Source organism: Aeromicrobium sp. Root495, from assembly GCF_001426755.1.
Classification (GTDB): Bacteria; Actinomycetota; Actinomycetes; order Propionibacteriales; family Nocardioidaceae; genus Aeromicrobium.
This window is the reverse complement of the sequence record NZ_LMFJ01000001.1, coordinates 1564964-1676543: the sequence shown is the minus strand read 5'-3', so window position 1 is coordinate 1676543 and position 111580 is coordinate 1564964. Positions and strand designations below refer to the sequence as shown.

The 111580-nt window shown below is 70.1% G+C and carries 116 protein-coding genes and 1 pseudogene (1 of these 117 only partly in view); 73 read left to right on the top strand and 44 right to left on the bottom strand.

Annotated features, from left to right (window positions below; all coding sequences use genetic code 11):
- From rlmN to ASD11_RS08385, 3 genes are all read left to right on the top strand, one after another.
- A protein-coding gene (gene rlmN / locus ASD11_RS08395; protein WP_056285776.1) for a 23S rRNA (adenine(2503)-C(2))-methyltransferase RlmN crosses the window boundary here: on the top strand, positions 1–241 show its final stretch. It extends 884 nt beyond the left edge of the window; 241 of the gene's 1125 nt are visible here — the last part of the coding sequence; the start codon falls outside the window, past its left edge; the stop codon is at positions 239–241.
- A 16-nt stretch (positions 242–257) separates the two neighbouring features.
- Entirely contained in the window at positions 258–599 is a 342-nt protein-coding gene (locus ASD11_RS08390) for a TraR/DksA family transcriptional regulator (RefSeq protein WP_056285774.1), read from the top strand.
- An 87-nt stretch (positions 600–686) separates the two neighbouring features.
- The gene (locus ASD11_RS08385; protein ID WP_056285771.1) at positions 687–1010 is read left to right on the top strand and encodes a YciI family protein; all 324 of its coding nucleotides are present in this window, start codon (positions 687–689) and stop codon (positions 1008–1010) included.
- An 88-nt stretch (positions 1011–1098) separates the two neighbouring features.
- On the opposite strand, the gene ASD11_RS08380 is transcribed toward ASD11_RS08385, so the two are convergent.
- A complete protein-coding gene (locus ASD11_RS08380; protein WP_056285768.1) occupies positions 1099–2820 on the bottom strand; it encodes a TIGR03767 family metallophosphoesterase in 1722 nt (573 codons plus the stop codon).
- Positions 2821–2880: 60 nt separating this feature from the next.
- Here ASD11_RS08380 and ASD11_RS08375 point away from each other — a divergent pair, with 60 nt between their 5' ends.
- Complete coding sequence (locus ASD11_RS08375) at positions 2881–3600, top strand: enoyl-CoA hydratase (protein ID WP_056285766.1); 720 nt, start codon at positions 2881–2883, stop codon at positions 3598–3600.
- Positions 3600–4055: an AMP-binding protein gene (locus tag ASD11_RS08370; protein WP_056285762.1), complete on the top strand. Its 456-nt coding sequence runs from the start codon at positions 3600–3602 to the stop codon at positions 4053–4055. The genes ASD11_RS08375 and ASD11_RS08370 overlap by 1 nt, the downstream gene beginning before the upstream one ends.
- Before the next feature lie 3 nt (positions 4056–4058).
- On the opposite strand, the gene ASD11_RS08365 is transcribed toward ASD11_RS08370, so the two are convergent.
- The gene (locus tag ASD11_RS08365; RefSeq protein ID WP_056285758.1) at positions 4059–4538 is read right to left on the bottom strand and encodes an Lrp/AsnC family transcriptional regulator; all 480 of its coding nucleotides are present in this window, start codon (positions 4536–4538) and stop codon (positions 4059–4061) included.
- 184 nt (positions 4539–4722) lie between these two features.
- On the opposite strand from ASD11_RS08365, the gene ASD11_RS08360 reads away from it, so the two are divergent.
- From ASD11_RS08360 to ASD11_RS08345, 4 genes are read left to right on the top strand one after another with little or no spacing between them, the layout of a single operon-like run.
- Positions 4723–5823 carry a polyamine ABC transporter substrate-binding protein gene (locus tag ASD11_RS08360; RefSeq protein WP_235503277.1) on the top strand — a complete coding sequence of 367 codons (1101 nt, stop codon included), beginning with the start codon at positions 4723–4725 and terminating at the stop codon, positions 5821–5823.
- Positions 5807–6967, top strand: coding sequence for an ABC transporter ATP-binding protein (locus ASD11_RS08355; protein WP_056285754.1), 1161 nt, complete (start codon positions 5807–5809; stop codon positions 6965–6967). The genes ASD11_RS08360 and ASD11_RS08355 overlap by 17 nt, the downstream gene beginning before the upstream one ends.
- Positions 6967–7884 (top strand): ABC transporter permease, encoded by a 918-nt coding sequence (locus ASD11_RS08350; protein WP_056285751.1) that lies wholly within the window; start codon positions 6967–6969, stop codon positions 7882–7884. Before ASD11_RS08355 ends, ASD11_RS08350 begins: the two co-directional genes overlap by 1 nt.
- The gene (locus ASD11_RS08345) at positions 7881–8708 is read left to right on the top strand and encodes an ABC transporter permease (protein WP_056285749.1); all 828 of its coding nucleotides are present in this window, start codon (positions 7881–7883) and stop codon (positions 8706–8708) included. Before ASD11_RS08350 ends, ASD11_RS08345 begins: the two co-directional genes overlap by 4 nt.
- Before the next feature lie 92 nt (positions 8709–8800).
- Here the strand turns inward: ASD11_RS08345 and ASD11_RS08340 are convergent, their stop codons facing one another.
- Complete coding sequence (locus ASD11_RS08340) at positions 8801–10174, bottom strand: aspartate aminotransferase family protein (protein WP_056285745.1); 1374 nt, start codon at positions 10172–10174, stop codon at positions 8801–8803.
- Positions 10175–10320: 146 nt separating this feature from the next.
- Between ASD11_RS08340 and ASD11_RS08335 the strand changes: the two genes are divergently transcribed.
- Positions 10321–11532, top strand: coding sequence for a saccharopine dehydrogenase family protein (locus ASD11_RS08335; protein ID WP_056285742.1), 1212 nt, complete (start codon positions 10321–10323; stop codon positions 11530–11532).
- 23 nt (positions 11533–11555) lie between these two features.
- Here the strand turns inward: ASD11_RS08335 and ASD11_RS08330 are convergent, their stop codons facing one another.
- Positions 11556–12206 carry a response regulator gene (locus ASD11_RS08330; protein ID WP_056288612.1) on the bottom strand — a complete coding sequence of 217 codons (651 nt, stop codon included), beginning with the start codon at positions 12204–12206 and terminating at the stop codon, positions 11556–11558.
- Positions 12203–13345 carry a sensor histidine kinase gene (locus tag ASD11_RS08325; protein WP_235503276.1) on the bottom strand — a complete coding sequence of 381 codons (1143 nt, stop codon included), beginning with the start codon at positions 13343–13345 and terminating at the stop codon, positions 12203–12205. The genes ASD11_RS08330 and ASD11_RS08325 overlap by 4 nt, the downstream gene beginning before the upstream one ends.
- Positions 13346–13476: 131 nt before the next feature.
- On the opposite strand from ASD11_RS08325, the gene ASD11_RS08320 reads away from it, so the two are divergent.
- The 9 genes from ASD11_RS08320 to ASD11_RS08280 all read left to right on the top strand — a co-directional run bounded on the left by ASD11_RS08320 (position 13477) and on the right by ASD11_RS08280 (position 23245).
- Positions 13477–14391: an ABC transporter ATP-binding protein gene (locus ASD11_RS08320; protein WP_082554238.1), complete on the top strand. Its 915-nt coding sequence runs from the start codon at positions 13477–13479 to the stop codon at positions 14389–14391.
- On the top strand, positions 14388–15176 hold the full coding sequence (locus ASD11_RS08315; protein ID WP_056285728.1) for an ABC transporter permease: 789 nt from the start codon (positions 14388–14390) through the stop codon (positions 15174–15176). Before ASD11_RS08320 ends, ASD11_RS08315 begins: the two co-directional genes overlap by 4 nt.
- A 79-nt stretch (positions 15177–15255) precedes the next feature.
- Entirely contained in the window at positions 15256–16470 is a 1215-nt protein-coding gene (dxr, locus tag ASD11_RS08310; RefSeq protein WP_056285724.1) for a 1-deoxy-D-xylulose-5-phosphate reductoisomerase, read from the top strand.
- The gene (locus ASD11_RS08305; RefSeq protein ID WP_056285721.1) at positions 16467–17765 is read left to right on the top strand and encodes a M50 family metallopeptidase; all 1299 of its coding nucleotides are present in this window, start codon (positions 16467–16469) and stop codon (positions 17763–17765) included. Before dxr ends, ASD11_RS08305 begins: the two co-directional genes overlap by 4 nt.
- Positions 17766–17809: 44 nt before the next feature.
- A complete protein-coding gene (gene ispG, locus ASD11_RS08300) occupies positions 17810–18958 on the top strand; it encodes a flavodoxin-dependent (E)-4-hydroxy-3-methylbut-2-enyl-diphosphate synthase (RefSeq protein WP_082554237.1) in 1149 nt (382 codons plus the stop codon).
- Between the two features lie 87 nt (positions 18959–19045).
- A complete protein-coding gene (locus tag ASD11_RS08295) occupies positions 19046–19897 on the top strand; it encodes a GNAT family N-acetyltransferase (protein ID WP_235503275.1) in 852 nt (283 codons plus the stop codon).
- A 29-nt stretch (positions 19898–19926) separates the two neighbouring features.
- Positions 19927–21105 carry a polysaccharide deacetylase family protein gene (locus ASD11_RS08290; RefSeq protein ID WP_056285719.1) on the top strand — a complete coding sequence of 393 codons (1179 nt, stop codon included), beginning with the start codon at positions 19927–19929 and terminating at the stop codon, positions 21103–21105.
- Positions 21102–21470: a DoxX family protein gene (locus ASD11_RS08285; RefSeq protein WP_056288604.1), complete on the top strand. Its 369-nt coding sequence runs from the start codon at positions 21102–21104 to the stop codon at positions 21468–21470. Before ASD11_RS08290 ends, ASD11_RS08285 begins: the two co-directional genes overlap by 4 nt.
- Before the next feature lie 23 nt (positions 21471–21493).
- Positions 21494–23245 carry a proline--tRNA ligase gene (locus tag ASD11_RS08280; protein WP_056285717.1) on the top strand — a complete coding sequence of 584 codons (1752 nt, stop codon included), beginning with the start codon at positions 21494–21496 and terminating at the stop codon, positions 23243–23245.
- A 9-nt stretch (positions 23246–23254) separates the two neighbouring features.
- Here the strand turns inward: ASD11_RS08280 and ASD11_RS08275 are convergent, their stop codons facing one another.
- Positions 23255–23677, bottom strand: coding sequence for a DUF4439 domain-containing protein (locus tag ASD11_RS08275; protein WP_056285715.1), 423 nt, complete (start codon positions 23675–23677; stop codon positions 23255–23257).
- Entirely contained in the window at positions 23674–24141 is a 468-nt protein-coding gene (locus ASD11_RS08270) for a hypothetical protein (protein ID WP_156464641.1), read from the bottom strand. The genes ASD11_RS08275 and ASD11_RS08270 overlap by 4 nt, the downstream gene beginning before the upstream one ends.
- A 90-nt stretch (positions 24142–24231) precedes the next feature.
- Between ASD11_RS08270 and rimP the strand changes: the two genes are divergently transcribed.
- The 9 genes from rimP to ASD11_RS08225 all read left to right on the top strand — a co-directional run bounded on the left by rimP (position 24232) and on the right by ASD11_RS08225 (position 33093).
- On the top strand, positions 24232–24684 hold the full coding sequence (rimP, locus tag ASD11_RS08265; protein WP_056285708.1) for a ribosome maturation factor RimP: 453 nt from the start codon (positions 24232–24234) through the stop codon (positions 24682–24684).
- 1 nt (position 24685) lies between these two features.
- On the top strand, positions 24686–25795 hold the full coding sequence (nusA, locus tag ASD11_RS08260; protein ID WP_056285703.1) for a transcription termination factor NusA: 1110 nt from the start codon (positions 24686–24688) through the stop codon (positions 25793–25795).
- A gap of 11 nt (positions 25796–25806) precedes the next feature.
- The gene (locus ASD11_RS08255; protein WP_268750696.1) at positions 25807–26064 is read left to right on the top strand and encodes a YlxR family protein; all 258 of its coding nucleotides are present in this window, start codon (positions 25807–25809) and stop codon (positions 26062–26064) included.
- Between the two features lie 140 nt (positions 26065–26204).
- Positions 26205–29003, top strand: coding sequence for a translation initiation factor IF-2 (gene infB / locus ASD11_RS08250; RefSeq protein WP_056285699.1), 2799 nt, complete (start codon positions 26205–26207; stop codon positions 29001–29003).
- Between the two features lie 86 nt (positions 29004–29089).
- A complete protein-coding gene (gene rbfA, locus ASD11_RS08245; RefSeq protein ID WP_056285696.1) occupies positions 29090–29527 on the top strand; it encodes a 30S ribosome-binding factor RbfA in 438 nt (145 codons plus the stop codon).
- Complete coding sequence (gene truB / locus ASD11_RS08240) at positions 29524–30405, top strand: tRNA pseudouridine(55) synthase TruB (protein WP_056285692.1); 882 nt, start codon at positions 29524–29526, stop codon at positions 30403–30405. The genes rbfA and truB overlap by 4 nt, the downstream gene beginning before the upstream one ends.
- A 38-nt stretch (positions 30406–30443) precedes the next feature.
- The gene (locus ASD11_RS08235) at positions 30444–31676 is read left to right on the top strand and encodes a phospholipase D-like domain-containing protein (protein ID WP_056285687.1); all 1233 of its coding nucleotides are present in this window, start codon (positions 30444–30446) and stop codon (positions 31674–31676) included.
- A 143-nt stretch (positions 31677–31819) separates the two neighbouring features.
- Entirely contained in the window at positions 31820–32221 is a 402-nt protein-coding gene (locus ASD11_RS08230; RefSeq protein ID WP_156464640.1) for a hypothetical protein, read from the top strand.
- Positions 32218–33093 carry a serine/threonine-protein kinase gene (locus tag ASD11_RS08225; protein ID WP_082554236.1) on the top strand — a complete coding sequence of 292 codons (876 nt, stop codon included), beginning with the start codon at positions 32218–32220 and terminating at the stop codon, positions 33091–33093. The genes ASD11_RS08230 and ASD11_RS08225 overlap by 4 nt, the downstream gene beginning before the upstream one ends.
- Positions 33094–33123: 30 nt before the next feature.
- On the opposite strand, the gene ASD11_RS08220 is transcribed toward ASD11_RS08225, so the two are convergent.
- The 6 genes from ASD11_RS08220 to ASD11_RS08195 all read right to left on the bottom strand — a co-directional run bounded on the left by ASD11_RS08220 (position 33124) and on the right by ASD11_RS08195 (position 38524).
- A complete protein-coding gene (locus tag ASD11_RS08220; RefSeq protein WP_056285681.1) occupies positions 33124–33783 on the bottom strand; it encodes a response regulator transcription factor in 660 nt (219 codons plus the stop codon).
- 7 nt (positions 33784–33790) lie between these two features.
- Entirely contained in the window at positions 33791–35182 is a 1392-nt protein-coding gene (locus ASD11_RS08215) for a sensor histidine kinase (RefSeq protein ID WP_056285680.1), read from the bottom strand.
- A 1-nt stretch (position 35183) separates the two neighbouring features.
- A complete protein-coding gene (locus ASD11_RS08210) occupies positions 35184–35492 on the bottom strand; it encodes a hypothetical protein (RefSeq protein ID WP_056285677.1) in 309 nt (102 codons plus the stop codon).
- Between the two features lie 256 nt (positions 35493–35748).
- Complete coding sequence (locus tag ASD11_RS08205) at positions 35749–36411, bottom strand: response regulator transcription factor (protein ID WP_056285674.1); 663 nt, start codon at positions 36409–36411, stop codon at positions 35749–35751.
- Positions 36408–37799 carry a sensor histidine kinase gene (locus ASD11_RS08200; protein WP_056285672.1) on the bottom strand — a complete coding sequence of 464 codons (1392 nt, stop codon included), beginning with the start codon at positions 37797–37799 and terminating at the stop codon, positions 36408–36410. Before ASD11_RS08200 ends, ASD11_RS08205 begins: the two co-directional genes overlap by 4 nt.
- A 44-nt stretch (positions 37800–37843) precedes the next feature.
- The gene (locus tag ASD11_RS08195) at positions 37844–38524 is read right to left on the bottom strand and encodes a hypothetical protein (protein WP_056285669.1); all 681 of its coding nucleotides are present in this window, start codon (positions 38522–38524) and stop codon (positions 37844–37846) included.
- Between the two features lie 75 nt (positions 38525–38599).
- Between ASD11_RS08195 and ASD11_RS08190 the strand changes: the two genes are divergently transcribed.
- A complete protein-coding gene (locus ASD11_RS08190) occupies positions 38600–39523 on the top strand; it encodes a bifunctional riboflavin kinase/FAD synthetase (RefSeq protein ID WP_056285666.1) in 924 nt (307 codons plus the stop codon).
- Between the two features lie 3 nt (positions 39524–39526).
- Here ASD11_RS08190 and ASD11_RS08185 read toward each other — a convergent pair whose 3' ends face one another.
- On the bottom strand, positions 39527–40399 hold the full coding sequence (locus tag ASD11_RS08185) for an SGNH/GDSL hydrolase family protein (RefSeq protein WP_056285663.1): 873 nt from the start codon (positions 40397–40399) through the stop codon (positions 39527–39529).
- Between the two features lie 224 nt (positions 40400–40623).
- Here ASD11_RS08185 and rpsO point away from each other — a divergent pair, with 224 nt between their 5' ends.
- The 3 genes from rpsO (at position 40624) to dapB (ending at position 44166) form a co-directional block, all read left to right on the top strand.
- On the top strand, positions 40624–40863 hold the full coding sequence (gene rpsO, locus ASD11_RS08180; RefSeq protein WP_442854194.1) for a 30S ribosomal protein S15: 240 nt from the start codon (positions 40624–40626) through the stop codon (positions 40861–40863).
- A gap of 244 nt (positions 40864–41107) precedes the next feature.
- Positions 41108–43342, top strand: a complete 2235-nt coding sequence (locus tag ASD11_RS08175; protein ID WP_056285656.1) for a polyribonucleotide nucleotidyltransferase — start codon at positions 41108–41110, stop codon at positions 43340–43342.
- 80 nt (positions 43343–43422) lie between these two features.
- Entirely contained in the window at positions 43423–44166 is a 744-nt protein-coding gene (gene dapB, locus ASD11_RS08170) for a 4-hydroxy-tetrahydrodipicolinate reductase (RefSeq protein ID WP_082554234.1), read from the top strand.
- Positions 44167–44299: 133 nt separating this feature from the next.
- Here the strand turns inward: dapB and ASD11_RS08165 are convergent, their stop codons facing one another.
- The 4 genes from ASD11_RS08165 to ASD11_RS08150 are packed head-to-tail and all read right to left on the bottom strand — an operon-like array spanning position 44300 to position 46303.
- Positions 44300–44608: an AzlD domain-containing protein gene (locus ASD11_RS08165; protein ID WP_056285654.1), complete on the bottom strand. Its 309-nt coding sequence runs from the start codon at positions 44606–44608 to the stop codon at positions 44300–44302.
- Complete coding sequence (locus tag ASD11_RS08160; RefSeq protein WP_056285651.1) at positions 44605–45276, bottom strand: AzlC family ABC transporter permease; 672 nt, start codon at positions 45274–45276, stop codon at positions 44605–44607. The genes ASD11_RS08165 and ASD11_RS08160 overlap by 4 nt, the downstream gene beginning before the upstream one ends.
- Positions 45273–45809 (bottom strand): GNAT family N-acetyltransferase, encoded by a 537-nt coding sequence (locus ASD11_RS08155; protein ID WP_056285650.1) that lies wholly within the window; start codon positions 45807–45809, stop codon positions 45273–45275. The genes ASD11_RS08160 and ASD11_RS08155 overlap by 4 nt, the downstream gene beginning before the upstream one ends.
- Complete coding sequence (locus tag ASD11_RS08150; RefSeq protein ID WP_056285649.1) at positions 45803–46303, bottom strand: hypothetical protein; 501 nt, start codon at positions 46301–46303, stop codon at positions 45803–45805. Before ASD11_RS08150 ends, ASD11_RS08155 begins: the two co-directional genes overlap by 7 nt.
- A gap of 52 nt (positions 46304–46355) precedes the next feature.
- On the opposite strand from ASD11_RS08150, the gene ASD11_RS08145 reads away from it, so the two are divergent.
- Together ASD11_RS08145 and ASD11_RS08140 are read left to right on the top strand one after the other, a co-directional pair.
- Positions 46356–47150 carry a thymidylate synthase gene (locus ASD11_RS08145; RefSeq protein WP_056285647.1) on the top strand — a complete coding sequence of 265 codons (795 nt, stop codon included), beginning with the start codon at positions 46356–46358 and terminating at the stop codon, positions 47148–47150.
- A complete protein-coding gene (locus tag ASD11_RS08140; protein ID WP_056285643.1) occupies positions 47147–47629 on the top strand; it encodes a dihydrofolate reductase in 483 nt (160 codons plus the stop codon). Before ASD11_RS08145 ends, ASD11_RS08140 begins: the two co-directional genes overlap by 4 nt.
- Positions 47630–47657: 28 nt before the next feature.
- Here the strand turns inward: ASD11_RS08140 and ASD11_RS08135 are convergent, their stop codons facing one another.
- Positions 47658–48464 (bottom strand): acyl-CoA thioesterase, encoded by an 807-nt coding sequence (locus ASD11_RS08135; RefSeq protein WP_056285641.1) that lies wholly within the window; start codon positions 48462–48464, stop codon positions 47658–47660.
- A 126-nt stretch (positions 48465–48590) separates the two neighbouring features.
- On the opposite strand from ASD11_RS08135, the gene dapA reads away from it, so the two are divergent.
- From dapA to ASD11_RS08070, 13 genes are all read left to right on the top strand, one after another.
- Positions 48591–49502 (top strand): 4-hydroxy-tetrahydrodipicolinate synthase, encoded by a 912-nt coding sequence (gene dapA, locus ASD11_RS08130; protein ID WP_056285636.1) that lies wholly within the window; start codon positions 48591–48593, stop codon positions 49500–49502.
- A gap of 45 nt (positions 49503–49547) precedes the next feature.
- Positions 49548–51227: a ribonuclease J gene (locus ASD11_RS08125; protein WP_056285633.1), complete on the top strand. Its 1680-nt coding sequence runs from the start codon at positions 49548–49550 to the stop codon at positions 51225–51227.
- A 212-nt stretch (positions 51228–51439) separates the two neighbouring features.
- A complete protein-coding gene (locus ASD11_RS08120) occupies positions 51440–52138 on the top strand; it encodes a sirohydrochlorin chelatase (protein ID WP_156464638.1) in 699 nt (232 codons plus the stop codon).
- A 171-nt stretch (positions 52139–52309) separates the two neighbouring features.
- On the top strand, positions 52310–54832 hold the full coding sequence (locus ASD11_RS08115) for an FtsK/SpoIIIE family DNA translocase (RefSeq protein WP_200940104.1): 2523 nt from the start codon (positions 52310–52312) through the stop codon (positions 54830–54832).
- A complete protein-coding gene (locus ASD11_RS08110; protein WP_056285623.1) occupies positions 54832–55338 on the top strand; it encodes a hypothetical protein in 507 nt (168 codons plus the stop codon). The genes ASD11_RS08115 and ASD11_RS08110 overlap by 1 nt, the downstream gene beginning before the upstream one ends.
- 19 nt (positions 55339–55357) lie before the next feature.
- On the top strand, positions 55358–55963 hold the full coding sequence (locus ASD11_RS08105) for a CDP-alcohol phosphatidyltransferase family protein (RefSeq protein WP_056285620.1): 606 nt from the start codon (positions 55358–55360) through the stop codon (positions 55961–55963).
- Entirely contained in the window at positions 55960–56445 is a 486-nt protein-coding gene (locus tag ASD11_RS08100) for a CinA family protein (protein WP_056285614.1), read from the top strand. Before ASD11_RS08105 ends, ASD11_RS08100 begins: the two co-directional genes overlap by 4 nt.
- 42 nt (positions 56446–56487) lie before the next feature.
- Positions 56488–56784: a helix-turn-helix domain-containing protein gene (locus ASD11_RS08095; protein WP_056285613.1), complete on the top strand. Its 297-nt coding sequence runs from the start codon at positions 56488–56490 to the stop codon at positions 56782–56784.
- A gap of 10 nt (positions 56785–56794) precedes the next feature.
- Entirely contained in the window at positions 56795–56989 is a 195-nt protein-coding gene (locus ASD11_RS08090; RefSeq protein ID WP_056285612.1) for a DUF3046 domain-containing protein, read from the top strand.
- Positions 56986–57507: a GNAT family N-acetyltransferase gene (locus ASD11_RS08085; protein ID WP_056285611.1), complete on the top strand. Its 522-nt coding sequence runs from the start codon at positions 56986–56988 to the stop codon at positions 57505–57507. The genes ASD11_RS08090 and ASD11_RS08085 overlap by 4 nt, the downstream gene beginning before the upstream one ends.
- A gap of 221 nt (positions 57508–57728) precedes the next feature.
- Complete coding sequence (recA, locus tag ASD11_RS08080; RefSeq protein ID WP_056288598.1) at positions 57729–58784, top strand: recombinase RecA; 1056 nt, start codon at positions 57729–57731, stop codon at positions 58782–58784.
- Positions 58785–58786: 2 nt separating this feature from the next.
- Positions 58787–59311 carry a regulatory protein RecX gene (locus tag ASD11_RS08075; RefSeq protein WP_235503273.1) on the top strand — a complete coding sequence of 175 codons (525 nt, stop codon included), beginning with the start codon at positions 58787–58789 and terminating at the stop codon, positions 59309–59311.
- Between the two features lie 9 nt (positions 59312–59320).
- Positions 59321–59863, top strand: coding sequence for a GNAT family N-acetyltransferase (locus ASD11_RS08070; protein ID WP_082554233.1), 543 nt, complete (start codon positions 59321–59323; stop codon positions 59861–59863).
- A gap of 291 nt (positions 59864–60154) precedes the next feature.
- Here the strand turns inward: ASD11_RS08070 and ASD11_RS18925 are convergent.
- Positions 60155–60337 (bottom strand): annotated as a pseudogene (locus ASD11_RS18925) (helix-turn-helix transcriptional regulator); the annotation flags it as partial.
- A 161-nt stretch (positions 60338–60498) separates the two neighbouring features.
- Here ASD11_RS18925 and ASD11_RS08060 point away from each other — a divergent pair.
- The 3 genes from ASD11_RS08060 (at position 60499) to ASD11_RS08050 (ending at position 62245) form a co-directional block, all read left to right on the top strand.
- Positions 60499–60957 (top strand): hotdog fold domain-containing protein, encoded by a 459-nt coding sequence (locus tag ASD11_RS08060; protein ID WP_056285608.1) that lies wholly within the window; start codon positions 60499–60501, stop codon positions 60955–60957.
- A gap of 49 nt (positions 60958–61006) precedes the next feature.
- Entirely contained in the window at positions 61007–61750 is a 744-nt protein-coding gene (locus ASD11_RS08055; protein WP_200940103.1) for a glycoside hydrolase family 16 protein, read from the top strand.
- Positions 61751–61816: 66 nt separating this feature from the next.
- Complete coding sequence (locus tag ASD11_RS08050) at positions 61817–62245, top strand: VOC family protein (RefSeq protein WP_056285606.1); 429 nt, start codon at positions 61817–61819, stop codon at positions 62243–62245.
- A gap of 54 nt (positions 62246–62299) precedes the next feature.
- Here the strand turns inward: ASD11_RS08050 and ASD11_RS08045 are convergent, their stop codons facing one another.
- The gene (locus ASD11_RS08045) at positions 62300–62911 is read right to left on the bottom strand and encodes a hypothetical protein (RefSeq protein WP_056285603.1); all 612 of its coding nucleotides are present in this window, start codon (positions 62909–62911) and stop codon (positions 62300–62302) included.
- 160 nt (positions 62912–63071) lie between these two features.
- Here ASD11_RS08045 and miaB point away from each other — a divergent pair, with 160 nt between their 5' ends.
- A complete protein-coding gene (gene miaB, locus ASD11_RS08040; protein WP_056285600.1) occupies positions 63072–64559 on the top strand; it encodes a tRNA (N6-isopentenyl adenosine(37)-C2)-methylthiotransferase MiaB in 1488 nt (495 codons plus the stop codon).
- Between the two features lie 8 nt (positions 64560–64567).
- On the opposite strand, the gene ASD11_RS08035 is transcribed toward miaB, so the two are convergent.
- Both ASD11_RS08035 and ASD11_RS08030 read right to left on the bottom strand, forming a co-directional pair.
- Positions 64568–66652 (bottom strand): YhgE/Pip domain-containing protein, encoded by a 2085-nt coding sequence (locus tag ASD11_RS08035; protein ID WP_056285599.1) that lies wholly within the window; start codon positions 66650–66652, stop codon positions 64568–64570.
- On the bottom strand, positions 66652–69537 hold the full coding sequence (locus ASD11_RS08030; protein ID WP_056285596.1) for an MMPL family transporter: 2886 nt from the start codon (positions 69535–69537) through the stop codon (positions 66652–66654). The genes ASD11_RS08035 and ASD11_RS08030 overlap by 1 nt, the downstream gene beginning before the upstream one ends.
- A 214-nt stretch (positions 69538–69751) precedes the next feature.
- Between ASD11_RS08030 and ASD11_RS08025 the strand changes: the two genes are divergently transcribed.
- From ASD11_RS08025 to ASD11_RS08015, 3 genes are all read left to right on the top strand, one after another.
- Complete coding sequence (locus tag ASD11_RS08025; RefSeq protein ID WP_200940102.1) at positions 69752–71347, top strand: alpha/beta hydrolase; 1596 nt, start codon at positions 69752–69754, stop codon at positions 71345–71347.
- A gap of 75 nt (positions 71348–71422) precedes the next feature.
- Complete coding sequence (locus ASD11_RS08020) at positions 71423–71992, top strand: HhH-GPD-type base excision DNA repair protein (protein ID WP_056285593.1); 570 nt, start codon at positions 71423–71425, stop codon at positions 71990–71992.
- Entirely contained in the window at positions 71989–72636 is a 648-nt protein-coding gene (locus ASD11_RS08015; protein ID WP_056285591.1) for a hypothetical protein, read from the top strand. Before ASD11_RS08020 ends, ASD11_RS08015 begins: the two co-directional genes overlap by 4 nt.
- 1 nt (position 72637) lies before the next feature.
- On the opposite strand, the gene ASD11_RS08010 is transcribed toward ASD11_RS08015, so the two are convergent.
- The gene (locus tag ASD11_RS08010) at positions 72638–72877 is read right to left on the bottom strand and encodes an antitoxin (RefSeq protein WP_056285588.1); all 240 of its coding nucleotides are present in this window, start codon (positions 72875–72877) and stop codon (positions 72638–72640) included.
- A 69-nt stretch (positions 72878–72946) separates the two neighbouring features.
- Between ASD11_RS08010 and miaA the strand changes: the two genes are divergently transcribed.
- From miaA to ASD11_RS07980, 6 genes are all read left to right on the top strand, one after another.
- Positions 72947–73861: a tRNA (adenosine(37)-N6)-dimethylallyltransferase MiaA gene (gene miaA / locus ASD11_RS08005; protein ID WP_056285586.1), complete on the top strand. Its 915-nt coding sequence runs from the start codon at positions 72947–72949 to the stop codon at positions 73859–73861.
- A 10-nt stretch (positions 73862–73871) separates the two neighbouring features.
- A complete protein-coding gene (dapF, locus tag ASD11_RS08000; RefSeq protein ID WP_056285583.1) occupies positions 73872–74690 on the top strand; it encodes a diaminopimelate epimerase in 819 nt (272 codons plus the stop codon).
- On the top strand, positions 74687–76087 hold the full coding sequence (hflX, locus tag ASD11_RS07995; RefSeq protein ID WP_056288589.1) for a GTPase HflX: 1401 nt from the start codon (positions 74687–74689) through the stop codon (positions 76085–76087). Before dapF ends, hflX begins: the two co-directional genes overlap by 4 nt.
- Before the next feature lie 79 nt (positions 76088–76166).
- Complete coding sequence (locus ASD11_RS07990) at positions 76167–77636, top strand: cryptochrome/photolyase family protein (protein WP_056285580.1); 1470 nt, start codon at positions 76167–76169, stop codon at positions 77634–77636.
- 61 nt (positions 77637–77697) lie between these two features.
- Positions 77698–79641 carry an ATP-dependent DNA helicase gene (locus ASD11_RS07985; RefSeq protein WP_056285577.1) on the top strand — a complete coding sequence of 648 codons (1944 nt, stop codon included), beginning with the start codon at positions 77698–77700 and terminating at the stop codon, positions 79639–79641.
- Positions 79642–79767: 126 nt separating this feature from the next.
- The gene (locus tag ASD11_RS07980; protein WP_156464637.1) at positions 79768–81618 is read left to right on the top strand and encodes a carboxypeptidase-like regulatory domain-containing protein; all 1851 of its coding nucleotides are present in this window, start codon (positions 79768–79770) and stop codon (positions 81616–81618) included.
- A 74-nt stretch (positions 81619–81692) separates the two neighbouring features.
- Here the strand turns inward: ASD11_RS07980 and lexA are convergent, their stop codons facing one another.
- Together lexA and ASD11_RS07970 are read right to left on the bottom strand one after the other, a co-directional pair.
- Positions 81693–82448: a transcriptional repressor LexA gene (gene lexA, locus ASD11_RS07975; protein WP_056285569.1), complete on the bottom strand. Its 756-nt coding sequence runs from the start codon at positions 82446–82448 to the stop codon at positions 81693–81695.
- Between the two features lie 76 nt (positions 82449–82524).
- Complete coding sequence (locus ASD11_RS07970) at positions 82525–83424, bottom strand: YihY/virulence factor BrkB family protein (RefSeq protein ID WP_056285568.1); 900 nt, start codon at positions 83422–83424, stop codon at positions 82525–82527.
- Positions 83425–83726: 302 nt separating this feature from the next.
- On the opposite strand from ASD11_RS07970, the gene ASD11_RS07965 reads away from it, so the two are divergent.
- Together ASD11_RS07965 and ASD11_RS07960 are read left to right on the top strand one after the other, a co-directional pair.
- Complete coding sequence (locus ASD11_RS07965; protein WP_056285567.1) at positions 83727–84080, top strand: LysM peptidoglycan-binding domain-containing protein; 354 nt, start codon at positions 83727–83729, stop codon at positions 84078–84080.
- Positions 84081–84104: 24 nt separating this feature from the next.
- Positions 84105–84803 carry a type 1 glutamine amidotransferase gene (locus ASD11_RS07960; protein WP_056285564.1) on the top strand — a complete coding sequence of 233 codons (699 nt, stop codon included), beginning with the start codon at positions 84105–84107 and terminating at the stop codon, positions 84801–84803.
- 83 nt (positions 84804–84886) lie between these two features.
- Here ASD11_RS07960 and ASD11_RS07955 read toward each other — a convergent pair whose 3' ends face one another.
- The gene (locus tag ASD11_RS07955; protein ID WP_056285561.1) at positions 84887–85459 is read right to left on the bottom strand and encodes a Dps family protein; all 573 of its coding nucleotides are present in this window, start codon (positions 85457–85459) and stop codon (positions 84887–84889) included.
- 50 nt (positions 85460–85509) lie between these two features.
- On the bottom strand, positions 85510–85926 hold the full coding sequence (locus ASD11_RS07950; RefSeq protein ID WP_056285559.1) for a VOC family protein: 417 nt from the start codon (positions 85924–85926) through the stop codon (positions 85510–85512).
- Positions 85927–86274: 348 nt separating this feature from the next.
- Between ASD11_RS07950 and nrdR the strand changes: the two genes are divergently transcribed.
- Positions 86275–86766 (top strand): transcriptional regulator NrdR, encoded by a 492-nt coding sequence (gene nrdR, locus ASD11_RS07945; protein WP_056285557.1) that lies wholly within the window; start codon positions 86275–86277, stop codon positions 86764–86766.
- A gap of 55 nt (positions 86767–86821) precedes the next feature.
- Positions 86822–89728, top strand: a complete 2907-nt coding sequence (locus ASD11_RS07940; RefSeq protein WP_056285555.1) for a vitamin B12-dependent ribonucleotide reductase — start codon at positions 86822–86824, stop codon at positions 89726–89728.
- A 58-nt stretch (positions 89729–89786) separates the two neighbouring features.
- On the opposite strand, the gene ASD11_RS07935 is transcribed toward ASD11_RS07940, so the two are convergent.
- The 5 genes from ASD11_RS07935 to ASD11_RS07915 form a co-directional block, all read right to left on the bottom strand.
- Positions 89787–90674, bottom strand: a complete 888-nt coding sequence (locus tag ASD11_RS07935; RefSeq protein ID WP_200940100.1) for an HNH endonuclease — start codon at positions 90672–90674, stop codon at positions 89787–89789.
- 163 nt (positions 90675–90837) lie between these two features.
- Positions 90838–91383, bottom strand: a complete 546-nt coding sequence (locus tag ASD11_RS07930; protein ID WP_056285548.1) for a hypothetical protein — start codon at positions 91381–91383, stop codon at positions 90838–90840.
- Positions 91384–91427: 44 nt separating this feature from the next.
- A complete protein-coding gene (locus tag ASD11_RS07925; protein WP_056285545.1) occupies positions 91428–91799 on the bottom strand; it encodes a DUF2256 and DUF3253 domain-containing protein in 372 nt (123 codons plus the stop codon).
- A gap of 122 nt (positions 91800–91921) precedes the next feature.
- Positions 91922–92512, bottom strand: a complete 591-nt coding sequence (locus ASD11_RS07920; RefSeq protein WP_056285544.1) for a DUF305 domain-containing protein — start codon at positions 92510–92512, stop codon at positions 91922–91924.
- 52 nt (positions 92513–92564) lie between these two features.
- A complete protein-coding gene (locus tag ASD11_RS07915; RefSeq protein ID WP_056285542.1) occupies positions 92565–93296 on the bottom strand; it encodes a hypothetical protein in 732 nt (243 codons plus the stop codon).
- A gap of 127 nt (positions 93297–93423) precedes the next feature.
- On the opposite strand from ASD11_RS07915, the gene ASD11_RS07910 reads away from it, so the two are divergent.
- From ASD11_RS07910 to ASD11_RS07890, 5 genes are all read left to right on the top strand, one after another.
- Positions 93424–93849, top strand: coding sequence for an organic hydroperoxide resistance protein (locus tag ASD11_RS07910; RefSeq protein ID WP_056285539.1), 426 nt, complete (start codon positions 93424–93426; stop codon positions 93847–93849).
- 155 nt (positions 93850–94004) lie between these two features.
- Positions 94005–94994 carry an FhaA domain-containing protein gene (locus ASD11_RS07905; RefSeq protein WP_056285536.1) on the top strand — a complete coding sequence of 330 codons (990 nt, stop codon included), beginning with the start codon at positions 94005–94007 and terminating at the stop codon, positions 94992–94994.
- Between the two features lie 55 nt (positions 94995–95049).
- Positions 95050–96681 carry a serine/threonine-protein kinase gene (locus ASD11_RS07900; RefSeq protein WP_056285533.1) on the top strand — a complete coding sequence of 544 codons (1632 nt, stop codon included), beginning with the start codon at positions 95050–95052 and terminating at the stop codon, positions 96679–96681.
- Positions 96682–96722: 41 nt separating this feature from the next.
- Positions 96723–97739, top strand: coding sequence for an LLM class flavin-dependent oxidoreductase (locus ASD11_RS07895; RefSeq protein ID WP_056285531.1), 1017 nt, complete (start codon positions 96723–96725; stop codon positions 97737–97739).
- A 93-nt stretch (positions 97740–97832) separates the two neighbouring features.
- Positions 97833–98420, top strand: coding sequence for a hypothetical protein (locus tag ASD11_RS07890; protein ID WP_156464635.1), 588 nt, complete (start codon positions 97833–97835; stop codon positions 98418–98420).
- 9 nt (positions 98421–98429) lie between these two features.
- Here the strand turns inward: ASD11_RS07890 and ASD11_RS07885 are convergent, their stop codons facing one another.
- Positions 98430–98897, bottom strand: coding sequence for an aminoacyl-tRNA deacylase (locus tag ASD11_RS07885; RefSeq protein ID WP_056285525.1), 468 nt, complete (start codon positions 98895–98897; stop codon positions 98430–98432).
- A 50-nt stretch (positions 98898–98947) separates the two neighbouring features.
- Here ASD11_RS07885 and bluB point away from each other — a divergent pair, with 50 nt between their 5' ends.
- On the top strand, positions 98948–99595 hold the full coding sequence (bluB, locus tag ASD11_RS07880; protein WP_056285522.1) for a 5,6-dimethylbenzimidazole synthase: 648 nt from the start codon (positions 98948–98950) through the stop codon (positions 99593–99595).
- On the opposite strand, the gene ASD11_RS18085 is transcribed toward bluB, so the two are convergent.
- The 7 genes from ASD11_RS18085 to trxA all read right to left on the bottom strand — a co-directional run bounded on the left by ASD11_RS18085 (position 99592) and on the right by trxA (position 106136).
- Positions 99592–100326 (bottom strand): DUF429 domain-containing protein, encoded by a 735-nt coding sequence (locus tag ASD11_RS18085; protein ID WP_056285520.1) that lies wholly within the window; start codon positions 100324–100326, stop codon positions 99592–99594. The two genes, bluB and ASD11_RS18085, sit on opposite strands and share 4 nt — an antisense overlap.
- Positions 100323–100898, bottom strand: a complete 576-nt coding sequence (locus ASD11_RS18080) for a hypothetical protein (RefSeq protein ID WP_056285515.1) — start codon at positions 100896–100898, stop codon at positions 100323–100325. Before ASD11_RS18080 ends, ASD11_RS18085 begins: the two co-directional genes overlap by 4 nt.
- Positions 100895–101629, bottom strand: a complete 735-nt coding sequence (locus ASD11_RS07865) for an esterase/lipase family protein (RefSeq protein WP_056285512.1) — start codon at positions 101627–101629, stop codon at positions 100895–100897. The genes ASD11_RS18080 and ASD11_RS07865 overlap by 4 nt, the downstream gene beginning before the upstream one ends.
- 37 nt (positions 101630–101666) lie before the next feature.
- Positions 101667–104273 (bottom strand): DEAD/DEAH box helicase, encoded by a 2607-nt coding sequence (locus tag ASD11_RS07860; protein ID WP_082554229.1) that lies wholly within the window; start codon positions 104271–104273, stop codon positions 101667–101669.
- A 46-nt stretch (positions 104274–104319) separates the two neighbouring features.
- A complete protein-coding gene (locus tag ASD11_RS07855) occupies positions 104320–104670 on the bottom strand; it encodes a hypothetical protein (RefSeq protein WP_156464633.1) in 351 nt (116 codons plus the stop codon).
- Positions 104671–105035: 365 nt separating this feature from the next.
- Positions 105036–105551 (bottom strand): DUF6318 family protein, encoded by a 516-nt coding sequence (locus ASD11_RS18920; RefSeq protein WP_442854193.1) that lies wholly within the window; start codon positions 105549–105551, stop codon positions 105036–105038.
- A gap of 213 nt (positions 105552–105764) precedes the next feature.
- Positions 105765–106136, bottom strand: a complete 372-nt coding sequence (gene trxA / locus ASD11_RS07850) for a thioredoxin (protein ID WP_056285507.1) — start codon at positions 106134–106136, stop codon at positions 105765–105767.
- Between the two features lie 285 nt (positions 106137–106421).
- Here trxA and ASD11_RS07845 point away from each other — a divergent pair, with 285 nt between their 5' ends.
- Together ASD11_RS07845 and ASD11_RS18075 are read left to right on the top strand one after the other, a co-directional pair.
- Positions 106422–107531: a PQQ-dependent sugar dehydrogenase gene (locus tag ASD11_RS07845; RefSeq protein WP_056285504.1), complete on the top strand. Its 1110-nt coding sequence runs from the start codon at positions 106422–106424 to the stop codon at positions 107529–107531.
- A 79-nt stretch (positions 107532–107610) separates the two neighbouring features.
- Complete coding sequence (locus ASD11_RS18075; RefSeq protein ID WP_156464632.1) at positions 107611–107781, top strand: hypothetical protein; 171 nt, start codon at positions 107611–107613, stop codon at positions 107779–107781.
- 88 nt (positions 107782–107869) lie between these two features.
- Here ASD11_RS18075 and ASD11_RS17745 read toward each other — a convergent pair whose 3' ends face one another.
- The 3 genes from ASD11_RS17745 to ASD11_RS07835 all read right to left on the bottom strand — a co-directional run bounded on the left by ASD11_RS17745 (position 107870) and on the right by ASD11_RS07835 (position 108937).
- On the bottom strand, positions 107870–108043 hold the full coding sequence (locus ASD11_RS17745; protein ID WP_082554228.1) for a CsbD family protein: 174 nt from the start codon (positions 108041–108043) through the stop codon (positions 107870–107872).
- A gap of 152 nt (positions 108044–108195) precedes the next feature.
- Complete coding sequence (gene cspE, locus ASD11_RS07840) at positions 108196–108399, bottom strand: transcription antiterminator/RNA stability regulator CspE (RefSeq protein ID WP_056283791.1); 204 nt, start codon at positions 108397–108399, stop codon at positions 108196–108198.
- Positions 108400–108478: 79 nt separating this feature from the next.
- Positions 108479–108937, bottom strand: a complete 459-nt coding sequence (locus ASD11_RS07835; protein ID WP_056285500.1) for a CAP domain-containing protein — start codon at positions 108935–108937, stop codon at positions 108479–108481.
- 272 nt (positions 108938–109209) lie between these two features.
- Here ASD11_RS07835 and ASD11_RS07830 point away from each other — a divergent pair.
- A partial coding sequence (locus tag ASD11_RS07830; protein WP_056288584.1) for an immune inhibitor A domain-containing protein occupies positions 109210–111580 on the top strand: 2371 nt, incomplete at its 3' end.

Below are 111580 nucleotides of genomic sequence, written 5' to 3'. Positions count from 1 at the left end.
CCAGGCCTGGCGCGCCGACCTCCTCGCCGACGTGCTCAACGGGTTCGGCGACTGGGGCTGGGTCCACGTGAACCTCATCCCGCTCAACGAGATCCCCGGCGCGCGCTTCACCCGCTCGCGCGACGACGACATGGACGAGTTCGTGCGCCGTCTCGAGGCCAAGGGCATCAGCACCACCATCCGCGACACCCGGGGCGACGAGATCGACGCCGCCTGCGGCCAGCTGGCCGCGTCCGAGTAGCCCCGGCGGGACCGTCGTGACGGACCCACGAGAGCGCCTCGAGCGCGACCGCCAGGAGACCCTCAGGCGCCTCGCCGGGCTGACGGGCGACTACGACGCCGTCGTCGCCGCGTCGTACGACGACAACGCCGACGACGAGCACGACCCGGAGGGTGCCACGATCGCCTTCGAGCGCTCCCAGCTGGGAGCCCTCGTCCAGCAGGCGCGCCGACATCTCGCCGAGCTCGACGCCGCGGTCGAGCGGCTGGAGTCCGGCACCTACGGCGTCTGCGAGCGGTGCGGCGCCGCGATCGGCGGCGGACGTCTGGAGGCCAGGCCTGTCGCACGGACGTGCATCACGTGCGCGAGCAGGTCCTGAGCGCGGGTTGTCGTTTCGCCCGGGTCCCGTTCGTGGTCATGATGAGGGCAGCCACGAGGGCGACCCCGACCCGAGGAGATGAGTGCGATGCAGTTCCTGGTTTCCGTGATCGACGACGGCACCGGCCCCGAGACACAGGTCGAGCAGGACGCGGTCGACGCCTTCAACGAGAAGCTCAAGGCCGCGGGGCGGTGGGTGTTCGCCGGTGGGCTGGGTGACCCGTCACCCGCGAGGACGATCGACGACCGCGCCGGGCGAGGGCTCGTGACCGACGGCCCGTTCGTCGAGTCCAAGGAGTACCTCGCCGGCTTCTGGATCATGGAGGCCGACGACCTCGACGAGGCGTTCGCCCTGGGCGCCGAGGCGTCGAGAGCCTGCAACCGCAAGATCGAGGTCCGCCCGTTCCTCTGACCGAGCTCCCCTCGGCAACCCGACCCATCCCTGGGGAAGCTTCCGTAGGGATGGGTCGGTCTCCCCACACCCCGTGGTAGACCGTCGCTCAGGCGAGGGGGTTGGTGAGGAGCAGCTCGGTGTTGCGGTCCTGGGGGCTGCCGGAGAGCCCGCCGGTGCGCAGCTGCGGGTCGTTGGCGGCCAGCTCGCGGGCCAGGGCGGCCAGGGCCAACGAGGTGCTGAGCGATCCACCGTTGCTGGTGGGGCCCGAGTGGTCGAGCATCGTCGTGAACAGCGAGATGGTGCCGTCCCTGTTGTCGACCAGCTCGATGAGCCGCGACTGCTGCGGGAAGTCGACGTGCGAGGCGGTGTTGATCTCCCAGAAGCCGCTCGTGCCGTCGGGGCTCGGGTGAGGGGTGACCTGGTTGCGGTGGGTGTGACCGTTGACCCAGGCGATCACGTGCTGGTGGGCGAGCAGCAGGTCGACGACGGCGGGACCGAGCACGCGGGTGTCGAGGTCGAGCCCGGTCGCGACGAGCGGGTTGGTCATCGTGCTCGACGTGTGGTGGCTGAAGACGATGACGTACTTGTCGGTGGAGGAGGCCAGCACCTGCTGGAGCCACGTGAACTGGGTCTTGTCGAGCGAGCCGTCGGCGTAGCCGTTGGGGTTCACGCTGTCCATCACGATGCATCGGACCGGCCCGGAGTCGAACGTGTAGTAGGCGGTGCCCTTGGTCCGGTTGTCCTGGGTGAAGCCGTGGCCGACCGGTGCCCCCTGGGTCTTGAAGTGCTCCTCCACGACCTGCTGGCGCGTGAGGTTGCGTCGCTCGCCGTCGGGGCTCACGAGCCGGACCGACGAGCCGAGCGCCGTGGCGTCGAGCAGGCCCTTGAGGTCGAGCGTCTTGAGCGACGTCAGCACGTCGGTCTGCGAGAGACCGGGCGGCAGCGTCTGGACCTTGAGCGGCCCGGTGCCCAGGACGCCGAGCGGCAACGTGTGCGGGAAGTTGCCCTGCACGAGCCCGTCGTGGTTGCCGAAGACGCTGAACCAGGGGAGCTTGAGGCCCTGCGGGGTGAACGCGCGACGGGCGGCGTCGAGCAGCCCCGGGACCTTGGGGAAGCCGAAGCGCGAGGTGTAGATGTCCTCCGAGCGCTGCAGCAGGCCCTTGCCCTCCGGGTGCCAGTAGTGCGGGTCCCACTGCACCCGGTCGTGGACGCCCTCCCAGGCGAGCCGGCTGCCGGAGTCGGGCGTGACCTTCTTGCCGTCGAGGACGTCGATGTTCCACCGCACCTCGTTGTACTGGCAGTTGTCGGAGTTGTCGCCCGTCTGGATCGCGAACGACAGCTTCTGGCCGACCACGGGGCCGCGGCCGACGCGGTTCACCGACTGCACCATGGCGTCGGCCACGTGGGTCGTGAGCATCTCGTGGGCGCGGTAGCTCGAGCTGAGCAGGCCCTGCAGGGTGACGTCGCCGGCGCTGTAGGTGTCGTCGAGGCGGTCGACGTACTCCACGCGGGACGGCGACTGGGCATCGACGATGTGGACGTCGGTGAGGTGCGCGAACGACATGAGCGCCTGGCGCGCCGTGGTGCGCTGGGGGCCGGCCGGAGCCCGCAGGTCGGGCCGCACGACGTGCGGCTCTCCGCCGCCCTGGACGATCCGGGTGTAGCCGCCGGTGCCGGCCGCACCCTTCTGGAACGTGGACGCGGCCGTGGTGCCCTCAGGCGCGGCGAGACCGGTGGCCGCGGAGGCCCGCAGGGTCGGGAAGCCGAAGGCGGCGGCCCCTCCGACGGCGGTCCCGGTCTGGATGAGGCGACGACGAGTGATCGGCATACCTGCTCAACGACCGGACGGCCTGAGAGTTACCTGGGTCACATCGGTAGCGTGAGCGCCATGTTGGACGTCAAGGTCGATGGACCCGTCACCGTGCTCGAGCTGCAGCGCGAGGACCGCCGCAACGCCCTGAACCTCGAGCTCTGCCAGGAGATCCACCACGCGGTCGACGCGGCCGTCGAGAGCGGCACCCGCGCCATCGTCGTCACCGGGCGCGGCACGGCGTTCTGCTCCGGCGCCGACCTCGGCGGCGTCTACGGCCCCGACTTCCTGCAGGCGCTCTACGGCATGCTCCACCGCCTCACGAAGGTGCCCGTGCCGCTCGTGGCAGCCGTGAACGGCCCGGCCATCGGCGCGGGCACACAGCTGGCCATGGCCTGTGACCTGCGGGTGGCCGACTCCACCGCGAAGTTCGCCGTGCCGACGGCCAAGAACGGCATGGCCGTCGATGCCTGGACCATCCGCACGCTCGCCGCTCTCGCCGGAACGGGCCCGGCGCGGCGCCTCATGCTCGCTGCCGAGTCGCTCGACCGCGACGCGGCGCTGCACCACGGCCTCGCCGACCGCGCCGGCACCGTCGAGGACGCCCTCGCCTGGGCCCACGAGATCGCCGCGCTCGCGCCGCTCACGCTCGCGCACAACAAGCTCGTCCTCAACGGGACCCACGCGGACGACGCCGCCATCGAGGCCAGCTTCACCGCCGTCTGGGAGAGCGACGACGTCCGTGAGGCCGCCGCCGCCCGCTCGGAGAAGCGCGCGCCGATCTTCCGAGGCGCATGATGAGGGAGAAGTCGCTCTCGTTCCGGCTGCTCGACACCCACGTGGTGGCGGGCCGCGCCGACGACGTCGCCTATGTCGACGCCGACGGCTCCTTGACGTTCGCGCGCCTGCTCCACGAGTCCGCGTCGCTGGCCGGTGCGCTGAACCAGCTCGGCGTGCAGCCCGGCGGCACCGTCCACCTCGACCTCACGGGCCGCGCCGAGGTGCTGGCGGTCCTGGCCCTCGTGCGGCTCGAGGCCAGGGCCGAGCCGGGAGCCTCGGTGAGCCTCGCGGGTGACCCCGTCGTGGCCAGGGTGGGTGACGACGAGTTCGCCTGGGACGTCCTGATGAAGGCGGGCCGGGGCGACCCCGCTCCGGCGGCCCGGTTCGACTCCGAGGACTACGCCCAGCACGCACTCGCCGAGCACGGGGAGCTGCTCGCGCCGCTGCTCGCGGGGGAGAAGCTCACGCGCTGAGGATCAGCGCACGCCCCAGGCGTAGGTCTGCTTCTGCAGCTTGAGGTAGACGAAGGTCTCCGTCGAGGCCACGCCGTCGAGCCCGCCGATCTCGTCGGAGACGATGTCGAGGAGCTCGTCGTCGGACTCGGCCACGACCTCGGCCAGGATGTCGAAGCGTCCCGTGGTGATGACGATGTAGTCGAGGGCGTCCATGCCCTCGAGCGTCGTGGCGACCGTCCGGACGTTCCCGGAGACCTTGATCCCGATGAGTGCCTGACGGGCGAAGCCCATCTGCAGCGGGTCGGTGACGGCCACGATCTGGACCACGCCGGCATCCACCAGCTTCTGGACGCGGTGGCGGACCGCGGCCTCGGAGAGGCCCACGTCCTTCGCGATCGCGGCGTAGGCCAGGCGACCGTCGCCCTGCAGGAGCTCGATGATGCGCTTGGCGGTGGCGTCGAGCGTCAGGGGCCGCGCGGCAGGGCGAGGTGCGTCGTTCATACGGGACATTGTGCCTCACGCACTGGCCATTGCGTTTTCGTCGACGAAACAAGACATTTACGACGGATTCCTTGCTCCTGACCCCAGGCGGTGTCAGGATTCGAGAAATAACGCGGAGGTGGCGATGGCTGGGATGAACCGGAGGACTGTGCTGCGAGGCGGTGCCGGACTCGGTTTTCTGGGGGTGAGTGCTGCTGTCCTGCCCCTGTTCGGGACCCCCGACCAGAAGCAGGACCCGAGCCGCCTCAAGGTGCCTGACCGCTCGGAGTCCGACCCGCGGCTGATCATCTCCAACTGGCCCGAGTACATCGACGAGGACGACGACGGCTACGTCTCCACCCTCACGCAGTTCGAGAAGGACACCGGCATCACGGTCCGGTACACCGCCGACGTCAACGACAACGACGAGTTCTTCTCCAAGGTCCGCAACCAGCTGGGCTCGGGCACCTCCACCAAGCGCGACCTGTTCGCGCTCACGGACTGGATGGCTGCCCGCATGATCCAGGTGGGCTGGATCCAGAAGCTCGACGCGTCCAAGGTGCCCAACCTGCACGCCAACATCATCGACTCGCTCGCCAAGCCTGCGTGGGACCCCGGTCGCGACTACTCCGCGCCGTGGCAGAGCGGGCTCACCGGCATCGCCTACAACAAGGCCAAGGTCGACGAGGTCCGCTCCTTCTCCGACCTCGTCACGCGTCCCGACCTCAAGGGCCGGGTCTCCCTGCTCACCGAGATGCGCGACACGATGGGCTTCATGCTCCTCATCGACGGGGCGGACCCGGAGAAGTTCACCGACGACGAGTGGAAGCAGGCGGTCGAGCGCCTCACGAAGGCCAAGAAGGCCGGCCAGTTCCGCTCCTTCACGGGCAACGACTACGTGCAGGACCTGGCCTCGGGCAACGTCCTGGCGTGCGAGGCGTGGTCGGGCGACATCGCCAACGCCGGCGACGAGAACCTCGTCTGGGTGCCGCCGGAGGAGGGGATCATGATCTGGGCCGACAACATGATGGTGCCCAACCTCGCCACCCACCAGGCCAACGCCGAGCAGTGGATCAACTACTACTACGAGCCCGAGGTCGCGGCCAAGCTCGCCGACTACAACTCCTACATCTGTCCGGTGAAGGGGGCTCAGGAGGCGATGGAGAAGGTCAACCCCGACAACGTCGAGAACGAGCTCATCTTCCCGACCGAGAAGACCTTGTCCCTGACCCATCGGTTCATGGCCCTCGACGAGGCCAAGGCCCGGACCTACGAGAAGGACTACACCGATGTCCAACGCGCCTGAGAGCACCGTCTCCGCACCTCCTCGCGCCGAGGCGGCCCACGACCTGCGCCTGCAGGGGCTCACCAAGGAGTACGCCACCTTCACGGCGGTCAAGGCTCTCGACCTCGTCGTCCCGCAGGGTCAGTTCTTCGCGCTCCTCGGCCCGTCGGGCTGCGGCAAGACCACCACGCTGCGCATGGTCGCGGGCCTGGAGACACCCACGTCGGGGTCCATCCACCTGGGCGACTCCGACATCACCTACGAGAAGCCGTACAAGCGGCCCGTCAACACGGTCTTCCAGAACTACGCCCTGTTCCCCCACCTCGACATCGCCAAGAACGTGGCGTTCGGGCTCGAGCGTCGAGGCGTGAAGAACACCAAGCAGCAGGTGGCCGAGATGCTCGAGCTCGTCGAGCTCACGTCGCAGGCCCACAAGAAGCCGGCGCAGATGTCGGGCGGGCAGCAGCAGCGCGTCGCCCTGGCCCGGGCGCTCATCAACCAGCCCGAGGTGCTGCTGCTCGACGAGCCGCTCGGTGCCCTCGACCTCAAGCTCCGGCGCGGCATGCAGCTGGAGCTCAAGCGCATCCAGACCGAGGTCGGGCTGACGTTCGTCCACGTGACCCACGACCAGGAGGAGGCCATGACCATGGCCGACACCATCGCGGTCATGAACGGGGGAGTCATCGAGCAGATGGGTGCCCCCACCGAGCTCTACGAGAACCCCCGGACCACGTTCGTGGCCAACTTCCTGGGCCAGTCCAACCTCATCGCGGGCGACATCGAGGGACGGGACGGCGACCAGGTGAAGGTGCGGGTGCAGGGTGCGGTCGCCTCCGTCCCGGCCGACCGAGCCCACGCCGAGTCCGGCCAGGGCTGGCTCGGCATCCGTCCCGAGAAGGTCCTCATCGCGGAGACGGGTCACCCCATCGACGCCCCCGGCGACGTCATCACCGGAGGCTTCGTCACCGACGTCAGCTTCGTCGGCGTCAGCACGCAGTACCAGGTGCGGATGCCCTGGGGCCAGGAGCTCATGGTGTTCGAGCAGAACACCGGTGCCCGCGGCATGCTGCCCGTGGGGACCAAGGTCGACGTGTCCTGGCGTCCGGAGTTCGCCTTCCTGCTCGACGCCTCGCAGGACGCCATGGCCGGCATCGAGGGCGACTGATGGCGACCGTCGACGACGTCGCGACGGGCGGTCCGCCCGAGCACCGGCCGCGCCGGAACCTGACCGGCTACTGGCTGATCCTGCCCGGCGCGCTGTGGCTGCTGCTCTTCTTCGTCATCCCGTTCTACTCGCTCCTCGCCGCGAGCCTGTTCGACCCGGACGGCTCGGTGCTCACCGGCTACGACGTCACGTTCCACGTCCAGAACTTCGGCAACGCGTTCTGGGACTACAAGGAGCAGATCGGCCGCTCGCTGCTGTACGCCGCCCTGGCCACGGCCACGTGCCTCGTCCTCGGCTACGTGCTGGCCTACGCCATCGCGTTCAAGGCGGGCCGCTGGAAGAACCTCATGCTGGTGCTCGTCATCGCGCCGTTCTTCACGAGCTTCCTGCTGCGCACGCTGTCCTGGAAGCTGATCCTGGCCGACGACGGCTGGGTGGTCGACGTCGCGCAGGCCATCCACCTCACCGACGCCCTGCAGCTCGTGAACCTCGCCGATGGTGACCGGCTGCTCGCCACCCCGTTCGCCGTCATCGCCGGGCTCACCTACAACTTCCTGCCCTTCATGGTGCTTCCGCTCTACGCGAGCCTGGAGAAGGTCGACGTCCGCCTCATCGAGGCCGCGGGCGACCTCTACGCCTCGCCGGCGCGCGGCTTCCTCAAGGTCACGCTGCCGCTGTCGATGCCGGGCGTCGTGGCCGGCACCCTGCTGACGTTCATCCCCGCCACGGGCGACTACGTGAACGACCAGCTGCTCGGCAACACCAACACCCGCATGGTGGGCGCCTCGATCCAGAGCCTGTTCACCAAGGAGAACGACTACGCGACGGCCGGCGCCCTGTCGGTGATCCTCATGGTCATCATCGTGGCCGCCGTCATGGTCTATGTCCGCAAGGCCGGGACGGAGGAGCTCGTATGAGCACCGTGCGCACTGCTCGCCGCTGGCTGGGGGACCACCTCGTGCTGGGCCTCGGCATCCTCGTGCTGGTCTACACGTTCGTGCCCATCGCCGTGGTCGTGCTGATGAGCTTCAACGACAGCAGCAAGTCGCGGAACGTCTACAAGTTCCAGAAGTTCACCCTCGACCACTGGCTGCACCCGGGCGGCTGGGCCGACGGCATGGGCGACTCGGTGATCCTCAGCCTCGAGATCGCCGCGGCGGCCACCCTGGTGGCCACGGTGCTCGGGACCCTCGCGGCCTTCGCGCTCGTCCGGCACCGGTTCGCGGGTCGATCGGCCGCCAACGTCATCATCTTCCTGCCCATGGCGTCGCCGGAGATCGTGATGGGCTCGTCGCTGCTCTCGCTCTTCGTGGCCAGCGGCTTCGGTGGTCAGCTGGGCTTCTGGACGATCCTCATCGCGCACGTGATGTTCTGCCTGTCGTTCGTGATCGTCACCGTGAAGGCGCGCCTGAGCGGGCTGAACGACAACCTCGAGCAGGCCGCGATGGACCTCTACGCCACCGAGGCGCAGACGTTCTGGCGGGTCACGCTCCCGCTCGTGCTGCCCGGCATCGTCGGCGCGGCGCTGCTGAGCTTCTCGCTGTCCTTCGACGACTTCATCATCACGAACCTCAACGCCGGCCAGTCCGTCACGTTCCCGATGTTCGTGTACGGCGCCAACCAGCGCGGCGTGCCCATGGAGGTCAACGTCATCGGCACCGCGATGTTCGTCATCTCGATCCTCGTCGTGCTGGGCAACGAGCTCAACCGTCGCCGCCAGGAGAAGGCCCTCACCCTCTAGCCCCGACCCGGTTTACCACGGGGGGTTGGTAAGCCGACCCATCCCTCGGGAAGCTTCCCGAGGGATGGGTCAGGTTGCCGAGGGGAATGCGCCTAGAGCAGCTTCTCGGCGTCGGTGAGGACGCTGCGCAGGATCTGCTCGATCTCGTCGAAGGTGCCTTGGTCGGCGATGAGCGGGGGAGAGAGCTGGATGACCGGGTCGCCCCGGTCGTCGGCGCGGCAGTAGAGGCCGGCGTCCCACAGGGCCTTGGACATGAAGCCACGCAGCAGCCGCTCCGACTCCTCGTCCGTGAAGGACTCCTTGGTGGCGGCGTCCTTCACGAGCTCGATGCCGTAGAAGTAGCCCGCTCCGCGGACGTCGCCGACGAGCGGCAGGTCGAGCAGCCTGCTGAGGGTGCCGTGGAAGGCGTCCTCGTTCTCGCGCACGTGCTCGTTGAGCTTCTCGCGCTCGAAGATGTCGAGGTTCGCCATGGCGACCGCGGCGGAGACGGGATGCCCGCCGAAGGTGTAGCCGTGCGTGAAGCTCGTGTCGCCCTGCAGGAACGGCTCCATGATGCGGTCGGACGCGATCATGGCCCCGAGCGGCGAGTAGCCCGACGTCAGGCCCTTCGCGCACGTGATCATGTCGGGCTGGTACTCGTACCGCGTGGCACCGAACATCTCGCCGAGGCGGCCGAACGCGCAGATGACCTCGTCGGAGACGAGCAGCACGTCGTACTGGTCGCAGATCTCGCGCACGCGCTGGAAGTAGCCGGGCGGAGGCGGGAAGCAGCCGCCGGCGTTCTGCACCGGCTCGAGGAAGACCGCGGCCACCGTGTCGGGGCCCTGGGCCAGGATGGCGTCCTCGATCTGGTCGGCGGCCCAGCGGCCGAACGCCACGGGGTCGTCGCCATGGAGCGGAGCGCGGTAGATGTTGGTGTTGGCCACGTGCACCGTGCTCGGGACGAGCGGCTCGAAGACCTGCTTGAGCGCCGGGATGCCGGTGATCGACAGCGCACCGTGGGTGGTGCCGTGATAGGCCACCTGTCGGCTGATGACCTTGGTCTTGAGCGGCTTGCCGGTGAGCTTGAAGTACTGCTTGGCGGCCTTCCACGCCGTCTCCACGGCTTCACCTCCACCGGTCGTGAAGAAGACGCGGTTGAGGTCGCCCGGAGCGTAGGACGCGATGCGCTCGGCCAGCTCGATGGCCGGCGGGTGCCCGAAGGTCCACAGGGGGAAGAAGGCCAGCTCCTTGGCCTGCTTGGCCGCAGCCTCCGCCAGCTCCTCCCGGCCGTGCCCCACCTGCACCACGAAGAGCCCGGCGAGGCCGTCGATGTACCGCTTGCCGCGGTCGTCGAAGAGGTGCAGGCCGTCGCCCTTCACGATGACGGGCACGTCGTGGTCGGCGTAGGAGCCGTGACGCGAGAAGTGCATCCACAGGTGGTCCTTGGCAGCGGACTGCAGGGCGGCGGAGTCGAAGTCGGACATGCTGTCATTTCATCACTCCGGAGCCGGGGTAACAAGAGGATTCCGCGACGTAACACGGACTTCATTTCGAAATCCGTTGTGTGCGCCGGTGCCGTGCGATTGGATGGATGGGACGGGGTGTCCCGTCCTGACGCCTGGAGGCGGGCATGAAGATCCTGTTGGTCGGAGCCGGAGGGGTGGGTTCGGCGTTCTGCGCCATCGCCGCACGCCGCGACTTCTTCGAGGCCTGCGTGGTGGCCGACTACGACGTCTCCAGTGCCGAGCGCGCCGTGGAGTCGGTCGGCGACCCCCGCTTCACCGCGGCCAGCGTCGACGCCTCCGACGCGGGGTCTGTGACCTCGCTGTCGCTCTCCTCGGGAGCCACCCACGTGATGAACGCCGTGGACCCACGCTTCGTGATGCCGATCTTCGAGGGTGCTCTCGCCGCCGGCGCCGACTACCTCGACATGGCCATGAGCCTGTCCAAGCCGCACCCTGACCACCCCTACCGCGACACCGGCGTGAAGCTCGGCGACGAGCAGTTCACGGCGGCTCCGGACTGGGAGGCGGCCGGGCGTCTCGCGCTCGTCGGCATCGGGGTCGAGCCTGGCCTGTCCGACGTCTTCGCGCGGTATGCCTCGGACCACCTGTTCAGCTCGATCGATGAGCTGGGCACCCGCGACGGGTCCAACCTCACGGTCGACGGCTACGACTTCGCTCCGTCGTTCTCCATCTGGACCACGATCGAGGAGTGCCTCAACCCTCCCGTGATCTGGGAGGACGGCCGCTGGTTCACCACGGAGCCCTTCAGCGAGCCCGAGGTCTTCGACTTTCCCGAGGGGATCGGCCCCGTCGAGTGCGTCAACGTCGAGCACGAGGAGGTGCTCCTCATGCCGCGCTGGATCGAGACCAGGCGAGCCACGTTCAAGTACGGGCTGGGCAACGAGTTCATCGAGGTCCTGCGCACCCTGCACAAGCTGGGGCTCGACTCCACGGTGCCGGTCTCGGTGGGTGGGGTGGAGGTGTCGCCGCGCGACGTCGTGGCGGCGTGCCTGCCCAACCCGGCCACGCTGGGCGACCGCATGCACGGCAAGACGTGCGCCGGCCTGTGGGTCACGGGCACCGGCAAGGACGGCGCGCCGCGCTCGACGTACCTCTACCACGTGGTCGACAACGACTGGTCGATGCAGGAGTACGGCCACCAGTGCGTCGTGTGGCAGACAGCAGTGAACCCCGTCGTGGCCCTCGAGCTCCTGGCCACCGGCGTCTGGGCCGGCGAGGGCGTCCTCGGCCCCGAAGCCTTCGACGCCGTCCCGTTCCTCGACCTCCTCCGCGACGGCTACGGATCCCCCTGGGGTCAGCAGGAGCTCGACGCCTGACGAGGACGGAAGTAGTTCCTTCGTCAGAGCAGGCCGGCGTCGTGCATCGTGATGGCGACCTGGACGCGGTTGGCGGCGCCGAGCTTGGTGAAGAGGTGGGAGATGTGGGCCTTCACCGTCGCGAGGCTCATGAAGAGCGTCTCGGCGATCTCGGCGTTGGACCGGCCCTGCCCGACCGCGAGGGCCACCTCCAGCTCTCGCTCGGTCAACGTCTCCACGAGACGTGACGCCTCGGCCGAGCGGTCGTCGCCCGAGCCGTCGGTGACCTGGCGGATGAGCTGCTGGGTGATGCTGGGCGACAGCATCGGCTCCCCGGCCACGACCTTCTCCACGGCGTCGACGATCTGCGCCGGGGGAGTGTCCTTGAGCAGGAAGCCGTCGGCACCGGCGGCGAGGGCCCGCACCACGTAGTCGTCGGCGTCGAACGTCGTGAGCACGAGCACCTTGGGCGGCTCGGGAAGGTCGCGCAGCGCGGTGGTGGCATCGATGCCGTCCATCACGGGCATGCGCAGGTCCATCAGCACGATGTCGACGCCGCCGGCCCGGACCCGCTCGACGGCCTCGCGGCCGTTCCCGGCCTCGCCCACGACCTCGAGCGTGGAGGCCCCGCCCAGCATGAGCGCGAGGCCCGCGCGGACGAGGGCGTCGTCGTCGGTGATGAGGACGCGGATCATGCGGGCCACGGTAGCCAGAGGCGCAGGGTGAAGGAGCGGCCATCGCGGATCCGGGTGAGTCGGCCGCCGGCCAGCTCGGCACGCTCGGCGAGGCCGACCAGTCCGAGACCCGACTCGGGCGTGCCCAGGTCGCGACCGATGGGGAGCCGGTTGGAGACCTCGATCTGGAGTCCGGAGCCGGGGCTGCCCGACGTCGTGACGTTCACGAGGGTGTCGGGCGCGTGCTTGCGGGCGTTGGTCAGACCCTCCTGGACGGCGCGGTAGGCCGTGCGGCCGATCGAGTCGGGCACCTGGGCGAGCAGCTCGAGGCCGTCGACCTCGATGTTCATGCCGGCCTCGGCTGCCTCCCGGACGAGGTCGACGACCTCGATGGCCGAGGGCTGCGGCGGCTCGGGCACCGCGTCGCCCGGGTGGTCTCGCAGGACGCCCAGCACCTCGCGCAGCTCGGCGAGCGCGCGGTGCGAGTTCTCCTGGATGACGGTGGCGGTCTGCTTGACCTGCTCGGCGGTCAGGTCGTCCCGGAACGACAGGGCCCCGGCGTGCATGGCGACCATGGAGATGCGGTGCGCGAGCACGTCGTGCATCTCGCGGGCGATCCGTGCGCGCTCGGCCGTGCGGGCCTGCGACACGCGGGCCGCCTGCTCGGCCTCGGCCCGCTGGGCGCGCTCCCGCAGGGTCCAGAGCAGCTCGCGGCGCGAGCCCACGTACATGCCCCAGCCGACGGTGACGCCGATGATGGCCAGCATGAAGCCCAGCGTGAGGAGCGGGCTCTCCTGCTCGCTGGGGTCCTGCGACACCAGGACCAGTCCGGCCAGGACCGACAGCGCGACCAGACCCACGATCTCGCGGGAGCGTCGGCGGGTGGCGAGGGAGAAGAGCGCGAGCGTCGCGGGTCCGCCGGTCGTCCCGGAGAAGGCGGAGGCGATCGTGACGACCACGGCGACCGTGACGGGCCAGCGCCGGCGGTACTGCACGAGGAGGAGCGAGGCCAGTCCCAGCCCGAGGTCGAGCCAGAACCACCAGCGCGCGTTGTCCCACTGCCACCGACCCAGGTCCCACCAGGCCAGCGCGCTGATGAGCACGACGAGAGCGGTGCGCCAGACGTGCCCCCACGTGCTGATGGGCGGCTGGGTGGTCACACCCGTCAGCCTAGGGCGGGCCGACGCCCGGGCGCCTCCACCGCAAGGCCGCGCCCCCTCATACTTTCGGCGCAGGGAGTCTGGACGCGTGGCCGATGCCGTCGGACCCTCGACGGCGCCAGAGTGGAGCCATGATCACCGTCAAGAACCTCTCGAAGACGTACGGGTCCTTCCGTGCCGTCGACGACGTCTCGTTCACCTGCCGCCCCGGCGCGGTCACGGGCTTCCTCGGCCCCAACGGCGCCGGAAAGTCCACCACGATGCGCATCATCGCCGGGCTCACGCTGCCCGACGCGGGCGAGGCGCACGTCTCCGGGGTCCGCTACAGCGACGTCCCCAACCCGGGCACCCAGATCGGTGTGCTCCTCGACGCGAGTGCCCAGCACGCCGGTCGCTCGGGCCGCGAGATCCTCACGATCGGTGCGCTCACGATGGGCCTGCCCATGTCGCGGGTCGACGAGATGCTCGAGCTCGTGAGCCTCACGCCCGAGGAGTCCAAGCGCAAGGTGCGTAACTACTCCCTCGGCATGCGGCAGCGCCTCGGCATCGCGCACGCTCTGCTGGGCGACCCCAAGATCCTCATGCTCGACGAGCCGGCCAACGGCCTCGACCCGGCCGGCATCCACTGGATGCGCAGCCTGCTGCGCGAGTACGCCAACCGCGGCGGCACGGTGCTGCTCTCGAGCCACCTGCTGCACGAGGTGCAGATCATCGCCGACGAGCTCATCGTGATCGGCAACGGCAAGATCGTCGCCCAGGGCACGAAGGACGAGCTCCTGGCCTCGGCCGGCACGTTCGTCCGGGCCACGGACCCGTCGGCTCTTGCCAGTGCGCTCACGTCCGCCGGCATCTCCGCCACGCCGTCCGGTGAGGGCGGCCTGCGCACCGACGCCACGCCGGAGCAGGTCGGCGCGGCGGCCCTCCAGGGCCAGGTGGCCCTCGTCGAGCTCCGGGCCGCCGAGGGCGCCGGCCTCGAGGAGCTCTTCCTCGAGCTCACCGCCTCCACCCAGCGCGAAGCCGTGACCCCCGAAGGAGCCAACGCATGAGCACCGCCACTCCCATCAAGGTCGACACCTCGAGGCCCGGCATCCCGCTGAGCCGCATCGTCAAGGTCGAGCTCCGCAAGATGTTCGACACCCGCTCGGGCTTCTGGCTCATGATGAGCATCGGCATCGTGGCCATCCTCGCCACGGCGAGCGTCATCGCCTTCGCTCCCGACAGCGCCATCCAGTACGGCTCCTTCGGCACCGCGGTCGGCGTGCCGTTCGCCCTCCTGCTCCCGATCATCGCGATCCTGTCGGTGACCGGCGAGTGGAGCCAGCGCACCGGTCTCGTCACCTTCACCCTCCTCCCGCACCGCGGTCAGGTGGTGTGGGCCAAGGCGATCGTCTCGGTCGTGGTCGCCGTGGTCTCCATGCTGCTCGCCTTCGCGATCGGCGCGGTCGGCAACGTGCTGGGCGCCGCCATCAACGGTCTCGACCCGGTCTGGGACCTCGACCTCGGGCAGTTCCTGGCCATCATCCTGGCCAACGTGCTGGGCGTCCTGGTGGGCTTCATGCTCGGCATCCTGGTGCGAAACTCGGCCGCGGCCATCGTGGCCTACGTGGCCTACGCCTACATCCTCCCGGGGCTGCTGGGCTTCCTCGCCGCGACGCAGAGCTGGTTCGACGACATCCGGAACTGGATCGACTTCAACAACGCTCAGGGGCCGCTCTTCGACGGCAGTCTCACGGGCGAGCAGTGGGCCCAGCTCGGGACGTCGGGCCTCATCTGGTTCGTGATCCCGATGGCCATCGGCGTCAGGTTCGTCCTGCGGTCCGAGGTCAAGTGACGTCCGCCGCCGACCCGGGCAGGACACCTGGGGTCGGCGGTGGCGGATGACCGCCCTCAGGCGGTGAGAGGATGGCGACATGCGCAAGCGTGTCGCCATCCTCGGTTCCACCGGGTCCATCGGTACCCAGGCGCTCGACGTCGTCGCCGCGGCGCCCGAGCGCTTCGACGTCGTCGCGCTCGCCGCCGGGGGAGGACGACCCGAGGTCCTGGCCGCCCAGGCCATCGAGCACCAGGTGGAGGTCGTCGCCGTCTCGGCCGCCACGGCCGCCCAGGACGTCCAGCTGGCCCTGTACGCCGAGGCCCAGCGTCGCGGCTGGGCCACGGGCGACCACCGCATCCCGCGGCTCCTCGCCGGTCGGGACGCGGCCACGCAGGTGGCCCGCACCCCGTGCGACGTCGTGCTGAACGGCATGACGGGCGCCGTCGGCCTCGAGCCCACCCTGGCGACGATCGAGACCGGAACCACGCTCGCCCTGGCCAACAAGGAGTCGCTCATCATCGGCGGTGAGCTCGTCACCGGGGCCGTCGCACCCGGACAGCTCGTCCCGGTCGACTCCGAGCACTCGGCGCTCGCCCAGGCCCTGCGCGGCGAGCGCATCGAGGACGTCGCCCGCCTCGTGGTCACGGCCAGCGGCGGCCCGTTCCGCGGCTGGACCAGGGAGCAGCTCGCCGACGTCACGCCCGAGCAGGCGTCGGCCCATCCCACGTGGGACATGGGTCCGGTCATCACCATCAACTCGGCCACGCTCGTCAACAAGGGCCTCGAGGTCATCGAGGCGCACCTGCTGTTCGGCATCGGCTTCGACCGGATCCACGTGGTCGTCCACCCGACGTCGGTGGTCCACTCCATGGTCGAGCTCGTCGACGGCTCCACCATGGTGCAGGCCTCGCCGCCCGACATGCGCCTGCCCATCGCCCTCGGTCTCGCCTGGCCCGAGCGCGTCCCCGGCGCCGCCAAGGCCTGCGACTGGAGCGCTCCCACCGCGTGGGAGTTCTTCCCCCTCGACGACTCGGCGTTCCCCGCCGTGCGGCTCGCCCGCCGGGCGGGGGAGGCCGCCGGCACCGCGCCGGCGGTGTTCAACGCGGTCAACGAGGTGTGCGTCGACGCCTTCGTCGCCGGCGACCTCGACTTCTTGGGCATCCCTGCCACCATCGAGACCGTGCTCGAAGCCCACCTCGCCGATCCCGACGTCTCCTCCGCGCCGCTCACGCTCGCCACCGTGCTCGAGGTCGACCGCACCGCGCGCCAGGCGGCCGCCGAGCTCATCGGCACCCGAGCAGCCGCACGATGAACGCCCTCATCTACGCCCTCGGCGTCGTCGTCTTCCTGGTGGGCGTCATCCTGTCGATCGCCCTGCACGAGGTCGGCCACCTGTACCCCGCGCGCAAGTTCGGCGTGAAGGTCACCCAGTACTTCGTGGGGTTCGGCAACACCATCTGGTCGACCAGGCGCGGCGAGACCGAGTACGGCATCAAGGCCATCCCTCTGGGTGGCTACGTCAAGCTCGTGGGCATGCTGCCGCCGGAGCGCGGCGCCGACCCGAACGACCTGCGCAAGACGTCCACGGGGCTCTTCGGCCAGCTGGTCTCCGACGCTCGCAGCGTGGAGTACGAGCACGTCACCGACGCCGACCAGGACCGGCTCTTCTACCGCAAGCCGTGGTGGCAGAAGCTCATCATCATGGCCGGCGGCCCGCTCGTGAACGTCGCCATCGCCTTCGTGCTGTTCGCCGTCGTGCTCATGGGCTTCGGCTCGCTGGAGCCCACCGTCACGGTCCAGTCGGTCTCCGACTGCGCCATCAGCGACGCCGAGGCCGGGCGCACGTGCACCGCCGACGACCCCGTCACGCCTGCCAAGCAGGCCGGCCTGCAGCAGGGCGACCGGTTCGTGTCCTTCAACGGCGAGCGCATCGAGTCCTGGGACCAGCTCACCGCGCTCATCCGGGCCAACGGCGACCGTGAGGCCACGATCGTCGTGGACCGCGACGGTCAGGACGTCAGGGCCGACGTCGCCACCACGGTGCTCGCCCGGGCCTCCGCCGACGACCCCACCCGCACCGAGAAGGTCGGGTTCCTCGGCGTCGAGCCCGTGCAGGACTACCAGCGCCAGGGCCTGGGAGCCGTCTTCACGGCCATGGGGGAGCAGAGCAAGGCCACGGGCGAGGCGATCATCCACCTGCCCGTGCGGATGGTCGAGGTCGCCAAGGCCGCCTTCGGCGCCGACCGTCCCGACGACGGGCCCATCAGCGTGGTGGGCGCGAGCCGCGTGGCCGGCGAGCTCGTCACGGTCGACGACCCCACGTGGAGCGAGCGCAGCGCTCGCGTCCTGGCGTTGCTCGCCTCGCTCAACCTGTTCCTCGCGCTCTTCAACTTCGTGCCCCTCCTGCCCCTCGACGGCGGCCACATCGCCGGTGCTCTCTGGGAGGCCGTGCGGCGCGGCTGGGCGCGCGTGCGCGGCAAGGCGGACCCCGGATACGTCGACGTCGCCAGGATGCTGCCCGTCGCCTATGTCGTGGGTGGCATCCTGATGGTCATGAGCATCGTCCTGATCTACGCCGACATCGTGAACCCGGTGAGCATCTCGTGAGCACGCTGGCAGGGGTGCCGGGCCCTGGGCGGCAGACGAGCAACGTGCCGGTCTCGCTCGGCATGCCGGAGGCCCCGCCGCCGGTCCTCGCGCCGCGCCGGAAGTCCCGCAAGATCAAGGTCGGCACCGTCGACGTCGGCGGCGACGCCCCCGTCTCGGTTCAGTCCATGACCACCACGCTCACCTCCGACGTCAACAGCACACTGCAGCAGATCGCCGAGCTCACCGCCGCCGGCTGCGACATCGTGCGCGTCGCCTGCCCCAGCCAGGACGATGCCGACGCCCTGTCCGACATCGCACGCAAGAGCCAGATCCCGGTCATCGCCGACATCCACTTCCAGCCCAAGTACGTCTTCGCGGCCATCGACGCCGGCTGCGCGGCCGTCCGCGTCAACCCGGGCAACATCCGCAAGTTCGACGACCAGGTGGGCGCCATCGCCAAGGCGGCCAAGGACGCGGGAACGTCGCTGCGCATCGGCGTGAACGCCGGCTCGCTCGACAAGCGCCTGCTCGAGAAGTACGGCAAGGCCACGCCGGAGGCCCTGGTGGAGTCCGCCGTCTGGGAGGCCTCGCTCTTCGAGGAGCACGACTTCCACGACTTCAAGATCTCGGTCAAGCACAACGACCCGGTCATCATGGCCCAGGCCTACGAGATGCTCGCCGAGCGCGGCGAGTGGCCGCTGCACCTCGGCGTCACCGAGGCCGGACCCGCCTTCCAGGGCACCATCAAGAGCGCCACGGCGTTCGGCTACCTGCTGGGCAAGGGCATCGGCGACACCATCCGTGTCTCGCTGTCGGCGCCTCCCGTCGAGGAGGTCAAGGTCGGGATCCAGATCCTGCAGTCGCTCAACCTGCGGCCCCGCAAGCTCGAGATCGTGTCCTGCCCCTCCTGCGGCCGCGCCCAGGTCGACGTCTACACGCTGGCCGAGCAGGTCACGGCCGGGCTCGAGGGCATGGAGGTGCCGCTGCGCGTGGCCGTCATGGGCTGCGTCGTCAACGGGCCGGGCGAGGCCCGTGAGGCCGACCTCGGTGTGGCCTCGGGCAACGGCAAGGGCCAGATCTTCGTCAAGGGCGAGGTCATCAAGACCGTGCCCGAGAGCAAGATCGTGGAGACCCTCATCGAGGAGGCCCTGCGCATCGCCGAGGACATGGAGCCCGTCGAAGGTGGCGGCGCCACCGTCGACGTGCGCTGAGTCTGCGCCGGCCCTCCTGCAGGGCACCCGGGCCTCGCACGGCCTAGGCTGGTGGGGTCCGGTCCCGTGGTCGCAGGAGGTCCTCCCGTGCTGGAGACGATGCCCGTGCACTCGTACCTGCGTTCCCTCGGTCCCGACGACCTGCCGCGCCTGGTCGAGCTCCTCGACACCGACCCGCACGTCAACCTCTTCGTGCGGCACCGCATCGACGGCGCCGGCCTCAACCTCGCGCTGCTCGGCGCCCAGGTCTGGGGCTGGTTCGTGGGCGACGAGCTGGTGTCCGCGTGCCACGTGGGCGCCAACGTCGTGCCGGTGTGTGCGACGTCGGAGGCCCTGCAGGCCTTCGCGGGCCGGCTGCTGAGCGAGGGCGCTCGTCCGGCCTCGGTCGTGGGCAAGCAGGACGCGGTCGCCGAGCTGTGGGCGCTGCTGAAGGACCGCTGGGGTCCCGCGCGCTCACCGCGGCCCAACCAGCCGTTCCTGCAGATCGAGTCCGAGCCGCTCGTCCCGGCCGACCCGCGCGTCCGCCGGGTCGCCCTGGACGAGGTCGACACCCTGTACCCCGCGAGCGTCGCGATGTTCCGCGAGGAGGTGGGAGTCGATCCCGAGACGCAGTCACGCGGCGCCTATCGGGCCCGGGTGACGCAGCTCGTGGCCCGCGGTCTCGCCTTCGCGATCATCGAGAACGGCCGGGTGCTGTTCAAGGCGGAGGTCGGTGCGTCCACCCGGGCCGGGTGCCAGCTGCAGGGCGTCTGGGTGACACCGGAACGACGCGGGGAGGGCCTCGCGGCCGGGGCGCTCGCCGCTGTGGTGGAGCAGTCCCTCGCCTCGATCGCCCCCGTGGTCTCGCTGTACGTCAACGAGCACAACGACGCGGCGCGCCGAGCGTACGAGCGGGTCGGGTTCCGCCGCGTCGAGACCTTTGCCTCGATCCTGCTCTGAGCCCCGCCGCCAGCCCCTACAGTGGGCGCGTGCTTCGACGTCTGGGTCTGTGGGCGGTCCCGCTCCTGTGCGTCGTCGCCACCGTCGCAGCGCCGTCGGGCGCCTTCGCCCCGGAGCGCATCAGCGTGACCCTGGTGGCGGCCCGCCTCCACCAGGTGGTGGTCCCGCGGGCTACCGCCGCCACGAGGCCCATCCCGCCTGACTTCGCGTGCCGCAAGGGGATGGCGGCACTCACGTTCGACGACGGTCCGCACGGCAGGTACACGCCGCGACTGCTCAAGATCCTGCGCCGCGAGAACGTCCAGGCCTCGTTCTTCGTGACCGGGCAGAACACCACCCGGTACCCCGCTGTCGTGCGCTCGACGCTGCGCGCAGGCCATGCCGTCGAGAACCACAGCTGGGACCACCCCTACCTCACCTCCCTCTCCAGGAAGAAGGCCGCGAGCCAGCTGAGCCGGACCTCGAGGGCCATCCGGAGGGCTACCGGTCGTTCGCCGGCCTACTTCCGGCCACCCTTCGGCGCCACGAGCAAGAAGGTGCGCTCCATCGCGCGCAGACAGGGCCTGCAGCAGAAGCTCTGGACCATCGACACCCTCGACTGGGCCGGTCGCAGCGTCAAGCGGATCCACCGGACGGTCCGCCAGGGTCTGCGTCCCCACCGGACCAACGTGATCCTCATGCACGACGCCGTCAGGAGGTCGCCGACGTCGCTCGAGGCGGTCCCCGGCGTGATCCGCGAGGTCCGGGCCCGGGGTTACTGCTTCGTGCCGGTGGAGGCGGTGACCCCCTCGGTGGTCGTCCGCTCGGCCGACCGCTCCCTGGCCGAGCCGAGCAAGGGGTCGAGCGTCGTCCCGCTGCACGTGTGGCTCGACGACCGCACCCCGCGCCGCGGCACGATCCGGGCCACCTTCGTCGACGGAACGGCCAAGGCGGGCCGCGACTACGTTGGCACCTCACGCACCGTCGTGTTCGGGCGCGGCGGCTACGCCCACGACGTCGGGGTCCGCATCGTGGCCGACCCGGAGGCGACCGGGTCGCGCTACTTCTGGCTCCGCCTCGATCGGGCGAGTGCCCTGCGGGTGGGGACCCGTAAGGTGAAGGTCGTCATCCGGGACGCCCAGGCCTCGAGCGCCCCCACCCAGCAACAGCTCGTGGACGAGTGGGCCTCGCCCAGCGCCCCGAGCGACTCACCCCCAGGAGCACCATGAGCCGCGACGTGAAGGGTCTGGCCGTCATCCTCGGCGTGGCCGGCGTGCTGCACTTCGTCAAGCCCGAGCCGTTCGAGCGCATCGTGCCCAAGCCGCTCCCGTACAAGCGCGAGCTCGTGCTCGCCTCCGGTGCGGTCGAGGTGGCCTGCGCCGCCGGGCTGCTGAGCCCGCGCAGCCGGCCGCTGGCCGGCAAGGTCACGGCGCTGCTGATGGTGGCGGTGTTCCCCGCCAACGTTCAGATGAGCATCGACGCCGTGCGCAGCCCCAAGGCTCCCGGCTGGTTCAAGGCGGGCACCCTGGCTCGTCTGCCCCTGCAGGCCCCGCTCATCCGGACGGCGCTCAAGGCCTCGCGCGGTCAGGGCTGAACCACGCCCTAGGCTTGCGTGTCATGCGCATGTCCCAGCTCTTCGCCCGCACGCTTCGTGACGATCCCGCCGACGCGGAGGTCCCCAGCCACAAGCTGCTCGTCCGGGCCGGCTACGTCCGTCGCGTCGCCCCGGGCATCTACACGTGGCTGCCGCTCGGGCTCAAGGTGCTGGGTCGTGTCGAGCAGATCGTGCGCGAGGAGATGAACGCCATGGGCGCGCAGGAGGTGCGGTTCCCCGCGCTCCTGCCCCGCGAGCCCTACGAGGCCACCAACCGCTGGACCGAGTACGGGCCCAACCTCTTCCGGCTCAAGGACCGTCGCGGCACCGACATGCTGCTGGGCCCCACGCACGAGGAGATGTTCTCCCTGCTCGTGAAGGACCTGTACTCCTCGTACAAGGACCTGCCCCTCTCGCTCTACCAGATCCAGACCAAGTACCGCGACGAGGCGCGTCCCCGCGCCGGCATCCTGCGCGGCCGTGAGTTCGTCATGAAGGACTCGTACTCCTTCGACGTCACCGACGAGGGCCTCGAGCGCTCGTACCAGGCTCACCGCGACGCCTACATCCGCATCTTCGACCGCCTCGGCTTCGAGTACGTCATCGTCCACGCCGACTCCGGCGCCATGGGCGGCTCGGCGAGCGAGGAGTTCCTCGTGGTGGCCGAGACGGGCGAGGACACGTTCGTGCGCTCGGCCGGTGGCTACGCGGCCAACGTCGAGGCGGTCACCACGGTCGTCCCCGACGCCGTGCCGCTCGACGGCCTGCCCGCGGCCCATGCCGAGCAGACGCCCGACACCCCCACGATCGACACGCTGGTCGACCACCTCAACGAGGCGTTCCCGCGCGACGACCGGCCCTGGACGGCTGCCGACACGCTCAAGAACGTGCTCGTGGTCCTGCGCCACCCCGACGGCACGCGTGAGCCCCTCGCCATCGGCGTGCCCGGCGACCGCGAGGTCGACGCCAAGCGGCTCGAGACCCAGGTCTCTCCCGCGGAGGTGGAGGCGTTCGACGAGAAGGACTTCGCGGCCAACCCCGCTCTCGTGAAGGGTTACATCGGCCCGGGCGTCCTCGGCTCGGAGAGCGTCAGCGGGATCCGCTACCTCGTGGATCCTCGCGTCGTCGACGGCACGCGCTGGGTCACCGGGGCCGACGTCTCCGGCTCCCACGTCATCGACCTGGTGGCCGGACGCGACTTCACCCCCGACGGCACCATCGAGGCGGCCGAGGTGCGCGCGGGCGATCCGGCACCCGACGGCTCGGGACCGCTCGAGCTCGCCCGTGGCATCGAGATGGGTCACGTCTTCCAGCTCGGTCGCAAGTACGCCGAGGCCCTGGGTCTGCAGGTGCTCGACGAGAACGGCAAGCTCGTCACGGTCACCATGGGCTCCTACGGCGTGGGCGTCTCGCGCGCCGTGGCCGCCGTGGTGGAGGGCTCCTACGACGAGCTCGGCATCATCTGGCCGCGCGAGGTGGCGCCGTACGACGTGCACGTCGTCGTCGCGAGCAAGGACCCCGAGATCAACGAGACCGCCAGCACCTTCGTCGCCGAGCTCGAGGCCGTCGGCCTCGAGGTGCTGCACGACGACCGCCCCAAGGTCTCGCCCGGAGTGAAGTTCAAGGACGCCGAGCTCATGGGCATGCCCACCATCGTCGTGGTGGGCAAGGGGCTGGCCGAGGGCCTCGTCGAGGTGCGTGACCGCGCCACGGGTGAGAAGCAGGACGTCGCCCTCGCCGACGCCGTCGACCTCGTCCGCGCCACCTGCCGCTGACCCGCCGGGTCAGGTGGGGGAGAGGCCGGGGAAGCCGTCGGGCGCCGCGCCCCAGTCGACGGCGCGCAGGGCCGTCGAGCGCAGTGCCGTGAGGGCCAGACGTCGCCCGGCCGCGTCGCCCACGCCCACGAGCGCCACGCAGGCCGCGCTGATGCGCTCCTCGACGTCGACGGCGAGGCTGCGGGCGGCTCGCTCGTCCTTCGGGCGCTCCACCCCGTAGGCGCCCAGCGCCCGCACGGGGGAGCCGCCGGCGGCCCGGACCCGGAGCGCGAGGGCGTCGCGCGTGCGCCGGTGGTCGGTCCACGCCTCGCGTGCCTGCGCCGTGAGACTGGTGAAGCGCGCGCCCAGGAGCCCGTAGGTCCACACGGCCTCGTGCTCGAGCGCGAGCCAGGCCCGCAGCGCGGCCAGCTGCTCGGGGCGAGGGTCGCTCATGCGTTCCTCCCGAGGGTGCGGGCGATCTGTGCCTGGCCGGCGGACAGGGAGGCGAGCACCCGGGCCAGGTCGACGTCGGACGCCGTGAGCGCGTCGGCCTCGCGCCGCCGGGCCGACGCGGCGAACGCCCGCGCGGTCTCGGCGAGGCCGGTGGACGCCGGGTCGACGTCGGCTCCGGGGCGACCACCGAGCTGGTCCAGCTGGCTGCGGGCCGCCTTCAGGAGCGTGGGGGAGCTGCGGGCGACGTCGGGCGACTGCTCGAGCGCCGCCTCGATCTGCGCGACGAGCACCACCTGCTCGCGGCGGGCCCGGGTGAGGCGCGCAGCGTCCTCGGGGTCGGGCTCCGGGTGGGGCGACGCGCCCAGCGCGCGGAGGGCGTCGTCGTCGAGGCCCACCAGCCGGCCCGCGCCGACCAGGGTCACCACCCCGAGTCCCGCCCCGAGGGCAGCGCGCCGCGACATCACACCGGCAGGTTAGTCGAGCGGCGCACGCTAGGGTGGTCCCGACACAGCATCGCGTGTCCGACCACGACAACAGAAGAGCAGGAGTCCACCATGAGCGACCAGATCGAGGCCCTGGTCCGCGAGCCGGTGGAGGCTCTCGGACTCGACCTGGAGGCCGTCGAGGTCAAGCCGGGTCAGAGCCAGAAGCTCCTGCTCGTCGCCGTCGACGCCGACGGCGGTGTCTCCATCGACACCATCGCCCAGGTCACGCGGGCCCTCTCGCTCGTCCTCGACGAGTCCGACGTGATGGGCTCCCAGCCCTACACGCTGGAGGTCAGCTCCCGTGGGCTCTCCCGCCCGCTCACCGAGCCCCGCCACTGGCGACGCAACGCCGACCGTCTCGTGACGGTCAAGCTCCACGACTACTCGTCCGTCAAGGGCCGCATCCTGGCCAGCGACGACGACGGCGTCGATCTCACGGTCGACGGCGAGACCCGCCGTCTGGCCTACTCCGACATCCTGACCGCCAAGGTCACCCCCGAGCTCAACAGGAAGGACGCCTGACATGGACATCGACATGAGCGCCCTCAAGGCACTGGAGCGGGAGAAGGACATCTCCCTCGACGTCGTCGTCGAGGCCATCGAGACGGCCCTGCTCTCCGCGTACCACAAGACCGCCGACGCCCACTCGAACGCCCGCGTGGAGCTCGACCGCCGCTCCGGCCACGTGACGGTCTGGGCCAAGGAGCGCCTCGAGGACCCCGCCCCGGCACCCGCGCCCACCGCCGACGAGGACGGCGACCTCCTGCCCGACGCCGACGTCGCGGCTGCCCCCGTGCCGCGCCCGGCGCCGCGCTTCAGCGAGGAGTTCGACGACACGCCTGAGGACTTCGGCCGGTTCGCCGCCACCATCGCGCGCCAGCTCATCATGCAGCGCCTGCGCGACGCCGAGGACGAGCAGAAGTTCGGCGAGTTCTCGGGCAAGGTGGGCGACATCGTGTCGGGCATCATCCAGCAGAGCGGGCGTCCCGGCGACGTCATGCTCGACCTGGGCCGCATCGAGGCGCTCCTTCCGGCCGCCGAGCGCGTGGCCGACGAGAAGTACGCCCACGGCGAGCGCCTCAAGGCCTACGTCTACGAGGTCGAGAAGGGCATGCGCGGACCCCGCGTCAAGGTCTCGCGCACCCACCCGGGGCTCGTGCGTCTGCTGTTCGCGCTCGAGGCTCCGGAGATCGCCGACGGCTCCGTCGAGATCGCCGCCATCGCCCGCGAGGCGGGGCACCGCTCGAAGATCGCGGTGCGCGCCACGGTTCCTGGCGTCAACGCCAAGGGTGCCTGCATCGGCCCCATGGGCTCGCGCGTCCGCAACGTCATGCACGAGCTCCACGGCGAGAAGATCGACATCGTCGACTTCGCCGAGGACCCGGCCGAGTTCATCGGCCATGCGCTGTCCCCGGCGCAGGTGAAGTCCGTCACGGTCGTCGACGCCACCGCCCGTGCCGCGCGCGTCGTGGTGCCCGACTTCCAGCTGTCGCTCGCGATCGGCAAGGAGGGGCAGAACGCCCGCCTCGCCGCCAAGCTCACCGGCTGGCGCATCGACATCCGTTCCGACACCGAGACGGCCCCGCCGAGCCCGACCTCGGGTGTGGACTCAAGCACTTCCCCGACGGGGTAGACTTGTCTGCGGTGTTGCGCACGTGCATCGGATGCCGATCACGAGCTGACAAGACCACTCTGGTGCGACTCGTCGTCGTCCGGACGCCCACGGCCTCGGTCGTGACGCCCGACCTCGACGGATCGTTGCCGGGACGAGGGGCGCACCTGCACCCCGAGGCCCGGTGCCTGGAGCAGGCCCGACGACGTCGGGCCTTCGGCCGGGCCTTCCGCCAGGAGGGACCGTTCGACACCGAGGCGCTCGACGCACTCGTGGCACCAGCGACCTGACCACCGACCATCCGGGCCCCATGCCCACCGACCGAAGACGGAGCACCTGCTCATGAATCGTCGATGAGTTCGTTCCGATGAACCCGTTCGTCTAACAACGGTCTGGTCCCTTTCAGGGCTGGACCCCCTGAAGGAGAAAAGTGGCTGTACGCGTCCACGAGCTCGCCAAAGAGTTCGGTGTCCCCAGCAAGCTCATCCTGTCCACCTTGCAGGACATGGGTGAGTACGTGAAGTCTGCGTCCTCGACCATCGAGGCGCCCGTCGTGCGTCGCCTCAACGAGGTCCACGGCGACGCCCTGCGCACGCAGGGTGAGAAGAAGGCCGCCAAGAAGGCGCCCGCCGCCAAGCCGGCCGCACCTGCGGCCGCCCCGGCCGAGGCTGCCGCTCCGGCCGCCGCCCCGGCTGCCGAGGCTGCCCCGGCGGCTCCCGCCGCCCCCGAGGCCCTGGCCGCGGAGGCACCCGCCCGCACCGCTCCGTCGCCGGGACCGCGTCCCGGTCCGCGGGCACCGCAGGCCCCCGAGCCCGAGGCGCCTGCCGCCGCGGCTCCCGCGGCACCCGCTCCCGCCGCACCTGCGTCCGACGAGGCCGCGCCGGCCGCTCCGCGTCCCGGCACCCCGGGCCCGCGTCCGGCTCCCGGACCGCGTCCCGGTGGCAGTGCCCGTCCGGGCAACAACCCGTTCTCGTCGCGCCAGGGCATGCAGCAGGACCGCCCGCCGCGTCCGCCGGCCGCCCGTGAGGGTGGAGCCGCGCCGCGTCCGGGCATGCCGCGTCCCAACCCGGCCATGATGCCCAAGCAGTCCGGCCTCACCAACCGTCCCGGCCCCGGCCGCGGCGGACCCGGTGGCGGCGGTGGCGGTCGTCCCGGTGGACCCGGTCGCGGCGCTCCCGCAGGTGCCGGTCGTCCCGGTGGCGGCGGTGGCAACAACTTCGGTCCCAACCGTCCCGCCGGTGGCGGATTCGGCGGCGGACCGGGCGCTCGTCCCAACGGCCCCGGCCGTGGCGGTCGTGGTGGCACGCAGGGCGCCTTCGGTCGCCCCGGTGGTCCCGCTCGTCGTGGACGCAAGAGCAAGCGCGCGAAGCGCCAGGAGTTCGACCAGATGCAGGCGCCCGCCATCGGTGGCGTGCGCGTCCGCAAGGGCAACGGCGAGACGGTCCGTCTCACGCGTGGCTCGTCGCTGAGCGACTTCGCCGAGAAGATCGGCGTCGACGCAGCCTCGCTCGTCGAGGTCCTGTTCCACCTGGGCGAGATCGTCACGGCCACGCAGTCGGCCAACGACGAGACGCTGCAGCTGCTGGGCGAGGAGCTCAACTACACCGTCGAGGTCATCTCGCCCGAGGACGAGGACCGCGAGCTGCTCGAGTCGTTCGACCTCGAGTTCGGTGAGAACGAGGGCGACGAGGACGATCTCATCGCCCGCCCGCCGGTCGTCACCGTCATGGGTCACGTCGACCACGGCAAGACCAAGCTGCTCGACGCCCTCCGCTCGACCAACGTGGTCGACAAGGAGGCCGGCGGCATCACGCAGCACATCGGCGCCTACCAGGTGGGCACCGAGGTCGACGGCGAAGAGCGCCGCATCACCCTGATCGACACTCCCGGTCACGAGGCCTTCACGGCCATGCGTGCCCGTGGTGCCCAGGCCACCGACATCGCGATCCTCGTGGTCGCGGCCGACGACGGCGTCATGCCGCAGACGGTGGAGGCGCTCAACCACGCCAAGGCCGCCGGCGTCCCGATCGTCGTGGCCGTCAACAAGGTCGACAAGCCCGACGCCGATCCCACGCGTGCTCGTGGCCAGCTCTCCGAGTACGGACTCGTGCCCGAGGAGTACGGCGGAGACACCATGTTCGTCGACGTCTCGGCCAAGGCCGGGACGGGTCTCGAGGACCTCATGGCGGCTGTCATCCTGACGGCCGACGCCGAGCTCGACCTGCGGGCCAACCCCACGCAGAACGCCGAGGGTCTCGTCATCGAGGCGCACCTCGACCGTGGTCGTGGCCCCGTCGCCACGGTGCTCGTGCACCGAGGCACCCTGCGGGTCGGCGACTCGCTCGTGGCCGGTCCGGCCTTCGGCCGTGTCCGCGCCATGCTCGACGAGCACGGCGAGAACATCGAGGAGGCCACGCCGTCGCGCCCCGCGCTCGTGCTGGGCCTCACGGCCGTCCCCGGTGCCGGCGACAACTTCATGGTCGTGGCCGACGACCGCCTGGCCCGCCAGGTGGCCGAGAAGCGCGAGGCCCGGGAGCGCAACGCGCTGCTGGCCAAGCGCAGCGGCCGCCGCACCCTCGAGGACTTCATGTCCTCGCTGGAGAAGGGCGAGACCGACGAGCTGCTCCTCATCCTCAAGGGTGACGGTTCCGGCTCGGTGGAGGCGCTCGAGGACTCGCTGGCCAACATCGAGGTCAGCGACGAGGTCGCGCTGCGGGTCATCGACCGTGGTGTCGGTGCCATCACCGAGACCGACGTCAACCTGGCAGCCGCGTCCAACGCCGTCATCATCGGCTTCAACGTGCGGCCGCAGGGCAAGGCCACCGAGCTCGCCGACCGCGAGGGCGTCGAGATCAAGTACTACTCGGTGATCTACCAGGCCATCGAGGAGATCGAGGCAGCGCTCAAGGGCATGCTCAAGCCGGAGTTCGAGGAGGCGCAGCTCGGTACCGCCGAGATCCGCGACATCTTCCGCTCCAGCAAGATCGGCAACATCGCCGGTTGCATGGTCACGAGCGGCACGCTGCGGCGCAACGCCAAGGCCCGGTTGCTGCGCGACGGCTCGGTCGTCGCCGACAACCTCGACCTGGCCAGCCTGCGCCGCGAGAAGGACGACGCGTCCGAGGTCCGCGAGGGCTTCGAGTGTGGTCTGGTGCTCAAGGGCTACAGCGACATCAAGATCGGCGACGTCGTCGAGATGTTCGAGCTGCGCGAGAAGCCGCGCGCCTGATGTCCCGGCCTTCGACAGGCTCGGGCGGCACCGCCGCCTGAGCCTGTCGAAGGCCTTCCACCACTTCAAGACAACGCGGAGGAACCATGGCGGGGCAGCGGACCCAGCAGCTGGCCGATCGCATCAAGGTCATCGTGGCCCAGATGCTCGAGCGTCGGGTCAAGGACCCGCGCCTGGGCTTCGTCACGATCACCGACGTGCGGCTCACCGGCGACAACCAGAACGCCTCGGTGTTCTACACCGTCATCGGCGACCAGAAGGCGGTCGACGACACCGCCGCCGCACTGCGCAGCGCCACCGGCCTGCTGCGGGCCGAGGTCGGCAAGCAGCTCGGCACCCGGATCACTCCCACGCTCGCGTTCTTCCTCGATGCCGTGCCGGAGGAGGCCCGCCAGATCGAGGACCTGCTGGCCAAGGCCCGTGAGTCCGACGAGCGCGTGGCCCAGCAGTCCGCCGGTGCCCAGTACGCCGGCGAGGCCGACCCGTACAAGCACAAGGACGACGAGTCGGCCGAGGACGAGTGAGCGATCCCGTCGCCTCCGGGCTCGTCGTCGTCGACAAGCCGTCCGGCTGGACCTCGCACGACGTCGTGGCCCGGGGACGCCGCCTCACCGGCACCCGCAAGGTGGGTCACGCCGGGACGCTCGATCCCATGGCCACCGGCGTCCTCCTGCTCGGCTTCGGGCGGGCCACCCGGCTCATGGGCCACCTGCAGCTGGCCGACAAGGAGTACCTCGCCACCATCCGGCTGGGGGAGTCCACGGTCACCGACGACGCCGAGGGCGACGTCCTCGAGACGGCCGACGCCGGTGCCGTCACGCACGAGGCCGTCGTGGCCGCGATGCTGCCGCTCACGGGCCACATCCAGCAGGTGCCGTCCAAGGTCTCGGCCATCAAGGTCGACGGTCAGCGCTCGTACGCCCGCGTCAGGTCCGGCGAGGACGTCCAGCTCGCGCCCCGGCCCGTCACGGTGTCCACCTTCGAGCTGCTGGCGGAGCGCCGTGAGGGCGACCGGCTCGACCTCGACGTCCGCGTCGTCTGCACGAGTGGCACGTACGTCCGGGCGCTCGCCCGCGACCTCGGCAGCACGCTCGGCGTGGGCGGACACCTCACGATGCTGCGCCGCACGCGCGTGGGCGGGTTCGGTCTCGACGTCGCCCGCACCCTCGAGCAGCTGGAGGAGGAGCTCTCCTACGTCTCGCTCGACGACACGGCACGCGCCGCCTTCCCGAGCGTCGACCTCGATGCCGCCACGGCCCAGGACGTCCGGTACGGGCGCCGGCTCACGGGCATCGACCTGGGTTCGCGCGGCCCGGTGGCCGTGTTCGACCCCGACGGCGAGTTCCTGGCCCTGTACGAGCAGGGCGGTGCCGTGGCGCGCCCCGTCGCCGTCTTCGTCTGACCCGTGCCCACTAGGGTGATCCCACCATGGGACTGAGGATGAGGAAGCCGTCGCCGCGTCGCATCATCTGGCGCAGCGTCCAGTCGTGGCTGGCCTCCGTCGTGGTGGTCGTGGCGGGTCTCATGGGCACCACCAAGATCCGCAAGCTCCTGCGTGGCAAGCGCGACGACGGGTTCCCCGTCACGCCGCCCGCCACCGTCAGCACGCCGCGTGGAGACGCCACCACGTACACGTACGGAGACGACCTCTACGAGGACATGCTCACGGCGGTCGAGGGCGCCCGGGAGCGGGTGTTCTTCGAGTCATTCATCATCAAGGGCGACGAGATGGGGGTGCGGTTCAAGACCGCTCTCGAGGCCGCCGCGTCCCGCGGCGTCGAGGTCTACGTGGTCTACGACGCGTTCGCCAACCTCGTGGTCAACCCGCGCTTCTTCTCGTTCGGCCCCTCCGTCCACGTGCTGCGCTACCCGGTCTACAACGCCGGCCTCAAGCCCTTCAGTCCGCGTCGGTGGGGTCGAGACCACCGCAAGATCCTCGTGGTCGACGACACCGTCGGCTTCCTGGGTGGCTACAACATCGGCTCCCTCTACGCCACGCAGTGGCGTGACACGCACCTGCGCATCACGGGCTCGGCCGTGTGGGACCTCGCCAACGCGTTCATCGACTTCTGGAACATGCTCGTGCCCGGCGACCTCATCGCCTCCACGGGCTCGGAGGACTGGGACCCGCGCGTGCGTGTGCACCGCAACGTCCCGCGCCAGCTGGTCTTCCCCATCCGGGGGATGTACCTGGAGGCGATCGACCGCGCCGTGAGCCACATCCACATCACGGCGGCCTACTTCATCCCCGACCACGACATCCTCCAGGCGCTGCTCCAGGCCCGCCGACGCGGTGTCGAGGTCGACATCATCCAGCCCGAGATCAGCAACCACGTCGTCGCGGACTGGCTGTCGCGCGGGTTCTACGGCCGCCTGCTGCGCGAGGGCGTGCGGATCCACCGCTACAAGGACGCCATGGTGCACGCCAAGACGTGCACGATCGACGGGCGCTGGTCCACCGTGGGCACGGCCAACATCGACCGGCTCAGCCTGTCGGGCAACTACGAGGTCAACCTCGAGATCATCGACGACGCCCTGGCGGCCCACCTCGAGGAGGTCTTCGCGCGCGACCTCACCAACTGCGACGAGCTCACCCTCGCCGAGTGGGACCGCCGCTGGGTCGTCTCCCGCGCCTGTGAGCTCATCCTGCGCCCCCTCGGCCCCCTCCTGTAGCGGTCCCACCCCTCGACGGCGACCTGCTCGCTGCGTCTGCCAGAGGGACCTTCTCGGCCATGAGAGCCCTCTCATGGCGGTCTCACTCGAGCCTCACCGTGGCCGACGACGCTGGATCCATCAACCCCACCGATGGAGGAACCATGAAGAACCTGGCACGCACCGGAATCGTCGCCGTCGCAGGCACGCTGGCCCTCGGCACCGCAGGATTCGCGATCGCGAGCGCCTCGGCGGCCGAGTCCTCGGACCCCGTCGCCAAGCGCGAGGACACCACCTCCGTCTGGACCACCGCGGTGGTCGACGATGACCACGACGACGCCACCGACGACGACGGGCCCACCCGCGTCACGGCCGGCACGACGGGCACCGTCAACACGATCGCCACGAAGAACACGGTGAACACCCTCAACACCAAGAACACCGTGAACACCCTCGACACGAAGAACACCACGGGCACCGTCCAGACGAAGAACACCGTCAAGACCGTCAACACCGCGCCGACCAAGAACACGGTCAGCACCGGCCCGACCAACCAGACGCGATGACCGTCGCGTCCCTGCCGACCCCGTCCGCGGGCGATCTCGTCGAGGGTGACGAGATCGCCCCCGGGCTCGTCGCGGTGAAGGAGCTCGGTGGAGGCACGCAGTTCGAGGCGTGGCTCGCGTTCGACGAACGCCTCCTCGCTCCCGTCGTCGCCAAGGTGCTCCGCCCGGGGCTGGCCGACGACGAGGACGCCCGGGCGGCCTACGGTCGCGAGCTGGAGCTCCTGTCCCGGCTCGGGCACCCCGGCATCACGCGCGTCTTCTCCTACGACGACGAGGCACCTCGCCCCTACCTCGTGATGGAGCACGTGGACGGCCCGACCCTCTCGCGTCTCATCTCCAAGAACGGCCCGGTCCCGGTCCACCAGCTGCTGCCCCTGGCCCTCGAGCTGGCGTCCGTCCTGCACTACCTCCACGGCGTCGGCCTGTGCCACCTCGACGTGAAGCCCAGCAACGTCATCATGGGAGCGCCCGCGCAGCTCATCGACTTCTCGGTGGCCCACTCCCTCGACGAGGCCGCGCGCCTCACGCATCCGGTCGGGAGCGACGAGTACATGGCTCCGGAGCAGTGCCGCCCGGGTGAGCGCGGGACCGTCGGGGCCGCCAGCGACGTCTGGGGTCTCGGAGCGACGCTCTTCCGTGCGGCGGCGGGCTTCAGGGCGTTCGACCGGGAGCCTCGGTGGTCGCAGCTGGAGGACGCGGCCAAGCCGCTGCCCGACTTCGTGCCTCGGCCCGTGGCCGAGATCATCGAGGCCTGCCTGGTGCCCGAGCCCGACGCCAGGCCCACCCCGCGCGAGGTCGTCGACCAGGTGGAGCCGCTGCTCGCCCGTCTGCCCGCCGCGCGGCTCTCGGGCTTCAGCCTCAAGCGCCTCTGACGCCGACCGACCGCGACCGCGGGGGTCCGGTCAGTCGACCCGGTAGCCGAGGCCGCGCACGGTGGTCACGAGGTCCGCACCGAGCTTCTTGCGCAGGTAGCCCACGTAGACGTCGACGACGTTGGACCCCGGGTCGAAGTCGTAGCCCCAGACGCGTGACAGCAGCTGCTCCCGCGACAGGACCTGGCCACGGTGCTCCATGAGGACCTGGGCCAGCGAGAGCTCCCGCGCGGACAGCTCCACCTCACGGTCGGCCACGAAGGCGCGACGCCGGCGGAGGTCGATCCGCACGTCACCCGCGACCAGGTCGTCCTCGACCGCTGCAGCCGAGCGTGACCGCAGGCGCAGGCGGATCCTCGCGAGCAGCTCGTCGAAGCGGAACGGCTTGCTCATGTAGTCGGCGGCACCGCCGTCGAGCGCCTGGACCGTGTCGGTCACGGAGTCGCGGGCCGTCAGCATGATGACAGGGAGGTCGGGCCGCTCGGACGAGAGCCGGTCGAGGACGGCGTGGCCGTCCATGCCGGGGAGCCCGATGTCGAGCACCACCAGGTCGAACTCGCCGGTGAGGGCGTAGTCGAGCCCGGTGATCCCGTCGGCCACGACGGTGGGCGTGTATCCCTCGGCCTTGAGCCCCTTGGCCACGAAGGAGGCGATGCGGTCCTCGTCCTCGACCACCAGGATCCGGCTCATGGCACCATCACGGTCCTTCCAGGGGGAGGGCGAGACGGAAGGTCGCGCCGGTCTCGGGGGTGGCCGGGTCGAGCCTGACAGTACCGCCATGGGCCTCGGCGATGGCCGACACGATGGACAGGCCCAGGCCGAAGCCCTCGGAGCTGCCCGCCTGGGTGAAGCGCTGGAAGACGCGGTCGCGCAGCTCCTCGGGGACGCCCGACCCGGTGTCTCGGACCCAGAGCTCGAGCGTGCTCCCGTGCACGGCCGCGCCGAGGCCGATCTCCTCGCCGACGGCGGTGTGCCGGGCGGCGTTGTCAGCGAGCTGCAGCATGGCCTGGGTGATGCGCTGCACGTCGAGCACCGCCGTCAGCTCCGGCGCCGCGTCGACGGTCCACCGTCGATCGGCCAGCCCGCGGGCCCGCTCCACGAGGCCGACCACGAGCAGCGAGACGTCGGACGGCTCCGCCTTCACGAAGTCGGGCCGTTCGGCCTTGGCGAGCAGCAGGAGGTCCGAGACGAGGCGCGCCATCCGCTCGGTCTCGTCGAGCAGCATCGAGCGTGTGGCGGCCACGTCCGCGGGGTCGTGGACGTCGAGGACCTCCAGGTGCCCCTGCAGCACGGTCAGCGGCGTGCGGAGCTCGTGGGCGGCGTCGTCGAGCAGGTGACGCTGGGCGGCGAAGGCGTCCTCCAGGCGGTCGAGCATGGCGTTGAAGGTGCGCTGGAGGTCGGCGAGGTCGTCGTGGCCCGTCACCTCGAGCCGGCGGTGCAGGTCGCCACCGGTGATGCTCTGGGCGGCGTCGCGCAGCTCCGTCACCGGGCGGAGCAGCCGTCCGGCGAGCCACGAGGAGAAGGCGGCGACGAGCAGCACCGAGAGCGCTCCGATGAGCGCATAGGTGAGCATGAGCTCGCGCAGCGGCTCGCGCGTGGCCGACACGTCGTGGGTCACGACGAGGGAGGCTCGGGCCGTGCCCTGGTTGATGGGCTGGACGGCGATCCGGTACTCCCGGCCGGCGACGTCGAGGCTGAACAGGCCGCCGGTGCCGCGGGCCAGCGAGGCGAGGTCGGGGGAGCGGCGCAGGCTGGCCTCAGGGCTGCCCACGTAGACCGCGGTTCCCTCGCGGGGGAAGGACCACAGGGTCTCGTCGGGGTCGGGGAGGTTGCGCGAGAGGAAGACCTCGAGCAGGCGGTCGGGCGAGGCGAACGGCTTCTGCGTCTCGGGGTCGCGTCCCTCGACCTGGAGCGCGCGGAGCTCGCCGACCTCCTGGGTGAGGGTCGCGTCGATGGACTGCGTGGTCCGGCGGGCCTCGAGGAGGTAGAGCGCGGACCCCACCACGAGCAGGACGAGGGCGGTGAGTGCGGCCACGGCGATCGTCAGGCGCTGGCGGACGGTCAGCGACTGGAGACGGGGGCGCGTCATCTCAGTCGTCGAACCTGTCGTCGGGGTCGTCCGGCTCGTCGTCATCGTCATCATCATCGTCGTCGATGGTCCGGGGGGTGGGAGTGGCCTGGACGGGAGCGGTGGCACTGGGCCGGGCGGTGGGCTCGGCCGACGCGGTCGGCCCGGGGGTGGCCGTGCCGGCGGTGCCGGGGACCACGACGGGGGCGAAGTCACCCTCCGGGGGCTTCTGCGTGGCGCTGACCCGGCTCACGACCAGCACCACCAGGACCCCCACGAGGACCGCCGAGGCCAGGGCCAGGGCGATACGGGGGAGGCGTGCGGCGGGCATGGCACCCAGCCTGCACCACCTCGTGCGGCTCCGGATGAGGTCCCGATGAGAGTCCTCTTAGGTCAGGGCTCTCATGCGACCTTCATCGCGTCTTCATGTGGGGCGGCGAGGATGGAGGGGACATGACAGTAGTGGTCATGGCCGACATGGGCCGTGACTGATCTCCCCACCGAGGGGCCGCGCACCTCCCTGGCGCGGCCCCTCGGTCATGTCCGGGGCAGTTCGCAGCGCCCGCAGCGCCCGCAGCGCCCGCGGCTCAGTCGGCCACGCGGTAGCCGATGCCGCGGACCGTGCGGATCGCGTCGGCGCCCAGCTTGCGACGCACCGCCGCCACGTGGACGTCGACGACGTTGGACCCCAGCTCGGCGTCGACGCCCCAGACGCGGTCACGGAGCTGGTCGCGGCTCAGCACCTGGCCGCGGTGCTGCGCCAGGACGGTGAGGAGGGCGAGCTCGCGGGCCGACAGCTCCACCTCGACGTCGTGGAGCCACACCCGACGCGCCCGCAGGTCGAGGCGCACGGGGCCGAGCAGCAACGTGTCGGGCTCGGCGGAGCGCGGCGCGGACTGCAGCCGGAGCCTGATGCGGGCGACGAGCTCGCCGAAGCCGAAGGGCTTGGCCACGTGGTCGGCGGCGCCGCCCTCGAGCGCGGCGATCGTGTCGCGCGGCGTGGTGCGGGCCGTGAGGACGATGACGGGCAGACCGGGTCGTTCACGGCGGATCCACTCCAGGACCTCCAGGCCGTCGATGTCGGGCAGCCCGAGGTCGAGGAGCACGAGGTCCAGCTCGTAGGCCTGCAGGAAGGCGATGGCGTCCCGTCCGAGGGAGACGGCCGTCGTGCTGAACCCCTCGGCGCCGAGCCCCTGCTCCAGGAACTCGACGATCCGTCGCTCGTCCTCCACGACCAGGATGCGGTTCATGCGAGGCCTCGCGAGGTCTCACCGGCGGGAGTGGTCGGCAGGACCAGCACGAAGCGAGCTCCTGGCACGTCGGCATCGAGCTCCACGTGACCCCCGTGGCCGTCGGCGATCGCCGCGACGATCGAGAGACCGAGGCCGTGGTGCCCCAGGTCGTCGGTCTCCTGGCGGTCCCGTCGGCCGCGACCGAACCGCTGGAAGACGACCTCGCGGTCCTCCTCGGCCACGCCGGGTCCGTCGTCGTGGACCCAGAGCCGGACGAGGTCGCGGTCCTGCTCGGCGCCGATCTCGATCCGACCGCCCTCCTCGGTGTGCCGCACGGCGTTGTCCACGAGCTGCAGGAGGGCCTGCGTCACGATCTCGTCGTCGAGTCGCACCGTGGAGCTGGACCGGGCGGCCCGGACCCACGTGCGCGCGGCCATGACCTCGGCCTTGGACACGACGTCGTCGACGAGGCGGTCCAGCCGCACCGGGACCCGCCGCAGGAAGTCCGGCCGCTGGGTCTGGGCGAGCAGCAGGAGGTCCTCCACGAGCCGGCTCATCCGAGCCACCTCGTCGAGCAGGAGCTCACGCGTGCGGTCGACCTTGGCCGGTTGGTGGGCATCGAGGATCTCGAGGTGGCCGCGCAGCACCGTCAGGGGAGTGCGGAGCTCGTGCCCCACGTCGTCGAGCAGTCCCCGCTGGGACGCGAAGGCCCGCTCGAGGCGGTCGAGCATGGCGTTGACGGTGCGCTGGAGGGAGGCGACGTCGTCGGTCCCGCTCTCGGGGACCCGGCTCGTGAGGTCGGACGCACCGATGAGCTCGGCCGTGGCGCTGAGACGACGCAGCGGGAGGAGCACCCGCCCGGCGGTGGACCAGGCGAGGGCGATCACGAGGACCAGCACGGCCAGCGAGACGAGCATGAAGGTCCGCACGAGGTCGTCGACCGTCGTCGTGGACGCTGCCTCGTCGTGTGCCACGACCAGGTATCCGGCGCCGGTGGCGTCGGGCGCGGCCACGGCGGCGACGGTGTACGCACGTCCCTGCGCGGTGGTCCTGGACATGTCCGCGGCCGCGGCCTGGGGGGCTCCCCGGGCTCCACGGGACAACGCTCGGGCCTGGTCGCGGACGGCCGGGTCGCCACTGGAGCGGAGCGACCCGTCGCGGTGCACCGCCACCAGGCCCTGGCCCGAGGGCGGAAGAGCCCGCTCGAGGAAGGCGTCGAGCAGCACGTCGGCATCGGTGTACCGGTCGCCGGTGGCGGGATCGGTGCCACGGGCGGCGAGGTCCCTGAAGGCCGCGAGGGTCTGGTTGATCTCGGTCGCGGCGTCGGAGTCGACCCGGTGCTGGACCACGGTCCTGAGTGCCACGCCGATGACCGCGAGCCCGAGCACCGTGAGCACGGCCACCATGAGCGTCAACCGGTGCCGGATGGACCAGCGCGGCTGGCCCCGGTTCAGCGGTGGGCTCCGTGACGGTGACGGTGGTGCCGGTGGTGGTGACCACGAGGGCGGCGCTCGTGCGAGGCGTGGTCGCCTCGCGAGGCCCGGCGGTGGGTCCGTGCCTCGGAGCGGGACCGGTCAGCGGACGAGCGGGACGCGCGAGCGGCGGCGCGCGACGATCGGTCTGCGGCGCGCGACGATCGGTCTGTCACCCGGTCGCGGCCTCCGGCGCGGCTGACGGTCGTCGTGGCACGGGGCCCGTCGGTGCCGGTGGCGCCGCCGGGGGTGGTGGAGGAGGTGGTCGCCTCGGTGGCCCGGGGGCTCGCGACCGGGCTCGGTGACCCGGTGGCCGTCGCCACGGACGCGGTGGTCGGCCGGTCGGTGGGCGCGTCCGCGGCACCGGAGGACTCGGCGGCGCTGCCGGCGGACTCCTCGGAGGCGGTCGCCGCAGTGGAGGGTGCTACCTCCGCGGTGTCGACGAGGCCGACGGGCGGTGCCGGGACGGGCGCGCCGGCCCGCGGGGGCAGCAGCGCGTCCTGGACGAAGGGTGGCTCCGCCGGTGCGGCCGGGAGTGCGTCGGCCGCGCGGGTGTCGGCGCCGGGCAGCGGGCCGGGATCGAGGCGGAACCCGATGACCGTGCCGAGCAGCAGCACCACGACGGTGGCGACCACGAGCGGACGACGGGACGGTTCCATGGCACTACCGTGCCTCATGAGGGGGCCAGGCGGAAGGCGCATCGGTGGTGGTGTGGCAGAGTTTCTGACGTGACGATGTGGCGTGCGGTCGAGGGAAGCTCGACGACCGAGCAGCGCGGACCGTCGGCCGTGACCATCGGCTCGTTCGACGGCGTCCACCGAGGGCACCAGGCGGTCCTCGCCGCCACGCGTGCAGCGTCCGGCGGGCTGCCGGTCGTGGCCGTCACGTTCGACCCCCATCCGATGGCCGTCCTCGCGCCGGAGCGGGAGCCGCGCCGGCTCACCACCATCGAGCGGCGCGTCGCGCTGCTGCACGAGCACGGCGCCGACGAGGTGCGCGTCCTCGCCTTCGACCGCGAGATGGCTGCGTGGTCACCGGAGGAGTTCGTCGAGCGCACGCTCGTCGACGCCCTCAGCGCCTCCACGGTCGCCGTGGGGGAGAACTTCCGGTTCGGCTCCAGGGCCTCCGGCACGTGCGACGTGCTGCGGCGCCTGGGTGCCGAGCACGACTTCACCGTCACTGCCCTGTCCCTCGCGGGCGACGAGACCCCGTTCTCCTCGTCGTTGGTGCGGTCGTACGTGGCCGACGGCGAGCTCGCGGCCGCCGCCCAGGTGCTGGGCCGCCCGCACGAGGTCTCCGGCATCGTGAGCCGCGGCGACCAGCGCGGCCGCGAGCTCGGGTTCCCCACCGCCAACGTGCCGGTCGACGAGAGCTACGCCGTCCCGCCCGACGGCGTGTACGCCGGACGTGTCGTGACCGGTTCCGAGTCGTTGCCCGCAGCCATCTCGGTGGGCACCAACCCGACGTTCGAGGGCGTCGTCGGTCGTCGCGTCGAGTCCTATGTCATCGACCACGGCCACGACCTCGCGCTGTACGACCAGCACGTCCGGGTCGAGCTGGTGAAGCGGCTGCGCGGCATGGTGGCGTTCGGGTCCGTCGAGTCCCTCGTCGCCCAGATGCACCGCGACGTCCGCGACGCACGCACCGTCCTCGGCTAGACCTCAGCCGGTGAGGGCCTTCTCCACCGCGGAGGCGACGGCCCGCATCCCGGCGGCGCGCGGGTGCAGCGTGATGCCGTCGTCGGCCGCCGGCCGGAGCCCGTTGGTCCATGCGTCCGCGCCGGCGCACGCGTCGTGGCCGTCGGAGGCCCGGCTCATCGACACGTAGGTGACGTCGGCCGAGCGGGCCGCGTCGGCGAGCATGGTGTCGAGTGCGCGCTCACCGGCGGCCACGCCAGCAGCGTCGAACGCGGCTCCACCGAGCGTGGAGCACGTGCCTGACCCAGGTGCGATGCGCAGGTAGCCCACCAGGAGCACCTGGGCCCGCGGCGCTCGGCCCTTGACCGCCTCGAGCGCCGAGACGACCCGTCCCGAGGTGCTGGCCAGGACCGAGGGCAAGGTGTTCTGCAGGTAGGCCGAGCACGAGGCGACGTCGGAGGTGCAGGCCCGCGAGAGTGCTGCGAACAGGCCGGAGTCGTTGCCGCCGATGCCGAGGGTCACGAGTCCGGTCCGGTCCGACACCGCCTCGAGCTGGGGCGGGTTGAACCCGCCCTCCACGACGTCGGACGTGGTGGCGCCGGAGCAGCTCACGTCGGTGAAGGACGAGGCGCGCACCTGCGACGCCACCAGCGAGGGGTAGTTCTTCTCGGACCTGATGCAGAGCCCGGAGTCGGGGTCGACGGGCTCGATGCCCGGGCCCGCCGTGAACGAGTCGCCGAGGGCGACGTAGGCGGGGCCGTCCGCGGCGGGCGGGGCGCTCGATGCGCTGCGCGACGAGGTGGCGGTGGGCGCGGTGGGTCCGTCGGTGGAGGTGCAGCCGGACACGAGCAGCGCCACGGCGAGGAGGACGGCCGGGACCGCACGCGTGGGGCTCACCGCTCGGACGCTACCCCGCACGACCACACCCCGCGCCGCGCTGGGGCTGCGGCGATTCGCCCGGGCGCCCGGTGCGCTGATATCCTGGTCGCTGCCGTGCAATCGGCCACGGATCGTAGTGCCCCGGTGAACAGGCCCGGGCGCGCCGTGCAACGAAACCCTCAGGAGAGAAAGTGTCGAAGAAGACTGCTGCGCCCACAGTTGCGGGCGTCGCCAAGGAAGACATCATCAAGCAGTACGCACTCAGCGACGGCGACACCGGATCTCCCGAGGTCCAGATCGCCCTGCTGACCGCTCGTATCTCGCACCTGACCGGTCACCTGCAGGAGCACAAGCACGACCACCACAGCCGTCGTGGTCTGCTCCTCCTGGTCGGCCAGCGTCGCCGCCTCCTGAACTACCTGCAGAACGACGACATCGAGCGCTACCGCTCGCTCATCGAGCGTCTCGGTCTGCGTCGCTGACCACGGACCAGGCGGTCACCCTCGGGTGACCGCCTGATCTGCATCACCCACAACTTCATAACCACTCAAGGACGAGAGCCAGGCACGCTCGCTCGGTCCTCGGTAGTGGCCTTCGGGACCCGCCTCGTCGGGTCAGCCCGCGGGCCTCGATCGAAGACCGGCACCCACGCTGAGAGTCAGCGTGACACCCGCCTGCCTGCGTCTCGTCCCACACCAGCGGGCTGAGCCCGCGGAAGGGACATCCATGTCGGATTCCACACTTCACTCCGTCGAGACCACCATCGACAACGGCCGTTTCGGCACCCGCAAGATCCGTTTCGAGACCGGCCTCCTGGCCCGTCAGGCCGCCGGCTCCGTCGCGGCCTTCCTCGACGACGACACCATGCTGCTGTCGGCCACCACGGCCGGCAAGCACCCCAAGGACCACTTCGACTTCTTCCCCCTGACGATCGACGTCGAGGAGCGGATGTACGCCGCGGGCCAGATCCCCGGCTCGTTCTTCCGTCGTGAGGGTCGCCCCAGCGAGGACGCCATCCTCACGTGCCGTCTCATCGACCGCCCGCTGCGCCCCACCTTCAAGAAGGGCCTGCGCAACGAGGTCCAGGTCGTCATCACGGTCCTGGCGCTCAACCCCGACGCCCCCTACGACGTGCTGGCCATCAACGCCGCCTCCGCGTCCACCCAGATCTCGGGCCTGCCGTTCACCGGCCCCATCGGCGCCACGCGCGTCGCGCTCATCGACGGTGAGTGGGTCGCCTTCCCGACGCACAGCCAGCTCGAGGAGGCCGTGTTCGACATGGTCGTCGCGGGTCGCATCGCCGGCGACGACGTCGCCATCATGATGGTCGAGGCCGAGTCCACCGAGAACACGTGGGACCTCGTCCAGTCGGGCGTCCAGGCGCCCACCGAGGAGATCGTGGCCGGCGGCCTCGACGCCTCCAAGGCCGTCATCCGTCAGCTGTGCGAGGCCCAGGCCACGCTGGCCGAGGCCGCTGCCAAGCCCGTCCGCGACTTCCCGGTCTTCCTGGACTTCCAGGACGACGTGTACGTCGCCGTCGCCGCCGTCGCCTCGGGCCCGCTGTCCGAGGCCCTCACGATCGTGAGCAAGGCCGACCGCGAGGAGCGCGAGTCCGAGATCAAGGCCGACGTCCTCGACCAGATCGGTGACCAGTTCGAGGGTCGCGAGAAGGAGGTCGGCGCCGCCCTGCGTGCCGTCACCAAGAACCTCGTGCGCCAGCGCGTCCTCAAGGACAAGGTCCGCATCGACGGCCGTGGCCTCGCCGACATCCGCGAGCTCTCGGCCGAGGTCGGCATCGTGCCCCGCGTCCACGGCTCGGCCCTGTTCCAGCGTGGCGAGACCCAGATCATGGGCATCACGACGCTGAACATGCTCGACCTGGAGCAGAAGCTCGACACGCTCTCGCCCGAGAAGACGCGTCGCTACATGCACAACTACAACTTCCCGCCGTTCTCGACCGGTGAGACCGGTCGCGTGGGCTCGCCCAAGCGTCGCGAGATCGGTCACGGCGCGCTCGCCGGCCGCGCGCTGCTGCCGGTGCTCCCCACCCGCGCGGAGTTCCCGTACGCCATCCGCCAGGTCTCCGAGGCGCTGAGCTCCAACGGCTCCACGTCCATGGGCTCCGTCTGCGCGTCCACCCTGGGCCTGCTCAACGCCGGTGTGCCGCTGCGCGCGCCGGTCGCGGGCATCGCCATGGGGCTCATCTCCGGCGAGGTCGACGGCCAGCAGGAGTTCGTCACGCTGACCGACATCCTCGGTGCCGAGGACGCCTTCGGCGACATGGACTTCAAGGTCGCCGGAACCCGTGAGTTCGTCACGGCCCTGCAGCTCGACACCAAGCTCGACGGCATCCCCGCCGACGTGCTGCGTGGCGCGCTCACCCAGGCCCGCGACGCCCGCTTCGCGATCCTCGACGTCATGGCCGAGGCCATCGACGAGCCCGACGAGATGAGCCCGTACGCACCGCGGATCATCACGGTGAAGATCCCGGTCGACAAGATCGGCGAGGTCATCGGCCCGAAGGGCAAGATGATCAACCAGATCCAGGACGACACCGGCGCCAAGATCTCGATCGACGACGACGGAACCGTCTTCGTCGGCGCCGACAACGGCGAGTCGGCCGAGGCCGCTCGTCAGGCTATCAACGCGATCGCCAACCCGACGATGCCCGAGGTCGGCGAGCGCTACCTCGGCACGGTCGTCAAGACGGTCGACTTCGGCGCGTTCATCTCGCTGCTCCCGGGCAAGGACGGACTGCTGCACATCAGCAAGCTCCGCGACCTCAACGGTGGCCAGCGCGTCAACAACGTCGAGGACGTCCTGAGCGTCGGTCAGAAGATCCAGGTCGAGATCGCCGAGCTCGGCGACCGCGGCAAGCTCTCGCTCATCCCCGTCACGGGTGACGTGCCGGAGTCGGCGGAGCCCGCCGAGCTCGTGGCCGAGGAGCCGGCCGACGTCTGATCGTCAGCCCTGATCGAGGCCCTCGCACCCACCGGGTGCGGGGGCCTCGTCACGTCTGCGCCCCCGATAGGCTCCACCGCATGACGCGTGTGGCAGTGCTGGGGGCGAAGGGACGCATGGGCTCCACGTCCGTGCAGGCGATCGAGGCGGCCGACGGCCTGGAGCTCGCGGTCGGCATCGACCTCGGTGACTCGCTCGACCTGGTCACCGAGCAGTCGGCCGACGTCGCGCTGGTCTTCACCACGCCCGACGTCGCGCTCGACCAGGTCTTCTGGCTCGTGGAGCGTGGGGTCCACGTCGTGATCGGCACGTCGGGGTTCGACGAGGAGCGCACGAGCCGGGTCGACGCCGTGCTCGCCGACCACCCGGGCGTCGGGGTGCTCGTGGTCCCTAACTTCTCCATCGGAGCCGTCCTCATGATGAAGTTCGCCGGCCTCGCGGCCCCGTTCTTCGAGTCGGTCGAGGTCATCGAGATGCATCACCCCCAGAAGGTCGACGCGCCGTCGGGCACGGCCACGCGCACCGCCGAGGTCATCGCGGCCGCGCGGGAGGCCGCGGGCTCCGCGCCGCTGCCCGACGCCACCACCACCGACCCCGACGGCGCCCGCGGGGCCACCGTGGCCGGCATCCCTGTGCACGCCGTCCGCGCCCGCGGCTTCATCGCCTCGCAGGAGGTCATCCTCGGCGGCGAGGGCGAGATCCTCTCGCTGCGCCACGACTCCTCCACGCGCGAGTCGTTCATGCCCGGCGTCGTCGCGGCCCTGCGCTGGGCGCCCGAGCACGCGGGCGTCACCGTCGGCCTCGAGCCCGTCCTCGGCCTCTGACCCCAACGCGTCCCCGCCCCGCCCCACCCCACCCTGCCCCGTCCCCGCCCCGTCCCCGCCCCGTCCCCGCTGAGTGTGACGTTCGAGGGGTCAGAACGCCGTCCTGACCCCTCGAACGTCACACTCAGCGGGGTCAGAGGCGGAGGAGGGCGGCCACGAGGGCGGCTCCGGCCACCACCGGCAGGAACGGCACGCGCAGGCAGAGCAGCACGAACGCCACCGCGAGTCCCGCGAGTCGCGCGTCCACCACGACGTCGCGGCCCGTCGCGAGGACCTGCACGGCGATCAGCGCGCCGAGCAGGGCCACCGGGATGAGGTCAGTGGCCCGCCGCGTCAGCGGATGGGCCAGCAACCGCTCCGGCACGGACAGCCCGGCGAGCTTGAGGGCGTAGCAGCCCACGACCACGAGCCCGATGCCCAGCCACACGCTCCCGGGGCTCACGCGGCAGCTCCTCGCCGCAGGACCAGGCCCAGCGCGACGGCCACGGCGCCGCCGGCGATGATCGGCAGCCCGGCCGCGGTGAAGGGCACGAGGCCCAGCGCCACAGCAGCACCCAGCAGCGCGACCCCGCGGTTGGACCACGAGGTGAGCCGCGGCCACAGCAGACCGAGGAACGCCGCACCCACGGCCGCGTCGAGCCCGTACGTCCGGGGGTCGCCGATCGCATTGCCCGCCAACGCACCCACCAGGGTCATGAGGTTCCACAGGACGAAGATCGAGATGCCGGTCCAGTAGAAGCCCGTGCGCGCGGACTCGTCGTCGGTCTGGGCGACGGCCATCGCGGTGGACTCGTCGATCACGAGGTGCGCCGTGGCCGCCTTGCGCCAGCCCCGCACCCGGAGACGGTCGGCGATGCTCAGCCCGTAGAAGAGGTTGCGGCTGCCGAGCAGGACGCCGGTCAGCGCGCCGGTGACCGGGTTGCCGCCGGACGCCACCACCCCGACGAACGCGAACTGCGTGGCACCCGTGAAGGCAAGGAGCGACAGCGCGCAGGTCTGCAGGACCGTGAGGCCCGACGAAGTGGACAGGGCGCCGAAGGCCACGCCGTAGGCGCCGGTGGCCACCCCCACGCCCAGGGAGTCGGCCACGACCCTGGTGGGCCGTCTCATCCGATCGTGGTGTGCAGGCGCACCTGCTTCAGCCGAGCCTCTCCGGACTCGTCGGCCAGCTCGCGGTGCGCCCCGTCGGGCTCCCAGCCGGTGGCCGTGACGAAGCCACGCAACGCGTCGTCGGTGGAGCCGACCCACCAGCGCACCCGGGTGAAGCCGTCGGCACGCAGCGTGTCGATGGCGGCCTGGAGAAGGCGGGACCCGTGCCCGACACCGCGGTGGGCAGCATCGACGACGAGCTCACCCACCTCGCCGTCGGTGACCGGGTCGGCGTCGGCGTCGGCGCTGGGGTGCACCAGCACGAACCCGCGGACCGTGGCGTGCTCGAGCCCCACGAGCGCGCGCACACGGGCGTCCGGAGGACGTTCCAGGAGCAGCGCCCACCGCTCGAGCAGGACCTCGGGGTCCAGCTCCTCGACGCCGTCGGGCACGACCTCGCCGTAGGCCTCGCGCCACGAGGCGATCTGGAGCCGGGTGATCGCCGCGGCGTCGTCGGGCCAGGCCAGCCGAGCGCTGACGTCGGCCGTCACCACCCGCGGAAGCCGTCGACGAGCCGGGAGTCGGCGCCCTCGGTCTCGAGGATCGCCGCGGTCATGGACACGTTGCGCAGGCTCGGCCACAGCTCGAAGACCAGGAGGGCGAAGCCGGGAAGGCCGCCGATCACGATGGGCCACGCGGCCCAGCTGCCGAGGAACGACCAGGGGAAGATCGACCAGATGATGGCGGCCTCGCAGATCATGAGGCGCCGCACGCTGTGCGCCGCGAACACGCCGACGGCGATGCGCTCGTTCTCCTGCGGGTCCTCCGCCGGGTCGAGCGGGTCGGTCTTGAGCCAGACCTGCTCGGCGAAGTAGGCCGCGACCCCGACGGGCACGAGCAGCACCACGAAGACCCACCACGGCGGGAGGTCGGCGTCGGTGCCGTCGAGGGCCCAGAAGATGAGGAGCAGGAACCCGGCCGTCAGCGCCAGCTGGAGGAGCGCGAACGTCCGGACCTCGCTGGGCGTCGCCTCGTAGTCGGTGGACATGGGAGCGAGTTTCGCACACCGGGCGGTGCGACCGGCGTTATAGGCTGGCGTCATGCAGCAGTACCTCGACCTCGTGCAGCGGATCCTCGACGAAGGGGTCGAGAAGAGCGATCGCACCGGCACCGGCACGCGCAGCGTCTTCGGCCACCAGATGCGGTTCGACCTCACCGAGGGATTCCCCCTGGTCACCACCAAGAAGATCCACCTGAAGTCGGTGGTGGGAGAGCTCCTGTGGTTCGTCTCCGGCGACACCAACACGTCGTGGCTGCGGGAGAACGGAATCACCATCTGGGACGAGTGGTCCGACGAGAACGGCGAGCTCGGCCCCGTGTACGGCCACCAGTGGCGCTCGTGGCCCACGCCCGACGGCCAGACCATCGACCAGCTGGCCGCCGTGATCGAGCAGATCAAGGTCAACCCCGACTCACGGCGCCACGTCGTGAGCGCCTGGAACGTCGCCGACCTCGACGCCATGGCCCTCATGCCGTGCCACGCGTTCTCCCAGTTCTACGTGGCCGACGGCAGGCTGTCGTGCCAGATGTACCAGCGCTCCGCCGACGTCTTCCTCGGCGTGCCGTTCAACATCGCCTCCTACGCGCTGCTCACGCACATGGTGGCCCAGGTGGCCGAGCTCGAGGTGGGCGACTTCGTGCACACCCTCGGAGACGCTCACCTGTACCTCAACCACCTCGACCAGGCCCGCGAGCAGCTCACGCGCGAGCCGCGGCCCCTGCCCGAGCTGTGGCTCGACCCCTCGGTCACCGACATCGACTCGTTCACGCTCGACTCCGTCAAGGTCACGGGCTACGACCCGCACCCGCTCATCAAGGCCCCCATCGCCGTATGAGCGTCACCCTGGTCGTGGCCATGGGCGCCAACCGTGTCATCGGCGTCGACGGCTCGCTCCCGTGGCGCCTGCCCGAGGACCTGGCGCACTTCAAGCAGCTGACGCTCGGGCACCCCATGGTCATGGGACGCACCACCTTCGAGTCCATCGGACGTCCTCTGCCGGGCCGCACCACGACCGTCGTCACGCGCCAGGCCGACTGGGTCGCCGACGGTGTCGAGGTGGCCGGCTCGCTCGACGACGCCCTCGCCCGCGCACACGGGCTCGACGACGAGGTGTTCCTCGTGGGCGGCGCGCAGGTCTACGCCGAGGCGCTCGAGCGGGGCCTGGTCGACGTCATGGTCGTCACGCGGGTGGCACAGTCTCCCGAGGGCGACACCTTCTTCCCCTCCATCGACTGGAGCGCGTGGCGCGAGGTCGGCGAGGTGCCCCACGAGGGGTTCAGCATCGTCACCTACGAACGCGCTGTCGCCGCCTGACCCGAGCGGTGTCCCCGAGCCGCCGCGGTCAGCGCAGGATCGCCAGCTGGCGGCTCTGGGCGACGAGCCGACCCTGGTCGTCCCACAGCTCGACGTCCTCGTCGTGGTAGCCGTCGATGACGTGGCGCGTCGTGACGTGCATGAGCGACCAGGCCGTGTCGGCGCGACCTCGGAAGTGCACCGTGAGCTGCACCGTGGCGGAGGCGAGGTGGCCGATCTCGGCGGTGACCGGGGGATAGGCGTCCACGATCGCACCGGCGGCGAGGGAGTCGATGGGTCGCTCGTCGCGCGGACGGATCCAGACGACGGCCTCGGTCTCGCCGCTGGGGGTGCCGGCGAGCCAGCCCGGCACCTGCGGAGCACGGGTCTCGTAGCGGTCGACGATGGGCACGGCGCCCGCCGGGATGGACCCCGCGAGATCGACGCAGTCCTCGGGCCGTGGCACGTCGGGTGCGGGGTGCGGGGTGTTCTGTGCGTCGCCGCTGGCGTCCCAGTCGTGGAGCGAGATGACGGCGTGGACCACGGTGGCGCCGTCCTGCACGAGCGACGCCTGGTGCACCGAGATCCGTCGTCCGTCGCGCAGGGTCTGCACCTCCACGGCGGCCGGTCCCGGCGTCGGCGGCTTGAAGTAGCTGACCGACGCCGTCAGCGGGTCGGGGTGCGCGATGCCGACGACCTCGGCGTGGTCGAGGACGGCGCGCAGCAGGATCGCCAGCACGTAACCACCGTTGGCGGTGCCGTTGGGCGTGTTCCACTCGGCCGTGAGCTCCAGGTGGAAGAGGCCGTCGGCCTCACGGGTGCTGGCCACCGCTCGGTCGAGCTCGAAGGACGTCATGGGCCCATCCTGCCGAGGCTGGGCTCTGCGTCCGTCACCGGGGACCGGGCGATAGCACTCCAACCCCGCGCTGTGGCACCGGGGCGCGGTCCCGGGACGACGTCCCGCTCGCGGTAACCTCGTCCCATGACCTCCCCGCACGCGAGTGACGCGGCCCCGTTCGGACGGGTGCTGACCGCGATGATCACGCCGTTCACCTCCGACGGACAGGTCGATCTCGACGCGGCGCAGAAGGTCGCCACCCACCTCGTGGACCAGGGCAACGACGGGCTCGTCGTCAGCGGGACCACGGGGGAGTCGCCCACCACCACGGGCGAGGAGGACGCGCGACTGCTCTCGGCGGTCCTCGAGGCCGTCGGCGACCGCGCCACGGTGGTCGCGGGCGTGGGCACCAACGACACCCGCCACAGCGTCGAGCTCGCCCAGTCGGCCCGCAAGGCCGGCGCCCACGGCCTTCTCATCGTCACGCCGTACTACAACAAGCCTCCGCAGGCGGGCATCGTGATGCACGTCAACCAGGTCGCCCAGGCGGGCGAGGACGTCCCTGTGATGCTCTATGACATCCCGGGTCGCACGGCGCTGCAGATCGCCGAGAGCACGTACGCCGAGCTCGTGAAGAACCCGCTCGTGCTCGCGGTGAAGGATGCCGTCGGCGACCTCGAGCGGGGCGCCTTCCTCATGCAGGAGACCGGCATCCGCTTCTACTCCGGCGACGACGCCGCCAACCTCGGGTGGCTCGCCTACGGGGCCAGCGGCATCGTGAGCGTCGTCGGCCACGTGGCCGGCGCCGCCTATGCCGACATGGTCCGGGCGGTCGACGCCGGAGACCTCTCCACGGCGCGCGCCGTGAACACGCGGCTCCTGCCGCTCGTGCGCGCCATCATGACCCACACGCAGGGCGTCATCATGGCCAAGGCCGCGATGCAGCTCCTGGGTGTCATCGAGCACCGCACCGTGCGGGCTCCACTGCCGGAGGCCACCGAGGCGGAGGTCGCGCTCGTGCGCGACGCGCTCGTGGCCACGGGCCACCTCAGCTGATAACACCGCACGACCCACACTCCACAACTCCAGAACAGGGGCCCCATGAGCCACATGCACACCGAGCTCGGACCGCCGCCCAAGCTTGCCGACGGCGGCCTGCGGGTCATCCCGCTCGGCGGTCTCGGCGAGATCGGCCGCAACATGACCGTCTTCGAGCACGCCGGCAAGCTCCTCATCGTCGACTGCGGCGTGCTCTTCCCCGAGGAGCAGCACCCGGGCGTCGACCTGATCCTTCCCGACTTCTCCGCCATCCGCGACCGTCTCAAGGACGTCGTGGGAGTCGTCCTGACGCACGGCCACGAGGACCACATCGGCGGAGTGCCGTACCTGCTGCGCGAGCGCGGCGACATCCCGCTCGTCGGCTCGCGGCTGACCCTCGCCTTCGTCGATCCCAAGCTGCGTGAGCACCGCCTGCGCGACGTGCCCCGGCACGTCGTCGGCGAGGGCGAGACGCTGCAGCTCGGCCCCTTCGAGCTCGAGTTCGTCGCCGTCAACCACTCCATCCCCGACGCCCTCGCCGTGGCCATCAAGACGAGCGCCGGCGTGGCGCTCCACACGGGCGACTTCAAGATGGACCAGCTGCCGCTCGACGGCCGCATCACGGACCTCCGGGCCTTCGCCCGGCTCGGCGAGGCCGGTGTCGACCTGTTCCTCACCGACTCCACCAACGCCGAGGTCCCCGGCTTCACGGTGTCGGAGCGCAACATCACCCCGGCCATCGACGCCGTGTTCGCCAGCAGCAAGAAGAAGATCATCGTCGCGTCCTTCGCGTCGCACATCCACCGCGTCCAGCAGGTGCTCGACGCCGCCGTCAAGCACCAGCGCAAGGTCGTCTACGTCGGCCGCTCCATGGTCCGCAACATGCAGATCGCCCGCGAGCTCGGCTACCTCGACGTGCCCGACGGCGTCGTGGTCGACAAGATCGAGAACGTCCCGCCGGAGAAGCTCGTGCTCATGTCCACGGGCTCGCAGGGCGAGCCCATGGCCGCGCTCTCGCGCTTCGCCAACCGCAGCCACGACCGCGTCTCGATCGAGCCGGGCGACACCGTGCTCATGGCCTCCTCGCTCATCCCGGGCAACGAGAACGCCATCTACCGCGTGATCGACGGGCTCACCAAGCTCGGGGCCCGCGTCGTCCACAAGGGCAACGCCCTCGTGCACGTCTCGGGACACGCCTCGGCCGGCGAGCTCCTCTACTGCTACAACATCGTCAAGCCCACCAACGTGCTTCCCGTGCACGGCGAGATCCGCCACCTCCACGCCAACGGCGCCCTGGCCACCCAGACCGGTGTCCCCAACGTGCTGCTGGCCGAGGACGGCTATGTCATCGACCTCGTCGACGGCCACGCCTCCATCACCGGCGCGGTGCCGTGCGGCTACGTGTACGTCGACGGGTCCTCGGTGGGCGACCTCACCGACTCCGAGCTCAAGGACCGCCGTGTCCTGGGCGAGGAGGGCTTCATCACCATCGTCGTCGTCATCGACTCCACCACGGGGAAGCTCATCTCCGCGCCCGAGATCCATGCTCGCGGACTCGCCGAGGACGACAGCGTCTTCGACGAGGTGCAGCCCAAGATCACGCAGGCGCTGGAGCAGTCGCTGTCCGAGGGGACGCGCGACCAGCGTCAGCTGCAGCAGGTCATCCGGCGTGTCGTGGGCTCCTACGCAGGACGCAAGCTCCGTCGCCGCCCGATGATCATCCCCATCGTCGTCGAGGCCTGAGCACTCCAGTCACACCCGCCCCAGATCGTTACGCGACCGAAACACCTCGATCCACGAGGTGAAACAACCGGCTCGTAGTTTTCTTGCATGAGCTCGGCGCGGGGCCGGGCTCGGTGGGAACCGGTGGTGGCCCGCAGGACGAGCGTCGAGCACGCAGCCTGCGGGCCACACACCCGTCGGGACCCTTCGCTCGGGCTGGAAGGTGTGACCCTGTGACGACGAGGTCCCTCGGGGAGGTGCTCTTCGCCTGCTCCTCGGGTCGTTCGGACCCGGCCGAGCGGGCCGCGCTCGGAGGTCTGGTCAACGCCGTCCGGCGAGATGCTCCGTCCGTCGACGTGCGGGACACCCCGGTCGACGTGCTGGCTGCCGACGAGTCCCATCCTCCGGTCCGCGTGGCCGTCCCGTTGACCCTCACCGACGGCAGTGACGTCTCCGCGGCCCTCGCCGTGGCCCAGCGGCGCGATCCCGGTCTCGTGGTCGCTTCCGCCCTCGGACCCGACTGGGCGCTGGCCGAGATCTGCGTGCAGCGTCTGATCGAGGCGGGAGCACGCAAGACCGACACCATCGTGCTCGGCGTGGCCGGCTCCGACGACGGTGCTGCCATCGACGGCTACTCCCGAGCCGGGCGGCTCGTGAGCGCCGTGTGGGGCGGACCCGTCCACATCGGCTCGCTGGGCGGCCGCGACACGCCCCTCACCGACGCCGTCGACATCGCCCGCGCCTACGGGCGCCGGGTCGTGGTGGCCTCGTACCTGCTCACGCCCGGGCGCAACGCCGACATGCTGCGTCACTGCGGCGCCGACCTCGTGACTGCGCCCCTGCTCGACGGCGGCCCGCCCGACCCGCGCATCGCCGCCCTCGTCGTGACGCGTTTCCACCAGGCGCTCGGCGCGTCCGCCCCCGCCCTCTGACCCCGACGTCGGTTTACCACGGTGGGTTGGCAAACCGACCCATACCTCGGGAACCTTCCCGAGGTATGGGTCAGGTTGCCGAGGGGAGTGGTTCACAGCCGTGACAGATGTGACGCATGAGGTTGGGCGTGGGAGGGCGCAAAACCTCGACCTCTCCTTTAGGCTTTCGCCATGGCGACCCGAACGACTTCCCCGCCGCGCAAGCGGCCGTCCGGCAGCCAGGCCAAGAAGAAGCCTGCTGCGCGCAAGCGCCCTGCCGCCAAGCGTCCTGCCCAGAAGCGACCTGCGGCGCGCAAGCCCGCGGCTCGCAAGCCTGCGCCGCGGACCGGTCCCGGACCGTTCATGGTGGTGCTGGGCGGGCTCCTGCGCGCCTCCACGGCGATGTGGCTCGGCCTGGCCGGTGCCGCCGGCGCCGTGGCCCGCAGCATCGGACACTCCGCCCAGGACCTCGAGCCGGAGCAGCGCCGCGACGGCGTGGGCTTCGCGATCCTCGGCCTGGGCATCATCACGGCCGCCTCGGTCTGGTGGCAGCTCCCCGGATCGGTCACCGACGCCGTCCGCACGGCCACCACCAGCACCGTCGGAGTGCTCGCGTGGGCCGTCCCCATCGTCCTCGCCGTCATCGCCTGGCGCACCCTGCGCCGACCCACCGAGGTCGGTCCCGCCGGCCGTCAGGCCGTCGGCTGGTTCGCCGTGAGCGGTGGCGTGCTGGGTCTCGTGCACATCTCGCACGGCGTCCCGCGCCCCGACGACATGGCCGAGGTCCGCGACGCCGGCGGTGCGATCGGCTTCCTCTTCTCCGCCATCCCCATGGACCTGCTGCACTCGGCCTACGTCGTCTCGCCGCTGCTCGTCCTGGTGGCCGCGTTCGGGCTGCTCGTCGTCACGTCCACGCCGCTGCACGAGGTCCCCGTGCGCATCGCCGAGCTGCGCGACATGGCGCTCGGACGCAAGCCCGAGGCCGAGGCCGGTGCCGAGCAGGCCGCCGCGCCGGTCGCGCGCAAGCGCCACCCCCGCACGGCCCCCGAGGTCGTCGACGAGCCCTTCGAGAACCCGCTCGTCGACGGACCCGACGAGGACCGCCAGGTCCCCGTCAAGCCGGGTCGCAAGCGGCCCACGCCCGAGCCCGTCGTCGAGCCGGTGCAGGACGTCGAGGACACCGCCGACGTCGAGCTGCCGCCCATGGAGCCCCTGCCGGTCCGCGCCGAGCAGCTGGCCCTGTCCGGCGACATCGTCTACACGCTCCCGGACTCCTCCGCGCTGCGTGAGGGCACGCCCCACAAGGCTCGCTCCACCGCGTCGGACGAGGTCGTCGAGCGGCTCACCGAGGTGCTCGAGCAGTTCCAGATCGACGCCACGGTGACGGGCTACACGCGTGGCCCCACGGTCACCCGCTACGAGGTGGAGCTGGGCCCGGCCGTCAAGGTCGAGAAGGTCACCGCGCTCAGCAAGAACATCTCCTACGCCGTGGCCTCCAACGAGGTCCGCATCCTGAGCCCCATCCCGGGCAAGTCCGCCATCGGCGTCGAGATCCCCAACCTCGACAAGGAGATGGTGAGCCTCGGCGACGTCCTGCGCTCGGCCAAGGCCCGCAGCGACCACCACCCCATGGTGGTCGGCCTCGGCAAGGACGTCGAGGGCGGTTTCGTCGTGGCCAACCTGGCCAAGATGCCGCACCTCCTGGTGGCCGGAGCCACGGGCTCGGGCAAGTCGAGCTTCGTGAACTCGATGATCTCCTCGATCCTCATGCGCTCCACGCCCGACGAGGTCCGCATGATCATGGTCGACCCGAAGCGGGTCGAACTCACGGCCTACGAGGGCATCCCGCACCTCATCACGCCCATCATCACCAACCCCAAGAAGGCCGCCGAGGCGCTGCAGTGGGTCGTGCGCGAGATGGACCTGCGCTACGACGACCTCGCCAACTTCGGCTTCAAGCACATCGACGACTTCAACAAGGCCGTCCGGGCGGGGAAGGTGCAGGCGCCGCCGCTCAGCGAGCGCGTCATCACGCCCTACCCGTACCTGCTCGTGGTGGTCGACGAGCTCGCCGACCTCATGATGGTCGCCCCGCGCGACGTCGAGGACTCGATCGTGCGCATCACGCAGCTGGCCCGCGCGGCCGGCATCCACCTGGTCCTGGCCACGCAGCGACCCAGCGTCGACGTCGTGACCGGCCTCATCAAGGCCAACGTGCCGAGCCGGCTGGCGTTCGCCACCAGCTCGCTCGCCGACAGCCGCGTCATCCTCGACCAGCCCGGCGCCGAGAAGCTCGTCGGCCAGGGTGACGGCCTCTTCCTGCCCATGGGTGCCAACAAGTCGATGCGCATGCAGGGCGCCTGGATCACCGAGCAGGAGATCCAGGAGATCGTCGAGCACTGCAAGACCCAGCTGCAGCCGGAGTACCGCGAGGACGTCACGGCGCCGCAGCAGGCCAAGCGCGAGATCGACGACGACATCGGCGACGACATGGACCTGGTCATCCAGGCCGTCGAGCTCGTGGTGACCACGCAGTTCGGCTCCACGTCGATGCTGCAGCGCAAGCTCCGCGTGGGCTTCGCCAAGGCCGGCCGCCTCATGGACATCATGGAGAGCCGCGGCGTCGTGGGGCCCAGCGAGGGATCCAAGGCACGCGACGTCCTGATCAAGCCCGACGAGCTCGAGGACGTGCTCGCGACCATCCAGGTGGGCTGATGAGCGACTCGCTGGAGCTCTCACCCGGTCACCCGTGGGCCGTCGATCCCGACGCGCCGGGCGACGACCCGTTCGAGATCCACCGCCGGACGTGGGTCTACGCGCTCTTCGCGATCGTCCCGCTGCTGCTCGCGGCCGGCTTCGCCTGGTTCGCCTACGACCGCGACGACGTCGTGCTCTGGGCACCGGCCGCCGTCCTGGTGCTGCTGGGGCTCATCGCCCTCCCGGGCATCAGCGACGGGCGTACGCCCCTCTTCGTGGCCGACGGTCACGGGGTGCGGCTGCGCGACGGACACCAGTGGGTGGGCCTGCTGTGGACCGAGCTGGCCGACGTGCGCGTCGAGCGGCGCGAGGGTCGTCACGACCCCCGCGTCAAGGTGGTCAGCCCGGCCGGGGAGCGCATCTTCACGGCACCTCTCGGCTTCGCCACGAGCATGTCGCCCGCGGAGGCAGAGGTGCAGCTCGCCCGTCGCCGTCCGGGTGCCGCTTACACTGAGACGTCCTGACCGCGTCCGAGAGGCTCACATGGAGCAGGCGCCGGGCACTGTGCCCAGCAACTACAACATCGCCAACGTCCTGACGGTGCTGCGCATCGTCGGCGTCCCCGTCTACGGCTGGATCCTCCTGCACGACGGCGGAGGCGACGAGTCGTGGCGGGTGTGGTCGTTCGTGGCGTTCTCGCTGCTCATGATCACCGACCGCATCGACGGCGACCTCGCCCGCAGCCGCAACCTCGTCACCGACTTCGGCAAGCTCGCCGACCCCATCGCCGACAAGGCGCTCACGGGCATGGCCTTCATCGGCCTCTCCATCATCTTCGACCACTGGCTCTTCTGGACCGTCACGATCGTGGTGCTCGTCCGGGAGTGGGGCATCACCCTGCTCCGGTTCGTCATCAAGAAGTACGGCGTGATGCCGGCCAGCCAGGGCGGACGCATCAAGACCACGCTGCAGGCCACGGCCCTCGGGTTCTACTCGCTCCCGCTCGAGCTCTGGGACTCCACGGCGAGCAACATCCTGCTGTGGGTCACGCACGTCATCATGGCCGGCGCCGTCGCCATCACGCTGGTCACCGGCGTGCAGTACGTCTTCGACGCCCGACGACTGAGGGCCGAGCAGAAGGTCTCATGAGCGCCGCCAGGGTGGTCGAGGCGCTTCGCCTGGCCGGTCAGACCGTGGCCACGGCCGAGTCGCTCACCGGTGGGCTGCTGTGTGCCGCCCTGGTCGACGTGCCGGGTGCGTCCGCGGTCGTCCGCGGGGGAGTGGTGGCCTACGCGCCGGAGGTGAAGGTCGACGTCCTGGGCGTGGCGGCCGACGTCGTGGCCGAGCGGGGGACCGTGGACCGGTTGACCGCCGAGCAGATGGCCCTGGGGGCCCGCCGCGAGCTGGGCGCCGACTGGGCCGTCTCCACCACCGGGGTGGCCGGACCCGATCCCAGCGAGGGCAAGCCCGTGGGCACGGTGTTCGTGGCCGTGGTGGGTCCTGCCGGCTCCCGCGTCATCGACCTCCACCTCGAGGGCGACCGCCGCGCCGTCCGCGAGCAGACGGTCGCCGCGGCCCTGTCGGCACTGGTCGCTAGGGTGGAGGAACAGAACGATCCCGCACCACGTTGAACACAGCGTCGGTAGTGTGGCCGGTAGAGGACGGAGGACACCATGACCACGATGCGCCAGCTCGTCGGTGAGGTGCTCCGCGCGCGCCGGATCGCCGAGGGACTCACCCTGCGAGACGTATCGGCCAAGGCCCGCGTCAGCCTGGGATACATCTCCGAGGTCGAGCGTGGCCAGAAGGAGCCCAGCTCCGAGCTGCTCGCCGCCCTCGCCGCTGCCCTCGAGGTTCCGCTCTCCAAGGTCCTGGCCGACGTCAGCGCCCTGCTCGCCATCGAGGAGGCCACCGACCTGGCCAGCATCTCCTCCATCGCGCCGGCCGACGTCGAGGCCTCGGCCGCCTGAGCGTGGCTCCGTGAGGCACAGCGAGTTCTGGGAGCGCATGGAGCTCCACCTCGGCAAGGCGTACGCCCAGGTCTGGGCCTCCTCGCAGTCCATCAGCAGCCTCGGCAGCCGGACGGCAGCCGAGGCGTTGCAAGCAGGCGAGGACCCCAAGCACGTCTGGCGTGCGGTGCACGAGGTCCTGGAGCTCCCCGCCCGCGAGCGATGAGTCCGACGGCGTTCCGACTGCGGCCCGTCACCCTCGACGACGTCGACCCGCTCTTCGAGATCTACTCCGACCCCGGCACGTGGGAGCACCTTCCCGAGGCGCGGTTCACCGAGCGTGACGCCATGAGGCGCATAGTGCTTCGCTGGGTCGAGGGGTGGGACCGCCTCGGGCTGTCCAGCTGGGTCGTGGTGGTCGACGACGCCGTGGTCGGCAACAGCGGAGTGATGCCGAACGACGGCTGGTGGAACCTGGGCTTCCGGCTCTCGACGGCGGTGTGGGGCGGCGGGGTGGCCTCGGCGGCGGCACGTCGGGCGGTGGAGGCCGCGCAGGCGCACAGCCCGGACTGGCCCGTCGTGGCCCGCTCGCTCGTCACCAACCCGGCCTCGGGTCGAGTGAGCGAGAAGGCCGGGCTGCACCTCGTGTGGACGGGTCACTCCATGGAGGGTCCCGACCGGGTGATCCATGCCGACCGGCCGCTGGGGCCGGACCTGCTCAGGACCATCCAGGCCCTCGGCTGAGCGAGCTCTCCGGACCGGCGTGTCGCGCCCCGGTCGAACACCTGTTCGTACTACTGTCGTCCACAGGTTGACGTGCAGGAGGACGGCATCCACAGGCGGGTCGACGAGGCCCATGAATGTCTGAGGGTCCTTCTACCGTCGAAGATGCCTGGCCACTCAACGAGAGAAACGGACCCGCCCACATGGCTTCCAAGACCCCCCTCGCTCCCATCCCCACCGGGATGAACGACTCCGACAAGTCCAAGGCGATCGAGAACGCCATCGCCCAGATCGACCGCGCACACGGCAAGGGCGCCGTCATGCGTCTCGGCGAGCGTGGCCGCACCAAGATCGACGTCATCCCCACCGGCGCCACCTCGCTGGACGTTGCCCTCGGCATCGGCGGGCTCCCGCGCGGACGCATCGTGGAGATCTACGGTCCGGAGTCCTCGGGCAAGACCACGGTCGCCCTGCACGCGGTGGCCAACGCCCAGCGCGCCGGCGGCGTGGCCGCCTTCATCGACGCCGAGCACGCGCTCGACCCGGAGTACGCCCGCAAGCTGGGTGTCGACACCGACGCCCTTCTCATCTCCCAGCCCGACTCCGGTGAGCAGGCCCTCGAGATCGCCGACATGCTGATCCGCTCCGGCGCCCTCGACATCATCGTCATCGACTCCGTGGCCGCCCTCGTGCCCCGCGCCGAGATCGACGGCGAGATGGGCGACAGCCACGTCGGCCTCCAGGCCCGGCTCATGAGCCAGGCGCTGCGCAAGATGACCGGTGCCATCAACGGCTCCGGCACCACGGCCATCTTCATCAACCAGTTGCGCGAGAAGATCGGCGTCATGTTCGGCTCGCCCGAGACCACCACCGGTGGCAAGGCGCTCAAGTTCTACGCCTCCATCCGCCTCGACGTCCGTCGTATCGAGACGCTCAAGGACGGCACCGACATGGTCGGCAACCGCACCAAGGTCAAGGTCGTCAAGAACAAGATGGCGCCGCCGTTCAAGGTCGCCGAGTTCGACATCATGTACGGCAAGGGCATCAGCCGCGAGGGCAGCCTCATCGACGTCGGCGTCGACGCAGGCTTCGTCCGCAAGGCCGGCGCCTGGTACACGTACGAGGGCGACCAGCTGGGGCAGGGCAAGGAGAACGCCCGTCAGTTCCTGGCCGACAACCCCGACCTCGCCGTCGAGCTCGAGAAGCGCATCATGGAGCACCTCGGCATCGGCGCCGACCTGGTCGACGAGACCGCCGACAGCGAGGAGCTGGCCTCGGTCACGGACCTCGAGTTCTGATCGTGGGAGCCGAACCCCTCCACCGGGAGGACGTCACGCTCGAGGACGCCGAGTCCGTGGGCAAGGCGGTCGTGTACGCACGACTGGCCGACCGGTCGCGCAGCCGGGCCGAGCTCATGGAGGCTCTGGCCAAGAAGCACGTGCCGTCCGAGGTCGCCGAGAGCCTGCTCGATCGGTTCGAGCGCGCCGGCCTGGTCGACGACGCAGCCTTCGCCCGCGACTGGGTGGAGGGGCGTCAGCGGGTCAAAGGTCTGGCCTCGGCGGTGCTGCGCATGGAGCTGCGCCGCAAGGGCGTCGACGAGGAGCTCATCGACGCGGCCCTGGTCGACGTCGACCCCGACGAGGAGCGCCAGGCAGCGCACCGCCTCGTGCAGCGCAAGCTGCGATCGGTCCAGGGGCTCGATCCGTCGGTGCAGGTCCGTCGGCTCACCGGGATGCTCGCGCGCAAGGGCTATGCACCCCAGGTGGCCTTCGACGTCGTCCGCGAGGAGCTGGAGGCCGAGACCTTCCCGCTGGAGTCGGCCTAGTCTCGGCCCATGGTGCGGGTGAGCTTTCGGCCCCTGGCGCACGACGATCTTCCCGACGTCGTGCGCTGGCGTTCCCAGCCTCATGTGCTGCGATGGTTCGCCGACCTCGTGCCCGACCTCGACACGGCGCTGCAGCGGTACGGTCCTCACCTCGAGGGGCGTACCGCTGTCCGTCTGTGGGTCGCCCTGCTCGACGAGGCGCCGGTCGGGTTCTTCCAGCACTTCCCGGTCGCCTCCGACGACGACATCGCCGTCAAGGTGCAGGACCCGCGGGCCGTCGCCTTCGACTACCTGCTCGGCGAGCCGAGCCTGCTGGGACGCGGCTGGGGCTCGGTCATGGTGGAGACGTTCTGTCGAGAGGTGCTTGTGCCGCGGTGCCCCGACGCCCCGCGGTTCGTCGCGCTCGCGGACGCACGCAACCGTCGGTCCCTGCGGGTGCTGAGGCGGTGCGGCTTCTCGCAGGGGCTCTGGATCCAGCTGCCGACGAGCGACTTCGCCGAGATCGTCTGCACGGCTCCCCGCGAGCGGTTCGAGGCGTCAGTCGAGCTCTGACCGGATCTCGGTGCGGAGCTTCTCCACGATCTCGCGCTCGGCGTCGTAGTACGACAGTCCCCACTCAGCGACGCGGGCCGGGTAGCGCACCTCGTGGCGGTCGGCCAGCAGCTCGCGGACGCCCTGGAGGTCGGCACGGTGTCGCTCGAGCTGCTCGAGGTAGTCCGCGAGCCAGGAGTCGACGGTCTCGGGATCGCTCAGGGCGCCCATGAGCAGGCGCAGCGCCACGGGGTGCTTGAGAACGGGGAACGCCTCCGCCGCCGGGGTGTGGAGCCAGCGGTGCAGCTCCTCGCGGCCGTGCTCGGTGACGCGGAAGTGCCGCGAGCGACGCTTGCCCTCGTGCGTCTCGAACGCCTCCACGAGGTCGAGACCGTGGAGCCGGTCCAGCTCGGTGTAGATCTGGCTCATGGCGGGGGAGACCCAGTAGTAGCGGAGCGTGAGGTCGGCGCGCTGCTTGAGCTCGTACCCCGTCATGCCCTCGTCGGACGTGCGCGCGTCGAAGACGAGGAGGCCGAGCAACGCGTACCCGGTCATGGAGAGCTCGGTGGTCACGGGCCCCAGCCTAGGTGCCGACGCCGAGGGCCATGGGTTACCCGCCGGTAGTATCGAGTCCCGCCGCCCCCTAGACTCTGGTCATGGCCTCGACTCTCGAGCGGTACAAGCAGATCACGTCGCTTCCCCAGGGCAAGCGTCTCTTCTCGATCTTCTACGGGCAGATGGCGCCGTACTTCTCCTCGATCCACCTTCAGGTGGAGGAGATGAAGCCGCACCACGCACGCATCAAGCTGCCGAAGCGCCGTTCGGTGCAGAACCACATCGGCACGGTGCACGCCATCGCCGCGTGCAACGGCCTGGAGGCCGCCATGGGTCTGCTGGCCGAGGCCACGTGCCCGCCGGACCACCGCTGGCTGCCCAAGGGCATGGACGTCCAGTACCTGGCCAAGTCCGCAGGCGACCTCTACTGCACCGCCGAGACGACGCAGGCCGACTGGGACGGCGCGCCCGACGTGAAGGTCAAGGTCCAGGCCGCCCTCAAGGACGGCACCGTGACCGTCGCAGGCACCATCCACCTCTGGGTCACCCCCAAGAAGTAGTGCTCGGCGGGTCTGGTCAGACCCGATGCCGCTGGGGGACGATCGGGTCGTGAGCCGGTTCCACGACGACTTCGACCAGCTGGACCCGGAGGTCTGGCTGCCGCACTACCTGCCCCACTGGAGCTCGCGGGCCGAGTCCGCCGCGGCATGGGACGTGGCTGGCTCGGCGCTGGTCCTCTCGATCCCCTCGGAGCACCCCCTGTGGTGCCCCGACACCCACGCCCAGCCCCTGCGCGTCTCGGGGGTCCAGTCGGGCTGCTTCTCGGGCCCGGTCGGCAGCACCGTGGGCCAGCAGCCGTTCGTTCAGGGCCAGACCGTCCGGGAGGAGCAGCCCTTCTGGACCGGGTGGGCCCCACATCGCGGACTCATCGAGGTGCGCGCCCGTCTGGAGCTGTCCCACCGCTCCATGGCTTCGGCCTGGCTCGTAGGGCTCGAGGACGAGCCGGAGCGTTGCGGTGAGATCTGCGTCTTCGAGGTCTTCGGCGACACCGTCGGCGACGACGGTGCAGCCGTCGGGCAGGGGATCCACGCGTTCCGGGACCCGGGCCTCACGGAGGCCTTCGACGCTCCCCACCACGTGCTCGACGTCGCCGAGTGGCACACCTATGCCGTCGACTGGCGCGACGACCGCACCGTGTTCCTCGTCGACGGCGTGGTGACGTCGATCGTCCACCAGTCGCCGACGTACCCGATGCAGATGATCCTGGCGGTCTTCGACTTCCCGGACCGCGCCGTCCCGGACGAGCCGGCCCACGAGCCGCGTCTCCTGGTGGACCGGGTCGTCGGTCACTGACTCAGCTCGGTCTGCGCACTGCCTGATGCCGTGACACGGTGGAGGACCGCCCACCCGAGGAGCATCATGCCCGTCAGCGTCACCGACTACAGCCACGTCCGTCTCACCGTCAGCGACATCGAGAGGTCCCGTGCCTTCTACGACGCGGTGTTCGGCTTCGACGTGGCGTTCGAGCTGCCTGCCGAGGCCGACGAGCAGACCAAGGAGCAGCTCTCCTTCCTGTTCGGCGGCGTCATCTACTCCTTCGGAGGGGGCCTGTTGGGGCTGCGCCCTGTGGCGCCCGACGAGGACCGCTTCCACGAGGACCGGGCCGGCCTGGACCACGTGAGCTTCTCCGTGGTCGACGTCGCGGCTCTGGAGCAGGCCGTCACCGTGCTCGACGATCTGGGCGTCGCTCACGAGGGGATCAAGGACCTCGGGGGCGCCGGCATCGCGATCCTGGAGTTCCGCGACCCCGACAACATCGCCCTGGAGCTCACGGCTCCGACCGCATGAGACAGCAGGACGGCCCCGTGCGGTGATCGCACGGGGCCGTCCTGTCCATCGGGCTCAGCCCTTGGGCGTCAGCTCGACCACGAACTCCTTCTCGGGGATGTCGCCGCCGTTGTAGGCCAGACGCTTGTACGTGAAGAACAGCGGGTCGCTGGCGTCGCGGACGGCGAAGGCCACCCAGCCCTCGCCGGAGGTGCCGGGCTTGACGTCCTCGAACGGCTCATAGCCGGCGGCCTTCATCTCGGTCTCGACCGTGCTCGTCGTCTGCGTGGCCGGAAGCTCGGCGTCCTTCGGACCGACCCGGAAGTCTCCACCCGTGACGGAGGCGTAGTACTTCTCGGCAGCGGTGGCCTTCACCTTGACGAGCACGAGCTCGGTGTCGCCGCGCTCCTCCACGGCCGACATCGACTCCGGGAAGGGGAAGCTCCGCACGATGGCCTCGGCCTGGATGGTGTGCCCGAGCTTGTCGTCGGTGATCTTGTCGGCCGTGACGGCGACCTCGCCGCTGGACGCCGGTGCCTCGGTGGCCTCGGTGGTGGCCTCCTCCGTGGGGGCGGCGGAGGTGGTCTTCGTGGAGCTCTCCGAGTCGTCGGAGCCGCCACACCCGGACAGCAGGAGGGCGGCGGCCGCGACTGCGGCGGGGACGAGAGTCAGCTTGGAGGTGCGCATGAGGGAGTGCCTCTTTCATCGATGGACGGGTGTCGGCCGGCGCCTCCGTGTTCACCCCGAGCGCCGGAGGACGCGAGCCTAGTGGATACAGGCCGTAGGTCTTGACCAGCCATCGACGGATGGACGAGGCTCCCGAGCCGCCGCGTACGATTGCCAGGTCATGACGAAGACCTACGAAGTGCGCACCTACGGCTGCCAGATGAACGTGCACGACTCCGAGCGGCTCTCGGGCCTGCTCGAGACGGCCGGCTACGCGGCGTGGGACCAGGCACAGCAGGAGACGCCCGACCTCGTCGTGTTCAACACGTGCGCGGTGCGCGAGAACGCCGACAACAAGCTGTACGGCAACCTCGGTCACGTCGCGAGCATCAAGGCCAAGAACCCGGGGATGCAGATCGCGGTCGGTGGCTGCCTGGCGCAGAAGGACCGCACCACGATCACCGAGCGGGCCCCCTACGTCGACGTCGTCTTCGGGACGCACAACATCGGGTCGCTCCCGGTGCTGCTGGAGCGGGCGCGCATCGCCGAGGAGTCGCAGGTCGAGATCCTCGAGTCGCTCGAGGTCTTCCCCTCCACGCTGCCCACCAAGCGTGACTCCGTCTTCGCCGCCTGGGTCTCGATCAGCGTGGGGTGCAACAACACCTGCACGTTCTGCATCGTCCCGGCGTTGCGCGGCAAGGAGAAGGACCGCCGCCCCGGCGACATCCTGGCCGAGATCGAGGCGCTCGTGGCCGACGGCGTCACGGAGGTCACGCTGCTGGGCCAGAACGTGAACGCCTACGGCGTGGAGTTCGGGGACAAGCAGGCCTTCGCCAAGCTGCTCCGGGCGTGCGGCGAGATCGACGGCCTCGAGCGGGTGCGCTTCACGAGCCCGCACCCGAAGGACTTCACCGACGACGTCATCGCGGCCATGGCCGAGACGCCCAACGTCATGCCGCAGCTCCACATGCCGCTGCAGTCGGGCTCGGACGCCGTCCTCAAGGCCATGCGCCGCTCGTACCGCCGCGAGAAGTACCTCGGGATCATCGAGCGGGTCCGCGAGGCCATGCCCGACGCCGCCATCACCACCGACATCATCGTGGGGTTCCCGGGGGAGACCGAGGAGGACTTCCAGGCCACCCTCGACGTCGTGCGCGAGGCGCGCTTCACGAGCGCCTACACGTTCCAGTACTCCAAGCGCCCGGGGACACCGGCAGCGTCGCTGCCCGACCAGCTGCCCAAGGCCGTGGTGCAGGAGCGCTACGAGCGTCTCGCCGCGCTCGTCTCCGAGGTGGCGTGGGCGGAGAACCAGCGCCTCGAGGGGCGCACGCTCGAGCTCATGGTGGCCGACCAGGCCCAGACGGGTGGTCGCAAGGACGCCGAGCTCGCGCGGATGACGGGTCGTGCGCAGGACAACCGCCTCGTGCACTTCGTGCCGGGCCACCACGAGGTCCGTCCCGGCGACGTCGTGGAGGTCACCGTGACGCATGCTGCGCCGCACCACCTCGTGAGCGACCTGCCGCCCGTCGGCTACCGGCGCACGCGCGCAGGCGACGCGTGGGAGGCCCGCCAGGGCAGGACCGAGGTGCGCAGCGTCGGGCTCGGCATGCCCTCGCTCGGCGTCCCGGCACCCCTCCCGGTGTCCGACGCCCCCGCCTGCGCCCTCTGACCGAGGCGCTACACCTGCAGGGTGGGGTGGAGGCGCGTGATGGTCACGACCTGGCGGCGCTTGGCGGCCACGACGGTGGCGAACAGCGCCAGCAGCCCGAAGATCAGCAGTGCCGTGACGTCGGTGCCGAGACCCTGGGTCCCGCCGGCCGTCGCGGCCCGGAGACCGTGCACGGCATAGGTCATCGGCAGGAGTCCGTGCAGGACGCCGAAGAACGTCGGTGACGTCTCGATCGGGTAGGTGCCGCCGGCCGCCGTGAGCTGCAGACACACGAACACGATGGCCAGGAACCGTCCCGCGCCTCCGAACCAGGCGATGAACGCCTGGTTGATGGCCGTGAAGACCAGCCCCGTCAGGACAGCGATGCCGAGCAGCAGCCAGGGCTGGGCGGCGTCGATGCCGACCAGGCTCAGGAGGACGCCGAGCAGGAGCCCGACCTGGATGATCGAGAGCGCGGCGCCGGGCGCGAACCCGGCGAGGGCCGTGCGGACGCTGCCCGTGGTGGACGCGATGGCACGCGCGGAGACCGGACGCAGCAGCAGGTAGATGGCCATGGCGCCCACCCACAGGGCCAGGGCGATGAAGTACGGCGCGAGCCCCTCGCCGTACGAGGAGACGGCGTTGAGCCGGTCGGACGCCTCGGTCACAGGGGTCGCGGCCGTCTTGCTCAGCTGGTCGCGCTCTTCCTGGTCGTAGTCCGGGACCTGCTTGCTGCCGTCGCTCAGGCCGGACTGCAGCTGCAGTGCGCCGTCCTGGAGCGCGTCCGCGCCCGACGCCAGCTGGTCGGCGCCGTCGACGAGCTGTCCCGTCCCGTCGGCCAGCCGGCCGGCGCCCGCCGCGGCGGCGTCGGCCCCGGCAGCCAGACGTCCGGTGCCCTCGCTCAGCTCCTGGGCGCCCGAGGAGGCCGTGGAGATGGCCTTCACGAGCGCGGGGACCTGGTCGGCGAGCTGCCGGTTGCCCGCGGCCACCCGGGCCGCGCCCGCTGCGAGTGCGTCGGACTGCTCACCGAAGTCCTTCGCCTGATCGCCGATGCCGCCGACCTGGCCACCGGCTGCTGCCACGCGATCGGCTGCTGCATCGAGCCGGTCGCAGAGGTCGGTGTCGGGCGTGGGGGCGCTGCGGCAGTCGTCGGCGAGGCCACGCAGGTCGTCCTCGACGGTGTCGATGGTGCTCGAGACCGGTCCCGTCGCGTTCTCGATGACGTCGGTCACCTGCTGCACGACGGCGTTGATCCGGCCCACCCCGTCGGAGACCTGCTGCGAGCCGTCCGCCAGCTGGTCGGCCTGGCCCGTCAGCGGTCGGGTGCGGTCCTCGAGGGTGCCGAGACCTCCGGCCAGCTGCTGGGCGCCGTCGTCGAGCCGACCGACGCCGCCGGCGAGCTCGCTGGTGCCGTCGGCCAGCTGTCGCGCACCGTCGTCGAGCCTGCCTGCCCCGTCGCTGAGCTCGTCGGCCCCGTCGCCCAGCTTCCCGGCACCCTCGGCCAGCTCACCCGCGCCGTCGGCGGCGTCCTCGAGCGAGGTCTTGATGTCGGTGAACCCGAGGTACAGGTTGTCGAGGTACGTGGAGGTCACCTGGGCGTTGAGGGCGTCCCGGGCCGCGTCGAGGATGCGGTCGGCGATCTGCCCGTTCACGAAGTTCACGGCGTCGTTGGTCCGCAGGTCGAGCTTGCCCTGGACAGCCTTCGTCGGGTCCTCGCCGCCGGGGGACGTGGCCGCCTTCGACAGGTCCTTGGGGAGGGTCAGCACGGCCTTGTACTCACCGGAGGCCAGACCGGCTGCGGCGTCCTGCGGGTCGGTGAGCACCCAGTCGTAGTTGGACGTGTCGTCGTTGCCGATGAGGTTGCCGGCCAGCAGCCGACCCACCGCGACGGGCTCCTTCTTGCCGTCGGGCCCGGCCACCTGGATCATCTCGTCCTGGTTCACGACCGCAGCCTTCACGTGGTCGAGGCGACCGGTGGGGTCGAGGTTGGCCCAGATGTACAGCGCGCCGTAGAACAGCGGCACGATCGCGACGGCCAGGACGGCGGCCCGGGTGAGTCGGCTGCGGCGGAAGCGTGCCAGCTCGAACCAGGGGAGTGCGGGTGAAGGGAGCATCAGATCCTCAGCTCATCGAGGGTGCGGCGGGTGTCGAGCTCGAGCAGGTGGACGTCGGGTGAGGACGGCGGTGCCGAGGAGCTCGACTGAAGGCTGGTGACGAGGGCGGTGTCGAGGCCCTCGAGGAGGTGGCGCAGGGCCGACCACAGGAGCGCGACGTCCTCCGTGGCGCGCAGGTCGTCGGCATCGTCGAGCACGAGGATGGCGGGGGACCCGACGAGGCCCAGCACGGCGCCCAGTGTCTTGCGCTCCAGCCGGGTGAGCTCGGAGACGAGCCGGTCGCCGGGCAGCTCCACGTACAGGAGGCCGGCCTCCTCGTGGGCGAGGCTCAGCGCACGGTTCATCGCGCGACGCACCGGCGTGACCCTCGAGCGCGAGACCCACAGGCCGAACGTGCGGATGGAGAGCCGCTCGGCGATGTGCTGGTCGACGCTCAGGTTGTCGTCGAGCTCGTTGACGTCCCGGGTCTCGGCCAGCGAGACGCGGGCGCGCACGGCGCGCGCCTCTTGGGGGAGCAGGTGGCCGTCGACTCGCAGACGCCCCTCCGTGTAGGCCATGCGGCCCGCGACGGTCAGCAGCAGCGCCGTCTTGCCGCTGCCGCTCGGGCCATGGACGACGAGCCAGTGCGCGGGTGGGAGCTCCGTGCTCACGTCGTTGTAGACCGTGCCTTCCGGTGTGCTGAGCGTGAGGCCGGCCGTGCTGACGGCGGCGGTCGACCCGCGGCGCGGCCACGACTCCAGCTCGATGCGCCGGTGTAGTCCCTCGCCCTCCACGTCGACGTGAGGGACCTTGCGGTCGAGGAAGCGCGGGAGCGTCCACGCGTGACGGCCGGCCAACTTCATGACGGCCGGGGCGAACAGCATGCGGACGAGGAAGGCGTCCACGAAGACGCCGATGGCCAGGGCGAACGCGACCGGCTTGATGTTGGCGTCGCCCTCCGGGACGAACGCCGCGAACACCGCCAGCATGATGACGGCCGCCGCGGTGACCACGCGCGAGCTCCCCACGAACCCGTCCACGACGGCCTCGTCCGGGTCGCCCGAGCGGACGTACTCCTCCTTCATGCGCGACATGAGGAAGACCTCGTAGTCCATCGAGAGGCCGAACAGGACGGCCATCAGAAGGATGGGGAGGAACGACACGAGCGGGCCGGGGTGGTCCAGGTGCACGAGTGGGCCGAGCCAGCCCCACTGGAACACCGCCACCACCGCCCCGAACGAGGCGCCGGTGGACAGGACGAAGCCCAGGGTGGCCTTGACCGGGACGAGGATCGAGCGGAACACGACCATCAGGAGCAGGACCGACAGGCCCACGACCAGCACGCCGAAGGGCAGGAGGGCCTCCTTGAGGCGCTGCGACACGTCGATGCCACCCGCGGTCAGGCCGGTCACCGCCACGTCGACCTTGTGCTCGGACTCCCACCCCGGGGCCTGCGCGCGGATCCGCTTCACCAGCTCTGCGGTGCGCTCGTCCGAGGGACCCGTCGTGGGGATGACCTGGACGACGGCCGTGTCGGCGGTGCGGTTCGGAGTGGCCAGGCCGATGGCCTGCACCCCGGGGGTCCTGCGCAGGTCGGCCTCGATGTCGTCGACCACGCCGACGGGGTCGTTCGAGGTGATGATGTCGACCGTCACCAGGAGGGCGCCGTTGAAGCCCGGTCCGAAGGTCTTGTCGACGAGGTCGTACGAGACCCGCTGGGGGGAACCGGCCGGCTCGCTGCCGTTGTCCGGCAGCGCGAGCTGGAGGTCCTTGGCGGGGATGGAGACCACCGCGAGGCCGACGACGACCACGGCGATCGCGACGGCCGGATACTTCATCGTGAGGCGGACCCAGCGACGCGAGAAGCCCCCGGGCGGCTTCTCCTTCTCGCTCGGGCGCATGCTGTCCCCGGCCCGGCCCAGGAGCGCGGGCAGGAGCGTGAGGGCGACCGCCACGGCGACCACGACGGAGACGGCTGCGGCGACGCCCATGATGGTGAGGAACGGGATCCGGGCCACGGCCAGGCCGCACAGGGCGATCATGACCGTCACGCCGGCGAACACCACGGCGGAGCCCGCGGTGGCCACCGAGCGCGCTGCCGACTCCTCGGCGGGGACGCCGTCGCCCAGCAGCTCTCGGTGCCGGGAGACGATGAACAGTGCGTAGTCGATGCCGACCGCCAGCCCGATCATGAGGGCGAGCAGGGGAGCAGTGGCCGAGACCGTGAAGAACCCCGTGGCCGCCCAGATGAGCTCGATCGTGACCAGGACGCCGACGACCGCCGTCGCGATGGGCATCACCGCCGTGCGCAGCGAGCGGAACATCCGGTACAGCACGATGAACGCGACGATCACGCCGATGATCTCGGTGATGGACAGACGCGGGCCCATGTTCGTGAACGCGTCACCGCCGAACGCGACGTCGTAGCCGGCCTTCTCGAGCGGTTCCGCCGTGCCCTGCAGGTCGGACTTGATCCGTGGCGTGACGTCCTCGAGCTTGCCCTCGAGCTGGACCTGGACCTGGGCCGCCTTCTCGTCGGGGGAGATGGCGATGGAACGGACCATCTCGTCGTAGGGCGAGGTGGCCGAGCCGACACCCTTCACGTCGTCGATCCTCTCGACGGTCTGCTCCACGAGGCGCCTCGAGGTGGCGCTCGTCATGGAGCTTCCCTCGGGTGCGGCCACGACGACGTAGGCCGTGACTCCGGACAGCTCGGGGAACGTGCGCGCCAGCCCGGCGAAGGCGTCGTTGGCCTCGGTGCCGGGGATGTCGAACTGGTTGCGGGTGCCGTCGCCGAGACCGGCTGCGGCGCCGGCACCCACGAGCACGATCACGAACCAGGCCACGATCACGCGGGTGTGGTGCCGGAACGACCACCGACCGAGCTCGTACAGGAAGGTCGACATGGCTTTACGATACGTTTTTGTATCGGATGCGGCAATGTATCGGCGGTGTTCGTCGCGACACAGGCAGGACACAGGTGTCAGCTCGGAGTAGTTGCGCAAGGAACCTTGCCACGGCCCCCCGGCGCGTGTGAGGTTGAGACATCCCTTCACCCGGGAGGGCCTGTTCAGACATCGGGGGATGTTCATGAAGAAGTGGGTGACGTGTGCTCTGGCGATGACCTCGCTGGTCGCACTCATGCTGTCCCAACCGGCCTCGGCCACCACCGCCACGTCGGTGACGACCAGGACCGCCGCCGTCGCGGCACCGAAGATCACGTGGAAGGCCTGCGAGAGCGCGGGCCTGGCCTCGCGCGGTGCCCAGTGCGCCGACGTCGCCGTGCCGCTCGACCACACCAAGCCGCGCGGCAAGAAGATCACCATCGCCATCTCGCGGATCAAGCACACCGTGCCCGACAGCCAGTACCAGGGCGCGATGTTCGTCAACCCCGGCGGTCCCGGTGGCTCGGGCCTCACCCTGTCGGTGCTCGGCGAGTACGTGCCCAAGAACGCCGGCGCGGCCTACGACTGGATCGGCTTCGACCCGCGCGGCGTGGGCAGCAGCAGCCCCGCCGTCTCGTGCCAGCCCACCTACGCCGGCTACAACCGGCCCAAGTACGTGCCGACGTCGGCCTCGATCAAGAAGGCCTGGTTCGCCAAGACGTACAGGTACACCAAGGCGTGCGACGCCAAGAACGGCGCGATCCTGAACCACCTCACCACCAAGGACGTCGCCCGCGACATCGACCTCATCCGAGCCGGCCTCGGTGAGAAGAAGATCAACTACTACGGCTTCTCCTACGGCACCTACCTCGGACAGGTCTACTCCTCGCTCTTCCCGACCCACGTGCGCCGCATGGTCTTCGACGGCACCGTCGACCCGCGCGGTGTCTGGTACAGCGCCAACCTCGCGCAGGACAAGGCGTTCGACCGCAACATCGGCATCTGGTTCGACTGGGTGGCGCGCCACGACAGCACGTACCACCTCGGCAGCACCAAGGCGGCCGTCAAGAAGCTCTGGTACGCGACGCAGTCCAGGCTGTACAAGAAGCCGGTCCAGGCCAAGGGCGGCAAGCTCGGTGGCAGCGAGTGGACCGACGCGTTCCTGTACGCGGGCTACTACCAGTCCACCTGGACCGACCTGGCCGACACGTTCTCGGCCTTCATCAACGACCGCGACGTGGCGGCGCTGGAGTCATCCTACCTCGACGCCAGCGGCTACGGCGACGACAACGGCTACGCCGTCTACCTCGGCGTCCAGTGCACCGACGTGCAGTGGCCGACGAGCTGGAAGAAGTGGTCACGCGACAACTGGGCCATCCACGCCGTCGCACCGTTCGAGACGTGGGCCAACGCCTGGTACAACGAGCCGTGCCGCCACTGGCCCGCCCCGGCCAGGACGCCTGTCAAGATCACGGGCAAGGGTGTGCACAGCCTGCTCATGATCAACGAGACGCTCGACGCGGCCACGCCGTACCCGGGCAGCCTCGAGGTCCGCAAGCGCTTCAAGGGCGCCTCGCTCATCGGGGTCCCCGGTGGCACCACGCACTCCAACTCGCTCAACGGCAACGCGTGCGTGGACGACCAGATCGCCGACTACCTGTTGACGGGCAAGCTCCCGAAGCGCGTCGAGGGCAACCACGCCGACACCCGGTGTGCTCCGCTTCCGCAGCCGGAGCCCGAGTCGGCGACCGCGGAGAAGAAGCAGGCCCAGCGGCAGACGGTCCCCACCGACGTCCGCGCGCAGATGCAGAAGGAGGCCGTCCGGCCCTGAGGTCGTCGGGTCCCACGGCGCGAACCTCTTCGCGCCGTGGGACCCGCGCCGCGGGTCGTGCGGCAGGATGGACCCATGGTCACGATCGCCCAGGAACCTGCTGCCGACGCCCTGCTGAGCAAGGATCCGTTCGCGCTGCTCGCGGGCATGCTGCTCGACCAGCAGTACCCGATGGAGCACGCGTTCCGGGGTCCGGCCAAGATCCTCGATCGCTTCGGCACGATCGACCCGGCCGCCATCGCGGCGGCCGAGCCCGAGGCGTTCGCCGACCTCTGCTCCACCCCGCCGGCCATCCACCGTTACGGACGGTCCATGGCCGGTCGCGTGCAGGAGCTGGCCAAGCACGTCGTCGAGGAGTACGACGGCGATGCGTCGGCCATCTGGACCGGCGTCGGCTCGGCCGACGTCCTCATGAAGCGGCTCCGTGCCCTGCCGGGCTACGGCGAGCAGAAGGCCAAGATCTTCATCGCGCTGCTGGCCAAGCAGCTCGACGTCAAGCCGCGCGGCTGGACGAAGGCTTCGGGCGACTACTCGCTCAAGGGCTACCGCTCGGTGGCCGACGTCGTCGACGCCGAGTCCCTTCAGAAGGTCCGCAGCTTCAAGAAGGAGAAGAAGGCCGCAGCCAAGGCAGCTGCTGACGCGTGAGCCTCTCGGTCGCGTTCTGCCCGCACCCGCCGCTGCTGGTGCCGGCCGTCGACGCCAGCCAGGTGACCGAGCTCCTCGAGCTCCGTGCCGCCGCGCAGGCCGTGGTCAAGGAGCTCCTGTCCTCCGGGCCCGAGCGGATCGTGGTGGTGGGCGCCGCCTCGGCCCCCGTGTCGCTCGACGAGTCGGCCGGCGCCGACTTCGCCCCGTTCGGCGTGCCTCACGTCGTGGGCGGGCCCGACCACCGGCTCGAGCTCCCGCACGCGGTGGGAGCCTGGCTCCTCGACGACGCGGGGTGGGACGGACCGCGCAGCTACACCGACGGGCCGGCAGCACCGGCCACGCGGGACGCGTGGCTGGTCATGGCCGACGGCACGACCAGGCGCACCGAGAAGGCCCCGGGCTCGTTCGATCCCCGGGCCGAGGCGTTCGACGCCGAGATCGTGTCGGCCCTGGCGTCGGGCGACCCCGCACGGCTGGCGTCTCTCGACCAGGAGCTCGCGCTCGAGCTGGGCGCGGCGGGCGTGCCCACGCTCGCGGCGGTCGGCCGGGCCCTGGCGCAGCAGAGCCCCGCGGCGGCGCTCGTGCGCCACGACGGGGCTCCGCTGGGCGTCGGCTCCTGGGTGGCCGACTGGTCCTTCGCCTGACTCAGGCGGGACCCGCAGGACCCTTCTTGTCCGCCAGCTTGTCGGCGGCGTCGTGCGCCTTCTCGGCCGCCTGGTCGATCTTGCCGGAGTACTTGCCCTTGGTCTTCTTGTCGGCCAGGTCGGCGGCCTTCTCGATGCCCTGGTCGATCTTGTCGCCGTGCTCCCGGGCCAGCTCGCCGGCCTTCGCCTTGATCTTGTCGAGGTCGCCGGACTTGCCCTTCAGCTTGTCGAGGAATCCCATGACTGCTCCTGAGGTCGTCGGGGGACCCTCTGCCCCCTGATGACTGCAGGCTACTGGGAGGATCGAGGCATGCCCAGGTCGTCCCGCGTGGTGGTCGTGATCGGCCCCACCGCCTCAGGAAAGTCCGACCTCGCCGTCGAGCTGTGCCTGCGGACCGGCGGCGAGGTCGTGAACACCGACTCGGTCCAGCTGTACCGGGGCATGGACGTCGGGGCCGCCAAGGTCACCCCCGAGGAACGTCGCGGCGTGCCGCACCACCTCCTCGACGTCTGGGACGTCACTGTCGAGGCGTCGGTGGCCACGTTCCAGACCCTGGCCCGCGCGGCCGTGACGGAGGTGAGCGCCAAGGGCGCCGTGCCGGTGCTCACCGGAGGCTCCTCCCTCTACGTGCGCGCCGTCATCGACGAGCTCGACTTCCCGGGCACCGACCCGGCGCTCCGTGCCCGCTGGCGCCGGGCGCTGGAGGAGCGTGGTCCTGAGGCCCTCCACGCCGAGCTGGCCGCCGTGGACCCGGCCGCGGCAGCGCAGATCCTTCCCACGAACGGCCGTCGGATCGTGCGGGCACTCGAGGTCTCCGAGCTCACCGGTCAACCGTTCAAGGCCACGATGCCGCCCTTCGAGAGCATCTATCCCGAGGTCTCCATGATCGGTCTCGACGTCCCGCGCGACGTCCTCGACGAACGCATCGTCCGTCGGGTCGACCGGATGTGGGACGACGGCCTGGTCGAGGAGGTGCGCCGACTGTCGGCCGACGGCCTGGCCGGCTCGCCGACGGCGTCCCGGGCGCTCGGCTACCAGCAGGTGCTCGCGTTCCTGGCGGGGGAGTGCACCGAGGACGAGGCGCGTGCCGAGACCGTGCGCGGCACGCGCGCCTTCGCGCGGCGCCAGGAGCGGCTGTTCCGCAAGGACCCGCGCATCCACTGGCTGCGGTACGACGATCCGGCGCTGGTCGACGACGCGCTGCAGGTCGTGACCTCCCCGTAGACTGGGAGACATGACTTTCACGTGGCTCAAGGGACACGGCACGGAGAACGACTTCGTGCTGCTCCCCGACCACGACGGCACGGTGCACGGCACGCTCGACCCGGCCTTCGTGGCCGCTCTGTGCGACCGGCGCCGTGGCATCGGCGCCGATGGCGTGCTGCGCGTGATCCGCTCCGAGGCGGCAGGCGAGGCCGACGCCCCCGAGTGGTTCATGGACTATCGCAACGCCGACGGCTCCGTGAGCGAGATGTGCGGCAACGGCATCCGGGTCTTCGCCCTGCACCTCGTGCAGGAGGGACTCGTCGAGGCCGGTGCACCCGTGCCCGTGCTCACCCGCGACGGCATCAAGACCGTCACCGTCGAGGGCACCCAGGTCACGGTCGACATGGGGCCGTTCACTGTCGGCGGCGCCTCCGAGGTCGCTGTCGACGGGCAGACGTGGAAGGCCACCGAGGTCCACACGGGCAACCCGCACGCCGTGGCCTTCGTCGAGTCGCTCGGCGACGCAGGCACGCTGCTGCAGGAGCCCGGGTACGACGCCGAGGTGTACCCGCACGGCGTCAACATCGAGTTCGTCCACCGCGAGGCGCCGCAGCACGTGTCCATGCGCGTGCACGAGCGGGGATCCGGCGAGACGCGCTCCTGCGGCACCGGAGCGTGCGCGGTGGCCATCGCCACCGCCACGTCCGACGCGGTCGCGCTTCCTGCCGAGTACCGCGTCGACGTGCCCGGCGGCACCCTGAACATCACCGTGACCGACGACCAGAGGGTCGTCATGCGCGGGCCGGCGGACATCGTCGCCCGCGGAGAGATGGAGTGGCTCGCGTGACCGAGCAGACCGAACGTCCCAGCACCGAGCCCGCACGCCGCGAGGAGGTCGGCCTCGACCTGGAGGAGCGCAACTCGTTGCGCCGTGTCGCGAGCCTGCGCACCGAGCTCGAGGACATCACCGAGGTCGAGTACCGCCAGCTCCGCCTCGAGCGCGTCGTGCTGGTCGGGGTCTGGACCGAGGGGAGTGCCGAGGACGCCGAGAACTCGCTCACCGAGCTCAAGGCGCTGGCCGAGACCGCCGGCTCCGAGGTGCTCGACGCGCTGCTCCAGCGTCGCCAGAAGCCCGACGCGGCCACGTACATCGGCAGCGGCAAGGTCGAGGAGCTCCGCGAGGCCGTCGAGGCCAGCGGCGCCGACACCATCATCTGCGACGGCGAGCTCGCCCCCAGCCAGATGCGCAACCTCGAGGACCGGGTCAAGGTCAAGTGCGTCGACCGCACGGCCCTCATCCTCGACATCTTCGCCCAGCACGCCAAGAGCGCCGAGGGCAAGGCGCAGGTCGAGCTGGCGCAGCTGCAGTACCAGACCCAGCGCCTGCGCGGCTGGGGCGGAAACCTCTCGCGCCAGGCCGGTGGCCGTGCTGCCGGCGGCGAGGGCATCGGCGGACGCGGCCCCGGTGAGACCAAGCTCGAGACCGACCGTCGTCGCATCCAGAACAAGATGGCCAAGCTCCGTCGTGAGCTCAAGGGCCTGCGCACCACGCGCGACATCAAGCGCGCCCAGCGTCGGCGCAACGCCGTCCCCGGAGTGGCCATCGCCGGCTACACCAACGCGGGCAAGTCGAGCCTGCTCAACCAGCTCACCGACGCCGGCGTGCTGGTCGAGGACGCCCTGTTCGCCACGCTCGACCCCACCACCCGGCGCACGCAGACCTCCGACGGACGCGTCTACACGCTGTCCGACACGGTCGGCTTCGTCCGCCACCTGCCCCACCAGATCGTCGAGGCCTTCCGGTCCACGTTGGAGGAGGTGGCCGACGCCGACCTCGTGCTGCACGTGGTCGACGGATCCCACCCCGACCCCCAGGGCCAGATCGCCGCGGTGCGCGAGGTCTTCGCCGAGGTCGGCGCCACGCAGGTCCCCGAGATCGTCGTCATCAACAAGGCCGACGCAGCGGACCCGCTCGTCATCAAGCAGCTGTTGGCCGCCGAGCCTCACGCCGTCGTGGTGAGCGCCCGCACCGGCCAGGGCATCGACGAGCTGCTCCTGGCCATCGAGGCCGACCTCCCACGTCCCGCGGTGCGCGTCGAGGTCGTGGTCCCGTACGAGCGCGGCGACCTGCTCAACCAGGTGCACGAGACCGGCGAGATCGAGTCCATCGAGCACGAGGGCGACGGCACCCACGTCGTCGCGCGGGTCTCCGACGACCTCGCCCATCAGCTCCAGGGCCTCTGACCCGGCCCGTTCCCTGAGCCGGCCGAGAGACCGCACGTCTCGACCGGCGAGCACCCACGGCCCGGCCTAGGGTCGAGGGGTGACCACCCAGCACGTCCGCCTCGTGTACCCGCACCAGCTCTTCGTCGAGCACCTCGACGCCGAGCGGGGCACGGTGTTCGTGCTGGTCGAGGACGACCTCTACTTCCGTCAGTACGCGTTCCACACGCACAAGCTGGTGCTGCACCGCTCCTCGATGCGCCGGTTCGCAGCGCGCCTGCGCGAGGCCTCCTTCGAGGTGGAGCACGTCGACAGCCAGGCCGACGTCACCACGCACGACCAGCTCGTCGAGCTCCTGCGCCGGCTCGCCCCGGAGCGGGTCACGTTCTTCGACGTCGTCGACGACTGGCTCGCGCGCGACGTCGCCGCGGCGCTCGAGGCCGCGGGCATCTCGGGGTCGCCCGACGACGTGCTGGAGTCGCCCAACTTCCTCACGACGCGCCAGCAGCTGGCGGACTGGTTCGGCGCACACCGCGCTCGTATGCAGCACTTCTACGCCTGGCAGCGTCAGCGTCTGGACGTGCTGGTCGAGGGTGAGGAGCCGGTCGGCGGGCGGTGGTCGTTCGACGTCGAGAACCGCAAGAAGCTGCCACGGGGCCACCCCGTGCCCGAGAGCCCGTGGCCGGAGCAGCACGAAGAAGTCCTCGCCGCCATCGAGTGGGTGCGGGCTGAGCTGCCCGACAACCCCGGGGACCCCTCGACGTTCCACTGGCCCACCTCGCACGAGGAGGCAGAGGCTGCCCTGCAGGTCTTCCTCGACGAGCGGTTCCAGCAGTTCGGGCCGTACGAGGACGCGGTCAGCGCGGAGCACCCGTTCCTCTTCCACTCGGTGATGACGCCGGCGCTCAATATCGGCCTCCTGTCACCGGCCGACGTGGTCAGCCGGGCGCTGGACGCGTCCGACGGCGTCGACCTGCCGTCGCTCGAGGGCTTCCTGCGCCAGGTCATCGGGTGGCGCGAGTACATGCGTGCCACGTACGTGCTCTACGGGCGGCGGATGCGGTCCATGAACACGCTGCGCCACACCCGGCACCTCGACGAGGGCTGGTGGACCGCGAAGACCGGTCTGGACCCCGTCGACACGGTAGTGGAGCGCGTCCTCGAGCGCGGCTGGTGCCACCACATCGAGCGGCTCATGGTCCTCGGCAACGCGATGTGCCTCCTGCGCATCGACCCCACCGACGTCTACGAGTGGTTCATGGAGATGTTCGTCGACGCGTACGACTGGGTGATGGTGCCCAACGTCTACGCCATGAGCCAGTTCGCTGCCGGTGCTGCCGTGACCACCAAGCCGTACGTGTCGGGCAGCAACTACCTCCGCACGATGTCGGACCTGCCCCGGGGGGACTGGACCGAGGCGTGGGACGGCCTGTACTGGACGTTCGTCCGTGACCACCGCGAGGTGTTCGAGACCAACCCGCGGTCGCAGATGATGACGCGGATGTACGACGGGATGGACCCGGCCAAGAAGGCAGCCCACACCCGCGCCGCCACCCCCTGGCTCACCTAAGCCCGCCCCATGGTGTGGACGAGCGTCCGGACCACCTCAGCCCGCGCACTAGGCTTCCCGCATGCCTGCTGAGCCCTCGGTCCGTGACGTCCTCCAGGCGGCGGTCGAGGCGGTCGACGGCAGCGAACGTCCGGGTCAGGTCCAGATGGCCGAGGCCGTCGCGTCGGCCCTGGAGTCGGGTCAGCACCTCCTCGTCCAGGCCGGCACCGGCACCGGCAAGTCGTTGGGCTACCTCGTCCCCAGCCTGCTGCACAAGAAGCGCGTCGTCGTGGCCACGGCCACGCTCAACCTCCAGCACCAGCTGGTCGAGCGCGACATCCCGGCCCTCAAGGCGGCCGCGCGCGAGGTGCTCGACCAGGTCCCGCGGCACGCCGTCGTGAAGGGTCGCGCCAACTACGCCTGCCTGCACCGCGTCAGGGAAGGAGCCCCCGACGAGCAGGGCGTCCTGATCGACGTGCCCGAAGGATCGCTGGGCGCCGAGGTCGTCGCGCTGCGCGAGTGGGCGGAGGAGCAGGCCGCGGGGAGCCACACCGGCGACAAGGAGTCGGCGCCCGCCCACAACGACCGCGCCTGGCGCCAGGTCAGCGTGAACCACCGCGAGTGCCTGGGCGCCACGCGCTGCGACTACGCGCTCGAGTGCTTCGCGGAGCGGGCCCGCGAGCAGGCTCACGAGGCCGACGTCGTGGTCACCAACCACGCGCTGCTCGCCATCGACGCCATCGACGGCGTGCCCATGCTGCCCGAGTACGACGCCGTGGTCGTCGACGAGGCCCACGAGCTCACGGCCCGGGTCACGCAGGCCGCCACCTCCGAGCTCGACTCCATGACGGTGTCCCGCGCCGCCCGACGAGCCCAGTCGCACGTGAAGGGCCGCGAGGCCGACGACCTCACCGAGGCGGGCGACGTGCTGGCCGAGGTCCTGTCCTTCACCCTCGACGGCCGGCTCGACGAGGTGCCCGACGACCTGGCCGAGGCGCTCGGCGGCGTGCGCGACGCGGCACGCGCCTGCTTCACCGCCCTGGCCCCACCCAAGGGCCAGCAGCAGGAGGAGCCCGATCCCGCTCGTCAGCAGGCGCGTGCGTTCGTCGACGACGTCCGCCTCATCGCCGAGCGCATGGCCACCAAGATCGAGACCGACGTCCTGTGGCGCTCGGACGGTCGCAACGGACCGCAGCTCCACATCGCTCCCGTCGACGTCTCCGCGGCCCTGCGCGAGAAGCTCTTCGGCGAGAAGACGGTCGTGCTCACGAGCGCCACACTCACGCTGGGCGGGGGCTTCGGTCCCGTCGCCGCGTCGGTCGGACTCACCGGAGCGCCGGAGGAGTGGACAGGGCTCGATGTCGGCTCGCCGTTCGACTACGGGCGCCAAGGCATCCTCTACGTCGCCAAGCACCTGCCTCCGCCGGGCCGCGACGGCCTCGGCCCGGCCCACCTCGACGAGATCGCCGAGCTGGTCGAGGCCGCGGGCGGTCGCACGCTCGGTCTGTTCTCGAGCCGACGTGCCGCAGAGGCAGCGGCCGAGGCCACGCGGGAGCGGCTCCCCGACCTCGACATCTGGTGCCAGGGCGACGCCCAGCTCTCCGAGCTGGCGCGCCGCTTCGCCGAGAAGCCCAGCACCTGCCTCTTCGGCACCCTCAGCCTGTGGCAGGGCGTCGACCTGCCGGGGGAGACGTGCCAGCTGGTCATCATCGACCGCATCCCGTTCCCCCGTCCCGACGACCCGCTCATGAGCGCACGCCAGCGTCTCGTCGAGAAGCGCGGCGGGAACGGCTTCATGACGGTGGCGGCCTCGCACGCTGCTCTGCTGCTCGCGCAGGGAGCGGGCCGTCTCATCCGACGCTCCGAGGACAAGGGGGTCGTCGCGGTGCTGGACTCGCGCATCGCCACGGCACGGTACGGCTCGTTCCTGGCGTCGTCGCTGCCGCCCATGTGGCGCACGGTCGACCCCGGCCTGGTCCGCTCCGCCCTGCGCCGCCTCGACGGAAGGCCCGCCGAGGTCTCTTGAGCGCCTGAGCAGACCGAAGGTGGCTGATACCCTGCTGGGGCTCCACTTTCTCAACAACTTCTCGGGGGACCGTTTATGACCGCACGCACACGACGCCTCGGCGTCGCCGGTGTGATGGTTTCGCTCGTGGCTTCACTGCTCGTGCAGGCCGTGCCTGCCCAGGCCGCCTCGACCGCACTCAGCTACAGCAACCGCCTCGTCGCGGTCGACAGCAAGGGCCTCGCCTCGATCAAGATCGGCTGCAAGACCAAGGGTCGTTGCACCGGGTCGGTCGGCGTCAACGGCTCGAAGCGCATCGCCACCAAGTACTCCGTCGCGGGTCGCACCACGAAGTGGATCACGGTCAGGGTCAGCGCCACGGACCCCAAGAACCCGCAGATCAGCAACGGCAACACGCTCGGACGCCGCAGCGGCAACCTGCTCTTCAACGAGTTCACGCCCAAGAAGCACAGCATCCTCGTGCCCGTCACGCTGGAGCGTCGCGTCAAGTCGCAGATGATTCGTGGCAACGTGCGCGGCACGGCGGCCGGCTCGCCCTCCAAGGTGACCCTCGAGCTCCTGCCCGCCAGCAAGTCCGGCACCACAGGCCAGCGCGCGCGCACCCTCACGCCCAACAGCAGCTCCGACGACTTCGCGTTCTCCGTGAGCCTCGGACGCAACAACGCCCCGTCGCGCCCGTACATCCTGCGCGTCAGCGGCGAGGTCAACGGCGAGAAGCGCACCTGGTACTGGCGCGGCTTCGACGGCGTCGCCCGTGGTGGCGGCCGTTACGCCGGTGAGGCCAACTGGATCCGCGCCCGCGCCTCCAGCACCTATGACGCCTATGTCCGCTACGGCGCCATCCGCGGCAAGGTCACCAACGGCTCGGGCAGCGTCTCGGGTGCCGGTGTGGTCGTCGTGGCCCCGCCGGTCAAGTTCCCGAGCGACGTCCGCAGCCGTCGTTCGCTCGACATCCAGTCGTGCGGCAACGTGATGGGCACCGGTCGATCCAGCAGCAACGGCGACTACACGGTCGGCTTCCTGCCCCAGGACAAGTACACGACCGACAAGCGCTTCGCGGTCCAGGTCGTCGACGGCAACGCGTCCACGGTCAACCGCTGGAACGACAAGTGGTCCTCCTGCTACCAGGCCACCAGCTACCTCAAGGGTCGTGACCGTCTCGTGGCTCTGCCCAGGACGGGCGCAGCACCTGTCACCACGCTCGACGCACACATGCGTGCCTCGTCGGCCAAGGTCAGGTTCGACCTGAGCTACGGCAGCTACTCCAAGACCACGCAGGACCGCTTCGTCACGCTGCGTGAGGCCATCCCGAGCAAGGCCATCCGCGACGTCCCCATCACGAAGAGCGCCTACGTGAGCAAGTCCGGCGACCTCACCCTCAGCAACGTCCCTTCGGGCACGTACTGGGTGGAGATGGCGCGTCGCACCAGCTGCTCGGCTTGGTACTCCAGCGTCTACGCCGACAACAAGCTCTACCTCAAGGGCCTCGAGCGCGCCTCGGAGCGCTGGAAGACCGTGGCGGGCAAGTACCCGGAGTACAAGAAGTCGTACACGATGGGCTACAAGGCCAAGACGCCTCCCAAGGGCAAGAAGGGCTGGATGTACCGCGACTACTGCCGCAGCAACTCGGCCGGCACGTACACCAAGGTCGCGGTCGTCGAGGGCAAGACCGCCGTGGTCAAGCGATCCGTGCGTCGAGGTGGCACCATCTCGGGCCACATCACGCGCTCGGGTGGTCGCTCCAACAAGGAGATCATGGTCACCGCCTACTCCAAGAAGGGCGGCAAGCTCGTGCAGCGCTCGGCCATCACCAACGGTGGCGGCAACTTCACGATCTTCGGTCTGGCGTCGGGTACCTACTCCATCGCCGTGAACCCCGACTCGTGGCGCGGCATCGATCGCAGCTTCAACGGCCGTCACTCCAAGAAGGTCCGCGCCGGCGGCAACTACTCCGTCGGACGTCTGTTCCTGAAGTAGGACCCGGCATCACACAGAAGAGCCCCGACCGTGATGGTCGGGGCTCTTCTGCTTGCTGTGAGCGGTGAGGGGGATCAGACGCGGCGCAGGACCGCGGTGACCTTGCCCAGGATCGTGGCGTGCGTGCCGTCGATGGGGGAGTAGTCCTCGTTGTGCGGGAGCAGCCAGACCTGGCCGTCCTTGCGCTGGAACGTCTTGACCGTGGCCTCGCCGTCGAGCATCGCAGCGACGATCTCGCCGTTCTCGGCGACGGGCTGCTGGCGGACGACCACGTAGTCGCCGTCGCAGATGGCAGCGTCGATCATGGACTCGCCACGGACCTCGAGAAGGAAGAGGGTGCCGTCACCCACGAGCGACTTGGGCAGCGGGAAGACCTCCTCGATGAGCTCCTCGGCCAGGATGGGACCGCCGGCGGCGATCCGGCCGACCATGGGGACGTAGGTGGCCTCGGGCAGCGAGTCGCCCATGCCGGTCTCGTCGAACGTGGACTCGTCGGCCGAGCCGAGGGACTGGCGGGCCTTGACGACACCCGGCAGGAAGATCTCGAGGGCGCGCGGGCGGTTGGGGTCGCGCTTGACGTAACCCAGCTGCTCGAGCACGCGGAGCTGGTGGGCGACCGACGACGTGCTGGCCAGGCCCACGGCGGCGCCGATCTCGCGCATGCTGGGCGGGTAGCCCCTCTTCTCGATCTCGTCGCGCAGGAACTCCAGCACCTTCTGCTGACGCGCGGTGAGACCGGTGAGGTCGTCGACGGGGCCGTCCGGCAGCTCGCGGACGGAGTTCTTGGATCCGGGAGGCCGCCCCCGGCGCGGTGTGGTGTCGTCGCTCATGTGCCTGAGACTAACGGCGGCGACGGGCCAGTTCAAACACATGTTCGAAACGGCGTGTCGCGATCGAACAGGCGGATCAGCCCTCCAGCGCCTCCACGGCGTCGGGACTGAGCGGGTCCACGCCGCCGTGCTCGTCCTCGCGGACGGCCTCGATGCAGGCACCCAGGAGGAGGGCGTAGAGCCCGATCCAGAGCCAGAGCAGCAGCACCACGACGCCGGCGAGAGCGCCGTAGGTCTTGCCATAGCTGCCGAAGTTGTCGACGTACAGGGAGAAGCCGAGGGAGACCACAGCCCAGAGGCCGGCGGCCACGAGCACGCCCCGGGAGACGAGCGACATGGGATCGCTGCCCTCGGGCCGGTCCGGCGCCACCCGCAGGAGCACGCCGATCGCGACGGTGAGGGCGCCGAGCAGCAGGGCCCATCGTGCGGCCTCCAGGAGGGCACGGACGCCGAGCATGTCGACCACGTTGTCCAGGACCGCTGGGACCACCGCCACGAGGGCGAGGAGCACCAGCACGAACACGATGGCTCCGGCCGTGAGGCCCAGCGCGATGACCTTCTTCTTCACGAACCCGCGGTCGTCGTGGAGCCCGTACATGGCGTTGATGGCCGTGATGAGGTTCCCCACGCCGCCGGACGCGCTGTAGATCGCCAGGACGAGGGCGAGGACCAGTCCGAGGCCGAGCGACCCGCTCGAGGTGGATGTGAGCGACTCCAGCTGGCCGTTCACGAGGGACGCCGCGTCAGCAGGGAGGGCGTCGCTGATCCGGTCGGCCTGGCGCTGCACGGTCTCGGGGTCGGCCACGAGTCCGTACGCCATGACGCTGGCGATGAGAGCGGGGAAGAGTGAGAGGAAGGCGTAGAAGGCGACGCCGGCCGCCAGGAGTGGAGCGTTCTGGGCCGAGGCCTGCTTCCAGCCCGCCTTCAGGGTGCGGACAGCACTCTGGACGGTCGACTCGTCGGCGTGAGTGCTCATGTCTCGACGCTATCGAACAACGGAGTCACCCGCTCGCGGGTCTGATCGGGGGTCCGTTCGAACACCGTGTCGAACTAATTTTCACTGCGAATCCCGGAATTTTCGATCCGTGACCGACATCATGTTCGATTGAGGGGTGCTTTTGTCGGTGCCAGGCCGTACTGTCGTACACGTGTTCGATCGAACATCTGTTCGCCATCGAATGACATCGAGCGAGACCGCGGTCCCGCAGCTCGGATGCTCGATCGAACGCACCAAGACTTCACCACCAGCCATCACCGATCTTCCCCTCGGAGGCCACCATGAGCACCATCTCCTTCAGCTCGCAGTACAGCTTCAGCACGCCCGCCCGTCCGCAGCTGCGCCTCACGCGCCGCGGACGTCTGGCCATCGTGCTGGCCGTGCTCGCCGCGGTGGCCGTCCTGGCCGTCGCCTTCGGCCCGTCCACCTTCGCCGGCCGCGACGCCGGCCAGCTGCCGCCGGTCTCCACCGTCACGGTCCAGCCGGGCGACACGCTGTGGGACATCGCGGTCAAGGCCAACCCGGGCGGTGAGGTCCGCAGCACCATCGACGACATCCTCAAGCTCAACTCGCTCAGCTCGGTCTCCGACGTCGACCTCGGCGACAAGCTGGCCGTCCCCGTCTACACCCGCTGACCTCCCTGGCGCCAGAATGGTGCCATGCAGGTCTATGTGGTGGCCGACGACACCGATCGCGACGGCGGGTACGTCACGCAGCGACTCCGAGAGCTGGGTGCCGAGCTCGTCCCGCTCGACCGGGACGACGTGCCCGCGTTCTCGAGCCTGGACGCGCCGGCCCTGGTGCTGCTGCTCGGCTCCGAGCGATCAGCGCATGACGACGACTCCGCAGAGTCGGTGCGGCGCGAGAGCGCCCTCGTCCTCGACGCACTCGACGCAGGGACCCCGGTGATGGGCATCTGCTACGGCGCCCAGCTGGCCTCACGCGCTCTGGGCGGCACCTCCTACCGGGCCGACGACGCCGAGATCGGCTGGCTCCGCGTCGACACGCTCGACCCCGTGCTCTGCCCCGAGGGTCCGTGGGGCCAGTTCCACCAGGACGTCTTCTCTCCGGCCCCCACCTCGCGCGTCCTCGGCTCGTCATGGGTCGGACCGCAGTGCTTCGTCGACGAGAGTCGTGTCGCTCCGGTCATCGCCTGGCAGTTCCACCCTGAGGTCACCCCGGAGACGTTCGAGCGCTGGCTGGTCGACGACGCAGCCACGGTCCGCCGCACGGGCCAGGACGCGCGTCTGCTCCGCGACGAGGCCCGGCGGCGTGCGGCGGCCAGCCGGACTGCTGCGCGGAAGCTGGTCGACGCAGCCCTGGTCTACCTCGAGCTCGAGCTACCGACCGTCTCCTGAGCTCTTTGTGTGGTGCTCGGACACGACGAAGCCCCCGCACCATCGGCACGGGGGCTTCGTCGGTTCGATCAGCTGCGGAAGCCTCAGCCCTCGCTGGCTGCGTCGGACGCCTGGTCCGCTGCGCCGACCTCGGTGCTGGCACCGCCGGTGGACAGCTCGCCGCCGGTGTTCTCCAGGTGGGCGCGGACGAACCACTGGAAGAGCTCGAGCGACTTGATCTGCGCGATCAGCATGTCCTCGGTGATCGCGTCGATGTCGGCCGACGCCTCCTGGGCCTTGCGGTGGTCCTCGATGACGCCGACGTAGACCTCGTTGAGGGCGCCGAGGTGCTGGTTCGTCGTGGCACGACCGAGGGAGTAGTCGTCCCAGGTGCGGGCCTTGACCAGCTGGCCCACGAGGCCGTTGGGCGAGGCGCCGAGCGTCGCGATGCGCTCGGCGGTCTCGTCGATGAACTCACGGACCTCGTCGATCTGCGGATCGATCATCTCGTGCACCGCGATGAAGTGCGGGCCGACGACGTTCCAGTGGACGTGCTTCAGGGTCAGGGCGAGGTCGTTGAGGGCGTGCAGACGCTCCTGCAGGATCCCAGCGAGCTTCTCGCCTTCGGCCTCCGAGAGGCCGGGAACGGTGTAACGGGCAGAAGTAGGGGTGCTCATGGCTTCAACGTTACGAGGCTCCGGAGAAGACGCAACCGCACTCCTGAGTGCTAGAGGCTGCCGTTCTGGTTGATGAGCCAGGCGATGCCGAACTTGTCGTTGAAGAGCCCGAACCGGTCGCCCCACGGGGCCACCTCGAACGGGACGACGACCTCGGCGCCCTCGGTGAGCTTGTCCCAGATGGGCCGCAGGTCGGTGTCGTCGCTTGAGATCGAGACGTTGACGTGCGTGCCGGCCACGGGGGTGTCGCCGCCCGGGGGAGCGTCGGAGGCGTAGATCGTGAGGCCGAGGTCGCCCACGACGGCGCCGTGCATGACGAGGTCGGCCGTGGTGGGGTCGTCGCCGGCCATGCCGCCGTCGGCGAAGCTCATGATCTCCAGCTTCCCGCCGAGCGCTGCGTGGTAGAACTCCAACGCCTCGCGAGCCTCGGTCGTGAAGTTCAGGTACGGGTTCAGTCGGGTCACCATGGACACATCCTCCTGGTCGATGCTCCTGAATGGAAGACTCCGGCCGGATCTGTCCTGACGGACGCCTCCGGACACGCCGCGTGGGTGTAACGGCTGTGACTCGTGGGACGACCGCAACCCTGTGACCTGCGCAAACGTCGCGGCTCAGATCTCTCTCAGATTTCTGTCGGAGCTCTGCTGGAAAGTACTTGCATGGGCGCCGTGCCACGCGTACTGTTCCCACTACATCTAGTACTTACACGGATGTAGTTCTCCACATCTAGTTACACAGATCAAGTGGAGTTACCCACACATCAGGGCGGAATCCACAGCGATACCCCCAACGTTTTCCATAAGGGAGGCCCACGCATGCACTGTCCGTTCTGCAAGAACACCGACACCCGGGTCCTCGACAGCCGCGTGGCCGACGAGGGCGGAGCCATCCGTCGTCGTCGTACCTGCTCGGCGTGCGAGAAGCGTTTCACCACCATCGAGCAGATGCAGCTCATGGTGCTCAAGCGGTCGGGGGCCACCGAGCCCTTCACGCGGGACAAGGCCGTCGCCGGCGTCCGGAAGGCCTGCAAGGGTCGCCCGGTCTCCGAGGACGACCTGGCCCGCCTCGGACAGCGTGTCGAGGACACGCTGCGCGAGTCCGGCTGTGCCGAGGTCGAGGCGCACCAGGTCGGCCTGGCCGTCCTCGACCCCCTCAAGGAGCTCGACGAGGTCGCGTACCTGCGCTTCGCGAGCGTGTACAAGGCGTTCGAGTCCGCCGACGACTTCGCCGCCGAGATCGCGAGCCTCATGGCCCGCGCCGCGGACGGCGAGCTGGCCGAGACCCGCGCCACCCAGAACAAGAACTGATCAACACCAGAACCAGCAGCACCTACACACCGCCACCACGAAATCAGGAGCAGGAATGACCGAGTCGGTCGAGGAGAGCACGGGCACCACCCGCAAGGGCGCAGGCCGCAAGCCCAAGGGCATCGCGGTCAACCGCGTCTACACCACCGAGGGCGTGCACCCGTACGACGCCGTCACCTGGGAGCGTCGCGACGTCGTCCAGACCAACTGGAAGACCGGCGAGACCGTCTTCGAGCAGCGCGGCGTGGAGTTCCCCGACTTCTGGAGCGTCAACGCCTCCACCATCGTCACCACCAAGTACTTCCGCGGCGCCGTCGGCTCGGCCGAGCGTGAGCAGAGCCTGCGCCAGCTGCTCGACCGTGTCGTCCTCACGTACACGGCCGCCGGCAAGGAGCACGGCTACTTCGCCACCGAGGCCGACGCCGAGGTCTTCGAGCACGAGCTCACGCACATGCTCCTGCACCAGGTCTTCAGCTTCAACAGCCCCGTGTGGTTCAACGTCGGTACCTCGAGCCCGCAGCAGGTCAGCGCGTGCTTCATCCTCGCCGTCGACGACTCCATGGACTCGATCCTCAACTGGTACAAGGAGGAGGGCCTGATCTTCAAGGGTGGATCCGGTGCAGGCCTCAACCTCAGCCGCATCCGTTCCTCCAAGGAGCTGCTCCACTCCTCGGGCGGCACGGCCTCCGGCCCCGTCTCCTTCATGCGCGGCGCCGACGCCTCCGCCGGCACCATCAAGTCCGGCGGCGCCACGCGTCGTGCGGCCAAGATGGTCGTCCTCGACGTCGACCACCCCGACATCCAGGAGTTCGTCGAGACCAAGGCCAAGGAGGAGGACAAGATCCGCGTCCTCCGTGACGCCGGCTACGACATGGACCTCGGCGGTGCCGACATCACCTCGGTGCAGTACCAGAACGCCAACAACTCCATCCGCGTGAACGACGAGTTCATGCAGGCCGTCGAGGACGGCAAGGAGTTCGGTCTCCGCGCCCGCACCACGGGCGAGATCATCGAGACCGTCGATGCCAACAAGCTCTGGAAGGACATTGCTCAGGCTGCCTGGGCCTGTGCCGATCCGGGCATCCAGTACGACGGCACCATCAACGACTGGCACACGTCGCCCGAGGCCGGCCGCATCACCGCGTCCAACCCGTGCTCGGAGTACATGCACCTCGACAACTCCAGCTGCAACCTCGCCTCGCTCAACCTGCTGAAGTTCCTCAAGGACGACGGCTCGTTCGACACCGAGACGTTCGTGAAGGCCACCGAGCTGATCATCACCGCGATGGACATCTCGATCTGCTTCGCCGACTTCCCGACCGAGGCCATCGGCGACACCACGCGTGCCTACCGTCAGCTCGGCATCGGCTTCGCCAACCTGGGCGCGCTGCTCATGGCGTCGGGCCTGGCGTACGACTCCGACGGTGGCCGCGCCCTCGCCGGCGCCATCACGTCGCTCATGACGGGCACGTCCTACCGTCGCTCGGCCGAGCTGGCCGGCGTCGTCGGCCCGTACGACGGCTTCGCGCAGAACGCGTCGGCCCACGAGCGCGTCATGCGCAAGCACCAGGCCGCCAACGACGAGATCCGCACGGTCCACGGCATGGACATCGCCGTGCACCGCGCCGCTGCGGCCCAGTGGGCCGACAACCTCAAGATCGGTTCCAAGAACGGCTGGCGCAACAGCCAGGCGTCGGTCCTGGCGCCCACCGGCACCATCGGCTTCATGATGGACTGCGACACCACGGGCATCGAGCCCGACTTCTCGCTGGTCAAGTTCAAGAAGCTCGTCGGCGGCGGCTCCATGCAGATCGTCAACCAGACGATCCCGTTCGCGCTCAAGAAGCTCGGCTACGCCGGCGAGACCATCGAGGCGATCGTCGAGTTCATCTCCGAGAACGGTCACGTCGTCGACGCGCCCGGCCTCAAGACCGAGCACTACGAGATCTTCGACACCGCCATGGGTCAGCGCTCCATCAAGCCCATGGGGCACGTCAAGATGATGGCCGCCTGCCAGCCGTTCCTCTCCGGTGCCATCTCCAAGACTGTCAACCTGCCGGAGTCGGCCACGGTCGAGGAGATCGAGGACGTCTACTTCCAGGGCTGGAAGCTCGGCCTCAAGGCGCTCGCGGTCTACCGCGACAACTGCAAGGTCGGTCAGCCGCTCTCCGACGGCAAGGGTGCCAAGGAGTCGGGCTCGACAAAGGTCGAGGAGGTCGTCCGCGAGGTCATCGTGGAGAAGCCGATCCGTCGCCGTCTGCCCAAGTCGCGCGCCTCCATCACCACGTCGTTCAGCGTCGGTGGCGCCGAGGGCTACATGACCTCGGGTGCTCACGAGAACGGTGACCTCGGCGAGATCTTCATGAAGCTCGGCAAGCAGGGCTCGACCCTCGCCGGAATGATGGACGCCTTCAGCATCGCGATCTCGATCTCGCTGCAGTACGGCGTGCCGCTGGAGACCTTCGTCAGCAAGTTCACCAACATGAAGTTCGAGCCCGCCGGTCTCACCGACGACCCGGACGTCCGCATGAGCCAGTCGATCATGGACTACACGTTCCGTCGTCTGGCCCTGGATTACCTGGACTTCGAGACCCGCTCGGCTCTGGGCATCTACTCGGCCAGCGAGCGTCAGCGCTACCTCGACACCGGTTCGCACCAGCCCGTCAGCCAGGGTTCCACGGCTGCCGAGCTCGTCGAGACGGCGCCCGAGACGCTGGCCCAGGCTGCTGAGCCGGTCGAGGCCAAGGTCGAGGCGAAGGTCGAGAACCCCTCGGCCGACGCCAACACCGCCGCCGCCTCCAAGCCCGCCCCGACGCAGGCCCACACCTCGGCCGAGCTCCTCGAGGTCATCACCGGCTCCGCGGTCGACTCGCCCCTGTGCATGACCTGCGGCACCAAGATGCGCCCCGCCGGCTCCTGCCACGTGTGCGAGGGCTGCGGAAGCACCAGCGGCTGCAGCTGATCTAGCCAGACCAAAGAACCCCACGCCTGACGGCGTGGGGTTCTTTGCGTCTGTCGTGCTAACTGGCGTCCTGAAATTTCTCGAACCTCGTCGACAGACGATCTCGGTCGGGTTGTTCGAGTCTCAAAGATGGCAGATGCAAGTCTCGGCCGTTCATTTCCTGCAGACCGTGTTTCAACATAGGTCCATCCCGTTCCTGAAGGAGATCGTCGTTGATGTGCACGGTGTAGTCAGGCGAAATTCCGAGAAGGTCGTTGTCGTACGCGGCGTGGTGGATCTTGCAGAGCGCGAGGCCGTTCTGGACGACAGGTTCACCACCCGGTTCGTTGTCTCCGATGATGTGTGCTGCGTCGAGTAGGCGGCCGTGTTTGAGGTGGCAGACCGCGCACTTCGTTTCGTACGCGAGCATGACTCGGCCGCGAAATTCGGGCTGATGCAGTCGCTGACGAGTGATTCGCGCGATGTAGCGACGCTCCGCCTCTGAAGGATGTTGCGGGTTAGCGAGGAACCGGATGCTTTCGTCAAGCGCGAGCAGGAAGAATTTGCCATCTCGGTCGTCGCCCACCACGTAAACAGGGAAGACGGGGACGAAGGTCTTAGAGCGGATCTTCCGCAACAAGATGATGGGCACCCCGAGCTCGTAGGCACGTCGGAGCTTTGTGTTATCGCCGCCGTCGCCGCCACTTCGGTAGTCGTATCGGTACAAGCTTCCGTCGAGTTCAGCATCGGAGTAGGGGCCATCGCTCGACGACATGACCGTGAGGGTCGCCTCCAGTTCGCGCGGGTTGCGGATCCCTCGTGACTGGTCGACGAGCTTCCACATCTGGTCGGCAACCGGGAAGGCGGTCAGTTGCTCTCGAGTGACGGTTCCTGTCTCAGCGGCCATTTCCGAGAGCCGATGCATGATCAGTTCGCGAATTCGAAGTTCGCTCTCACTCGTCGTCACGATCGGTAGCTTCTCATGATTGAGCAGCTCCGCCTCGAAATTGACTTGGTGACGCTGCCCCAGCTCCCCGCGGCCGGCGCAGCGCCACGGGGTACCTGACGTCAGCGAGCGGGCAGCCCTAGGTGGTCGCGGCCGGACCGTCGAGCGCTCGCTCGGAGGAAGCTCAGTCGCACTGGTCGCAGATGCCCGTGGCCGGCAGGGCGGTGAAGCACGTCGGGCAGATCTTGTCCGGTCGCGGTTCCGGCTTCACAGTTCGGGTCGGTCGAGATGCCGAGGACGAGCCTGAGGTCGTCGCCGCGCGTCGGACCTTGGCCGGACGGGGCGTGCCGCCATCGGCCGGAAGGTCGTCGGCCAACGCGCGGTAGCAGAGCAGGCGGTCCTCGGCGGCGCGCTGCTCGACGTCCTTGACGGCGTCGCCGGTCGTCGTGAGGACGGCGCGGCCGTACGCCTCGCCCACGGTGCCGTCGCGCTGGACGGCCAGCGACGTCAGTGGCGGGTCGCCGGCGCGATCAGCGGCGAGGGCAACGATCTCCATCAGGTCGCTGAGCCACGTGCGACGCGACGTCGGGCTCTCCACGCGGGTCCGACGGACGACCTCGTCGGCCAGGTCGGAGACGGTGATGACGGCGCCGTACCGCGATGCGGTCTCACGCAGGACCTCGAGGGCTGCCGGCGTCCACCGGGCGAACTGGGGAAGGATCTTGGCCACGTTCGCCGACGGTAGTCGCTGCCGTGGACGGCGCGCGACGAGGGTCAGCGTGCGGTGCGGATTCGGATCGGACCCTTCGCGGTCGACGGGTCGACGACGTGCCCCGCCTGGGTGATCTCGACCTCGCCGCGATGAACGAGCCGGCGCGCAGCGCGACGCGCAGGTTCCATCAGGTCGCGCCACGTGTCGTCGGTGCCAACGACACGCGCCGCGTCGGACGGGCAGATGGTCTTGTCACGGCCACGCTGAGCGAGCAGGTCCAGGATCGTGTTCTCCAGCTGCTGGTCGACGGGGGAGACGCCACGACGTCGACACGCATCGCTGCAGTACTTCACGTCGTCCCAGTCGCGCGCCCACTTCTTGCGCCACTCGATCCGTCGACCGCACGCCACGCACGTCTTGGACTCGACTGCCATGCCTCCAGTCTCGCCCTGGGTCGGCTGCTCGGCACGACGAAGACAGCGTCATCGGTGGCTGAGTCAGCGAGCAGAGAGCCTCAGGTGGTCGCGCTGGCTCTCCTGTCCAGGGCGTTCAGCGGTCAGGATCGAGCGAGAAGCTTCTTCATCTCCGCGATCTCGGCGCGCTGGGTGCTCTGAATCGTCTTCGCCAGCTTCACCGCGTCGGCGTACATGCCCTTCGACTGCTCGGTCTCTGCCATGGTGATGGCGCCCTCGTGGTGCTCGGTCATCATCGTGAGGAACAACCGGTCGAACGTCGCGCCGGACGATGCTTTGAGCTCGGTCAGCTGGCTGTCGCTCATCATCCCGGGCATGTCGTCCATGCTCTTCATGCCCTCCATGTCGCCGTGCGACGAGTGCGAGCCGTGAGAGTCGTCCTTGCCCCAGGACTCGAGCCAGCCCTTCATGGTGTCGATCTCCGGGTCCTGGGCGGCCTCGATCCGCGTCGCCAGGTCGAGCACGTCCGCGTTCTCGGTGCGGGTGGGCGCGAGCGCCGCCATCTCGGTGGCCTGGCTGTGGTGAGGCACCATCTCCTGCGCGAAGGTGACATCGGCGTCGTTGAACTCGGAGTCGCCGCCGCAGGCCGCCAGGAGGCCGAAGAGCGCCAGAACGCCCCCGAGCACCAGCAGACGGGAAGGACGCTTGGGAGAGATCGTCGAAGAGGGGCTCATCGCACCGAGCGTATCCACCAGGTGGTGGGCGTGCCGGGCTCTTTGAGCAGGCTCACGCCCCGAGCTCGTCGAGCCGCTCGCGGATGTCAGCGAGGACGTGCTCGGGAAACTCGTGCGTGCGGCGGCACCGCTCCACCAGGTAGAGGATCTTGTTGAGCCGGGGGCCGGGCAGCTCGATCTCGCGGGACTCGAGCGCGGGCCTGAGCACGTTGCGGTCGAAGGTCCCGACGCTGAGCTCCTCAGCACCGCGCCACAGTGCGAAGGCGCGTTTCAGGTCGGCATGCCCCACGAGTCCCGGCTCCGGTGACAGTGCGACGGCGATCGCGGCCACCAGCCAGGCGTCGTCGTGCTCCAACGACGCCACGCCCAGCTGCATCGTCCCGGTGCCCGACGTGACGGCGGCCGCGGCAGCGAACTCGAGCCGTGCCGTGACGGTGAGGTCGGGGAAGCGCAACGAGACAACGGCACCCGGAGACGTGATGGACACGCGCTGCTCGGGCGCAGGCGTCGTGGACTCACCCGAGGGCCAGCTGATCTCCATGACGGCGCCGTTCGCGCGCTGCCCGCGGTGGAGCACGGGGTGGCCCTCGGTGGCGGTCACCACGAGCGCGGGGTCGCTCACGTAGGGCAGGCGCAGGAAGACGTAGGTGGAGCCGCCGACCTCGTCCACGAGGACAGGCTGCTGCTGGGGGAGCGTCATCCGTCGAGCGACGACGAAGCGGTGAGAAGGGGCCACGGAGGCCTCTCCCGCCAGGTCGCCGACGGACCACACCACGCGCAGCATGCCTCGATCATGCCAGTCAGCACGCCTCGGCCGAGCGATCCTCGTCATAAAGATTGCGCACGATGTAATCGTGTGCGAGGATTGAGACAGACCGCAGCACCACACCCACTCCCACAGGAGGAACACCATGTCCGCTCTCTACACCGCAGAAGCACTCGCCAGCGGCGGCGGCCGCGACGGCGGTCAGGTCAAGACCACCGACGGCCGCGTCGACTACGTCACCGCAGTCCCGAAGGACATGGGCGGATCGGGCGAGGGCATCAACCCCGAGCTGCTCTTCGCCTCGGGCTACTCGGTGTGCTTCCTGAGCGCCCTGCAGCACGTGGCCCGCCAGACCAAGGCCGACGTCACCGACGCCACCGTGGGCGCCCAGGTCGGCATCCACTCCACCGACGCCGGCGGGTTCGAGCTCTCCGTGACCCTCGAGGTCGTGCTGCCCAACCTCCCGCACGACGAGGCCCAGGCCCTCGCCGACCAGGCGCACCAGGTCTGCCCGTACAGCAACGCCACACGCGGCAACATCGACGTCAAGGTCGTCGTCAGCGACGACTGACCCGTCCCGCCGACGAGATGTGCGGCTCCACGCACCGTTCGCAGCGCCGGAACGGTGCATGGGGCCGCACATCTTGCGATCGGGGTCTTCGGCCACGGTGGAACACGTTCCACCGTGGCTCGACTCATGTCCGGCTCCCTCGGGAGGATGGCACCATGACCGGCTCCCTCTCGATGCTCACCACGAACCTCCTCGCCCTCGCCGCCTTCGTGGCGGTGGTCGTCGTGGCGCTCAAGGTCGCGCAGAACATCTTCGGCGCCGACACGATGAAGGGCGCCGCCACCGAGGCCGCAGCCCGCGTGGTCACCTACCCGACCGGCTCGGCCAACGCGCTGCGACGCCGTTTCGTGAAGGCCCTCGTCGACCAGCACGTCATCATGCCCAGCGGCGAGCGTCTCGCCTTCGCCGAGCTCACCGTCCGTGTGGCTCCGGAGGACCTCGACCGCCTGGACCCCGAGGGCGACGTGGAGCGGCTCGGCGACGACGCCGCCCAGCTCTACCTCAAGCACGCCAAGCGTGAGGGCTGGCGCACGCCCGACGAGGTGAGTGTCGTGGTCGAGGTCGACCCTGCGCTCCGCGCCGGGTGGATCCCGCCCGCTCGCGGCTCCGGCGGCATCGCGTCGCGTCGCCCCATGGACCTCTCGCGCCACGACGACGAGGTCGGCTCCACCTCCCAGGTGCCGTCCCTCGGCTGGGACGCCGTGGCTGCGCCCATCCAGGGTGCATCGGCCCTGCGCGCCGTGCCGGCCGCCCCCACGATCGCTGCCTCGGCGGCGAGCAGCATCCACGACGACCACCCCACGGTCAACGTCGCGGGTGACCTCACCCTGCGCCGCGGCCACCAGGTCGCGGTGGTGCCCCGCGTGGTCACCGTCGTGCTGGGGCGGTTCCAGCAGAGCCCGGTCAGCTTCGACGAGCCGCAGGTCTCCCACCGGCACTGCGCCATCCGGCTGCATGCCGGCGCGTGGCAGGTCATGGACCTCGGCAGCACCAACGGCACGTCGGTCGACGGTCGCATGCTCGACCCGGAGCGCTGGACCACGCTGCGTCACGGTGCCGTGCTCTCGCTGGCCGACGTCGATGTGCAGGTCTCCACCGACTCGCAGGGGACGGTCCACCTTGAGGGCCTCACCAGCTCCCGGTGACAATGGCGGGGTGCGACACCGTGTCGTGCTGCCGCTGCGCCGAGGGAGGGGAGCCATGGCCGAACCCATGACGACACCCGTCCCCGACCAGCCGGAGCGCCCCGACGACACCGTCGACGTCCCCGCCGACCGCATCCAGCCGGCCTCTGGTCCGGACAACGTCTCGCGTCTCGCCGCGGCACCCCCGCCCCGCTACCAGCTGCGCGGACGCATCGGCGCCGGCAACCACGGCGTCGTCTTCCGGGCGCGCGACAACCAGCTGAACCGCGACGTCGCCATCAAGCGCTTCTCGCACTTCCTGGCCGACGACCCCCGCGCCATGCGCCGCATCACCCGCGAGGTGGAGACGCTTGCCCGGGTCTCCCACCCGCACGTCGTGACGGTCCACGACCTGGTGCACCTGCCCGACGGCGACGGCGAGATCACGCCGCACCTCGTCATGGAGCTGGTCGAGGGCACCTCGCTGCGCGCGCTCCTGGACTCCCACGGCCCCAGCCCCCGTGCTGCCGTGGTGGTGCAGGGCGTCCTGGAGGGACTCGCAGCGTGCCACCGGGCAGGCATCCTCCACCTCGACATCAAGCCCGCCAACGTGCTGGTCACCGAGTCCGGTGGCGTGAAGATCGTCGACTTCGGGATCGCTCGCGCGGCCTCCGACGGCACCGCCACCGTGGCCGGCACGCCGCACTACATGGCGCCGGAGCAGTACGAGGGCCTGGCCGACGTCCGCAGCGACGTCTACTCCGTGGGCTGCCTGCTCTACGAGTGCCTCACGGGTCAGGCGCCGTTCGAGGGCCCCATGGCCGCGCAGCTGCTCTCGCACCGCACCAAGCCGCGCCCCGATCCGAGGGCGCTGGCGCCGTGGGTGGGCCCCGGCCTGGCCGCCGTGGTGACCCGGGCCATGGCCATCGATCCGGCCGAGCGGTTCGAGAGCGTCGACGCGATGATCGCGGCCCTCGTGCCGGTGGCCGACGACGTGCACTCCACAGCCCCGCCGGTGCAGGCGATCGTCTCGCCGGCTGAGCCTGTCGAGGCATCGGCCCAGGGCCGATCGGCCGACCGTGCTCCGTCGGCCGAGCCCGTCGCGGCACCCGCTCTCGCCACTGTCGGTCGCATGACCCGACTGCGCTGGTTCGCCGCAGGACTAGCCGTGTGCGCGTTCGTCGCCGCGATCGTGCCCACGCTGGTGTGGGCGGCAAGCCAGCTCGTCCCCGGGACCTACGTCCCCGACGCCTGGGGCACCGATGCCGGCATCGGTCTCTGGCTGCTCTCGGTGGCCGTGGCCACCCTCGTGGTCCTCGGTCGGCGTCACGAGTTCTTCGGGCAGCTCTCCGGTCGGGGGGCCGTCCCGGGGGACGAGGAGCACGGCCTCGCGCCGCAAGCCGGCCGGGCCGTCCGCATCACCGCGCGAGGTGCTCTCGTCGGCTCGATCCCGCTCCTGCTGCCCTTCTACGCCGCGGCGGTCGCCGGACTCACCGGCCTCCTGGGACAGACCTGGCCCACCGACGTCTTCTCCTCGGGCTGGGGCTTCGCGTGGCTCATGATGCCGCTGGCGGCGGTCTTCCTGATCGCGCGCGGGCTGGCGCTGCTCAAGCCGAGGTTCGGCAGCTTCCTGCTGTCAGTCGTCCACCTCGTCGGAGGCTCCGGGGCCGCGCTGCTCTTCGTGGCCTACCCCGTCGTCGCGGGCTGAGACGCGCCCTGCCTGGCGTCCGGGCTGCCTAGGCTGGTCCCGTGAGCATCTCCCGCCCCCTGCGGCGCCTCGGCTTCCTGACCATCGGACTCTTCGACCCGGCCGACCCCGGACCGGGCCACGAGTCGGTGCTGCAGATCATCGAGCTGGGGGAGCGACTCGGGTTCGACAGCGCCTGGCTGCGCCACCGCCACCTGCAGCACGGCGTCTCGTCGCCCCTGCACGTCATCGCGGCGGCGAGCCAGCGCACGAGTCGCATCGAGCTGGGCACGGCCGTCACGCCGCTCGGCTGGGAGAACCCGCTGAGACTCGCCGAGGAGCTGGCCACGGTCGACGTGCTGTCGCGAGGTCGGCTCAACCCGGGCGTCAGCGTCGGACCGCCCATGCGGTGGGACGACGTCAAGGAGTTCCTGTACCCCGACACCGCCGACGTCGAGGACTTCTCGTACGAGCGCGTGGCTCGACTGGCGGGATTCCTCGAGGGCAGCACCGCGTCGCGCTTCACCGGGCAGCAGGGGATCGAGGTCTTCACCGACTCCGTGCAGCCGCACCCGGCCGGCCTGCGCGAGCGTCTCTGGTACGGCGCCGCGAGCCTGTCGTCGGCCCAGTGGGCGGGGGAGAACCGCTTCAACCTCCTCACCAGCAGCGTCGTCAAGGCCGAGGAGTCCGAGGACTTCGAGCAGGTGCAGGCCGAGCAGATCAGGCGCTTCCGGTCCCACCATCCCGACGGCGAGCAGGCGCGGGTCTCGCAGGGACTCGTCGTGATCCCCACCGACTCCGCCTCCTCGGACCAGCAGGAGCGGTACGAGGCGTACGCCGCCTCACGCCTCGAGCGGACCAGGACACCTCAGGGACCGGGTCGTCTGATGTTCGCGCCCGACCTCGTGGGCACGTCGGAGCAGATCGCCGAGCGGTTGCAGGCCCATGCCGGGTACCAGCTCGTCGACGAGGTCGCCTTTGCGCTGCCCTTCACCTTCGAGCACGACGACTACGTGCAGATTCTTACCGACATCGCCGAGCGACTGGCTCCGGCGCTCGGCTGGAGTCCCACCGCCTAGACCTGCGGGAAGCACTTTCTGGCGTGTCCGAGGTCAGACCTAACGTCCGTGCTCCACCGGCTCGACCGAGCCGGCTCACGGACGGAGAGCACCATGATCGAGTTCCACGACGACTGGTTCGAGCCCTACGAGGACGAGGACGAGGGCGAGGACGACGACCACGTGGGCGTGCGGCCCGCCGCGATGCACCCCGACGGTCCGGCCCGCGTGGCCGCACTCGCGGGCTTCTTCGAGGCGGAGGGCTTCTCTCGCACACCTCCCACCCGAGCCCGTTACGCCAGGGTCGAGTCGCGTCTGCACGAGTTCCTCGACGACGTCGACGTCGCCCCGTTCATCGGCACGGGTCCTGCGGCTCTCCTCGTGGCCGAGCGGGAGCGCGAGCGTGCAGGGGCCTTCCTGAGGATCTTCGGCTTCGACGAGCTGGTGTGCTGCCTCGAGGGCTTCCTGCTGGACCCCTGGCTCCCGGTCCACGCGGGCGAGCGACGCACCCAGATCAGCCTGGCCAAGCGGCTCCTGGAGCACATGCGCCTCCAGGGCTGGTTCGACCAGATGATCGTGTCCTGCGCCTACTACGACACGAAGAATGCCATCGAGCGGGCGCGACGGGAGGCGGTCGGGAGGCGGCCGGTGCCTCGCGCCAGGGTCGACGGTCTGCGCCTCGTGGACCCGTGGTCCTGGTGAGGGGGCCGGTCAGGAGATGTCGGCCACGGTGGCCCCGTAGGCCATCGCGAGGGCGTCGGCGTCCACCCAGGCACCCCAGCCGTGCTCGCCGGCACCCAGGGCGATGCGTCTGCCCAGCACGGAGGAGTCGATGACCACGGGCCAGGAACCGTGCGCTCCCAGCGGGGTGATGGTGCCGCGCTCGTACCCGGTGGCCGCCAGCGCCTGGTCGGCGTCGGGCAGCTGCAGCTTGTTCACGCCCACCACCGCCCGCAGCTTCTTCCAGGCCACCTGGCGGTCCCCAGGCACGAGAGCGAGCAGGAAGGTGCCGTCGGCCTTCTTCACCACGAGGGTCTTCACGATGTCGGCCGGCTCGATGCCCATGAGCCGTGCCGACTCCTCCAGCGACGACGCCTGCGGACGTTCCACCAGCTCCACCTCGAGGCCACGGGCCAGCGCGTCGGCCTCCACGCGTCGGCGTCCCACGGGCTCGCTCATGCCTCCATCCTGCCGACGCACGCAAGAGCGGCACTGGGAGACTGGCAGCGATGAGCAACCCGCACGCGTACACGCCCGACGAGATCGCCGTGGTCCATCGAGTCATCGCCGAGCGACGCGACATGAGGCACTTCAGCGGCGGTCACGTCGACGACGACACGTTGGCTCGTCTCCTCGAGGCAGCGCACCGGGCGCCGAGCGTGGGGCTGATGCAGCCGTGGCGCTTCGTGCGGGTGACCGATCTGGCGCTCCGGCAGCGCCTGCACCTGCTCGTGGAGCAGGAGCGGGTCCTCACCGCCGAGGCCATGGGGGAGCGCAGTGCCGAGTTCATGAAGCTCAAGGTCCAGGGGATCCTCGACTGTGCCGAGGTGCTGGTGGCCGCGCTGGGCGACGGCCGGGAGCGGCACGTGTTCGGTCGCCGGACCATGCCGCACATGGACCTGGCCTCGGTGTCGTGCGCCATCCAGAACCTGTGGCTGGCGGCGCGGGCCGAGGGGCTCGGCCTGGGCTGGGTCTCCCTGTTCGACCCCGCGGCGGTGGCCCAGGAGCTGGGCATGCCGCAGGGCGCCGAGCCGGTCGGAATCCTCTGCTTGGGTCCGGTGGCGCGGTTCTACGAGCGGCCCATGCTCGAGGACGAGGGCTGGACGTCGCCGCGTCCCATCAACGAGCTGCTGGCCGAGAACCGCTGGCCCGACTAGGAGGTCCAGCCGCCCGGACGGTGGACAGGGGCCCGCGGCGCCACGATGGCGCCCTCGGCCGGGTCGCCGTAGAGCACCAGCTCGCCGGGTCGCTCGTGCCACGTCCAGGCCAGGTGCGCGCACACGATCGCGTCCACCTCGTCCTCGGCCGCCTTGAGCGCGGCACCTCTGCCGTCGCGCACCACCGACCTCAGGGTCGGCCACCGGGGATGGTCGGGCAGACGCAGCGCCTCGCGCTGCTCCAGCAGCCCGCACAGACGGTCGAGCTCGGCGCGACGGTCGGGGCCGCGCTTGTAGGCCAGCCGACGCGGGAGCTCGAACCACGACACGAGGGCAGGGTGCGGGTAGACCTCGACAGCCAAGGGCCTGGACGCGGTCGCTGCTCGGTCCGCGTCGGTCGACCAGCCGGCCTGCTCGGCCAGCTCCTCGGCCCGGGGCGGGTCGAAGAGCGGAAAGGCCCGGCTCGTCGGGTAGGGGCCCGCGCCGAATCGCGAGAACACCCGGCTCAGCTCGCGCTCACCCTGACGCATCCCGGACGCATTCCGTACGACCACCGGAGCATCGATCCCCAGGACCAACGGCTCGCCGACGTCGTCGATCCACGCCAGGATCTCGTCGTCGTCCAGCGCCGTGGCGGAGTCGAGGACCCGGCCGTCGCGGTCCACGGCCGCGAGGCCGCTGCGGTGCGTGCGCGACCACGCCAGGTCGATGCCGACGTGGATGTGGCTCACGCGTCGCGTCGGTGCTTCCAGAAGACGAACAGCGCCCCCACGAACGCGCCCGCGGTGCCCAGGACCTCGTCGCTCAAGGTGTCCTCGTAGGCGCCGTCGAGCTCGGTCCCGCGTCGGATGAAGGTCCACCACTCGCCCACCTCCCACAGGACGGCGAGCACGGCACCGATGCCCGTGATGCCCAGGACGAGGAGCCACGGGGGGCGGACGTCGAGCCGGGCGACCAGCAGGCCGATCCCGGCCAGGAGCAGCATCCAGTTGAAGAAGTGGTTGATGTTGTCCCAGAGGTCGATCGTGTCGTAGAGGTCGAGCGTGTTGCCGGTGACGTCGATGAGGAAGGGCGCCATGATCAGCGCGAAGGCGCCCCACGGCACGTCGTCGCGCGCGGTCCCTCGGGTGCGCCACCACCACACGGTCGGGATCACGAGCATCAGGACGGGGTAGAACGCGAGCCGGTAGCCGAAGCCCTTCCCCTCGAACTGGTCGAGTCCGAGGAAGGTCCCCACGAGGAGCTGCAGAAGGGTCGCGACCAGGACCACCGCCGCGACGGAGCGAGCGCTCGCACGCTTCACGAGGCCACCGCGGCCTCGGCCTGGGAGTCCGCCGCGAGGATCTCGGCCAGCACGGCCAGGACCTCCAGCGAGAAGCCCATGCCGAGGTGCGTGGCAGAGACCTTGACGTTCTGGGCGTCGAGGCTCACGTCCTCGTCGGGCACCCGGCACGAACGACCGTCGATGATGCCGTCACGCAGGCTGTAGACCGCCGTCATGGGGACGGTGAGTGGCTTGGCGTGACGAGCCGTGCCCTCAGGCGTGAGGTCCTCTGCGGCGGTGGGGTTGAGCACCTTGAAGACGTTGATGATCCACTGGGCGCCGTCGCGGTTGCGGATGGGAGTGCCGAGCGTGATGACCCGACGGACCAGGTCGGGCTGGCGCCGAGCGGCCTCGCGCGCGTACACGCCGCCGAGGCTCCAGCCGATGATCGTGATGGGACCGTCAGCGGCGAGACGGCGGATGGCGTCCTCGAGCTGGGTCTCGCCGGCCGGCTTGATGCCGAGGTTCACTCCCAGCTCCCAGCCCGCGGTGCGGTAGCCGAGCGACTCCAGGAAGCGTCGTAGCGGGAGCGTCGTGATGTCGGGCGCCGTGAAGCCGGGCAGGACGAGCACGGTGTGCCCGTCGCCGTGCGGGCTCTGCGCCGAGAGCTCCCCGAGACCGAGGGCCAGGGTGACGAAGCTGGTGGGCAGGGAGGTGACTTCCCGGACCAGTCCCGACAGGCTCGGCAGGTGCTCACGCAGGTTGCTCATTCGGCTGAGTGTAGGGGTAGCCGTGTCTCGACGACGGTCAATGTCGCAGGCGGACCAGCTCGGCCAGCTCGGAGTCGCTGAGCTCGGTGAGGGCGCCTTCGCCGGCGTTGACGACGGCGTCGGCGAGGGCGCGCTTGGCGGCGATGAGCTCGGCGATGGACTCCTCGATGGTGCCCTCGCTGATGAGGCGGTGGACCTGGACGACCTTGGTCTGGCCGATCCGGTGCGCCCGGTCGGTGGCCTGGTCCTCCACGGCCGGGTTCCACCAGCGGTCGTAGTGGATGACGTGGTCGGCCCGAGTGAGGTTGAGGCCGGTGCCGGCCGCCTTGAGCGAGAGCAGGAACACCGGGACGTCGCCGGCCTGGAACTTCTGCACCATCTTCTCGCGGAGCGGGACGCCCGTTCCGCCGTGGAGGAACTGCGCCTTCATGTGGCGCTCCTCGAGGTGGCGGGCGAGCAGGCGGCCCATCTGCGCGTACTGCGTGAACACGAGCGCCGCGCCGCCCTCGGACACGATCTCGTCGAGCAGCTCGTCGAGCTCGGCCAGCTTGCCCGAACGACCGGTGAGAGGGGCGTCGGGCTCGCGCAGGAAGTGTGCGGGGTGGTTGCAGATCTGCTTGAGCTGCGTGAGGAGCTTCACGATGAGTCCGCGACGCTGCATGCCCTGGGCCGACTCGATCTCGAGCATCGTCTCGCGCACGACGGCCTCGTAGAGTCCGACCTGCTCGCGCGTCAGGTTGACCCGGTAGTCGGTCTCGATCTTGGGCGGCAGCTCTGGTGCGATGCCGGGGTCGGACTTGCGTCGGCGCAGCACGAAGGGGCGGATGAGGCGCGCGAGGCTCTGCGTGCGGTCGCGGTCACGGTGGCGCTCGATGGGCCGCGACCACTGGCGCCTGAACTCCTCGTAGGTGCCGAGGAGGCCGGGGGTGGTCCAGTCGAGGATGGCCCAGAGCTCGGCCAGGTTGTTCTCCACGGGGGTGCCGGTGAGGGCGAGTCGGGTGTCGGAGTCGATGGTGCGCAGCGCCTTGGCCGCGGCGGCTCGGACGTTCTTCACGTTCTGCGCCTCGTCGGCCACGACGATGGACCAGCCGCCGGGGTGGGCGGCCAGCACCGCTGCGTCGCGCCGCATGGTGGCGTACGTGGTGATGACGAAGCCCTCGCGGACGTCGTCGAGGCTGCGGCCGGCACCGTGGTACCGGTGCACGGGGACGTCGGGGGCGAAGCGACGTACCTCGCGCTCCCAGTTGCCGATCACGGAGGCCGGGCACACCACGAGCGTGGGTCGCTTCTCGCCGAGTCCCGCGCGGTGCAGGTGCAGCGAGATGAGCATGACGGTCTTGCCCAGGCCCATGTCGTCGGCCAGACAGGCGCCCAGGCCCAGCTCGACGAGCTGGGCCATCCAGCGCAGGCCGTCGAGCTGGTAGTCGCGCAGCGAGCCGTCGAGGTCGTCGGGCTGCGGGATGGGGGTGAGCTCCTTGGGCCGACGGGCGAGCCGCTCCCTCAGGTCCTCGAGCCATCCGACGGCCTCGACCTCGGCGCGGATCCCGTCGATCTCGACCTCGCCCGCCACCGCGGCGCGCAGGGCCTCGCCCGACGTGATCTCGCGGCCGCGCTGCCACAGCACGCGCTGCAGACGGTTGGGGTCGATGAAGACCCAGCGGTCGCGCAGCCGCAGCAGTCCGTTCTGGCTGCGGGCCAGCTCGTCGACCTCGTCGGCGGTGAGGACGTCGTCGCCCAGCGCCACCTGCCAGTCGAAGCGGAAGAGCTGGGTGGCGGAGAACCCGCGGGTCCGGTCGGACGACGTGCCCTCCACGCGACGCACCGTGGCGCGGGGCTCGATGTCGCGGACCAGCTCGGCCGGCCACTCGATCTCGAGGCGCTGCGAGCGCAGGCTCGCGGTGGCTCGGGGCGTGCCCAGCTGGCCCAGCTCGCTCGCGGTCACCGCGACCGAGCCGGCGTCGGGCTCCTCGAGCAGGCGCTCGAGCGGCGCCCACGCCCAGGCGGCCTGGGACACGAGCATCCGGATGCCGAGCCGGGCGCCGGCACCGAAGTGGTGCTGGTCGCGAGCCCAGACCTCGGCGACCGCGGCCATGCCCCACGACGAGTCGAGCGGCTTGGCCCTGAGGGTGACGTCGGCCACGGGTGCATCGTCGCCCTCAGGAGATCCCGGACGGAAGGCGACGGTGAGGACCCCGCTGAACGTGCGGGGCTTGGCCGGCTCGTGCCGCGGCGTGGCGGTGAGACCGGTCGCGTTGCGCTGCTGAGGCGTGGTGGCCACGGCGGGGGCGTCCACGGCGAGCGCGGCGAGGAACGCCGTCACCTTGGCCTGGCCTGCTGCCGGGTTGGGCCCGATGGACGTGGCCGACTCGAGGAGCTGTGAGCGGGCAGCCTGGTCGGGGGAGACCAGCTGGCCCGAGGCCATGAGTCGCAGGGCGAGGATCGCGGGGGTGGCCCAGGCGCGGACGCTGAGGTCGGCGTTCATGGTGCGGATGCCCTGGCTGAGCGCGCCGATGGCGTCGGAGGCGGTGATCTCGTGCTCCCCGTCGGGGGCGGTGAACACGAAGCGCGAGTCCGCGGGATCGTCCGCGACGCGGAAGTCGACCGGGTGGCGCAGCAGCAGGCGCACTTCGGCCAGGGTGGGCATCCGTCCATTGTCGCGCTTCGTGGGCTGGATCAGAAATCGGGTCCCGTCAAGGCTTCACCAGGACCGGCGCGGCCTCGTCCACGTCGAGCGCGGTGGAGGGGCCTGGGGCGGTGAGGGTGGCGCCGAGGTCGGTCCATCCACCGCCGCCCACGCGGTACCGGACGGTGTAGGTGGTGTCGACGCTGGGCGTCAGGCGCGAGCCCGGCTCCCGGTAGCGGTGGACCACGTCCTTGGCCGGGTACGGCCGTCCTGGGCTCGAGGTGGTCTGCGCTGTTCCGTCGCCGTGGTGCCAGGTGTACGACGAGGGACGAGCCACCACGTCGACGTCCTGACCGAGCAGCGTCAACGAGCGCCGCAGCGTGGTGGGCCTCGTGTGGAAGATCGTCGGCACGTTCACCAGCGTCGCCTCACCAGGCTGGATCGTCAGGGTGAGCCTGGGCATCGCGATCTGTCGCACAGCCCGCCGGACATCCCCCGCCGTGAGCTCCGGAGCCGCGTCCTGTTCTGACAGCACGCCCGATCCAGCGCAGGAGAAGAACTCTTCCAAGTTAGGGACGCACCTAGTCTCAGTATCTGCGTTCCCGCTTCTACCAAGGGCCTCGTTCGCGTCTCGACCTGGTTCTTGGCGGGGGCGCTCTCGTGCGTCGACATCAATGTTGACGGTCGGGTTCAGGTCGCCGGGCGTTACGTCTACTCCCGCAGTGGCTCGGTTCGCCACCTGAGTCAACAGGAAGACTGCCAGTACGGCGGCTCGTGATGGCTTCACTTGGATCTCCCGATTCTCTCAACGCGGTTTGCGCCTCGGATTCTGACAATGTCAAAAACGAGTTCAGCGTCGACCGAGCTGCTTGCTACAACCTGGCTGCCCGAGGACTGGCGGAAGGCGCCTCCTGGGACGGACTGCGCCCGCACAAAGACGGTCCGTACCGATCCTTGAGTCGTGACATCGAAATCTGACAGGGTCCAAGCGCCCCCGGCGTAAAAACCTCCGGATGAATACGTTCCCTCGATAGTCCGGATGTACTTCGAACAAGTCCGGCACGAACCGGCGGAGATGGCACGTAGTCCTGTCGTGTTTCCGGAGGACGCGGCGTGATTGAACTGTCTGACCCACGCAGCGACGAAAGCCGCGGCGCCTTCGGGGGAATCCTCTTTCGCCTGGGCGGGGATCGTCGGGGGAGGGGGTGCTGGGGTTGATCTGGTGGACGGGGTGGCCGAGGTGGTCGGCTCCTTCACGTCGGGCTCGCCGCATGCTGCCAGGAAGGGCAGCAGGAGCATGGCCAGGGCCAGTTTTCGCATGAGTTCCCCCGAATCGGTCTGACTCGGACCGTAGCGAACAAGGCAGCCCATGTCGGCCATACGTAGGTGGGTGTGAACGACCCGGGCCGGGCACCGTAACGCCCCACGGGAAACACCGACGCCCCACGGCCTGTAGACCGTGGGGCGTCAGGTTTGCCCAGACCCCGTGGTAAACCGGGGGTGGGGGTGGGGTCAGGGCTGGGTGGAGTTCTGCTCGGCGATCTGGCGGTGGACGTCGTCCATGTCAAGGTCCTTGACGGCCTGGATGACCTGCTCGAGACCCTCGGCCGGCAGGGCGCCGGGCTGGCTGAAGACCAGCACGCCGTCGCGGAACGCCATGAGCGTGGGGATGGAGGAGATCTGGGCAGCGCCGGCGAGCTGCGGCTCGGCCTCGGTGTCGATCTTGGCGAACGTCACGTCGTCGTGCTTCTCGCTCGCGGCCTCGAAGACGGGCGCGAACTGGCGGCAGGGTCCGCACCAGGAGGCCCACCAGTCGACAAGGGTGATGCCCTCGCTCGTGACGGACGGCTCGAAGGTCTCGGCGGTCAGGGTCACCGTGCTCATTGCTGTGCCTCTCAGGTCGATGGCGGTACATCGGGTACAACGGCCTGCCTGTCCGGACCATTCCCAGCCCGGTCCGAGCAGGACCTTCGGCCCCTTCTTGATCGTTCTGATCCGCCCGCGGTCGCAGCGACCTCAGGATGCAGGGGCACGTGATCCGCGGGAGGGAGTCCACCGGCGTCGGGGGATCCGGTTGGGATGACGTGCCGAGCCCCTCGGTGACCGCGGTCGCCGAGGGGCTCCACCGTTCGGCGGGCGGGCTCACCACCCTCCCGGCAAGATCGGTACATGGATCGCCGTGGATTTCTGACCGGAGTGGGCGTCGTCGGACTGGGTGCCCTCGTGGGTTGCTCCAACGACGACCCGGACCCCTCGCCCAGCACCGCGGCCACCTCGGCGTCGCCGAGCACGTCGGGCCCGACGCCGGCGCAGTCCGTCGATCCGGTCGTGGCCGACACCATCGCCGACGGCATCAACGTGCCCTGGGGCATCGCGTTCCTGAAGACGGGGGAGGCGCTCGTCTCGCAGCGTGACGCTCGCGAGGTGGTCCGCGTGGCACCGGACGGCAAGAAGACCACGATCGGTGCGGTGGAGGGCGGCAACCCCTCGCAGGCAGGGGAGGGCGGTCTGCTCGGGATCGCGCTCGACCCCAAGGACCCCACGCAGCTCTACGCCTATATCTCCACCGCCTCGGACAACCGCATCCTGCGCCTCGCCTACGACGGTCGCAGGCTCTCGGACCCCAAGACGATCCTGACCGGAATCCCGGTGGGTCAGAACCACAACGGCGGGCGCCTCGTCTTCGGCCCCGACGATGCTCTCTACGTCTCCACCGGAGAGGCCGGCGATCCCGACCTCGCCCAGGACAAGAAGAGCCTGGGCGGAAAGGTCCTGCGCATCACGCGCGACGGCAAGGCCTCGAACGGGAACCCCTTCGACAGCCCGGTGTGGAGCTACGGACACCGCAACGTCGAGGGCCTGACGTTCGACGCCGAGGGACGCCTGTGGGCGGCCGAGTTCGGCGACAAGACCACGGACGAGCTCAACCTCGTCCGGCGCGGTCGCAACTACGGATGGCCCGAGGTGGAGGGCCCCAGCGACGACGACGCCTTCACCGATCCCTCCGCCACCTGGACCACCGACGAGTGCTCGCCCGCCAGCGTCGCGGTGACCCGCTCGCACGCCTTCCTCGGCGCACTCAAGGGCGAGAGCCTGTGGGTCGTCCCACTCGACGGCTCCAGGGCGGGCGAGCCGAAGCGGTTCCTGCAGGGCGAGTACTGGCGCCTCCGCACGGTGGCCGTGGCGCCGAGCGGCGACCTCTGGCTCACCACGAGCAACACGGACGGTCGGTCCACACCGGGTCGCGACGACGACCGGATCCTGCGCGTCACGCTGTGACCCCGGCCGTCGGGACGGTCACGAAGACTACCGACGCGTAGGGGTTCCACCGTCCAAAACATGAGGTTAACCTCAAGATATGGATGACATGACGTTCGTGTACGACGCTGACCAGGTGGCTGCCGGCGTGCAGCTCTTCCCCGCCGCCCGACAGGCCGCCGCGGCGGCGCATCCCTCCGCCGACTTCTCCTACCTCGCTGCAGACGACGCCGAGTTCGGCCGTCACGCCTGGGACGAGGGCGGACACTGACCGCACAGCCCTGAGACACGCACGACCCCTGAGACACAGCGAAGCCCCGGACCTGAGGTCCGGGGCTTCGTCGTCTCTGGGGGAGCGATCAGTTCTTGAACGCGTCCTTGACCTTCTCGCCGGCGCCCTTGAGGTCGGCCTTCGTCTGGTCGGCCTTGCCCTCGGCGCGGGTCTCGTCGTCGCCGGTGGCCTCGCCGACCTTCTCCTTGGCCTGTCCGGTGACCTTCTCCGCGGCGTTCTTGATCTTGTCGTCAAGTCCCATGGTGTGCTCCTCCGATAGCCGGCCACCGATGGTCGGCGGCTTCTCCTCCATCGTGCCCCCGCACAGCCCTGTCGCAAGTCGGCCGGCGCCCGTGGGGCTGAGAAATGACGAAGACCCCGGACGCCGAGGCGTCCGGGGTCTCGCTGCTCAGGTCAGAGCGGACGGATGTTCGCCGCCTGCAGGCCCTTCTGGCCCTGCTCGACGTCGAACTCGACCTTCTGGTTCTCGTCCAGCGAGCGGTAGCCGTTGGACTGGATCGCGCTGAAGTGCGCGAAGACGTCCTCACTGCCGTCGTCGGGGGCGATGAACCCAAAGCCCTTGTCGGCGTTGAACCACTTGACGGTTCCGGTAGCCATGATGTTTCTCCTACTTAGAGTGTTCGATGCAACATCATCAGCCTAGGCCACTCCGGACCTCGAGACGAGTACGTCCGGGTTACTTTCCGGCCAAGAGCTGGACGGTCCACCACCGGCCGCCGTGCTTGACGGCCGCCACGCCCATCACGCTGTACTTCTTGTTCAGGAGGTTGGCGCGGTGGCCAGGCGAGTTCATCCAGTCCGTGACGGTCTCGTAGCCCGAGGTCTGTCCCATGGCGAGGTTCTCGCCGATGGTCGTGTAGCCGCACTTCGTCATGACCTTGATGAGCGACGCCACGCCGCGGTGGTCGGAGCCGGTCAGCTTGCCGTCGGCGTAGACGTTGCTGATCCAGCTCTTGGTGTACTTGTCGAGGCAGGCGCTGCGGGCCGTGACCTTGATGCCGCGTTCCTTGCGCTCCTTGTTGGACTGCGAGAAGACCTGCTTCTCCCAGTTGTCCGTCGAGATGGCCTGCGCGGGACTGATGCCCAGTCCCACGACCAGGGCCACGGCGCACGTGATGATCCTCAGGTTCCTCATGGTGTTTCCTCCCAGTGGTGAACGGGTGCTTGCCATCAGCAACCCCGATCGGCTGGTCTCCCTCCAGCTTCCGACCAGGGTGGCACGGCCCAGGTTCACGGTCACTAGTCAGGAAGAACTAGTTAGTTAGTACTACCCACCCTAAAAGTCAAGACTGCCGTTCAACCTGAGAACTACATAAGTTGGCGGACGGTGTGTCGGTCCGATCCACGAGATCGGGTCCACACCGGGGAGCGCAACCGCGCACCCCACACCGCACAAGGGGGAATCACGTGAAGCGTGTGACGTCGGGCCTCATCGGCCTCGGACTCACAGCCTCGCTCGGACTCGCATACGCGAGCCCGAGCTCTGCTGTCTCATCTCCGCCCGTGAACACGGGCAACAAGGTCAAGGCTCACGACGAGCTGCCCAACCCGCTGGAGTCGAAGCGGCGCGAGCTCCGCGAGGAGGCGTTGACGTCGGTCCTCGACGGCGACGCGAAGGCCGTCACCAAGAACGGCAGCTCGGTCGTCAAGGTCGGCAGTGCCGCCAGCCCGGCCGACGCGGCCCGCTCGACCAACAAGAAGGCCACGCTCAAGCAGCGTCTCAGCGCGACGAAGGCCAAGCGCCAGGACCAGTACGTCGAGCTCAAGCAGGAGCGCAAGGACAAGATCTTCGTGATCCTCGCCGAGTTCGGCAACGAGCGACACCCGGACTACCCGGACGTCGACACCGATCCGGACACCCCCGGCCCCACCACCTTCGAGGGTCCGCTGCGCAACAAGATCCCCGAGCCCGACCGGTCGAAGGACAACTCGACGATCTGGCAGAAGGACTACAACCGCAAGCACTACCAGGACCTGTACTTCGGCACGGGCAAGAACGTCGAGTCGCTCAAGACGTACTACCAGGCGCAGTCGTCGGGTCGGTACGACGTGGACGGCACGGTCTCGGACTGGGTCAAGGTGCCCTACAACGAGGCTCGCTACGGCCGTGAGGACGCGGGCACGTGGTACCTCATCAAGGACGCGCTGACGTCGTGGACCGCGCAGCAGAAGGCCGCCGGCCAGACCGACGCGCAGATCAAGAAGACGTTGCAGTCCTACGACGAGTACGACCGCTACGACTTCGACGGCGACGGGAACTTCAACGAGCCCGACGGGTACATCGACCACTTCCAGATCGTCCACGCAGGCGGCGACGAGGCCGACGGTGACCCGCAGCAGGGCGAGGACGCCATCTGGTCGCACCGTTGGTACGCGTTCCTGACCGACGCCGGTCTCACCGGCCCCACCCAGAACCAGCTGGGCGGCGCGCAGGTGGGCGACACCGGCGTGTGGGTCGGTGACTACACGGTCCAGCCCGAGAACGGCGGACTGTCGGTGTTCGTCCACGAGTACGGCCACGACCTCGGTCTGCCCGACGCCTACGACACCTCCGGCGGCGGCGACAACAGCAACGAGTACTGGACCCTCATGGCCCAGAGCCGGCTCAACGCCAAGGGCGAGGCCCTCGGCACGCGTCCGGGCGACCTCGGTGCCTGGGAGAAGCTGCAGCTCGGCTGGCTCGACTACGAGACGGTCGGCGCCAAGCAGAAGAAGACGGTCGACCTCGGCCCGCAGGAGTACAACACCAAGAAGGCGCAGGGTGCCGTCGTGGTGCTGCCGAAGAAGGAGGTCACCGTCGACAACGGCGCCCCGGCCTCCGGCAGCAAGCAGTTCTTCTCCGGCTCCGGCGACGACCTGGCCAACGCCCAGACGACGTCGCTCGACCTGACCGGGAAGAAGGCCGCGTCCCTGACGGCCAAGGTCCGCTACGACATCGAGGAGGGCTACGACTACGCGTACGTCCAGGCCTCCACCGATGGCGGCAAGACGTGGACCGCCCTCGGCGGGACCGTCGGTGGCAAGCCCATCGCTGCCGACACGTCAGGTCGTCCGGCTCTCACGGGGACCCAGGCCGCATGGGCCGACCTCTCGGTGCCGCTCGACGCCTACGCCGGCAAGAAGGTCGACGTGCGGTTCTACTACAAGACCGACGGTGGCCTGGCCGAGCAGGGTCTCTTCGTGGACGACGTGAAGGTCGCGGCCGACGGCACCACGGTGCTGGAGGACGGTGCCGAGGACGGCGGGCCTCAGTGGACCTTCGACGGATTCTCGATCGTGGGTGCCACGTCGACGGAGGACTACGACAACTACTACGTCATGGGCCACCGCTCCTACGTCGGCTATGACAAGTACCTGCAGACGGGTCCGTACAACTTCGGCTTCCTCAACACGAAGCCGGACTGGGCGGAGCACTACTCGTACGGCAAGGGCCTGCTCGTCTCGTACTGGGACACCTCGGTGCTCGACAACAACACGTCGGAGCACCCGGGCGAGGGCCGGAACCTGCCGATCGATGCCCACCCGCAGCCCATCTACAACCTGGCCACCGGCACGCCGTGGCGTGCCCGGGTCCAGGTGTGGGACGCGCCGTTCTCGAAGGCGAAGTCGCCCTCGATGACGCTGCACACCAACGGCAAGGCCAGCTACGTGCGGGCGCAGGACCCGCAGCCGGTCTTCAACGACACCAAGAAGTACTGGTACTCGGAGCTGCCGAACCACGGCGTCAAGCTCCCGGCCGTGGGTGTCAAGGCCAAGGTGCTGTCGGAGAACGGCACGT

Bases quoted from the DNA above. Each gene is read 5' to 3' on its own strand.
- ASD11_RS08385 (WP_056285771.1), top strand. From the start codon at position 687: ATGCAGTTCCTGGTTTCCGTGATCGACGACGGCACCGGCCCCGAGACA.
- ASD11_RS08380 (WP_056285768.1), bottom strand. From the start codon at position 2,820: ATGCCGATCACTCGTCGTCGCCTCATCCAGACCGGGACCGCCGTCGGA.
- ASD11_RS08375 (WP_056285766.1), top strand. From the start codon at position 2,881: ATGTTGGACGTCAAGGTCGATGGACCCGTCACCGTGCTCGAGCTGCAG.
- ASD11_RS08370 (WP_056285762.1), top strand. From the start codon at position 3,600: ATGAGGGAGAAGTCGCTCTCGTTCCGGCTGCTCGACACCCACGTGGTG.
- ASD11_RS08365 (WP_056285758.1), bottom strand. From the start codon at position 4,538: ATGAACGACGCACCTCGCCCTGCCGCGCGGCCCCTGACGCTCGACGCC.
- ASD11_RS08355 (WP_056285754.1), top strand. From the start codon at position 5,807: ATGTCCAACGCGCCTGAGAGCACCGTCTCCGCACCTCCTCGCGCCGAG.
- ASD11_RS08350 (WP_056285751.1), top strand. From the start codon at position 6,967: ATGGCGACCGTCGACGACGTCGCGACGGGCGGTCCGCCCGAGCACCGG.
- ASD11_RS08345 (WP_056285749.1), top strand. From the start codon at position 7,881: ATGAGCACCGTGCGCACTGCTCGCCGCTGGCTGGGGGACCACCTCGTG.
- ASD11_RS08340 (WP_056285745.1), bottom strand. From the start codon at position 10,174: ATGTCCGACTTCGACTCCGCCGCCCTGCAGTCCGCTGCCAAGGACCAC.
- ASD11_RS08335 (WP_056285742.1), top strand. From the start codon at position 10,321: ATGAAGATCCTGTTGGTCGGAGCCGGAGGGGTGGGTTCGGCGTTCTGC.
- ASD11_RS08330 (WP_056288612.1), bottom strand. From the start codon at position 12,206: ATGATCCGCGTCCTCATCACCGACGACGACGCCCTCGTCCGCGCGGGC.
- ASD11_RS08320 (WP_082554238.1), top strand. From the start codon at position 13,477: ATGATCACCGTCAAGAACCTCTCGAAGACGTACGGGTCCTTCCGTGCC.
- ASD11_RS08315 (WP_056285728.1), top strand. From the start codon at position 14,388: ATGAGCACCGCCACTCCCATCAAGGTCGACACCTCGAGGCCCGGCATC.
- dxr (WP_056285724.1), top strand. From the start codon at position 15,256: ATGCGCAAGCGTGTCGCCATCCTCGGTTCCACCGGGTCCATCGGTACC.
- ASD11_RS08305 (WP_056285721.1), top strand. From the start codon at position 16,467: ATGAACGCCCTCATCTACGCCCTCGGCGTCGTCGTCTTCCTGGTGGGC.
- ASD11_RS08285 (WP_056288604.1), top strand. From the start codon at position 21,102: ATGAGCCGCGACGTGAAGGGTCTGGCCGTCATCCTCGGCGTGGCCGGC.
- ASD11_RS08280 (WP_056285717.1), top strand. From the start codon at position 21,494: ATGCGCATGTCCCAGCTCTTCGCCCGCACGCTTCGTGACGATCCCGCC.
- ASD11_RS08275 (WP_056285715.1), bottom strand. From the start codon at position 23,677: ATGAGCGACCCTCGCCCCGAGCAGCTGGCCGCGCTGCGGGCCTGGCTC.
- rimP (WP_056285708.1), top strand. From the start codon at position 24,232: ATGAGCGACCAGATCGAGGCCCTGGTCCGCGAGCCGGTGGAGGCTCTC.
- nusA (WP_056285703.1), top strand. From the start codon at position 24,686: ATGGACATCGACATGAGCGCCCTCAAGGCACTGGAGCGGGAGAAGGAC.
- rbfA (WP_056285696.1), top strand. From the start codon at position 29,090: ATGGCGGGGCAGCGGACCCAGCAGCTGGCCGATCGCATCAAGGTCATC.
- ASD11_RS08235 (WP_056285687.1), top strand. From the start codon at position 30,444: ATGAGGAAGCCGTCGCCGCGTCGCATCATCTGGCGCAGCGTCCAGTCG.
- ASD11_RS08230 (WP_156464640.1), top strand. From the start codon at position 31,820: ATGAAGAACCTGGCACGCACCGGAATCGTCGCCGTCGCAGGCACGCTG.
- ASD11_RS08225 (WP_082554236.1), top strand. From the start codon at position 32,218: ATGACCGTCGCGTCCCTGCCGACCCCGTCCGCGGGCGATCTCGTCGAG.
- ASD11_RS08220 (WP_056285681.1), bottom strand. From the start codon at position 33,783: ATGAGCCGGATCCTGGTGGTCGAGGACGAGGACCGCATCGCCTCCTTC.
- ASD11_RS08215 (WP_056285680.1), bottom strand. From the start codon at position 35,182: ATGACGCGCCCCCGTCTCCAGTCGCTGACCGTCCGCCAGCGCCTGACG.
- ASD11_RS08210 (WP_056285677.1), bottom strand. From the start codon at position 35,492: ATGCCCGCCGCACGCCTCCCCCGTATCGCCCTGGCCCTGGCCTCGGCG.
- ASD11_RS08205 (WP_056285674.1), bottom strand. From the start codon at position 36,411: ATGAACCGCATCCTGGTCGTGGAGGACGAGCGACGGATCGTCGAGTTC.
- ASD11_RS08200 (WP_056285672.1), bottom strand. From the start codon at position 37,799: ATGGTGGCCGTGCTCACGGTGCTCGGGCTCGCGGTCATCGGCGTGGCA.
- ASD11_RS08195 (WP_056285669.1), bottom strand. From the start codon at position 38,524: ATGGAACCGTCCCGTCGTCCGCTCGTGGTCGCCACCGTCGTGGTGCTG.
- ASD11_RS08190 (WP_056285666.1), top strand. From the start codon at position 38,600: ATGTGGCGTGCGGTCGAGGGAAGCTCGACGACCGAGCAGCGCGGACCG.
- ASD11_RS08175 (WP_056285656.1), top strand. From the start codon at position 41,108: ATGTCGGATTCCACACTTCACTCCGTCGAGACCACCATCGACAACGGC.
- dapB (WP_082554234.1), top strand. From the start codon at position 43,423: ATGACGCGTGTGGCAGTGCTGGGGGCGAAGGGACGCATGGGCTCCACG.
- ASD11_RS08160 (WP_056285651.1), bottom strand. From the start codon at position 45,276: ATGAGACGGCCCACCAGGGTCGTGGCCGACTCCCTGGGCGTGGGGGTG.
- ASD11_RS08150 (WP_056285649.1), bottom strand. From the start codon at position 46,303: ATGTCCACCGACTACGAGGCGACGCCCAGCGAGGTCCGGACGTTCGCG.
- ASD11_RS08145 (WP_056285647.1), top strand. From the start codon at position 46,356: ATGCAGCAGTACCTCGACCTCGTGCAGCGGATCCTCGACGAAGGGGTC.
- ASD11_RS08140 (WP_056285643.1), top strand. From the start codon at position 47,147: ATGAGCGTCACCCTGGTCGTGGCCATGGGCGCCAACCGTGTCATCGGC.
- ASD11_RS08135 (WP_056285641.1), bottom strand. From the start codon at position 48,464: ATGACGTCCTTCGAGCTCGACCGAGCGGTGGCCAGCACCCGTGAGGCC.
- dapA (WP_056285636.1), top strand. From the start codon at position 48,591: ATGACCTCCCCGCACGCGAGTGACGCGGCCCCGTTCGGACGGGTGCTG.
- ASD11_RS08125 (WP_056285633.1), top strand. From the start codon at position 49,548: ATGAGCCACATGCACACCGAGCTCGGACCGCCGCCCAAGCTTGCCGAC.
- ASD11_RS08115 (WP_200940104.1), top strand. From the start codon at position 52,310: ATGGCGACCCGAACGACTTCCCCGCCGCGCAAGCGGCCGTCCGGCAGC.
- ASD11_RS08110 (WP_056285623.1), top strand. From the start codon at position 54,832: ATGAGCGACTCGCTGGAGCTCTCACCCGGTCACCCGTGGGCCGTCGAT.
- ASD11_RS08105 (WP_056285620.1), top strand. From the start codon at position 55,358: ATGGAGCAGGCGCCGGGCACTGTGCCCAGCAACTACAACATCGCCAAC.
- ASD11_RS08100 (WP_056285614.1), top strand. From the start codon at position 55,960: ATGAGCGCCGCCAGGGTGGTCGAGGCGCTTCGCCTGGCCGGTCAGACC.
- ASD11_RS08095 (WP_056285613.1), top strand. From the start codon at position 56,488: ATGACCACGATGCGCCAGCTCGTCGGTGAGGTGCTCCGCGCGCGCCGG.
- ASD11_RS08085 (WP_056285611.1), top strand. From the start codon at position 56,986: ATGAGTCCGACGGCGTTCCGACTGCGGCCCGTCACCCTCGACGACGTC.
- recA (WP_056288598.1), top strand. From the start codon at position 57,729: ATGAACGACTCCGACAAGTCCAAGGCGATCGAGAACGCCATCGCCCAG.
- ASD11_RS08070 (WP_082554233.1), top strand. From the start codon at position 59,321: ATGGTGCGGGTGAGCTTTCGGCCCCTGGCGCACGACGATCTTCCCGAC.
- ASD11_RS08060 (WP_056285608.1), top strand. From the start codon at position 60,499: ATGGCCTCGACTCTCGAGCGGTACAAGCAGATCACGTCGCTTCCCCAG.
- ASD11_RS08050 (WP_056285606.1), top strand. From the start codon at position 61,817: ATGCCCGTCAGCGTCACCGACTACAGCCACGTCCGTCTCACCGTCAGC.
- ASD11_RS08045 (WP_056285603.1), bottom strand. From the start codon at position 62,911: ATGCGCACCTCCAAGCTGACTCTCGTCCCCGCCGCAGTCGCGGCCGCC.
- miaB (WP_056285600.1), top strand. From the start codon at position 63,072: ATGACGAAGACCTACGAAGTGCGCACCTACGGCTGCCAGATGAACGTG.
- ASD11_RS08035 (WP_056285599.1), bottom strand. From the start codon at position 66,652: ATGCTCCCTTCACCCGCACTCCCCTGGTTCGAGCTGGCACGCTTCCGC.
- ASD11_RS08030 (WP_056285596.1), bottom strand. From the start codon at position 69,537: ATGTCGACCTTCCTGTACGAGCTCGGTCGGTGGTCGTTCCGGCACCAC.
- ASD11_RS08025 (WP_200940102.1), top strand. From the start codon at position 69,752: ATGACCTCGCTGGTCGCACTCATGCTGTCCCAACCGGCCTCGGCCACC.
- ASD11_RS08020 (WP_056285593.1), top strand. From the start codon at position 71,423: ATGGTCACGATCGCCCAGGAACCTGCTGCCGACGCCCTGCTGAGCAAG.
- ASD11_RS08010 (WP_056285588.1), bottom strand. From the start codon at position 72,877: ATGGGATTCCTCGACAAGCTGAAGGGCAAGTCCGGCGACCTCGACAAG.
- miaA (WP_056285586.1), top strand. From the start codon at position 72,947: ATGCCCAGGTCGTCCCGCGTGGTGGTCGTGATCGGCCCCACCGCCTCA.
- dapF (WP_056285583.1), top strand. From the start codon at position 73,872: ATGACTTTCACGTGGCTCAAGGGACACGGCACGGAGAACGACTTCGTG.
- ASD11_RS07985 (WP_056285577.1), top strand. From the start codon at position 77,698: ATGCCTGCTGAGCCCTCGGTCCGTGACGTCCTCCAGGCGGCGGTCGAG.
- lexA (WP_056285569.1), bottom strand. From the start codon at position 82,448: ATGAGCGACGACACCACACCGCGCCGGGGGCGGCCTCCCGGATCCAAG.
- ASD11_RS07970 (WP_056285568.1), bottom strand. From the start codon at position 83,424: ATGAGCACTCACGCCGACGAGTCGACCGTCCAGAGTGCTGTCCGCACC.
- ASD11_RS07965 (WP_056285567.1), top strand. From the start codon at position 83,727: ATGAGCACCATCTCCTTCAGCTCGCAGTACAGCTTCAGCACGCCCGCC.
- ASD11_RS07960 (WP_056285564.1), top strand. From the start codon at position 84,105: ATGCAGGTCTATGTGGTGGCCGACGACACCGATCGCGACGGCGGGTAC.
- ASD11_RS07955 (WP_056285561.1), bottom strand. From the start codon at position 85,459: ATGAGCACCCCTACTTCTGCCCGTTACACCGTTCCCGGCCTCTCGGAG.
- ASD11_RS07950 (WP_056285559.1), bottom strand. From the start codon at position 85,926: ATGGTGACCCGACTGAACCCGTACCTGAACTTCACGACCGAGGCTCGC.
- nrdR (WP_056285557.1), top strand. From the start codon at position 86,275: ATGCACTGTCCGTTCTGCAAGAACACCGACACCCGGGTCCTCGACAGC.
- ASD11_RS07940 (WP_056285555.1), top strand. From the start codon at position 86,822: ATGACCGAGTCGGTCGAGGAGAGCACGGGCACCACCCGCAAGGGCGCA.
- ASD11_RS07925 (WP_056285545.1), bottom strand. From the start codon at position 91,799: ATGGCAGTCGAGTCCAAGACGTGCGTGGCGTGCGGTCGACGGATCGAG.
- ASD11_RS07920 (WP_056285544.1), bottom strand. From the start codon at position 92,512: ATGAGCCCCTCTTCGACGATCTCTCCCAAGCGTCCTTCCCGTCTGCTG.
- ASD11_RS07915 (WP_056285542.1), bottom strand. From the start codon at position 93,296: ATGCTGCGCGTGGTGTGGTCCGTCGGCGACCTGGCGGGAGAGGCCTCC.
- ASD11_RS07910 (WP_056285539.1), top strand. From the start codon at position 93,424: ATGTCCGCTCTCTACACCGCAGAAGCACTCGCCAGCGGCGGCGGCCGC.
- ASD11_RS07905 (WP_056285536.1), top strand. From the start codon at position 94,005: ATGACCGGCTCCCTCTCGATGCTCACCACGAACCTCCTCGCCCTCGCC.
- ASD11_RS07900 (WP_056285533.1), top strand. From the start codon at position 95,050: ATGGCCGAACCCATGACGACACCCGTCCCCGACCAGCCGGAGCGCCCC.
- ASD11_RS07890 (WP_156464635.1), top strand. From the start codon at position 97,833: ATGATCGAGTTCCACGACGACTGGTTCGAGCCCTACGAGGACGAGGAC.
- ASD11_RS07885 (WP_056285525.1), bottom strand. From the start codon at position 98,897: ATGAGCGAGCCCGTGGGACGCCGACGCGTGGAGGCCGACGCGCTGGCC.
- bluB (WP_056285522.1), top strand. From the start codon at position 98,948: ATGAGCAACCCGCACGCGTACACGCCCGACGAGATCGCCGTGGTCCAT.
- ASD11_RS07865 (WP_056285512.1), bottom strand. From the start codon at position 101,629: ATGAGCAACCTGCGTGAGCACCTGCCGAGCCTGTCGGGACTGGTCCGG.
- ASD11_RS07860 (WP_082554229.1), bottom strand. From the start codon at position 104,273: ATGCCCACCCTGGCCGAAGTGCGCCTGCTGCTGCGCCACCCGGTCGAC.
- ASD11_RS18920 (WP_442854193.1), bottom strand. From the start codon at position 105,551: ATGCTCCTGCTGCCCTTCCTGGCAGCATGCGGCGAGCCCGACGTGAAG.
- trxA (WP_056285507.1), bottom strand. From the start codon at position 106,136: ATGAGCACGGTGACCCTGACCGCCGAGACCTTCGAGCCGTCCGTCACG.
- ASD11_RS07845 (WP_056285504.1), top strand. From the start codon at position 106,422: ATGGATCGCCGTGGATTTCTGACCGGAGTGGGCGTCGTCGGACTGGGT.
- ASD11_RS18075 (WP_156464632.1), top strand. From the start codon at position 107,611: ATGGATGACATGACGTTCGTGTACGACGCTGACCAGGTGGCTGCCGGC.
- ASD11_RS17745 (WP_082554228.1), bottom strand. From the start codon at position 108,043: ATGGGACTTGACGACAAGATCAAGAACGCCGCGGAGAAGGTCACCGGA.
- cspE (WP_056283791.1), bottom strand. From the start codon at position 108,399: ATGGCTACCGGAACCGTCAAGTGGTTCAACGCCGACAAGGGCTTTGGG.
- ASD11_RS07835 (WP_056285500.1), bottom strand. From the start codon at position 108,937: ATGAGGAACCTGAGGATCATCACGTGCGCCGTGGCCCTGGTCGTGGGA.